Origin of the sequence: Lentzea miocenica (assembly GCF_033949945.1) — a bacterium.
Lineage (GTDB): Bacteria > Actinomycetota > Actinomycetes > Mycobacteriales > Pseudonocardiaceae > Lentzea > Lentzea miocenica.
This window is the reverse complement of the sequence record NZ_JAXAVW010000027.1, coordinates 1-113,257: the sequence shown is the minus strand read 5'-3', so window position 1 is coordinate 113,257 and position 113,257 is coordinate 1. Positions and strand designations below refer to the sequence as shown.

General features: G+C 68.9%; 112 protein-coding genes and 1 riboswitch (1 of these 113 cut by a window edge). Of the genes, 36 read left to right on the top strand and 76 right to left on the bottom strand.

Annotated elements, in window-relative coordinates:
- The 5 genes from SK803_RS30195 to SK803_RS30175 all read right to left on the bottom strand — a co-directional run.
- Positions 1–382 carry the 5' end (the start) of a helix-turn-helix transcriptional regulator gene (locus tag SK803_RS30195; protein ID WP_319969530.1) on the bottom strand. 2,588 nt of this gene lie to the left of the window's left edge, so 382 of the gene's 2,970 nt are visible here — the first part of the coding sequence; its start codon is at positions 380–382; the stop codon falls past the left edge of the window.
- Positions 383–393: 11 nt separating this feature from the next.
- Positions 394–549 (bottom strand): hypothetical protein, encoded by a 156-nt coding sequence (locus SK803_RS30190; protein ID WP_319969529.1) that lies wholly within the window; start codon positions 547–549, stop codon positions 394–396.
- Positions 550–770: 221 nt separating this feature from the next.
- Entirely contained in the window at positions 771–3,605 is a 2,835-nt protein-coding gene (locus SK803_RS30185; RefSeq protein ID WP_319969528.1) for an AfsR/SARP family transcriptional regulator, read from the bottom strand.
- Between the two features lie 311 nt (positions 3,606–3,916).
- On the bottom strand, positions 3,917–4,105 hold the full coding sequence (locus tag SK803_RS30180; RefSeq protein ID WP_319969527.1) for a DUF397 domain-containing protein: 189 nt from the start codon (positions 4,103–4,105) through the stop codon (positions 3,917–3,919).
- Positions 4,106–4,136: 31 nt separating this feature from the next.
- Complete coding sequence (locus tag SK803_RS30175) at positions 4,137–4,982, bottom strand: helix-turn-helix domain-containing protein (protein WP_319969526.1); 846 nt, start codon at positions 4,980–4,982, stop codon at positions 4,137–4,139.
- A 165-nt stretch (positions 4,983–5,147) separates the two neighbouring features.
- Between SK803_RS30175 and SK803_RS30170 the strand changes: the two genes are divergently transcribed.
- Together SK803_RS30170 and SK803_RS30165 are read left to right on the top strand one after the other, a co-directional pair.
- Positions 5,148–5,465: a hypothetical protein gene (locus SK803_RS30170; RefSeq protein WP_045312321.1), complete on the top strand. Its 318-nt coding sequence runs from the start codon at positions 5,148–5,150 to the stop codon at positions 5,463–5,465.
- Between the two features lie 387 nt (positions 5,466–5,852).
- Complete coding sequence (locus SK803_RS30165) at positions 5,853–8,066, top strand: SulP family inorganic anion transporter (protein ID WP_319969525.1); 2,214 nt, start codon at positions 5,853–5,855, stop codon at positions 8,064–8,066.
- Between the two features lie 72 nt (positions 8,067–8,138).
- On the opposite strand, the gene dacB is transcribed toward SK803_RS30165, so the two are convergent.
- The gene (gene dacB / locus SK803_RS30160) at positions 8,139–9,674 is read right to left on the bottom strand and encodes a D-alanyl-D-alanine carboxypeptidase/D-alanyl-D-alanine endopeptidase (protein ID WP_319969524.1); all 1,536 of its coding nucleotides are present in this window, start codon (positions 9,672–9,674) and stop codon (positions 8,139–8,141) included.
- Entirely contained in the window at positions 9,671–11,101 is a 1,431-nt protein-coding gene (gene gndA / locus SK803_RS30155; protein WP_319969523.1) for an NADP-dependent phosphogluconate dehydrogenase, read from the bottom strand. Before gndA ends, dacB begins: the two co-directional genes overlap by 4 nt.
- Positions 11,102–11,222: 121 nt before the next feature.
- Here gndA and SK803_RS30150 point away from each other — a divergent pair, with 121 nt between their 5' ends.
- Positions 11,223–11,525, top strand: a complete 303-nt coding sequence (locus tag SK803_RS30150) for a DUF2218 domain-containing protein (protein ID WP_319969522.1) — start codon at positions 11,223–11,225, stop codon at positions 11,523–11,525.
- On the opposite strand, the gene SK803_RS30145 is transcribed toward SK803_RS30150, so the two are convergent.
- Positions 11,508–12,101 carry a LysE family translocator gene (locus SK803_RS30145; protein ID WP_319969521.1) on the bottom strand — a complete coding sequence of 198 codons (594 nt, stop codon included), beginning with the start codon at positions 12,099–12,101 and terminating at the stop codon, positions 11,508–11,510. The two genes, SK803_RS30150 and SK803_RS30145, sit on opposite strands and share 18 nt — an antisense overlap.
- Positions 12,102–12,161: 60 nt before the next feature.
- Here SK803_RS30145 and SK803_RS30140 point away from each other — a divergent pair, with 60 nt between their 5' ends.
- The gene (locus SK803_RS30140; RefSeq protein WP_319969520.1) at positions 12,162–12,668 is read left to right on the top strand and encodes an Lrp/AsnC family transcriptional regulator; all 507 of its coding nucleotides are present in this window, start codon (positions 12,162–12,164) and stop codon (positions 12,666–12,668) included.
- Positions 12,669–12,671: 3 nt separating this feature from the next.
- Here SK803_RS30140 and SK803_RS30135 read toward each other — a convergent pair whose 3' ends face one another.
- The 4 genes from SK803_RS30135 to pyk form a co-directional block, all read right to left on the bottom strand.
- Entirely contained in the window at positions 12,672–13,598 is a 927-nt protein-coding gene (locus SK803_RS30135; RefSeq protein WP_319969519.1) for a nucleotidyl transferase AbiEii/AbiGii toxin family protein, read from the bottom strand.
- Positions 13,595–14,308, bottom strand: coding sequence for a type IV toxin-antitoxin system AbiEi family antitoxin domain-containing protein (locus tag SK803_RS30130; protein WP_319969518.1), 714 nt, complete (start codon positions 14,306–14,308; stop codon positions 13,595–13,597). Before SK803_RS30130 ends, SK803_RS30135 begins: the two co-directional genes overlap by 4 nt.
- Positions 14,309–14,380: 72 nt before the next feature.
- A complete protein-coding gene (tesB, locus tag SK803_RS30125) occupies positions 14,381–15,298 on the bottom strand; it encodes an acyl-CoA thioesterase II (protein ID WP_319969517.1) in 918 nt (305 codons plus the stop codon).
- 117 nt (positions 15,299–15,415) lie between these two features.
- A complete protein-coding gene (pyk, locus tag SK803_RS30120; protein ID WP_319969516.1) occupies positions 15,416–16,840 on the bottom strand; it encodes a pyruvate kinase in 1,425 nt (474 codons plus the stop codon).
- Between the two features lie 64 nt (positions 16,841–16,904).
- Here pyk and SK803_RS30115 point away from each other — a divergent pair, with 64 nt between their 5' ends.
- The gene (locus SK803_RS30115; protein ID WP_319969515.1) at positions 16,905–17,249 is read left to right on the top strand and encodes a VanZ family protein; all 345 of its coding nucleotides are present in this window, start codon (positions 16,905–16,907) and stop codon (positions 17,247–17,249) included.
- Here the strand turns inward: SK803_RS30115 and SK803_RS30110 are convergent.
- Positions 17,197–17,844, bottom strand: a complete 648-nt coding sequence (locus tag SK803_RS30110) for a DUF2461 domain-containing protein (protein ID WP_319969514.1) — start codon at positions 17,842–17,844, stop codon at positions 17,197–17,199. The two genes, SK803_RS30115 and SK803_RS30110, sit on opposite strands and share 53 nt — an antisense overlap.
- A gap of 76 nt (positions 17,845–17,920) precedes the next feature.
- Here SK803_RS30110 and SK803_RS30105 point away from each other — a divergent pair, with 76 nt between their 5' ends.
- Together SK803_RS30105 and SK803_RS30100 are read left to right on the top strand one after the other, a co-directional pair.
- Entirely contained in the window at positions 17,921–19,840 is a 1,920-nt protein-coding gene (locus SK803_RS30105; protein ID WP_319969513.1) for a helicase-associated domain-containing protein, read from the top strand.
- A 52-nt stretch (positions 19,841–19,892) separates the two neighbouring features.
- Positions 19,893–22,766: an NACHT domain-containing protein gene (locus SK803_RS30100; protein WP_319969512.1), complete on the top strand. Its 2,874-nt coding sequence runs from the start codon at positions 19,893–19,895 to the stop codon at positions 22,764–22,766.
- Here SK803_RS30100 and SK803_RS30095 read toward each other — a convergent pair.
- Together SK803_RS30095 and SK803_RS30090 are read right to left on the bottom strand one after the other, a co-directional pair.
- Complete coding sequence (locus SK803_RS30095) at positions 22,756–23,568, bottom strand: DNA/RNA non-specific endonuclease (RefSeq protein ID WP_319969511.1); 813 nt, start codon at positions 23,566–23,568, stop codon at positions 22,756–22,758. The two genes, SK803_RS30100 and SK803_RS30095, sit on opposite strands and share 11 nt — an antisense overlap.
- 81 nt (positions 23,569–23,649) lie before the next feature.
- Positions 23,650–24,102, bottom strand: coding sequence for a COG4315 family predicted lipoprotein (locus tag SK803_RS30090; protein ID WP_319969510.1), 453 nt, complete (start codon positions 24,100–24,102; stop codon positions 23,650–23,652).
- Positions 24,103–24,266: 164 nt separating this feature from the next.
- On the opposite strand from SK803_RS30090, the gene SK803_RS30085 reads away from it, so the two are divergent.
- A complete protein-coding gene (locus SK803_RS30085) occupies positions 24,267–25,514 on the top strand; it encodes a CHRD domain-containing protein (RefSeq protein ID WP_319969509.1) in 1,248 nt (415 codons plus the stop codon).
- A gap of 326 nt (positions 25,515–25,840) precedes the next feature.
- Here the strand turns inward: SK803_RS30085 and SK803_RS30080 are convergent, their stop codons facing one another.
- From SK803_RS30080 to SK803_RS30070, 3 genes are read right to left on the bottom strand one after another with little or no spacing between them, the layout of a single operon-like run.
- Positions 25,841–27,169, bottom strand: coding sequence for a SulP family inorganic anion transporter (locus tag SK803_RS30080; RefSeq protein WP_319969508.1), 1,329 nt, complete (start codon positions 27,167–27,169; stop codon positions 25,841–25,843).
- A gap of 12 nt (positions 27,170–27,181) precedes the next feature.
- Positions 27,182–27,757 carry a carbonic anhydrase gene (locus SK803_RS30075; RefSeq protein ID WP_319969507.1) on the bottom strand — a complete coding sequence of 192 codons (576 nt, stop codon included), beginning with the start codon at positions 27,755–27,757 and terminating at the stop codon, positions 27,182–27,184.
- A gap of 58 nt (positions 27,758–27,815) precedes the next feature.
- Positions 27,816–28,130, bottom strand: a complete 315-nt coding sequence (locus SK803_RS30070) for a hypothetical protein (RefSeq protein WP_319969506.1) — start codon at positions 28,128–28,130, stop codon at positions 27,816–27,818.
- Positions 28,131–28,380: 250 nt separating this feature from the next.
- Between SK803_RS30070 and SK803_RS30065 the strand changes: the two genes are divergently transcribed.
- Positions 28,381–31,977: an nSTAND1 domain-containing NTPase gene (locus tag SK803_RS30065; protein ID WP_319969505.1), complete on the top strand. Its 3,597-nt coding sequence runs from the start codon at positions 28,381–28,383 to the stop codon at positions 31,975–31,977.
- A 10-nt stretch (positions 31,978–31,987) separates the two neighbouring features.
- Positions 31,988–32,893 (top strand): phosphate/phosphite/phosphonate ABC transporter substrate-binding protein, encoded by a 906-nt coding sequence (locus SK803_RS30060; protein ID WP_319969504.1) that lies wholly within the window; start codon positions 31,988–31,990, stop codon positions 32,891–32,893.
- On the opposite strand, the gene SK803_RS30055 is transcribed toward SK803_RS30060, so the two are convergent.
- The 5 genes from SK803_RS30055 to dctA form a co-directional block, all read right to left on the bottom strand.
- Positions 32,883–33,305 carry a hypothetical protein gene (locus SK803_RS30055; RefSeq protein ID WP_319969503.1) on the bottom strand — a complete coding sequence of 141 codons (423 nt, stop codon included), beginning with the start codon at positions 33,303–33,305 and terminating at the stop codon, positions 32,883–32,885. The two genes, SK803_RS30060 and SK803_RS30055, sit on opposite strands and share 11 nt — an antisense overlap.
- Complete coding sequence (locus SK803_RS30050) at positions 33,302–33,718, bottom strand: hypothetical protein (protein WP_319969502.1); 417 nt, start codon at positions 33,716–33,718, stop codon at positions 33,302–33,304. Before SK803_RS30050 ends, SK803_RS30055 begins: the two co-directional genes overlap by 4 nt.
- 89 nt (positions 33,719–33,807) lie before the next feature.
- Entirely contained in the window at positions 33,808–35,313 is a 1,506-nt protein-coding gene (locus SK803_RS30045) for a glutamate synthase subunit beta (protein ID WP_319969501.1), read from the bottom strand.
- Positions 35,306–39,829 (bottom strand): glutamate synthase large subunit, encoded by a 4,524-nt coding sequence (gene gltB / locus SK803_RS30040; RefSeq protein WP_319969500.1) that lies wholly within the window; start codon positions 39,827–39,829, stop codon positions 35,306–35,308. The genes SK803_RS30045 and gltB overlap by 8 nt, the downstream gene beginning before the upstream one ends.
- Positions 39,830–40,383: 554 nt before the next feature.
- Positions 40,384–41,733: a C4-dicarboxylate transporter DctA gene (dctA, locus tag SK803_RS30035; protein WP_319969499.1), complete on the bottom strand. Its 1,350-nt coding sequence runs from the start codon at positions 41,731–41,733 to the stop codon at positions 40,384–40,386.
- Between the two features lie 111 nt (positions 41,734–41,844).
- Here dctA and SK803_RS30030 point away from each other — a divergent pair, with 111 nt between their 5' ends.
- Complete coding sequence (locus SK803_RS30030) at positions 41,845–42,744, top strand: TAXI family TRAP transporter solute-binding subunit (protein WP_319969498.1); 900 nt, start codon at positions 41,845–41,847, stop codon at positions 42,742–42,744.
- Here the strand turns inward: SK803_RS30030 and SK803_RS30025 are convergent.
- From SK803_RS30025 to lgt, 3 genes are read right to left on the bottom strand one after another with little or no spacing between them, the layout of a single operon-like run.
- A complete protein-coding gene (locus SK803_RS30025; protein WP_319969497.1) occupies positions 42,713–44,086 on the bottom strand; it encodes a sensor histidine kinase in 1,374 nt (457 codons plus the stop codon). The two genes, SK803_RS30030 and SK803_RS30025, sit on opposite strands and share 32 nt — an antisense overlap.
- 48 nt (positions 44,087–44,134) lie before the next feature.
- A complete protein-coding gene (locus SK803_RS30020) occupies positions 44,135–44,797 on the bottom strand; it encodes a response regulator transcription factor (RefSeq protein ID WP_319969496.1) in 663 nt (220 codons plus the stop codon).
- Between the two features lie 3 nt (positions 44,798–44,800).
- A complete protein-coding gene (lgt, locus tag SK803_RS30015; RefSeq protein ID WP_406601600.1) occupies positions 44,801–45,823 on the bottom strand; it encodes a prolipoprotein diacylglyceryl transferase in 1,023 nt (340 codons plus the stop codon).
- A 275-nt stretch (positions 45,824–46,098) separates the two neighbouring features.
- Here lgt and SK803_RS30010 point away from each other — a divergent pair, with 275 nt between their 5' ends.
- Positions 46,099–47,247 carry an FAD-dependent monooxygenase gene (locus tag SK803_RS30010; protein ID WP_319969495.1) on the top strand — a complete coding sequence of 383 codons (1,149 nt, stop codon included), beginning with the start codon at positions 46,099–46,101 and terminating at the stop codon, positions 47,245–47,247.
- Here the strand turns inward: SK803_RS30010 and SK803_RS30005 are convergent.
- From SK803_RS30005 to SK803_RS29980, 6 genes are all read right to left on the bottom strand, one after another.
- The gene (locus SK803_RS30005; protein WP_319969494.1) at positions 47,244–47,804 is read right to left on the bottom strand and encodes a Uma2 family endonuclease; all 561 of its coding nucleotides are present in this window, start codon (positions 47,802–47,804) and stop codon (positions 47,244–47,246) included. The two genes, SK803_RS30010 and SK803_RS30005, sit on opposite strands and share 4 nt — an antisense overlap.
- Before the next feature lie 204 nt (positions 47,805–48,008).
- Complete coding sequence (gene trpA, locus SK803_RS30000) at positions 48,009–48,797, bottom strand: tryptophan synthase subunit alpha (RefSeq protein ID WP_406601599.1); 789 nt, start codon at positions 48,795–48,797, stop codon at positions 48,009–48,011.
- Positions 48,797–50,017, bottom strand: coding sequence for a tryptophan synthase subunit beta (trpB, locus tag SK803_RS29995; protein ID WP_319969493.1), 1,221 nt, complete (start codon positions 50,015–50,017; stop codon positions 48,797–48,799). The genes trpA and trpB overlap by 1 nt, the downstream gene beginning before the upstream one ends.
- Before the next feature lie 21 nt (positions 50,018–50,038).
- Positions 50,039–50,848 (bottom strand): indole-3-glycerol phosphate synthase TrpC, encoded by an 810-nt coding sequence (gene trpC, locus SK803_RS29990; protein ID WP_319969492.1) that lies wholly within the window; start codon positions 50,846–50,848, stop codon positions 50,039–50,041.
- 132 nt (positions 50,849–50,980) lie between these two features.
- A complete protein-coding gene (locus SK803_RS29985; RefSeq protein WP_319969491.1) occupies positions 50,981–51,382 on the bottom strand; it encodes a Trp biosynthesis-associated membrane protein in 402 nt (133 codons plus the stop codon).
- The gene (locus SK803_RS29980) at positions 51,372–52,910 is read right to left on the bottom strand and encodes an anthranilate synthase component I (protein ID WP_319969490.1); all 1,539 of its coding nucleotides are present in this window, start codon (positions 52,908–52,910) and stop codon (positions 51,372–51,374) included. The genes SK803_RS29985 and SK803_RS29980 overlap by 11 nt, the downstream gene beginning before the upstream one ends.
- Positions 52,911–52,948: 38 nt before the next feature.
- On the opposite strand from SK803_RS29980, the gene SK803_RS29975 reads away from it, so the two are divergent.
- Positions 52,949–53,560, top strand: coding sequence for a TetR/AcrR family transcriptional regulator (locus tag SK803_RS29975; protein WP_319969489.1), 612 nt, complete (start codon positions 52,949–52,951; stop codon positions 53,558–53,560).
- Between the two features lie 3 nt (positions 53,561–53,563).
- Here the strand turns inward: SK803_RS29975 and hisI are convergent, their stop codons facing one another.
- The 3 genes from hisI to hisF are packed head-to-tail and all read right to left on the bottom strand — an operon-like array spanning position 53,564 to position 55,040.
- A complete protein-coding gene (gene hisI / locus SK803_RS29970) occupies positions 53,564–53,914 on the bottom strand; it encodes a phosphoribosyl-AMP cyclohydrolase (protein ID WP_319969488.1) in 351 nt (116 codons plus the stop codon).
- A complete protein-coding gene (locus tag SK803_RS29965; protein ID WP_319969487.1) occupies positions 53,911–54,285 on the bottom strand; it encodes a hypothetical protein in 375 nt (124 codons plus the stop codon). The genes hisI and SK803_RS29965 overlap by 4 nt, the downstream gene beginning before the upstream one ends.
- Positions 54,282–55,040, bottom strand: coding sequence for an imidazole glycerol phosphate synthase subunit HisF (hisF, locus tag SK803_RS29960; RefSeq protein WP_319969486.1), 759 nt, complete (start codon positions 55,038–55,040; stop codon positions 54,282–54,284). Before hisF ends, SK803_RS29965 begins: the two co-directional genes overlap by 4 nt.
- A gap of 45 nt (positions 55,041–55,085) precedes the next feature.
- Between hisF and SK803_RS29955 the strand changes: the two genes are divergently transcribed.
- Complete coding sequence (locus SK803_RS29955; RefSeq protein WP_319969485.1) at positions 55,086–55,466, top strand: PPOX class F420-dependent oxidoreductase; 381 nt, start codon at positions 55,086–55,088, stop codon at positions 55,464–55,466.
- Between the two features lie 65 nt (positions 55,467–55,531).
- Positions 55,532–56,233, top strand: a complete 702-nt coding sequence (locus SK803_RS29950) for a Clp protease N-terminal domain-containing protein (protein ID WP_319969484.1) — start codon at positions 55,532–55,534, stop codon at positions 56,231–56,233.
- On the opposite strand, the gene priA is transcribed toward SK803_RS29950, so the two are convergent.
- The 6 genes from priA to SK803_RS29920 all read right to left on the bottom strand — a co-directional run bounded on the left by priA (position 56,199) and on the right by SK803_RS29920 (position 61,474).
- Positions 56,199–56,930 (bottom strand): bifunctional 1-(5-phosphoribosyl)-5-((5-phosphoribosylamino)methylideneamino)imidazole-4-carboxamide isomerase/phosphoribosylanthranilate isomerase PriA, encoded by a 732-nt coding sequence (priA, locus tag SK803_RS29945; protein WP_319969483.1) that lies wholly within the window; start codon positions 56,928–56,930, stop codon positions 56,199–56,201. The genes SK803_RS29950 and priA overlap by 35 nt on opposite strands.
- Positions 56,927–58,171, bottom strand: a complete 1,245-nt coding sequence (locus SK803_RS29940) for a hypothetical protein (protein ID WP_319969482.1) — start codon at positions 58,169–58,171, stop codon at positions 56,927–56,929. Before SK803_RS29940 ends, priA begins: the two co-directional genes overlap by 4 nt.
- Complete coding sequence (gene hisH, locus SK803_RS29935; RefSeq protein ID WP_319969481.1) at positions 58,168–58,803, bottom strand: imidazole glycerol phosphate synthase subunit HisH; 636 nt, start codon at positions 58,801–58,803, stop codon at positions 58,168–58,170. The genes SK803_RS29940 and hisH overlap by 4 nt, the downstream gene beginning before the upstream one ends.
- 10 nt (positions 58,804–58,813) lie before the next feature.
- Entirely contained in the window at positions 58,814–59,626 is an 813-nt protein-coding gene (locus SK803_RS29930) for a hypothetical protein (protein ID WP_319969479.1), read from the bottom strand.
- A gap of 292 nt (positions 59,627–59,918) precedes the next feature.
- Positions 59,919–60,812 (bottom strand): transketolase family protein, encoded by an 894-nt coding sequence (locus SK803_RS29925; RefSeq protein WP_319969478.1) that lies wholly within the window; start codon positions 60,810–60,812, stop codon positions 59,919–59,921.
- Positions 60,812–61,474: a thiamine pyrophosphate-dependent enzyme gene (locus tag SK803_RS29920; RefSeq protein WP_319969477.1), complete on the bottom strand. Its 663-nt coding sequence runs from the start codon at positions 61,472–61,474 to the stop codon at positions 60,812–60,814. The genes SK803_RS29925 and SK803_RS29920 overlap by 1 nt, the downstream gene beginning before the upstream one ends.
- A 73-nt stretch (positions 61,475–61,547) precedes the next feature.
- Here SK803_RS29920 and soxR point away from each other — a divergent pair, with 73 nt between their 5' ends.
- A complete protein-coding gene (soxR, locus tag SK803_RS29915; RefSeq protein ID WP_406601604.1) occupies positions 61,548–61,994 on the top strand; it encodes a redox-sensitive transcriptional activator SoxR in 447 nt (148 codons plus the stop codon).
- Here soxR and SK803_RS29910 read toward each other — a convergent pair.
- Positions 61,938–62,813 carry an alpha/beta fold hydrolase gene (locus tag SK803_RS29910; RefSeq protein WP_319969475.1) on the bottom strand — a complete coding sequence of 292 codons (876 nt, stop codon included), beginning with the start codon at positions 62,811–62,813 and terminating at the stop codon, positions 61,938–61,940. The genes soxR and SK803_RS29910 overlap by 57 nt on opposite strands.
- Before the next feature lie 54 nt (positions 62,814–62,867).
- Between SK803_RS29910 and SK803_RS29905 the strand changes: the two genes are divergently transcribed.
- Together SK803_RS29905 and SK803_RS29900 are read left to right on the top strand one after the other, a co-directional pair.
- A complete protein-coding gene (locus SK803_RS29905; RefSeq protein WP_319969474.1) occupies positions 62,868–63,392 on the top strand; it encodes an RNA 2'-phosphotransferase in 525 nt (174 codons plus the stop codon).
- Positions 63,389–63,994 carry a class I SAM-dependent methyltransferase gene (locus SK803_RS29900; protein WP_319969473.1) on the top strand — a complete coding sequence of 202 codons (606 nt, stop codon included), beginning with the start codon at positions 63,389–63,391 and terminating at the stop codon, positions 63,992–63,994. Before SK803_RS29905 ends, SK803_RS29900 begins: the two co-directional genes overlap by 4 nt.
- Here the strand turns inward: SK803_RS29900 and SK803_RS29895 are convergent.
- The 4 genes from SK803_RS29895 to hisD are packed head-to-tail and all read right to left on the bottom strand — an operon-like array spanning position 63,991 to position 67,161.
- Entirely contained in the window at positions 63,991–64,146 is a 156-nt protein-coding gene (locus SK803_RS29895; RefSeq protein WP_319969472.1) for a hypothetical protein, read from the bottom strand. The genes SK803_RS29900 and SK803_RS29895 overlap by 4 nt on opposite strands.
- Entirely contained in the window at positions 64,146–64,745 is a 600-nt protein-coding gene (gene hisB, locus SK803_RS29890; RefSeq protein ID WP_030471230.1) for an imidazoleglycerol-phosphate dehydratase HisB, read from the bottom strand. The genes SK803_RS29895 and hisB overlap by 1 nt, the downstream gene beginning before the upstream one ends.
- Positions 64,742–65,848 (bottom strand): histidinol-phosphate transaminase, encoded by a 1,107-nt coding sequence (locus SK803_RS29885; RefSeq protein WP_319969471.1) that lies wholly within the window; start codon positions 65,846–65,848, stop codon positions 64,742–64,744. Before SK803_RS29885 ends, hisB begins: the two co-directional genes overlap by 4 nt.
- Positions 65,845–67,161, bottom strand: coding sequence for a histidinol dehydrogenase (gene hisD / locus SK803_RS29880; protein ID WP_319969470.1), 1,317 nt, complete (start codon positions 67,159–67,161; stop codon positions 65,845–65,847). Before hisD ends, SK803_RS29885 begins: the two co-directional genes overlap by 4 nt.
- 133 nt (positions 67,162–67,294) lie before the next feature.
- On the opposite strand from hisD, the gene SK803_RS29875 reads away from it, so the two are divergent.
- Entirely contained in the window at positions 67,295–68,590 is a 1,296-nt protein-coding gene (locus SK803_RS29875) for a M14 family metallopeptidase (RefSeq protein ID WP_406601598.1), read from the top strand.
- Here the strand turns inward: SK803_RS29875 and SK803_RS29870 are convergent.
- Positions 68,574–69,698, bottom strand: a complete 1,125-nt coding sequence (locus tag SK803_RS29870; protein WP_319969469.1) for an aminotransferase class V-fold PLP-dependent enzyme — start codon at positions 69,696–69,698, stop codon at positions 68,574–68,576. The genes SK803_RS29875 and SK803_RS29870 overlap by 17 nt on opposite strands.
- Before the next feature lie 27 nt (positions 69,699–69,725).
- Between SK803_RS29870 and SK803_RS29865 the strand changes: the two genes are divergently transcribed.
- Both SK803_RS29865 and SK803_RS29860 read left to right on the top strand, forming a co-directional pair.
- The gene (locus SK803_RS29865; RefSeq protein WP_319969468.1) at positions 69,726–70,214 is read left to right on the top strand and encodes a hypothetical protein; all 489 of its coding nucleotides are present in this window, start codon (positions 69,726–69,728) and stop codon (positions 70,212–70,214) included.
- Between the two features lie 10 nt (positions 70,215–70,224).
- Positions 70,225–70,716: a hypothetical protein gene (locus tag SK803_RS29860; RefSeq protein WP_319969467.1), complete on the top strand. Its 492-nt coding sequence runs from the start codon at positions 70,225–70,227 to the stop codon at positions 70,714–70,716.
- Positions 70,717–70,719: 3 nt separating this feature from the next.
- On the opposite strand, the gene SK803_RS29855 is transcribed toward SK803_RS29860, so the two are convergent.
- Positions 70,720–72,237, bottom strand: coding sequence for an ABC transporter substrate-binding protein (locus tag SK803_RS29855; protein WP_319969466.1), 1,518 nt, complete (start codon positions 72,235–72,237; stop codon positions 70,720–70,722).
- A gap of 24 nt (positions 72,238–72,261) precedes the next feature.
- Here SK803_RS29855 and SK803_RS29850 point away from each other — a divergent pair, with 24 nt between their 5' ends.
- The 3 genes from SK803_RS29850 to SK803_RS29840 are packed head-to-tail and all read left to right on the top strand — an operon-like array spanning position 72,262 to position 73,914.
- Complete coding sequence (locus SK803_RS29850) at positions 72,262–73,035, top strand: carbon-nitrogen hydrolase family protein (RefSeq protein ID WP_319969465.1); 774 nt, start codon at positions 72,262–72,264, stop codon at positions 73,033–73,035.
- A 5-nt stretch (positions 73,036–73,040) separates the two neighbouring features.
- Entirely contained in the window at positions 73,041–73,448 is a 408-nt protein-coding gene (locus SK803_RS29845; protein ID WP_319969464.1) for a cupin domain-containing protein, read from the top strand.
- A 40-nt stretch (positions 73,449–73,488) separates the two neighbouring features.
- Entirely contained in the window at positions 73,489–73,914 is a 426-nt protein-coding gene (locus SK803_RS29840) for an antibiotic biosynthesis monooxygenase (protein WP_319969463.1), read from the top strand.
- Between the two features lie 39 nt (positions 73,915–73,953).
- Here the strand turns inward: SK803_RS29840 and nadC are convergent, their stop codons facing one another.
- The 3 genes from nadC to nadA are packed head-to-tail and all read right to left on the bottom strand — an operon-like array spanning position 73,954 to position 77,419.
- A complete protein-coding gene (nadC, locus tag SK803_RS29835; RefSeq protein ID WP_319969462.1) occupies positions 73,954–74,790 on the bottom strand; it encodes a carboxylating nicotinate-nucleotide diphosphorylase in 837 nt (278 codons plus the stop codon).
- Positions 74,787–76,400, bottom strand: a complete 1,614-nt coding sequence (locus tag SK803_RS29830) for an L-aspartate oxidase (protein ID WP_319969461.1) — start codon at positions 76,398–76,400, stop codon at positions 74,787–74,789. The genes nadC and SK803_RS29830 overlap by 4 nt, the downstream gene beginning before the upstream one ends.
- A complete protein-coding gene (gene nadA, locus SK803_RS29825; RefSeq protein ID WP_319969460.1) occupies positions 76,400–77,419 on the bottom strand; it encodes a quinolinate synthase NadA in 1,020 nt (339 codons plus the stop codon). The genes SK803_RS29830 and nadA overlap by 1 nt, the downstream gene beginning before the upstream one ends.
- Positions 77,420–77,492: 73 nt before the next feature.
- Here nadA and SK803_RS29820 point away from each other — a divergent pair, with 73 nt between their 5' ends.
- Positions 77,493–78,188: an NUDIX hydrolase gene (locus tag SK803_RS29820; protein ID WP_406601603.1), complete on the top strand. Its 696-nt coding sequence runs from the start codon at positions 77,493–77,495 to the stop codon at positions 78,186–78,188.
- A 10-nt stretch (positions 78,189–78,198) separates the two neighbouring features.
- On the top strand, positions 78,199–78,879 hold the full coding sequence (locus SK803_RS29815) for an LON peptidase substrate-binding domain-containing protein (RefSeq protein WP_319969459.1): 681 nt from the start codon (positions 78,199–78,201) through the stop codon (positions 78,877–78,879).
- On the opposite strand, the gene SK803_RS29810 is transcribed toward SK803_RS29815, so the two are convergent.
- Positions 78,876–79,091 (bottom strand): alpha/beta fold hydrolase, encoded by a 216-nt coding sequence (locus SK803_RS29810; RefSeq protein WP_319969458.1) that lies wholly within the window; start codon positions 79,089–79,091, stop codon positions 78,876–78,878. The genes SK803_RS29815 and SK803_RS29810 overlap by 4 nt on opposite strands.
- A 262-nt stretch (positions 79,092–79,353) precedes the next feature.
- Here SK803_RS29810 and SK803_RS29805 point away from each other — a divergent pair, with 262 nt between their 5' ends.
- The 3 genes from SK803_RS29805 (at position 79,354) to SK803_RS29795 (ending at position 81,843) form a co-directional block, all read left to right on the top strand.
- Positions 79,354–79,668 carry a hypothetical protein gene (locus SK803_RS29805; protein ID WP_319969457.1) on the top strand — a complete coding sequence of 105 codons (315 nt, stop codon included), beginning with the start codon at positions 79,354–79,356 and terminating at the stop codon, positions 79,666–79,668.
- A 211-nt stretch (positions 79,669–79,879) separates the two neighbouring features.
- Positions 79,880–81,124 (top strand): MFS transporter, encoded by a 1,245-nt coding sequence (locus tag SK803_RS29800; RefSeq protein ID WP_319969456.1) that lies wholly within the window; start codon positions 79,880–79,882, stop codon positions 81,122–81,124.
- Positions 81,121–81,843: a putative hydro-lyase gene (locus SK803_RS29795; RefSeq protein ID WP_319969455.1), complete on the top strand. Its 723-nt coding sequence runs from the start codon at positions 81,121–81,123 to the stop codon at positions 81,841–81,843. The genes SK803_RS29800 and SK803_RS29795 overlap by 4 nt, the downstream gene beginning before the upstream one ends.
- 24 nt (positions 81,844–81,867) lie before the next feature.
- On the opposite strand, the gene SK803_RS29790 is transcribed toward SK803_RS29795, so the two are convergent.
- The 4 genes from SK803_RS29790 to bioD form a co-directional block, all read right to left on the bottom strand.
- Positions 81,868–82,458, bottom strand: coding sequence for a DUF2567 domain-containing protein (locus SK803_RS29790; protein WP_319969454.1), 591 nt, complete (start codon positions 82,456–82,458; stop codon positions 81,868–81,870).
- Between the two features lie 13 nt (positions 82,459–82,471).
- Positions 82,472–82,666: a biotin synthase auxiliary protein BsaP gene (bsaP, locus tag SK803_RS29785; protein ID WP_406601602.1), complete on the bottom strand. Its 195-nt coding sequence runs from the start codon at positions 82,664–82,666 to the stop codon at positions 82,472–82,474.
- Between the two features lie 2 nt (positions 82,667–82,668).
- Positions 82,669–83,685 carry a biotin synthase BioB gene (bioB, locus tag SK803_RS29780; RefSeq protein WP_319969452.1) on the bottom strand — a complete coding sequence of 339 codons (1,017 nt, stop codon included), beginning with the start codon at positions 83,683–83,685 and terminating at the stop codon, positions 82,669–82,671.
- 70 nt (positions 83,686–83,755) lie between these two features.
- The gene (gene bioD / locus SK803_RS29775; RefSeq protein WP_319969451.1) at positions 83,756–84,475 is read right to left on the bottom strand and encodes a dethiobiotin synthase; all 720 of its coding nucleotides are present in this window, start codon (positions 84,473–84,475) and stop codon (positions 83,756–83,758) included.
- Positions 84,476–84,511: 36 nt separating this feature from the next.
- Between bioD and SK803_RS29770 the strand changes: the two genes are divergently transcribed.
- Positions 84,512–84,754 (top strand): glutaredoxin family protein, encoded by a 243-nt coding sequence (locus SK803_RS29770; protein WP_319969450.1) that lies wholly within the window; start codon positions 84,512–84,514, stop codon positions 84,752–84,754.
- Here SK803_RS29770 and SK803_RS29765 read toward each other — a convergent pair.
- The 3 genes from SK803_RS29765 to dnaE form a co-directional block, all read right to left on the bottom strand.
- Complete coding sequence (locus SK803_RS29765; protein ID WP_319969556.1) at positions 84,727–85,929, bottom strand: adenosylmethionine--8-amino-7-oxononanoate transaminase; 1,203 nt, start codon at positions 85,927–85,929, stop codon at positions 84,727–84,729. The genes SK803_RS29770 and SK803_RS29765 overlap by 28 nt on opposite strands.
- A gap of 64 nt (positions 85,930–85,993) precedes the next feature.
- Positions 85,994–87,199: a cytochrome P450 family protein gene (locus SK803_RS29760; RefSeq protein ID WP_319969449.1), complete on the bottom strand. Its 1,206-nt coding sequence runs from the start codon at positions 87,197–87,199 to the stop codon at positions 85,994–85,996.
- Between the two features lie 87 nt (positions 87,200–87,286).
- Positions 87,287–90,832 (bottom strand): DNA polymerase III subunit alpha, encoded by a 3,546-nt coding sequence (gene dnaE / locus SK803_RS29755; protein WP_319969448.1) that lies wholly within the window; start codon positions 90,830–90,832, stop codon positions 87,287–87,289.
- A 170-nt stretch (positions 90,833–91,002) separates the two neighbouring features.
- Here dnaE and SK803_RS29750 point away from each other — a divergent pair, with 170 nt between their 5' ends.
- The gene (locus SK803_RS29750) at positions 91,003–91,839 is read left to right on the top strand and encodes an AsnC family protein (RefSeq protein ID WP_319969447.1); all 837 of its coding nucleotides are present in this window, start codon (positions 91,003–91,005) and stop codon (positions 91,837–91,839) included.
- Here SK803_RS29750 and SK803_RS29745 read toward each other — a convergent pair.
- Positions 91,836–92,600 (bottom strand): inositol monophosphatase family protein, encoded by a 765-nt coding sequence (locus SK803_RS29745; protein ID WP_319969446.1) that lies wholly within the window; start codon positions 92,598–92,600, stop codon positions 91,836–91,838. The two genes, SK803_RS29750 and SK803_RS29745, sit on opposite strands and share 4 nt — an antisense overlap.
- Before the next feature lie 51 nt (positions 92,601–92,651).
- Here SK803_RS29745 and SK803_RS29740 point away from each other — a divergent pair, with 51 nt between their 5' ends.
- On the top strand, positions 92,652–93,551 hold the full coding sequence (locus SK803_RS29740) for a LysR family transcriptional regulator (RefSeq protein ID WP_319969445.1): 900 nt from the start codon (positions 92,652–92,654) through the stop codon (positions 93,549–93,551).
- Here the strand turns inward: SK803_RS29740 and SK803_RS29735 are convergent.
- The 5 genes from SK803_RS29735 to SK803_RS29715 all read right to left on the bottom strand — a co-directional run bounded on the left by SK803_RS29735 (position 93,540) and on the right by SK803_RS29715 (position 99,069).
- The gene (locus SK803_RS29735; RefSeq protein WP_319969444.1) at positions 93,540–94,145 is read right to left on the bottom strand and encodes an NAD(P)-dependent oxidoreductase; all 606 of its coding nucleotides are present in this window, start codon (positions 94,143–94,145) and stop codon (positions 93,540–93,542) included. The two genes, SK803_RS29740 and SK803_RS29735, sit on opposite strands and share 12 nt — an antisense overlap.
- 73 nt (positions 94,146–94,218) lie before the next feature.
- Positions 94,219–95,103, bottom strand: coding sequence for an RluA family pseudouridine synthase (locus tag SK803_RS29730; RefSeq protein ID WP_319969555.1), 885 nt, complete (start codon positions 95,101–95,103; stop codon positions 94,219–94,221).
- A 147-nt stretch (positions 95,104–95,250) separates the two neighbouring features.
- Entirely contained in the window at positions 95,251–96,003 is a 753-nt protein-coding gene (lspA, locus tag SK803_RS29725) for a signal peptidase II (protein ID WP_319969443.1), read from the bottom strand.
- Between the two features lie 23 nt (positions 96,004–96,026).
- Positions 96,027–97,361, bottom strand: coding sequence for an aminotransferase class V-fold PLP-dependent enzyme (locus SK803_RS29720; RefSeq protein WP_319969441.1), 1,335 nt, complete (start codon positions 97,359–97,361; stop codon positions 96,027–96,029).
- Between the two features lie 33 nt (positions 97,362–97,394).
- A riboswitch (SAM riboswitch) is annotated at positions 97,395–97,509 on the bottom strand.
- A gap of 72 nt (positions 97,510–97,581) precedes the next feature.
- On the bottom strand, positions 97,582–99,069 hold the full coding sequence (locus SK803_RS29715; RefSeq protein ID WP_406601597.1) for a potassium/proton antiporter: 1,488 nt from the start codon (positions 99,067–99,069) through the stop codon (positions 97,582–97,584).
- 130 nt (positions 99,070–99,199) lie between these two features.
- On the opposite strand from SK803_RS29715, the gene SK803_RS29710 reads away from it, so the two are divergent.
- Positions 99,200–100,135: a M28 family metallopeptidase gene (locus SK803_RS29710; protein ID WP_319969439.1), complete on the top strand. Its 936-nt coding sequence runs from the start codon at positions 99,200–99,202 to the stop codon at positions 100,133–100,135.
- On the opposite strand, the gene SK803_RS29705 is transcribed toward SK803_RS29710, so the two are convergent.
- Positions 100,136–100,672 carry a TetR/AcrR family transcriptional regulator gene (locus tag SK803_RS29705; RefSeq protein ID WP_319969438.1) on the bottom strand — a complete coding sequence of 179 codons (537 nt, stop codon included), beginning with the start codon at positions 100,670–100,672 and terminating at the stop codon, positions 100,136–100,138. It lies immediately after the preceding gene.
- 59 nt (positions 100,673–100,731) lie between these two features.
- Here SK803_RS29705 and SK803_RS29700 point away from each other — a divergent pair, with 59 nt between their 5' ends.
- On the top strand, positions 100,732–101,199 hold the full coding sequence (locus SK803_RS29700) for an SRPBCC family protein (protein ID WP_319969437.1): 468 nt from the start codon (positions 100,732–100,734) through the stop codon (positions 101,197–101,199).
- Here SK803_RS29700 and SK803_RS29695 read toward each other — a convergent pair.
- The 4 genes from SK803_RS29695 to ileS form a co-directional block, all read right to left on the bottom strand.
- Complete coding sequence (locus SK803_RS29695) at positions 101,172–102,152, bottom strand: hypothetical protein (RefSeq protein WP_319969436.1); 981 nt, start codon at positions 102,150–102,152, stop codon at positions 101,172–101,174. The two genes, SK803_RS29700 and SK803_RS29695, sit on opposite strands and share 28 nt — an antisense overlap.
- A 91-nt stretch (positions 102,153–102,243) precedes the next feature.
- On the bottom strand, positions 102,244–103,182 hold the full coding sequence (locus SK803_RS29690) for a hypothetical protein (protein ID WP_319969435.1): 939 nt from the start codon (positions 103,180–103,182) through the stop codon (positions 102,244–102,246).
- Positions 103,179–104,108, bottom strand: coding sequence for a hypothetical protein (locus SK803_RS29685; protein ID WP_319969434.1), 930 nt, complete (start codon positions 104,106–104,108; stop codon positions 103,179–103,181). The genes SK803_RS29690 and SK803_RS29685 overlap by 4 nt, the downstream gene beginning before the upstream one ends.
- A 117-nt stretch (positions 104,109–104,225) precedes the next feature.
- Positions 104,226–107,330, bottom strand: coding sequence for an isoleucine--tRNA ligase (gene ileS, locus SK803_RS29680; protein ID WP_319969433.1), 3,105 nt, complete (start codon positions 107,328–107,330; stop codon positions 104,226–104,228).
- 255 nt (positions 107,331–107,585) lie between these two features.
- Between ileS and SK803_RS29675 the strand changes: the two genes are divergently transcribed.
- Positions 107,586–107,930, top strand: a complete 345-nt coding sequence (locus tag SK803_RS29675) for a DoxX family protein (protein WP_319969432.1) — start codon at positions 107,586–107,588, stop codon at positions 107,928–107,930.
- Positions 107,927–109,078 (top strand): AfsR/SARP family transcriptional regulator, encoded by a 1,152-nt coding sequence (locus tag SK803_RS29670; RefSeq protein ID WP_319969431.1) that lies wholly within the window; start codon positions 107,927–107,929, stop codon positions 109,076–109,078. Before SK803_RS29675 ends, SK803_RS29670 begins: the two co-directional genes overlap by 4 nt.
- Positions 109,079–109,281: 203 nt before the next feature.
- Here the strand turns inward: SK803_RS29670 and SK803_RS29665 are convergent, their stop codons facing one another.
- The 6 genes from SK803_RS29665 to pgeF all read right to left on the bottom strand — a co-directional run bounded on the left by SK803_RS29665 (position 109,282) and on the right by pgeF (position 113,060).
- Positions 109,282–109,767, bottom strand: a complete 486-nt coding sequence (locus tag SK803_RS29665; protein WP_319969430.1) for a hypothetical protein — start codon at positions 109,765–109,767, stop codon at positions 109,282–109,284.
- 15 nt (positions 109,768–109,782) lie between these two features.
- On the bottom strand, positions 109,783–110,598 hold the full coding sequence (gene wag31, locus SK803_RS29660; RefSeq protein ID WP_319969429.1) for a DivIVA-like cell division protein Wag31: 816 nt from the start codon (positions 110,596–110,598) through the stop codon (positions 109,783–109,785).
- Between the two features lie 47 nt (positions 110,599–110,645).
- Entirely contained in the window at positions 110,646–110,921 is a 276-nt protein-coding gene (locus tag SK803_RS29655) for a YggT family protein (protein WP_086669288.1), read from the bottom strand.
- Between the two features lie 18 nt (positions 110,922–110,939).
- Complete coding sequence (sepF, locus tag SK803_RS29650) at positions 110,940–111,593, bottom strand: cell division protein SepF (protein WP_319969428.1); 654 nt, start codon at positions 111,591–111,593, stop codon at positions 110,940–110,942.
- A gap of 67 nt (positions 111,594–111,660) precedes the next feature.
- Positions 111,661–112,359, bottom strand: coding sequence for a YggS family pyridoxal phosphate-dependent enzyme (locus SK803_RS29645; RefSeq protein WP_319969427.1), 699 nt, complete (start codon positions 112,357–112,359; stop codon positions 111,661–111,663).
- Positions 112,356–113,060 (bottom strand): peptidoglycan editing factor PgeF, encoded by a 705-nt coding sequence (gene pgeF / locus SK803_RS29640; protein WP_319969426.1) that lies wholly within the window; start codon positions 113,058–113,060, stop codon positions 112,356–112,358. Before pgeF ends, SK803_RS29645 begins: the two co-directional genes overlap by 4 nt.
- Positions 113,061–113,257 lie beyond the last annotated feature (197 nt).

Sequence of the window (113,257 nt, the reverse complement as noted above, 5' to 3'; positions counted from 1 at the left end):
TGCGCCCCGGGATCAGGCTCGGTGCGATCATGCCCTCGGTGCCGGGCTCGCGTTCGGCGGGCAACGCCAGCTGCGGCAGCAACATCGCGAGCGCGGGCCGGTTCGCCGTGTCCTTGACGCTGCCGAGCGCCTCGGCGAACGGCAGGTACGGCAACCCGGTCTCGCCCGCGTCCAGGCACCGTCCCACGAGGACGACGGTGTCTTCCGCGCTGGCCGCCAGCTCGTCCATCAACCGCGTCTTGCCGACCCCGGCGTCGCCGGCGAGCAACACCGCCCCCGCGGTGCCCTCACCGGCCTGCGCCAGCATGGCGCGCAACCGGTCCAACTCGCGGTCGCGCGCGACCAACGGGATTCCGGAACCGAGGCGCGCCACAAGGGGCATGCTTGCACACGTCATGCCCTGGTGCCGCCGGGTTTCCCAGAGGTGCGGTGGATCACTCGCCGCAGCCAGGACGGCGCGCTGCCGTTCGACCGCTGCCAGTTGCACACGGCGTTGCCACGTCGGTAGTCGATTTCCGCCTTGATCGCCTCAGGGGTCCATTCGGTCATGGTGGAGAGGTTGCTGCTGAGGGACGGGGCAAGGCATCGGGTGATCGCGCAGTTCTGGGCCGCGAACCCCTTACCCCTGGCTTGCTGGCGTCTGCAAGTACCACCAACTGCGAGTTGGCGGTACTTGCAGACGCCATCAGCCGACCGTCACCGGGTCCCCCACACCGCCCGCGAAGCCTCAGCCGACCGTCACCGCGTCCCCGGCACGGGCCGCGAACCCCTTACCCGACTGTCACCGCGCGCGCCCGAGCCAGCCGGGCCCGGATCCCGTCGGCCTCAGGTGCGCCCAGCTCGGTGAACAGCGCCAGCGCCCGCTGCCAGTGCGCCGCCGCCCCCGCCGCGCCCAGCCGCTCGAACACCGCCGCCAGCCGGTCGTGCGCCAGCGCCTGGTGGTACGGCGACACGGCGTCGCACGCCACGGCCAGCGCGATGCGGGCCGCCGACAGCGCACCGTCCGTGTCACCTGTCTCCAGCAACGCCGTGGAGATGTCGACGTGGCAGGCCGCCTCGCCGCACTGCTCGCCGACCTCGTGGTACATCCGCAGTGCGACGCGCAGCCACGGCATGGCGTCGTCGAAGCGTTGGGTGGTCAGGTAGAGCAGGCCCAGGTGGTGGTGGGCGTTGGCCTCGGCCCACTTCGAGCCGGCGATGCGAGAGATCTCCATCGCCTCGCGGTAGTGGGCCTCGGCTTCCTCGGCCCGGCCGAGGTCCTGCAAGGTGCCGGCGATCGTGGTCAGGGCGCGGGCCTGCTGGTGCACGTCCTCCTTGCGGCGGGCCACTTCCAGGGCGCCGCGCTGGGCGTTCAGGGCCTCGTCGAAGCGTTCGAACTGCAGCAGGGCCACGCCCAGGTTGAACTGCATGACGAAGCGGGCGTCGTCGTTGTTCAGGGCGATGGCGGCCTGCAGCGCGGCTTCGGTGAGGCGCAGGGAGGTCTCGCGCTCGGTGCGCAGCCAGAGGTACCGCGACAACGTGTACGGCAGCTGCCAGGCGTGCACGTGCCAGCCGAAGAGCGAGGCGTGCTCGGTGGCGGCGATCAGGTTCGCGCGCTCGGCGTCGAACCACGCCATCGCGTCCGCCGCGCCGGACAGCGTCGGCACGTGGGCCGGACGGTGTTCTGGTGCCACCAGGACGCTGCCGCGGTTGATCGGGAGCATGCCGTCGGCCAGGTCGGCGCAGTGCAGGTAGTAGTCGAGCATGCGGCCCGTCGCGGCACGGCGTTCCGGCTCGGACAGTTCGCCCGCCAGCGTTTTCGTGTAGACGCGGACGATGTCGTGGGCCACGTGCCGGCCGGGTTCGCTGACGGACAGCAGGTTCGCGGCGGTCAGCGCGTCGAGGGCACGCGCCGCCTCCACCAGGGTGACGTCGCCCATCGCGGCCACCACGTGCGCGGTCAGGTCCGCGCCGGGGTGCAGGCCGACGATCGCCAGCAACCGAGCAGGCAACGCGGGCAACGCACGGCGTGAGGCGTCCAGGGCCGCCCGTACGGTGCCCTCACCGTCTTCCAGGCCGAGCGCGGCCAGCCGTCCGTGCTCGTCCTGCAGTTCCTCGACCAGTTCGGCCACGCGCAAACGAGGGGACACGGCGAGGCGAGCGGCGGCGATGCGCAACGCCAGCGGCAGGCCGTCGCACAGCTCGGCCAGCTCGCGCAGGGCGTGGGCCTCGATGTCCGACCGACCGGCGATGCGGCCCAGCACGTCGACGGCGGCATCGGCGTCGAGCATGTCCAGCTCGATCAGCTTCGCCTCGACCTGCGCGACCAGGCCCACCAACCGGCGCCGGGACGTCACCACCACGCACGAGGGCGCGCCCGGCAGCAGCGGCAGCAGATCGGCGGAGCTGCGGACGTTGTCGAGCATCACCAGCATGCGGCGGTCGGCCAGCAGCGTCCGCAGCAACGCCGAGCGTTCGTCCACCGAGACCGGCGTGTCACTGGCCGGAACACCCAATGCGCGCAGGAACCGGTTGAGCACCTCGCCGATCTCCAGCGGCTCCCGGTTCGGGTCGTAGCCGTGCACGTCGACGTAGAGCTGGCCGTCCGGGAACTCCTCGCGGACCCGGTGCGACCAGTGCAGGGCCAGCGCGGTCTTGCCGACCCCGGCCGGACCGGTCACCAGCAGCACGGGACCGTCGTGATCACGCAGCAGCACGTCCATCAACGCCAGCTCGGGATCCCTGCCGATCAACGCGACGGGCGCCCGCGGCAGCTGCGCGGGGATCGTCACCGGGGCGGGTTCGGGAGCGGACGCCTGCACGGGCACGCGGACCGGCGCGCGTTCGGGCTCGGGGCTGTCCCCGGCCAGCACCGCCTGGTGCACGCGGCGCAGTTCGGGCCCCGGCTCGACGCCGAGCTCCTCGATCAGCACGCGGCGGGCTTCCCGGTACGCGGCCAGCGCCTCGGCCTGACGACCTGCCTGGACCAACGCCCGCATGAGCAGCCCGTGGCCGCGTTCGCGCAACGGGTGCTCGGCGACCATCGAGGTCAGCTGCGAGACGAGCTCGGGGCCCTGCCCGATCGCGAGCCCCAGTTCGGCCCGTTCCTCCAGCACCGCCAGCCGGCGTTCGACGAGACGGCCGCGCTCGACGTCGCAGAAGAGCCCGGAGACACCGCCCAGCGGTTCGGCGCGGAACAACGCCAGCGCGTCGTCCAGCTCGACCGCCGCTCCGGCGAGATCACCGGCGGCGCGCATGCGGTTCGCGAGCAGCACCTGACGTTCGAACACGTCGAGGTCCAAAGCACCGGGCTCGACGCGCAACAGGTATCCGTCGCCGACCGACGTCAGCAGCTCGGCCGGCGCGCGCCGCGCACGGGTCGGTTCGAGGGTGCGTCTCAATCCGGCGACGTAGGTCTGGACCAGATTCACCGCACTCGAGGGCACGTTGTCGCCCCACACGGCCTCGATGATCTGCCCGCGGCTGACCGGTGTGTTGCGCGCCAGCAGGAGCACCGCGAGCACGGCGCGCTGCTTCGCCGCACCGAGATCAACCTCGTGACCTGCGCGAACGACCCGGAGAAGGCCGAGAACCTCGAACCGCAGGGGTTCCTCGCCGTGCGTCACCGACCTGTCCTTCGCCTGGTGGCCACCTGGAGCTTGAAGATCACTTCAGTCGGGCTCCAGTCGTGCTGTAGAAGGCATTCTTACGCTTAGCGTGTCCAACCAACCACAGACGGCGAGATCAACGGAAACCGGAGATCGAGCAGTCGGAACAGGTTGGACCGGACAGCGGAACACCCGCTGCTCCTCATGATCGACGTGGGTCGGCCGGCGTGCAAGGGGCATCCAGCCCGCGGCGGCGGAACGCCGGCCGGCTCACGTCCCCTAACGCGAGAAGGCCCGGCCGGGAATCCCCAGCCGGGCCTTCTGCGTGTCTACCGATCAGCTGACAACGAGCCGGTCTTCGCGGCGGCGAGGAAGGTCTCCCAGCCGGAGCCGCCGAACTTCAACCGCGCCCCGTCCGCGTTCTTGCTGTCACGGACTGCCGCACCGGCTGAGACGAGCGCGATCTCCACGCACTCGGGCCCACCGGCCGACGATCGGCTGCTCTTGCGCCAACGCAAGCTTTCCACTGTCTGTTCACTCCCGGTCGCGTCACGCGAGAGTGCGAGCGATCTCAGTGATCAGGGTTGCCGATTCCCGCGGGGTCAGGGCGGAACTCACCAGACGCTCGAACATCTCGGCGTAGGAATGGACGTCCGACTGTTGTTCCAGGTAGACGCCGCTTCTGGTGCTTTCGATGTACACAACATCAGGGTCGAGCTGCTCAGGAAAGCTCAGGATGACGAACGGGCCGTCCATCGCAGCATGACCACCGGCGCTGAACGGCACGACCTGCATCGTGACGTTGCGGAGCGCTCCGACCTCGAGCAGACGCGCCATCTGCGTGCGCATCACCTCGATGCCGCCGACGAGCCTGCGCAGGGCGGCCTCGTCGATCACGACGTGCAGGCGCAACGGGTCGTCTTCGCTCAGCAGGGCCTGCCTGGCCTTGCGCAACCGGACTCGCCGGTCGATCTCGGAGGTGCGCGAGTCCGGCAGCACCTTGGAGATCAACGCCCTCGTGTACGCCTCGCACTGCAGCAAGCCGGGGATCATCAGCCCCTGGTAGGTCCTGATCGAGTCGGCATCGGCCTCGTACCCCACGTAACGACCGGGCACGATGTCGCCGAACTCGTCCCACCAAGCCTTGCGACGGGCTTCCCTGGCCAGCTGGACCAGTTCGTCGAGGGTGGAGGCGTCCGCACCGTAGGCGGTGAGCATGTCCCGCACGTCACGCGGGCTCACCCCCACCCGCCCGGTCTCGATGCGGCTGATCTTGGAGGCCGAGCACTCCAGGCGCTCGCCCACCTCCTCGATCGTCAGCTCGGCCACTTCACGCAGGCGCCGGAGCTCGCTGACGAGCCGCCGCTTGCGCAGGGTCGGGCTGCTACCCCGCATGACACCTCCTGGGTGGCATCCACACTCATGGTCGGTCTCAGTTTGAGAGCAAAGGAGCGCGTCGCAAAGAGACGTCATCCATTCGTGTACTGCAACTTGCAGATCGCACGGAGGGCACGCCAGTCTGCATGGGCTGCTTACGTAGGGACTGGAGCTCTGAGCCTGATGGCCGTCACGGTGTTCAGCCAACTGGACAAGTCGCTGCACTCCCACCTGGCCACACTCACCGAGCTCGCCCAGCGCGGCGACGACCAGACCGCCCTCGTGCTCGCCAGGGTTGAGCTGCCGAGGGTGGTCGCGGTGGTCAAGGCGTTGCTGGACGAGCACCAGCCCGACGAGCACGGCCGGTGCGCCACCTGCAAGCGCGGCTGGTTCTCCCGGCGGATGCCCGCACCGTGCCGTGCCTACCTCTCCGCGCAGCTGATCCTGACCGTGGTGGGCCAGGAGACTTCACACGGCAAGCACCTGCGCTCGGTAGGCTGAATTTCGAAACTCGATAGTTCTTCGGAACTGTCGCGATGTGGGCCGGCTCCGCACCCCCCGACCGGAGCCGGCCCATCTTCGTCACTACCTCGCGTGACATGCCAGGTCAAGATCAACACGGTTGGCTGAAAGATCTGCCACAGCACCGATTCCGCCCCCATCATTGGTGGCGACGCGGCCTGATCTCGACCCACTTGCCTGTGCCGACACGGAGGTGTTCCCGTGCCGACCCCGCATGACCGCGCCGACGCGCTCGATGCCGTCCGGCCGCGCCGGATGCTGCCCTTAGAGCGCCGCTAGAGCGCTCGTCCCCAGCTCACTCCCCTCCCCTCGCCCTGTGCTGCCCGCACAGGGCTATGCCGCATTCCAGGAAGGAACTTCTCTGTCGTGAGCCATCTCCAGAAGTCCGACGCAGGCGATCACACCCCGCACGGTCCACCGCTGATCCTCCGGCACGACCTGCCCGCGAGCTTCGTGCTGTTCCTCATCTCGATCCCGTTGTCGCTGGGCATCGCGCACGCCACGGGCGCGCCGCTGATGGCGGGGATCATCTCCGCGGTCGTCGGCGGTGTGGTCGTCGGCGCGATCAGCGGGGCGCCGTTGCAGATCAGCGGTCCGGGGACCGGGCTCGTGGTGATCGTGGCCGGGCTGGTGGCGCAGTTCGGGTGGGCCGCCACCGCGGCGATCACCCTGGCGGCCGGCGTGCTGCAGCTGGCGTTGGGACTCACCGGGATCAGCCGCCTGGTGATGTCGCTGTCCCCGGCCGTGGTGCACGGAATGCTGGCGGGCATCGGCATTTCCATCGCCGTCGGACAGCTCGTGGTGGTGCTGGGCGGCACGGCGGCGTCGACCGTGCCCGCGAACCTCGCACAGCTGCCGGGAGAACTCGTCGCGCCCGCGTTCGGGCCGGTGGTGACCGGTGCGGTGGCGATCGCGGTCCTGCTGCTGTGGCCACGGGTTCCGCGCGCCTCGCTGGTGCCCGCACCCCTGGTCGCCGTGGCCGCCGCGACGGCGCTGGCGTTCGTGCTGCGCCTCGACGTGCAGCGGGTCGACCTGCCGGACAGCCACGCGCTGGTGTTCCCCGAGATGCCGCAGGGCAGCGCCGGTGCGGTGATCGCGGCCGTGGTGACCGTGGCGCTGGTGGCGAGCATGGAGTCGTTGCTGTCGGCGGTGGCGACCGATCGGCTGCACGACGGGCCGCGCGCCCGGCTGGACAAGGAGCTCATCGCGCAGGGCACCGGCAACGTGCTCGCGGGCGCGCTCGGCGGGTTCCCGATCAGCGGTGGCCTGGCACGGAGTTCCACGAACGTCGCGGCGGGCGCGAAGACCCGCTATGCCGCCATCTTCCAGGGCGTGTGGATCGCGGTGGCGGTGCTGGCGTTCACCCCCACCCTGGAGCTGATCCCGTTGTCGGCGCTGGCCGGCGTGCTGCTGGTCGTCGGGCTCCGGCTCGTGTCCATCAGCCGGATGCGCAACCTGTTGCAGCACCGGGAGTTCCTCGTCTACGCGGCGACGGCGACCGGTGTCGTCCTGTTCGGACTGCTCGAAGGCGTGGTCGCGGGCCTGGCGATCGCGTTGCTGCGCGCGTTGTACCGGCTGACGCACTGTTCGGTGCGTGTCGAGGGCAACCGGGTGTGCGTGCGCGGATCGTTGGTGTTCCTCGGCATCGGGCGGCTCGTGCGCGAGCTGCGCAGGCTGCCGCCGGGCCAGACCGTGGTGCTGGAACTGCACGTCGACTACCTGGACCACGCGTCGTACGAGGCGATCAACGACTGGCGCGAGGGCTACGAACGGCTCGGCGGCCGGGTGCGCGTCGACGAGGTGCACGACACCTGGTACGACCGGGCGAACCAGGGCAAACCGGGACGGCGCAAGACGTTGCCCGGCCCGTTGCCCCGCTGGTTCGCGCCGTGGTCGCACTGGCAGGGCACGCCGGAAGCGGTGTCGCTGCCCGCCCAGCGCTCGTCCGCCGAGAGCGATCCCATGATCCTGGGCATGCACGAGTTCGAACGACGTTCGGCGCCGTTGGTGCGGCCGTTCCTGCACGAGCTGGCGGTGCGCGGGCAGCGGCCGCAGCAGCTGTTCATCACCTGCGCCGACTCGCGCGTGGTGCCGAACCTGATCACCACGTCCGGGCCGGGCGACCTGTTCTGCGTGCGCAACATCGGCAACCTGGTGCCGATGTCGTCGGCGGACGACAGGTCGGTGGGCGCGGCGATCGAGTTCGCCGTCGAGGTGCTCAACGTGCGCAGGATCGTCGTGTGTGGACACTCCGACTGCGGCGCGATGAAGGCACTCGTGCAGGGATCCGCGACGCGCGGCTCGCACCTGCACTCCTGGCTGCGCAACGCGGAGCCGTCACTGATCCGCTTCCACGCGCCCATGTCTGAGGGGTGCGCCGAGCTGCCGGTGGCCGACCGGCTGTCCGTCGCGAACGTCGCACAGCAGCTCGACAACCTGCTCGGTTACCCGAGCGTGCGGGAGGCGATCACCGCGGGCACGTTGACGTTGAAGGGCATGTACTTCGACATCTCGAACGCCCGCGTGTACCTGGTGGATCCGGATCGCAACGGGCTCGAACCGGTGCCGTCACCCGCCTAGAAAGCACTGGCCTGGAAAACGCTGGAGCCGCCCCGGTTTCCCGAGGCGGCTCCAGCGCTCGATCTCAGAACGTCAGCAGGTGCCGATCCAGGAGCACTCCACGTCGAAGCGTTCCTGCGCGGGAACCTTGGTGCGTTCCTGCGCAGGAGCCTTGCGCTGCTGCGGCACCGACTGGGTCTGCGGTGCCGCCGCCTGGGTACCGCCATCGGAGGCCAGGCGCACGGCGATCCTGTCCTCGATGGACTTCGGGCTGTTGAACAGCAGAACGTTGTTCTGCACCAACGAGAACACCAGCTCCCGGCCCGCCTGCGTGGTCACGTAGCCGGACAGGGCCGAAACGCCGCTGAGCGATCCGGTCTTGGCCCTCAGGTTGCCCGCGGCCGGGGTGTTCTTCATGCGGTTGACCAGCGTGCCGTCGACACCGGCGACCGGCAGCGCGTCCCGCCACGTGGCGAACCACGGCTTCGTCTTCGCCTTGATCAGGATCGACGCCAGGAAGTCCGGCGAGAACTGGTCGAGGCGGGACATGCCGGAGCCGTCGAAGACCTCGACCCCGTTCGGGTCGACGCCGAGCCCCGACCACTTGGTGCTCAGCTGGTTGACGCCGTTGGTGAACGACTTGCCGGCCGACTTCACCAGCACCTCGGCCAGCATGTTGTTGCTGTCCTTGAGCAACGGCTTGATCAGCTGGCTCAGCGGCATCGACTGGTCGGACGCGAGCACCGCGGCACCGGCGGGAGCCGCCGCCTTGCGGACGTCGCCGACGACCTCGATCCCGTTCTCCCGCAACGCGTTGCGGAACACGGACGTGACCAGCCCCGCCGGGTCCTTCACCGACGCCAGGGCCGTCGTCTCGACGTTCGTCGAGCCGCTGACCCTGATGATGTTCGAGCCGTGGTCGCGTTCGACGCTGACGCCACCGTTTCCGGTGGTCGCCGTGCTGACCACGAGCACGCGGTCGTTCTCCGGCTCGACCGTGGCGACGACCGGGGCACCCGCCGCGGCGCCCGGCTTGACGCGCACGATCACCGTGCCGGCGCTGAACTTCGCGTCCGGCGACAGCGTCAGCGCGGAGGTCTCCGCGCTGTAGGAGAACGGCTCGTCGTCCCACGCCCAGCCAGAACCGTACGGCTGTGCGTCGAACGCCGTGTCGTCGATGACCAGCGAACCGCTGACCTTCGTGACACCGCTGTTCTTCAGCGCCGTCGCCAGCGCCGCGTACCGCGTCCTGCTCATCGTCGGGTCGCCGGTGCCGCGCAGGACGAGGTCGCCCTGCAACGTCGCACCGTTGCGCGTGCCCGCGGACAACAGCTCGGTCTTCCACTTGAAGTCCGGGCCGAGCAGGTCGAGCGCCGCCGTCGTCGTGAGCACCTTCATGTTCGAGGCGACCTGCTGACGACGCGAGCTCGTTCTGGTGTAGACGACGTCGCCGGTGTTGGCGTCCCGCACGACCAGGCCGACGTCGGCGCCGGTGAGCGCCGGGTCAGCCAGGATCGTGTCGAGATCGCGGGTCAGGGCCTCGTTGTCGACGGCCACCGCGCCGCCGCTGGACGTCAGGGTCAACCCTGCCGCCGCAGCGACGACCACCCCCAGAATTCGAAATTTCACGCTTCCACCTCTGATCGATCACCCGACCACAACGTGTGGAAGCTACCGGGCCGGTCGATGCGCCTGTACGTGTGTGCGCCAAAAAAGTCCCGCTGTCCCTGGACAAGCGCGGCAGGAAGACGCTCGGAGCGAAGTCCGTCGTAGTAGGCCAAAGCGGACACGAAACCGGGCGTCGGCACGCCGGATTCCACCGCGCGCACCACAACCCTGCGCCATGCGGCCTCAGCGTTCTGCACCGCGTCGCGGAAGTAGTTGTCCACCAACAGAGACGCGATGTCGGCGTTCGCGTCGTACGCCTCGCGGATGCGGTTGAGGAACTGCGCGCGGATGATGCAGCCACCGCGCCAGATCGTCGCCATCGCGCCGAGGTCGATGTTCCAGTCGAAGTTCTTCGACGCCTCACGCATCATGTCGAAGCCCTGCGCGTACGCGACGACCTTCGACGCGTAGAGCGCCTGACGCACGTCGTCGACCAGTTCGGCGTCCGGCTTCGCGACGACCTCGCTGGCACCGAACGCGGCGCGCACGGCCTTGCGCTGGTCGGTGTGGCCGCTCAGGCTGCGCGCGAACACGGCCTCGGCGATGCCGGTGACCGGGACGCCCAGCTCCAGCGCCTCCTGCACGGTCCAGCGGCCGGTGCCCTTCTGCTCGGCGGCGTCCTCGATGACCTGCACCAGCGGCGTGCCGTCGGCGTCGACGTGCTTGAGCACCTCGGCGGTGATCTCGACCAGGTACGACTCCAGGTCGCCCGAGTTCCACTGCGTGAAGACCTCGGAGATCTCGGCCGGCGTCTGCCCGCCGATGCGGCTCAGCAGGTCGTACGCCTCGGCGATCAGCTGCATGTCGGCGTACTCGATGCCGTTGTGGACCATCTTCACGAAGTGCCCGGCGCCGTCCGGCCCGACGTGCACGCAGCACGGCTGACCGTCCACCTTGGCCGCGATCTCCTCGAAGACCGGGCCGACGTGCTTGTAGGACTCCGCGGGACCGCCCGGCATGATGCTCGGGCCGTTGAGCGCGCCCTCCTCGCCGCCGGAGATGCCGGCGCCGACGAACAGCAGCCCCTTCTCCTTCAGCGCGGCCTCACGGCGGCGCGTGTCGTTGAAGTGGGCGTTGCCGCCGTCGATGACCATGTCGCCGGGCTCCAGCAGCCCGCTCAGCTCGTCGATGACGGCGTCGGTCGGGCCACCCGCCTTGACCATGATGATGATCTGGCGCGGCGTCTGCAGGCTGTCGACCAGATCCTGCAGCGTCTCGGCGCCGACGAAGTCACCCTCGTGGCCGTGCTCGTCGAGCAGGGCCTTCATCTTCGCGGGCGTCCGGTTGTGCACGGCGACTTTGAAGCCGTGGCGCGCGAGGTTGCGCGCGAGGTTGCTGCCCATGGTGGCGAGACCGGTGACCGCGATACGTGCTTTGCCTTCCGTCATACGCGACAGCCTGCCGTGTTCTTCTTGTTTACGCGAGACGTCACAGGGTGTTCTCAGACTCCGTTTTGCCAGGTGAACCGCGTCACGTGCCGGTACGTATTGCTAGGCGTAAGTTGGCTTCATGACGGAATTCACGAGCGTGGGACGCTCGGCGACCGACCGTGCCTCCAGGTACGGCTCGCAGCTGGTCAAGCACTTCACGCACAAGGACCTCGAAGGGTCCTGGGAGGACGATCGCGGTTTCGTCCGCTTCTCCGCCGGCCTGGCCGAGTTCACCGCGGCGGACGACGCGCTGATCATGCGCGTGGTGTCGTCGTCGGAAGAGGACGTGGCCCGGCTGCGCGACGTCGTGGAACGGCACCTGGTCCGGTTCGGGACGCGCGACGAGCTGACCGTGGCCTGGGACTCAAACGGCGAGAACTGACGCCGCCATCCCGATGAGAGCGGTCCCACAAACCCGCTCGAACGTCGCGCGGATCTTGGGCCTGCTCAGCAGCGTGCCGAGCTGACGCGCGGACGGCACGACGATCACCCAGAACGCCGCGAACACGCCCACCGTGACCGAGCTCAGCAGCGCCGCCTGCGGGAGTGGCGCGGCGTTCGGGTCCATCGCCTGCGGGATGAGGCTCAGGAACGTGAGCATCACCTTGGGGTTCAACAGGTCGCACAGCACACCGCGCAGGAACACGTTTCCTCCGGCGTGCTGTTGCTCGGCCGGCTTGCGCGCGGTCCTGAACGTCATGAAGCCGAGGTAGGCCAGGTAGAGCGCGCCGATCACCTTTACCACGAGCAACGCCGTCGGCACCGCGGCCACCAGGGCGCTCAGCCCGATGGTCGCGAGCGTCGCGTGCACCAGCAGTCCGGTGATCACACCGAGCGCCGCCTCGGTGCCTTTCCTGAGGCTGCGCACCGCGTTCGTCATGATCAGCACGAAGTCCGGCCCCGGCACGATCATGATGATCAGAAGGGCGACCAGGAACGACGTCCACGCGATGTGCATGAGGCAGATCGTCGTTCACTCGTTCGCCCGAGTTCCACCTGGTCAGTACGATGTTCGCTTATGCGCGAACAAGCCGAACTGGATTCGGTCGACTGGCACATCCTGGAGGAGTTGCAGAACGACGCCACTGTGCCGAACCGGACGTTGGCGGAGATCGTCGGCCTGGCGCCGTCGTCATGTCTGCAACGGGTCCGCAGGCTTCGCGAACTCGGCGTGATCACCGGATGCCACGCCGTCGTCGACCCGGCTACCACCGGGCTGCCGCTGGAGGCTGTGGTGGCCGTGAACGTGCGGCCGCACACCCGGCCGGTGGTTGCGGCTTTTCGGGCGTTCGTGATGGCTCAGCCGGAGACGCGGTCGGTGTTCCACGTGTCCGGGCAGGCGGACTTCCTGATCCACATCGCGGTCGCGGACTCCACGCACCTGCAGGCGTTCCTGATGGACAAGATCGCGTCGCGGACCGAGGTGCGGAACCTGACCAGTTCGGTGGTGCTGGAGCGGGTGGAGACACGGGCGCTGACGCCGCCGGCGAACCTGCGACCGACTCACCGGCGCCGGAAGGCTTGAGCCTCACTCCCAGCGCAGACGTTCGACCGTCCACGCTCCGATTGGGGACTGCTCCTGAAGCAGGGGTGTGATGAAGGCGGCGGCCAGCGGCGTGACACCTTCGAGGGTCCGATGTTCGGCGGAGAGTTCCTTGGTCTTGGCCGCCTCAGCTCGATAACCGGCCGTCCACGAGGGGTCCGGCACGGCGAACTCGCCGGGCAGAACCAGATGCGTGCCGGCCGCTGTGCGACGGCGCACCTCAGCGTGCAGCGCCTGGTGAGTGGTAGCGCCGTCCGGTGCGGAGTTGCACGCGATCAGCACCAGGTCCACGAGGTCTTTGAACCTCGTCGAGGGCACCAGTTGTTCGCGGTGCCGTTCGTACATCGCCGCGATCTTGTCGGCAACGTGGTCCTCGAGCGGCCACATGCGGATCTCGGGCCATGGGTTGGAGTCGATGACGAACGGCGACTCGAGTTGCTCGACAGCGAGACGGCCAACCGGGCGAAGTTCAGCAGTCACCACGTCGACGCTCACCGTGGACAGCTGCCGGAGACCGAACATGACCTTGAACCGCACCTTGCGGGACGGCCGGTTGGCCGCCGTTTCACGAGAAGTGTCGTGATGGTCGAACCGAAGATGATCGTCCAGTTCGATCGATGTCGCGGCGATCAGCGCTTCGACGGCGCCGTCCACCGTGGCGTCCTCGCTCACCCGCAGGAGGTCGACGTCGGTCGAGTATCTGGCCCTCGGCCATCGGACCAGCAGCGCCTGACCTCCCTTGAGCACCCAGCCGTCCCGGTCGGAGTGGAACACGCGAGCCAGCAGGCGGCGGTGGTAGTAGCGCTCGATGAGCTCGCCGGTGGGAACTCCGGTGAGCTTGGAGCTGTTGACCGCACGGCTCTTGAGCGAACTCGTGAACGCCTGCGGGCTGGAGGGTGGCTTCGAGGTCATGACGCTTCAGTTGGTTTGCGGTGAACGCGGATCGGAGATGGCCGGGTGACCAGGTCCTGGATCGACAGTCCTATCTGGACGAGCAGCAGCTCGAGCAGCGCCACGCCGGTCGGAGGCTTGGCGCCGTAGGACCGCGCGTGAGGCTGGATCCGCTCCGCCAGCTCGTCGAGCCGGACCTGCCCTGATTCGACCGCCTGACGGATGATCGTCGCGACGTGCCCGGCATCGATGTGCTGCCCGAGCAGGTCGTAGATCGTGCGCGACGGTGTGGTGACCGGTAGTCCGTTGAGGATCATCACGTCGGCGTCGGTGAGAACTCCTCGACGCAGTCTCACGTCCGGATCACGAGTAGTGCGCCGGCGCGGGACAGTGATTTCCACCTGGGCGTTCACCAGGTCGCCGAAGTTGTGCAGGCGCGCGGCGGACTGATGGGAGATGACACCACCGTCAGGATCGAGCTTGGGTCGTGCCCAGCCGACGACCTCAGGGCGTAGTGCCAGCCAGGCTGCTTGTTCGGCGCGTGCGTCTGATTCCTCGGCGGAGGTCGACGCGTACACACCGCGACGAACGCCCTCCAGGAGACCAGCCGACTTCAGCCGGTACAGGGTGACGTCGTCGACACCGCCGCGCAGAGCCTGCCGCGTCGTGACCATGCCCCACTGCCCAGCGGTGTACGTGCTGAGCAGTTCGAGAGCACGGACCGTGTCCATGCAGCAAATCCTACATCCAAATACAGCGTTTCCTACATCCTGGGTGTAGGAAACGCTGCACGTCGGCGACTCTCAGGCCTGTTCATCCTCGACCGAGGGCTTGATCACCCGGATCAGCCCCTCCTGCACCACCGTCGCCACCAGCTGCCCGTCCCGCGTGAAGAACCGCCCAGTCGCCAACCCGCGATTCCCGGACGCCGAAGGCGAAGCGGTGTCGTACAGCAACCACTCATCGGCCCGGAACGGCCGGTGGAACCACATCGCGTGGTCCAAGGAGGCACCGAGAACCTTGTCCAGTCCCCAATAAACGCCGTGCTTGGCCAGGACCCCGTCCAGCAGCGTCATGTCCGAGGCATAGGTCATGACGCAGAGCTGCAGCATCGGATCGTCCGACAGCTTGCCGTCCGCCTTCATCCACACCCGCGACGCGGCCTCGCCGGGACCGTCCTCACGCGACTCCCACGGCGGCTCCGTCACGTACCGGACGTCGATCGGCCGCGGGAACTTCATGTTCACCAGCGAGTAGCCCGCGACGGACTCGCTCCACGTCGGCAGCGACTCCGGGTCCGGCACCTCCGGCATCGGCGACGAGTGCTCGACGCCCTGCTCCTCCAACTGGAAGGACGCGGACAACGCGAAGATCGCCTTGCCGTGCTGCACGGCGACGACGCGGCGGGTGGTGAACGAGCGGCCGTCGCGGATGCGGTCCACCTCGTACACGATCGGCACGCGCGGGTCGCCGGGACGGATGAAGTACGAGTGCAGCGAGTGCACGCGGCGTTCGACCGGAACCGTGCGCCCGGCGGCCACCAGGGCCTGGCCGGCCACCTGGCCGCCGAAGACGCGCACCGGCGACTCCGCGGGTGACACGCCTCGGAAGATGTTCTCCTCGATGCGTTCCAGGTCGAGCAACGCGACCAGGTCGTCCACTGCGGATTGTCCACTCAAGCCGGACGGGCTCGTAGCGGCGGCACGGGCGGCCTCAGTCACGGCAGAACTCTCCTAGCACCGTCGGGTCTCAGCAAGGCATCGGCCCTGCTCCCTCACACGTCCAGTATGAGGGAGCAGGGCCGGCATCACGACAGACCTGGCTGAGAGCCCGAGCACTTACGCGTGGTCGTCCTCGCCCAGCCGGTGCACCCGGATGAGGTTGGTCGAACCGATGGTGCCGGGAGGCGATCCGGCGACGACGACCATGAGGTCACCGGCCTGGTAGCGGCCGATCTCGATCATGGCCACGTCGACCTGGCGGACCATCTCGTCGGTGGACTCCACCCGCGGCACCAGGAACGTCTCGGTGCCCCACGTCAGCGACAGCTGCGAGCGGACCGCGGGCTCCGGCGTGAAGGCCAGCAGCGGCAGGTGCGTGTGCAGGCGGGCGAGACGGCGGACCGTGTCACCGGACTGCGTGAACGCGACCAGGGCCTTGGCGTTGAGGCGCTCGCCGATGTCGCGGGCCGCGTAGGAGATCACGCCGCGCTTGGTGCGCGGGACGTGGGTCAGCGGCGGCACGACGACCGACTCGGTCTCGACGGCCTCGATGATGCGGCCCATGGTCTGCACGGACTCGATGGCGTAGCGGCCGACCGAGGTCTCGCCGGACAGCATCAATGCGTCCGCGCCGTCCAGCACCGCGTTCGCGACGTCGGACGTCTCGGCGCGGGTCGGGCGGGAGTTGGTGATCATCGAGTCCAGCATCTGGGTCGCGACGATGACCGGCTTGGCGTTCTCGCGGGCGATCTGGATCGCGCGCTTCTGCACCAGCGGCACGTGCTCCAGCGGCAGCTCGACACCCAGGTCACCACGGGCGACCATGACGCCGTCGAAGGCCAGCACGATGGCCTCGAGGTTGTCCACGGCCTCCGGCTTCTCGATCTTCGCGATCACCGGGAGGCGCTTGCTGCCCGCGCGGTCCATGACCTGGTGGACCAGGTCGATGTCCGCGGGCGAACGCACGAACGACAGTGCGATGAAGTCCACGCCCAGCGAGAGCGCGAACTCGAGGTCCTCGACGTCCTTCTCGGACATGGCGGGCACGGAGACGTCCATGCCGGGCAGCGAAAGGCCCTTGTTGTTGCTGACGGGCCCGCCCTCGGTGACCTCGCACACGACGTCGGATCCTTCGACCTCGACGACCACGAGGCCGACCTTGCCGTCGTCCACGAGCAGGCGGTCGCCGACCTTGGCGTCCTTCGCGAGCTCCTTGTACGTCGTCGACACGCGGTCATGCGTGCCCTCGACGTCCTCGACGGTCACGCGGACGATGTCGCCGGTGTTCCAGTCGACCGGACCCGCGGCGAAACGGCCGAGGCGGATCTTGGGGCCCTGGAGGTCGGCGAGGATGCCCACGGCGCGGCCGGACTCGTCGGCTGCCGCGCGGACCATGTCGTAAACCTGCTTGTGGTCGGCATGGCTGCCGTGGCTGAAGTTCATCCTGGCCACGTCCATACCGGCCGCTACCAGGTCACGGACCTTGTCCGGCGTGCCAGTGGCGGGACCGAGGGTACAGACGATCTTTGCGCGTCGACTCACGTCTAGAGAGAGTAGACCTCGTTCCTGGACCGATCCCGAACTACTCCTCGGTAATGTTTTGACCATGGGTCGAGTACTCCCGTTCGTGATCGCGGCGTTGCTCAGCGTCGTCGTGTTGTTCACCCCCGAGTCAGGTGTGCCGACCGCGCCGCCCGGTACGGACAAGGTCATCCACACGCTGTTGTTCGCGCTGCTGGCGTTCACCGGGCTGTACGCGAAGATTTCTCGCATTTTGCCGCTGCTGGTGGTCTACGCGGGCGTCTCGGAGGTTCTCCAGCAGGTCATCACGCCTCTGCACCGCAGTGGTGACGTGCTCGACGCGCTGGTGGACGTGCTCGGCATCGGCCTCGGCTGGGCTATCGCCGCGGCGATTCGCTCACGCCGACGTGGTCCTCGCACCACGAGTTGAAGTCCTTGAGCTGCCGCCACGCCTTGCGCACCCGGTCCAGGCACTCCACCTCGTGCAGCACGTCGTCCGGCCCCCAGACCTTGCGCACGTAGATCGACCGGTGCTTGAGCAGGTCGAGGTGCGGGTGGTCGTCGTCGAACCCGCGCGGCTTCGACTTCATCACGTCGCCCGCCAGCTGCCAGCCCTGCTTGACCAGCTTGTCCACGATCTTGCGCAACAGGACACCGTGCGCGCCGACCGAGGCCCGGTAGCGGGCGAGCTGGTCGGAGGCCATGTGGAACGAGCCGCCGCCGGTCATCAGTCCCTCGGGGCTGAGCTGCACGTAGTACGCGCCTCCGCCACGGCCCTTCTCGATGACAGCGCCGCAGTGGTCCTTGTACGGCGTCTTGTCCTTGGCGAACCGCACGTCCCGGTACGGCCGGAACACCTTGCCCTCGCCGAACTCCTTCTCCAGCGCGGTGAGCAGGGCCTCCATCGGCGCCCGCACGTCGCGCAGGTACGTCTCCTTGTTGTCGTCCCAGTACGCCTTCGAGTTGTCGAGGACCAACCCGTCGTAGAAGTCGATGGCGTACTCGCCGAAACCGCTGAATGTCACCGAGTCAGCCTAGGCCGATCGCCCATGCGCGTGAAAATTCGTTTGAGGACACACAATCAGGGCCATAATGCGACGAATGGCCCGCCGTATCAACGCGCTCGCGACCTGGCTTCACCAACTCGAGCCGGACGAGGTGGCCGCGATACTCCTGCACCGCCGCGACGTGGCGGACCGTCATCTGCGGACGCTGAAGGACCTCGCGACGCAGCTCACCGACTCCGACTCCGTGCACGCCGTCGAGGACACACTGGACCAGGGCGCGCTCGACGTGCTCGGCGCGATCGTGGCGCAGAACAACACGGGGACGATCGACACGATCTGCACCGAGCTGCGGTGTTCGGCGGCCGACTTCGAACGGGCTTTCGGGCAGCTCAAGGAACGTGCGCTGGCGTGGCCGGCCGGACCGAAGCTCATCGCGGTGAACTCGGTGCGGACGAACGGCGCCGTGCGCGGGCAGTTGACGTTGCGGCCGAAGACGCCGTTGAGGCGCAAGGCCTCCGCGACCTCGCCGATCGTGGCCGCGATGTCCACTGTGGACGGTGTAGCGCGGCTGCTGGCGCACTGTGAACAGGACAGTTTCGACGCCCGCTACACCGGTGGCGTGGCGACGGTGGAGATCCGCAGGGTCGCACGGGCCCTCAGGGTCGCCGACGGCGTGCTGCGGCTGTGGCTGGAGCTCGCGGCCGAGGCACAGCTGGTCGGGGTCGAACGTGCCCGGCTGCTGCCGACCAGGCAGGCCGACGACTGGCTCGACTCGCAGCCGGGCATCAGGCTCGCGGCGCTGGTCAAGGCGTGGCGGCGGATGGACTGGCGGCCAGAGCCGGATCAGGCACGGGCGGCGTTGCGCGACTACACCGGCTCGGCGGGCCTCGCGCTCCGGCAGTCGGCGCTGGCGCGGTTCTCCGCCCAGGAAGCCTTCGTGAACGTGGACGAGGTGATCACGGACCTGGTGTGGTCGCGCCCGGCGGTGCACGACGCGCGGGCGACGGCGGCGGTGATCAGCGAGATGGAGTCGCTGGGGCTGGTGGCCGGCGGTGCGCTCACGCCGTTGGGCGTGGCGGTGCGGAACGACGGGGACGTCGAGGCGGCCGCCTCCGAGCTGATGCCTCAGGCCACCGAGAAGGCCGCGTTCCAGACGGACATGACCGCGGTGGTGAACGGGCTGCCGTCACCCTCGCTGAGCGCGACGCTGAACCTGGTGGCGGACCTGGAGGACAACGACGCGGCACGGGTGTGGCGACTGTCCGCCGGGTCGATCCGGCGCGCGCTGGACACGGGACTGTCCGCCGACGAGGTGCTCTGGCGGCTCGGTGTCGTGTCGGAGGCGCCGTTACCGCAGGTCATCGAGTACCAGGTGCAGGACGTGGCGCGGCGGCACGGGCAGCTGACGGTCAGTGACGTGACGAGTTGCGTGCGGGCGGAGGATCCGGCGCTGCTGCAGGAGATCGCCAAGTCGAAGCGGCTGGCGTCGCTCAAGCTGCGGTTCCTGGCGCCGACCGTGCTGGCGTCGGCCCAGCCGATGGCGGAGACGCTGGCGGCGTTGCGCCGGGCCGGGTACGCGCCGACCGGACTGGACGCCAGCGAGCAGTCCATTGTGGAGCGTGTGGAACGGCTGCGGGCGCCGGCACGGGGCGAACGCCGTCAGGACAGGTGGTGGCGGGCCGAGCTGGACGACCTGGAGCTGACCCAGCTCGCGATCCGGCTGGTCGAGCAGGAAAGGCCGAGCGCCGGCCGGGGCACGCCGCGGGCCAGCGCGGCGCGGATGCTGCGCGACCAGAACGTCTTCCTGCGCGACGAGGAGGTGATGATCCTGGCGTCGGCACTGGTCAGCGGTGATCGCGTCGAGATCGGGTACGCGAGCGGCCCGCGCAAGATCGACACCTACGTGATCCTTCCGACCAAGCACCTCGAAGGCGTGCTGACCGCGGACTGCGAGGACGGCTCGACCAGGGAGTTCGACATCGGGCACGTCCGGAAGGTCTCCCTGCCGGTATGAACAGCTGGTGAAGTCCGGCCGGCCGCGGTGATCACGAGCTGATACTGGACGGGTGGCCGATCCGTTTTCCGCCGGACTGCTGATGGTGCTGGAGACCGTGCTGGAGCGCGTGCTGCTCGGTCTCTTCGACGTGATGCACAAGGGCGCCAGGAACAAGAAGCGCCAGCGTGAGCTGACCAGGCCGGGACCGCTGGTCGAGCGAGTGAGCGCCGAGCTTGCCCGCGGCGAGCTGAGCGCGGTCGAGCAGCACGAGTGGCAGGCCGCCGTGGACGCGGTGCGCGAGTCCATCGAGGCGTCGCTGCCGTTGCGCGAGGACGAGGCGCTGCGGGTGATGCTGACGCCGGAGTCGCTGCGGACTTACGTGCTGTCCAGGTCGGAGAAGATCCGTCGGGCGGCGGGCCTGTCCGACCACGCGTCGGCGGTCTACGACGCGGTGCTGATGCGGGTCTGCGGTGCCGTCGTGGAGCTGGTGTGGTCGCAACCGGAGTACGCGCGGCGGCTCGCGGTGGAGATGTTCCGGATCAGTCGCTCGACCGCGGACGCCGTGGCGCGCCTCGCCGACCAGCAGCAACTGGCCCTGACCTCGTCACATCGTGACTTCGAGGACCGTTATGCCGACCAGGTCGCGCACTCGCTGGGCGGGCTGGAGCTGTTCGGGGTGTCGCGCGGGCGGGCGCCACGGCGGCAGTCGTTCGACAGCTCGTACGTGTCGCTGGCGGTCGCACGGGTCGGGGACACCGACGAGCTGACCGGCGCGGGACTGCCGGTGGCGGCGGCGCTTGCGGACGCGACTCGGGTGCTGATCAGGGGTGGTGCGGGCGCGGGCAAGACGACGTTCCTGCGCTGGCTCGCGATGAACGCGCTGGGCGAGACGCGGACCTCGGGCAACGAGTGGCTCGGGCTGGTGCCGTTCTTCGTGCCGCTGCGGCAGTACACGGCGCTGCCGAAGCCGGAGGAGTTCATCTCGTCGACCGCCTCGATGATCGAGGAGGAGAAGCCCGCGGGATGGGTCACCGCGCGGCTCAAGGAAGGGCGCGCGCTCGTCCTCGTGGACGGCGTGGACGAGCTGGTGTGGGAACGGCGTGCCGAGGCACGATTGTGGCTCGAACAGCTCGTGAACGCCTATCCGGAGGCGCGGTACGCGATCACCACCCGCCCGGCGGCGGTGCCCGAGGACTGGCTGGAGGACGTCGGCTTCACCGCGTTCGACCTGTTGCCGTTGAGCGACAAGGGTGTGCGCGACTTCGTGGAGGCCTGGCACACCGCGGCCCGCGACGAGCCGGGGCTGACCCGGGACGCGCGGGTGTGGCTGACCGAGTGCGAAGCTCGGCTGGTGGCGACGCTCGCGAAGCGGCCGGACCTGCGGCGGCTGGCGTCGAGCCCGTTGCTCGCCGGGTTGCTGTGCGCGTTGCACCAGGACCGGAACATGCACCTTCCGCGCGATCGGCGGTCGCTGTACGAGGCGGCGCTGGACCTGTTGCTGGTGCGGTGGGACGAGGACCGCGGGCTGGCGCTGCCGTCGTTCTCCAAGGAGGAGCAGCTCGTTCTGCTGCAACGGTTCGCGTACTCGTTGGTGCGCAACCGGGAGCTGATGGTGCCGCGAGAGGAAGCCGTGCACCGGCTCGGGAACGCGATGCGCGGGTTGCGGTCGCACGACATCGACGCGGACGACGCGATGCAGCGGTTGCTCGAACGGGCCGGGTTGCTGCGCGAAGTCAGCCAGGACCGCGTGCAGTTCGTGCACCGGACGTTCCGCGACTACCTGGCGGCCAAGGAGGTCGTCGACGCCGGCGACCTGAACCTGTTGGTGGACAGGGCACATCTCGACGAGTGGCACGACGTCGTGGTGATGGCCGTCGCACACGCCCGGCCGCGCGAACGAGCCCGCGTGCTGATGGACCTGTTGGCGGGCAACGACGACACGCGCAAGGACGAGCGCGGCCGGGACAAACTGCGGCTGCTCGCGCTGGCGTGCCTCGAACAGGCCGACGTGATCGAACCGGAGACGGCACGGGCGCAGGTCACCCAGGCCGCGGCCTCGCTGATCCCGCCGAAGAGCTTCGCGCACGCCGACGCGCTGGCCGAGGCCGGTTCGTTCGTGGTCGACCTGCTGCCAGGGCCCGAGGCCGCGGGAAACACGGCCGAGGCCGCGTACATCGTGCGGACGCTGGCCAACATCGGCGGCGAGGGCGCGTGGGAGCGGATCGCGGAGTTCGTCGCGGTGGATCACGTGATGGTCATCGACGAGCTGCTGCGGGCGTGGCGGAACACGCCGGACGCGGAGAAGTACGCCAGGGCCGTGCTGTCCAAAGTGGACTTCGGTGACCGGCGGGTCGACGTGCGGGGCTGGCACCGGATCCAGTTCATCATGCACCTGGAGAGGCTGCGGCACGTGCGGTGCATCGGCAACATCAACCCGCTCGACCCGCTGGGCGCCATGCCGTCGCTGCACCGGCTGGAGCTGTGGCAGAACGAGGTCATGCGTGACCTCTCGCCGCTCGCGGAGTCCCGGTCGCTGAAGGAGCTGCACCTGAGCCGGTGCCGTCCGCTCGGGCGGATCGACCTGACCCCGGTGAAGGACCTCGACGAACTGCACCTGCACTTCAGCCGCGTCGATCTCGCGTCACTGGCCGGCGGCCTGGTGCGGCGGCTGCAGATCCGCGACTCGGCACTCGACGACGGGCTGGGCGCGTTGCCGCGGCTGCCCGCGTTGCGCGAGCTGGCGATCGACCACCGCCCGCCCTACTCACTGGCGGGGCTGGAACGGTGGCCGACCGTTCTGGTGCTGGAGGTGTTCGGCGTGCCGGCCGCGGACGACCTGCGCGTGCTGCCGAGGCTCGAACACGTCGTCGTGCACCAGCCGGAATCCCTGGCCCGGCTGGAGGAGCTCCGTCAGGAACTACCAGGGGTCCGCATCACCACCTGATGTCGGAGAGGCTGTCCAGCGGCTTGCGTTCGGACTCGTCGAGCAGCTGCACCGACGCGGTGTCGGCCGCGTGCAGCTCGGCCGGGAAGGTGAAGCTCACGCGCTTCTCCAGCTCGGCCACCGACACCTGGAACACGCGGAACTCGTCCAGGTCCAGCGCCTCGGCCAGGACGAGGTTCTGCGTGAGCAGGAACGCGCTGCAACGCAGCTCGCCGTCCACCACGAACGCGATCGCCTTGTAGAACTCACGCGGGATCGGGACGCTGCGGAACACCCTGTCGTCGGCGTTGAAGACGGGGCCGCCGTAGACGCTGACCTTCAGGTTGTCGACGTCGACGTCCGAGAGCACGGCGTCCTCGAGCCGGCCCCAGAGCCCTTCCTTCGTGCTCTGGTTGAAGTCGTCCATCTGCGGCGTGATGTTCGTGAAGAAGAACGAGTCCTTGTTCGCCTTCTGCGCCTCCGCCTTCGGGCCCCAGCACAGGTCGGCGCGCCGGGCGAGGTGGCCGCGGTCGAGCCTGTTGTCCCGGTAGAGCTCGTCGCCGGTCTGGAACTCGGCCGGGATCCTGGGGTCCTTGATGAAAGGGATGTTGCTGCGGCTCAGGGCTTTCATCTCGCCGCCGTCGATGTTCCACGCGACCCAGATCGCGAACTTGCGCGACTTGCTCTGCGCGAGCGAGAAGTGCGTGTAGTCGATCGTGGTCGAGCCGGCGAGCTCGACCGCGTCGTCGGCCCCTGACTCGGTCAGCACCGGGATCCCGGCGGCGGTGCCGAGGAACTTCGCGTCAAAACCTGCGCTGGTCATGTGTCGCCCCCTACTGGCTCATCTTCTGGGTCGACACATCTCATCGGACCGTTAGCCGGATACACCCGAACGGCCCAGTGTTCATCCGCTCTTCTTGACCAGTTTGCCGTCCGGGGCGATCGCGAACCACTCGTCGTCGACGCCCTGGCCGTTCAGGTCACCGGGCACCTGGTCTCCCACGTAGTAGTAGAGCGGCCACTTTCCGTAAACGGCCTGTGAGCTCTCCTCGACCTGCGAGACCAGGCTCGTGTCGGCACCTTCCTTGGCATCCACTTTGGACTGTGCGGTGAGCGCGGGCCACACGGCGATGCAGTCGGCGTCGCACGCGCTGGACTTGTTCTCATCCTTGGTGAACGCGTAGAGCGTCCGTCCCGTTTGGTCGACCAGGACCGGCCCGAGTTCGGTCTGCGCGATCTTCACCTCGGCCTTGACCGGCACCTCCTGCTGCGAGTTCTGTTGCGGCGCCTCGTTTCCGCAGGCAGCGAGGCCCGCAAGCAGAACCGGAAGCAGCAGAATCCCCATACGTGCACGCATCTTCGTCTCCAATGTGGTCGTCCCTGTTCCGGCGTCTACACGTACCGAGACGTCGTTCGGTTCACCAACGAACTTGTTGAACCGAATCCGATCCACATCCGTGTTGGTGGCGTCGGGTCCGCCAGACCCCCCGACTCCCACTGAGGAGCCTTGGAGTACATCCCATGTCTGCCAACAAAACTGTCGCTGCCGCATGCCTTCTGGGCGCCGCGGCCGCACTGGGTGTCGTGACGCCGGCGTCCGCTGCCCAGGACGCCGTGACCGTGAAGATCACCAACCAGGCCGGTTACGAGGCCACGTTCTGCGCCGCCGACGTGCTGGAAGGTCGTTGCCTGGACGGCGCGAAGAAGGGCGAGTCGCGCACGTTCACCGTGAAGCCCGGCAAGGGACCGATCGAGGTCCGCGTGGTCGTCAAGAACGGCGGCTCGGCGTTCCAGAACTTCACCCCTGACGGCGCCACGCTGAACATCGACGCAGGCGGTTCCGCCGACAAGCCGACCGCCACGAAGGCCGCGGGTCACGGCGGTGAGCACGGCGGCCACAACCCCGCGCCCACCACCCCGGCGCCAACGCAACCCGACCAGGGCAAGCCCGCTCCCGCGCCGGTCAAGGGCAAGCCGATGTTCTTCTCGGCCGACCTGGACGGCAAGCAGGAGGTCCCGACCCCCGGCGGTCCCGCCGTGGGCGACGCGGACGGTTCGGCCAAAGCACTGGTCGAGGTCCGCGGCGACCGCGTGACGTTCGCGGTCGAGTGGAAGAAGACCGCCCAGCTCACCCTCGGCCACATCCACCAGGGCGCGGCCGGCCAGAACGGCCCGGTGAAGGTCAACCTCTTCACCACCCCGATGCCGGAGACGCTGTCCGCGGCCGCCGGCCAGACCGTGATCGACCCGAAGCTCGCCGACGACATCCGCAAGAACCCGGCCGGTTTCTACGTCAACCTGCACAGCACCGACCGGCCGGGCGGCGCCGTCCGCGCCCAGCTCAAGCCGCTCGGCAAGCAGGTCAACCCGCTCGACATCATCAAGGGCGGCAAGCTCCGCGCGTTCTCCAACGGCGCGCAGGAAGTGCCCGTCGCGGGCGGCCCGGAGGTCGGCGACCCGGACGGCCAGGCCGTGACGTTCGTGCGGCCCAACGGCACCGGCGTCGACTTCTCGCTGGCGTGGGTGAACATCGACGCCCCGACGCTGGGCCACGTCCACCAGGGCGCCAAGGGCGTCAACGGCCCGGTGAAGATCACGTTCTTCGGCACGGCCGTCCCGAACGGTGTGTTCGCGGTGTCCGGCACCGTCGGCGGGGTCGACCAGGCCGCGCTCGACGCCCTGAAGAAGGCTCCGAAGGACTTCTACTCGAACGTCCACACGGCGGCGTTCCCCGGTGGAGCCGTTCGCGGGCAGTTCACGAGCCACTAAGTGCTGTGTCCGTCGGCCTTTGCCCCGTATTTCGACGGTCAGACGGGTGCATCGTGGTGCCGGCCCCGCGTCCTCATATTGGACATGTGGGGGCGCGGGGCCGGTGCCGCGAGGCGCCCTGCTGAGCGCCGGAAGACGCGGTGAAGGCCGGCGGTCACAGCACTACAGCCAACTGAATGGAGGTGCCGCGGCCGCGACCCCCACGGCCGCGGCACCGTTCTAGTCGGCCCGTACCGCGTGTGGTCCTGTCATCGCCGCTTCGCGATGATGGACTTCACGACTCACGTCACCCCCCGCGGGGGTTGTCTTCAGCCTCGCGTGCGCGGCTACCTGCCGACCAGCTCGACGGTCCTGCCCGCCCGGCGCGACTCGTCCACCCACTGGTCGATGGCCTGCCCGCAGGCCTGATCGAGGTGCCGGACCCCGCTCAGATCCATCCGGACGTGCTCCCGGTCGACCCGGTCCAGCGCGTCCAGCAACCGGGGCAGCCGCAGGAAGGTCGCGTTGCCGCGCAGCGCGACCCCGTCCGGCGTCATCACCACCGACAGCCGCGACACGTCCCAGGCCGTCTTGACCACCGCGGTCAGCAACCCGACCAGCGTGCCGGTCAGCAGATCCGTGGCCACGATGAGCCCGGCGGTCAGGACGAGGACGAACCCTTCGGCCTTGTCCGTGCGCCACAACGCGACCAAGTCGCGCAGTCCGAGCAGCTTCCACCCGGCGTGCACCAGCACCGCGGCCAGCACGGCCACCGGGATCAACGTCAGCAAGCCCGGCAGCAGCACCACGAACAGCAGCAGCCAAACACCGTGCAGCACCCGGGAAACCCGAGTCCGCGCCCCAGCCGACACGTTGGCCGCGCTGCGCACGATCACCGCGGTCATGGGCAACGCGCCGAGCAGGCCGCAGATCGTGTTGCCCACGCCCTGCGCGACCAGTTCACGGTTGTAGCGCGTGCGCGGCCCGTCGTGCATGCGGTCGACGGCGGCGGCGCTGAACATGCTCTCCGCCGAGGCGACCAGCGCGAACACCACCGCGGTGCCGATGACTCCGGTGTCCAGCAACGAGAAGTTCGGCAGATGGACGTCCGCGGACAGCGTGCCGACGGAGATCCGGTCCACCGGTGAGGCAAAAACCGAGGCCAGCGCGGTGCAGACGACCACGCCCACGAGCACGCCCGGCACGACGCGCAGCGGAGTTCGTTGCCACAGCAGCATGATCACGACGGTCAGCAACCCGAGAGCCAACGCCACCGGGGAGACCACCAGATGCTTCAGCTGCCCGAACACCAGCACCAGCCCGATGCCGGCCAGCATGCCCTGCACCACGGACGGCGAGATCGCGCGGAACCACCGTCCGCCCCTGGCTAAGCCCAGCAGGATCTGCAACAGTCCGGCGCCCAGGACGATCACGCCCAGGGCCTGGATCCCGTGCTTGCCCACGGCGTCCGCCACCAGCACCGTCAACCCGGCGGCCGGTCCGCTCACCTGCATCGTGCTGCCCGGCAGGAGGCCGACGACGATGCCGCCGACCACGCCGGTCACGATGCCCAGCTCGGCCGGCACCCCGGACGCCACCGCCACGCCAACGCACAGCGGCAGCGCCACGAGGAACACGACGACCGATGCGCCGAGATCGGCCCAATACTTCTTCATCACGAAAAACCCTTACAGCGGAAGGAAGGCGTGCTCGGCGCAGGCGGAGACCTCACCGGTCTCGATGTCGTAGAACCAGCCGTGCACGCGCAACGAACCTTCCGCCACGCGCTGAGCGACGAACGGGTACTCCAGCAAGATCCGCAGCTGCGTCCGGACGTGGTCCTGCCCCTCCGCGCGCATCCCGGGGTCGTCCGACTTCCTCGGCCTCTGCCGTGGCCGCAACCAGCCGCGCATCGCGGGCAGGTGGTCGATCGCGGCGCCGTTCAACCCCGCGACCGCGCCGCAGTGCGAGTGGCCGCAGACGACGATCTCGCTGACCCCGAGCTGCAGTACCGCGAACTCGATCGTGGCCATCTCGCTGGACGGCGCGGTCAGCGAGTACGGCGGGATGACGTTGCCGGCGGTGCGCAGTTCGAAGAGCGAACCCGGTTCGGCACCGGTGATCTCGGCCGTCACGATGCGCGAATCGGCGCACGTGATGAACATCGTCGTGGGCTGCTGACCGGCCGCAAGACGTTGGCCTGCCGCACGGGAACGCGACTTGGCGTGTGCGCGGGCATGCTGAACAAAGCGATGGAAGTCCATGGGAATCCCTCACTGCTAAGGAAAAAGTGTTCGGTTCAGATCGGGAGGTGGGGACCGATCAGTTCCGGAACACCTGCAGCGCAGGGGGTGTGCGCCAAACCACTATCGGTTCGGCGGCGGACACGAGCACAACTCCGCCCAACAGACGGGGAACGAGCGCCATCACCGCGGACGGCCTGGTCAGCTTGGACACCCGCTCGACGGCGGCGACCTTGAGGCGCAGCCGGCTCGTCTCGCGCTCCTCGCGGGGCGCTTCCTCCTTGGGCGCGGAGGTCTTCGACTTCGGTGGCGGTGCGCCGATCGACACCGGCGTGACGGCCGGGGCGAGCACTGCGCACAGGGCGATGACGACAGCCAGCAGAACGCTGCGCATGCTCACCTCCCCCAACCGAGTTGATCTACGACTATCAGTTTCGCCCGAACTGGACAACCTTCGCGATATACGAGACGTAGTTCGCCCGTATCCAGCGCCAGGTTCACCCGAAAGAGATTCCGGTTTCACGGAAACGTATGTATGCAGCGAGTGACCTTCGTGCGTTGGAGATGTGCCAACAAGTGGACAACCGGTACCCGTCCCCTGCGTGCTCTGCACAATCGGTGACCGACTGTCGAAGGAGGCCGTCGTGGCGAGGGTTTTCATCAGCCACGCGACGCCGGATGTGGCGATCGCGACACAGGTCCGTGACTGGCTCGACCACGACCACGAAACTTTTCTGGAAGTTCATCCCGAGGACGGAATCCAGGTCGGCGAGGCCTGGCGGGAACGCCTGCACGACGAGCTGCGCAAGGCGGACGCCGTGGTCTGCGTCGTCAGCTCGGCGTCGATCGCGTCGAGCTGGTGCACGGCCGAGGTGGCCATCGCGGACGCCCTGGGCTGCCTGCTGCTGCCCGTGCAGACGGAAGGCGTCATCCACCCGTTGATCGGGCACCTGAACCACATCCCGCATTCCACCGCGCGGGAGCATCTGGAGAAGGCGTTGCGGCAGTTCGACGCCGGTGGCCGCAAGCTCGCGAAGGACCAGGAACCGTTCCCCGGCCTGGACGCGTTCACCACGTCCCTGAGCGCCGTGTTCTTCGGCCGCGACCAGGAAACCCGCGCGCTGGCCCGCAAGGTGCGCCGCGGCCCCGGCCTGCTGACCGTCGTCGGACCGTCCGGCTGCGGCAAGTCGTCGCTGGTCAGGGCCGGTCTTCTGGCCCAGCTGGCGGACGACCCGCGCTGGCTCGTGATGCCGCCGTGGCTGCCGGGCAACGACCCGCTCGACGCGCTCTCCCGCGCGGTGCGCAAGACCGCCGAACGCGCCGGGCACGACTGGTCGCTGCAGGAGGCGCGGGACCGGCTCGTCCTCGACGGGCTGCACGGCGTCGCACAGGAGCTGGTCGACGAGGACCGCAGGCTGCTGATCACCATCGACCAGGCCGAGGAACTCTTCACCAGGGCCGGCGAGAAGGACCGCCAGGTGCTGGCGAACCTGCTCCGCGAAGGGCTCGGCGACAGCGTGCGGGTGATCGCCACGCTGCGGTCGGAGTTCCTCGACGACCTGCGGGCGTTGCCCGAGCTGGGCGGCGTGCACATCGGCAGCTACGTGCTGGCACCGCTCGCGCGCGAGGTGCTGAACGTCGTGATCACCGGACCTGCGAAGGTGGCGGGGCTCAAGGTCCACCCGGAGCTCGTCGCGCAGCTCGTCGAGGACACCGCGAGCGGCGAAGCTTTGCCGTTGCTCGCGTTCACCTTGCAGCACCTCGCGATGAACGTGCCACGCGGCGGCACGTTGTCCAGCGAACGGTACGAGAATCTCGGTGGCGTGCACGGCGCACTCGCCCGGCACGCCGACGACGTGCTCGACAGCGCCGTCTCCGAAACCGGTCTGTGCAGGGAGGAACTGCTCTCCCGGCTCGCGGCGCTGGCCACGCTCGACCTCACCGGCAGGCCGACCCGCAAACGCGTCAACCTGGCCCAGGTCGACGAGACCGCGCAGAAGGCGCTGGAGGTGTTCGTCCGGCACCGCCTGCTCACCGCGAGCGGCGACAAGCAGGGCCGGTGGATCGGGGTGGCGCACGAGGCGTTGTTCACCGAGTGGCGGCCGCTGCGGAGCGCGATCGACGAGCGGCAGATCGGCCTGCGCGCGGCCCAGTCGGTCGAGCTGGACGCCTCGCAGTGGATCGAGGGTGCGAGCGCGGATCACCTGCTGCTCAACGAGGACACGTTCGCCGCGATCGAACCGCTGGTGTCCGACGACGACCTCACCCCGGACGCCCGCAGGTATCTCGCCACGAGCCGCGTGCGGATCCGTGCGCTGCAAGGACAACGCCGTCGCGACCGCAGGCGGACGGTCAGCTGGCTGGCGGTGTTCCTCGCGGCCGCTGTCGGCGCGGCGGGACTCGCGGCGATCCAGTGGCGCACGGCCAGCGTCGAACGCGACACGGCGACAGCGCGCGCACTCGTCGCGCAGGCCCAGGTCGCGCGCAACTCCTCACCACAGCTCGCGTTGCGCCTCGGGATGGCCGCGCATGAGTTGGCACCGAGCTCGGACACCAACACCGAGCTGGTCAACACGTTGCTCACCACGCGGTACGGCGGTTCGTTCGGCGAGACCGTGTCCGCCGTCGCGTTCGGTCCCACCGGGCACACGGCCGTCGTCGGCAGCACGGACGGCACGGCGAGCCTGTGGGACCTCACCGACAAACCACGACGGCTGACCCGCTGGACCGGCAGCGGTGCGGCGATCACGTCCGTGGCGCTGTCCGCCGACATCGCGGCCATCGGCAGCTCGGACGGCTCGGTGCTGGTGCAGGGCACCGGAAAGTCGTCGCGGCAGCACCGCCTGCCGCCAGGGCCGCCGGTGACCTCGGTGGCGTTCGACCGCACCGGAACGCTGCTCGCGATCGGCCGCTCGGACGGCACCACGGCGCTGTGGTCGGTCGTTCTCTGGCCGACGCCGCTCGGTGAGCCGTTCAAACGCCAGGGCGTCGGGGTGTCGTCCGTGGCGTTCTCCGGGTCGAAGATCGCGACCGGCAGCCACGACGGAACCGTGGTGGTGTGGGACATCACCGACCCTTCGCACCCGGTCGCGGGCGAGCCGCTGACCGACCACGTCCGCAAGGCGGTGACGGCGGTGGCGTTCAACGGCGACGGCACGCTGCTGGCCACCGGTGGTTCGGACGGCGTGACGACGTTGTTCCGGCTCGCCGACCGGACCCACACCCGGATACCCGGCCACAGCGGAGTCGTCTCGTCGGTCGCCTTCTCCCCCGCTTCCTCGGTGCTGGCCGCCGGAAGTCACGACGCGACCACGGTGCTGTGGGACATCAGCTCGCCGTCGCAGCCACGGCAGCTCGGCGATCCGTTGGTGGGACAACGAAGTGCGGTGTCGTCGCTCGCGTTCTCCCCGGACGGGCTGCGGCTCGTGACCGGCAGCCCGCACAGCCCGGCGATCGTGTGGGAGATGGCCGACCGGCCGCGGCGGATCGGCCTGCCGCTGACCGGGCACGGCATGCTGGTGAAGTCCGTGGCGTTCGAGGACGGCAACACGCTCGTCACCACCGGCTCGGACAACCGGCAGATCCGCTGGGACGTCGGCTATCCGCAGCAGCCGCGCAGGATCAGCGAGGGAACCGCGGCCTCACGGCTGTACTCGCTGGCCCTGCACGGCACCATGGACGCCACCGCCGGCTCCGGCAACACGGTCGTGCTGTGGGACATCTCGACCCGCAAGCCGATCGGCAAACCGTTGACCGGCCACAACAACAGCATCAGCGCGGCCGCGTTCTCGTTCGACGGCAAGGTCCTCGCCGCGGGCAGCACCGACGGCACCACGATCCTCTGGAACATCGCCGACCCCGGTCACCCGCTGCCGATCGGCCAGCCGCTGGGCCAGAACAAACAGGTCACCGCGCTGGCGTTCAGCCCGGACGGCACCAAACTGGCGGCCGGCACGTCGACCGGCAGCACGCTCGTCTGGGACGTCACCGACCCGAACCAGCCCCGCCAGGTAGGCCGCCAGCTGGACGGCCACCGCATGACCGTGAACTCCGCCGCCTTCGCCCCCAACGGCACCGTGCTGGCCACCGCGGGCTCGGACGGCACCACCGTCCTGTGGGACATGGCGTTGCTCGACAACGCGGTGGCCCGCGCCTGCGCCGTCGCCGGTGGTGGCCTCAGCCCCCTCGAATGGCGGCAGTACCTCCCGGCCCTGGCCTACCGCGACACCTGCGCCCGTTAGGAGACCAGCGATGAAACGCCTGATTCCGTTGCTACTGCTGCTCGCCGCGTGCTCACCGCCGCCTCTCGAGGCCGCCTCCGCACCGGAAACCCTGGTGTTCAGCGGCATTCCCACCGCCAGCTCGATCACGACCCAGCAGACGTTCCTGCCGATCGTGAACATGCTGCGCCGCGAGACCGGCGTGGAAATCCGCGTGCAGGAACCAACCACCTACGAAGCACTCATCAACGGCATGCGCGACGGCTCGATCGACATCGGCGCGTTCGGCCCGCAGTCCTACGTGGTGGCCCGCGAACGAGGCGCCCGCATCACCCCGATCTCCGCGCAGGTGAAGGAAAAGGGCGCCGCGCCGTCGTACCGCGGCTTCGGCTTCACCCACGCCGAGTCAGGCATCGCCGCACTCCAGGACCTGCGCGGCCGCAAGGTCTGCTACGCCGACCGCATGTCCACGTCCGGCTACCTCTACCCGAACGCGGCGCTGCGGGAGATCGGCCTGGATCCCTTGCACGACACCGTGCCGGTGTTCACCACCGGCCACGAGGCCACCGTGCTCGCCGTCGCCAACAAGCAGTGCGACGCGGGCTTCGCGTTCGACGAGATGGTCGACCGGCACCTCGTCGAACGCGGCCAGATCCAGCCCGGTCAGCTGACGAAGATCTGGACGTCGGGCCCGATCCCCGGCGCGCCGCTCGCGGTGGCGGACGACCTGCCGGAACCGCTGCGGCAGCGGATCGTCTCGGCTCTGCAGACGAAGGCGACGGCGGATTACCTGCGGGCCAACGGGTTCTGCCAGGGTGAGTGCCCGGTCGGGGACGCCACGGCGTGGGGATACGCGAAGGTGGACGACTCGTTGTACGAGCCGGTGCGGGCGGCGTGCCGGCGCGTCGGCTGGGAGTCGTGCATGCCTAGCGCTTGATGCCGAACTTCTCCTCGACCATCCGCCAGAACGCGGGCACGGCCTCCCCGACCGGGTGCTGCTGGATCTCCTGGCGCCCGTCTTTGCGCCTCTTACGTCCGAGAAACGTCAACGCGAAGCAACCCTCGTCGACCGGTGCCTGCGACGACGGCGAGATCACCTTGATCGTCTCGTAGAACCCGTTCGTCACGTCCATCGACACCACGACGAGGTCGTGCATCGACGTCGTCACGCCCAGGCGATCCGCCACGCCGCTCTCAAGAACGCTCGCGACGACGTCCCGCATGTACTGGTGCGACGCGAATCCTTCGTTCCCCCGGCGCAGCTCGTCGAACCACTCGGCCACGTCCTCCCAGGTCCGGCCTCGGAACTCGCCCTGGATCAACGCGAACGCGGACACGAACCCCTTCATCGCCGAATGCCGTACTTCTCCCCGACCACGTCCCAGAACGCTTCGACCGCGTCCTCGACCAGGTACTGCCGGTACTCGCGACGGCGGCCGTTGAAGAAGGCAAGCCCCATGTGGCCGCGCAGGAGTGGGTAGTTCGCGGGCGAGACGACCAGGATCGTCTGGTACTCGCCGGCCTCGTCACCCGCCGGATGGATCAGGAGGTCGTGCATGGACGTGCTCACGAGCAATCGGTCCGACACTCCGCTCGAGAGGACGCTGTCGACGATCTCCACCATGTGCCGGTATTCGGCAACCCAGCCGGCCGACCCCGTGACGTACCTATCCCGCCACGTGCTGCCGACCCAGCCCCATCCTTTGTCGTGGAACACACCGCTGCCACCCACGTACGGCCAACCCACGTCGTCGTCGCGCATGCGGAACACGCTAGAGAAAGGCGAACGCCCCGCGCGACTCCGTTGTCGCGCGGGGCGTCATGCTGCTCTCCGCTGATCTGACCCCGTTGTCACACCACAGCGAGCGGAAGCTGGTTCGGAATAACCGGCGACGGCAGGTTCGAGGAACCCGTGAGGAAGCTGTCCACGGCGTTGGCCACGGACCGGCCCTCCGCGATCGCCCACACCACAAGCGAAGCACCGCGGTGTGCGTCGCCGCAGACGAACACGCCGGGCGCGCTCGTCTGCCAGTCGGAGCCGCACGAGATCGTGCCGCGCTGCGAGAGGGAAATGCCCAGATCGTCGAGAAGCCGCATGTGCTGGACACCCTCGAAGCCGATCGCCAGCAGCACCATGTCCGCGGGCAGCATTTCGACCTCGTCGGACAGCGGCACCACGGAACGGCGGCCGGACGAGTCCTTCTCGACGCGCACCTGCTGCAGTTCGATGAAGCGCACGTGGCCGTCGTCGTCGCCCACGAAGCGGCGGACCGCCACCGTGAAGCGGCGTTCACCGGCCTCTTCGTGTGCCGGGTAGGTGCGCAGGATGTGCGGCCACACCGGCCACGGCGAGCGGTCGTCGTCGCGCACCGACGGCGGCATCGGGTACTGGTCCAGCTGCGTCACGGACAGCGCGCCCTGGCGGGTCGCGGTGCCGTAGCAGTCGGCGCCCGTGTCGCCACCGCCGATGACGATGACGTGCTTGCCCTCGGCAGAGATCGCGGACGGGCCGTCGCCCTCGACGGCGCGGTTCGCGGGGACCAGGTGGTCCATCGCGAGGTGCACGCCCTTGAGTTCACGTCCCGGGGTGGTCTTGTCGTCGCGGCCGCGCAGGGCACCTACGGCCAGCACGACCGCGTCGAACTCGGCGCGCAGCTGTTCGACCGTGATGTCGACGCCGACCTCGCAGCCGGTCACGAACTTGGTGCCCTCACGGCGCAGCTGGGACAGGCGCCGGTCGAGGACCTTCTTCTCCATCTTGAACTCGGGGATGCCGTACCGCAGCAGCCCGCCAAGACGGTCATCCCGTTCGTACACCACGACTTCGTGGCCCGCCCGGGTCAGCTGCTGGGCGGCGGCCAGTCCGGCGGGACCGGAACCGACGACCGCGACGCGCTTGCCGGAGGACACGGTCGCCTGGGCCGGCTGCACGTAGCCGTTCTCCCACGACATGTCCGCGATGGTCTCCTCGACCCGCTTGATCGCGACGGCACCACCGGCGTCGTGCGAGATCGACAGCACGCAGGCTGCCTCACACGGCGCCGGGCACAGACGACCCGTGAACTCCGGGAAGTTGTTGGTGGCGTGCAGGCGGTCCGAGGCGAGCTCCCAGTCGCCGCGGCGCACCAGGTCGTTCCACTCGGGGATCAGGTTCCCGAGCGGGCAGCCCGCGGTGCCGCTGTGGCAGAAGGGAATGCCGCAGTCCATGCACCGCGTGGCCTGCGTGCGGACGGCCTTGTTGCGCTCGGCCGGCTCCTCGTGGAGGTAGACCTCGTTCCAGTCCTGCAACCGTTCCGGCTTCGGACGCTTCGGCGCGTCGGAGCGGGAGTACTTCATGAAACCCTGTGGATCAGCCACGAGACGCCTCCATGACAGCCGCGTCAACATCCCGGCCCTCGGCGCGGGCGAGGCGCATGGCCTCGAGAACGCGCTGGTAGTCGCCGGGCATGACCTTCGTGAACGCACCGGCTCGCCGAGTCCAGTCACCGAGCAGCGAGGCAGCGACGGCAGAGCCGGTGTGCTCGTGGTGCTTGGTGACGGCGTCCTTGAGCCAACGCAGGTCCTCGGCGCTGAGGCGCTGCAGATTGACCATCTCCTGGTTCACCGACAACGGGTCCAGGTCGAGCACGTACGCGATGCCGCCGGACATGCCGGCCGCGACGTTGCGACCGGTCGGCCCGAGCACCACGGCCCGGCCACCGGTCATGTATTCGAACGCGTGGTCGCCCACGCCCTCCGCCACCAGCAGGGCGCCGGAGTTGCGGACGCAGAACCGCTCACCGACGCGGCCGCGCAGGAAGATCTCGCCGGACGTGGCGCCGTAGCCGATCACGTTGCCCGCGATGACCTGGTCCTCCGCCCGGAACGGCGCGTCATCGAACGGCCGGACGATGATCCGCCCGCCGGACAGGCCCTTGCCGACGTAGTCGTTCGCGTCGCCGACCATCTCCAGCGTGATGCCGCGCGGCAGGAACGCGCCGAGCGACTGGCCGGCCGACCCGGTGAGCTTCACCCGGATCGTGTCGTCCTCCAGGCCCTCGCCGCCGTAGCGGCGGGTGACCTCGGCGCCGAGCAGCGTGCCGACCGTGCGGTTGACGTTGCGGACCGGCAGCTCCAGGTTGACCTGGTGCGCGTCCTCCAGCGCCGCCTCCGCGAGCTGGATCAGCGTGCGGTCCAGGGCCTTGTCCAGGCCGTGGTCCTGGTCGCGGATCTTGCGCTTCGCGGTCGGGTACGGGGTTTCCGGCACCTCGAACACCGGGTCCAGGTTCAGGCCCTCGGTCTTCCAGTGCTCGATCGCGTCGTCCTTGTCGAGCAGCTCCGCGTGCCCGACGGCCTCGTCGATCGTGCGGAAACCGAGCTCCGCCAGCAGTTCCCTGGCCTCCTGCGCGATGAACTCGAAGAAGTTCACGACGTGGTCGGCCTGGCCGGTGTAGCGGGCGCGCAGGTCGGGGTTCTGCGTGGCGACGCCGACCGGGCACGTGTCGAGGTGGCAGACGCGCATCATCACGCAGCCCGCGACGATCAACGGTGCCGTGGCGAAGCCGAACTCCTCCGCGCCGAGCAGAGCGGCCACGACGACGTCACGGCCAGTGCGCAACGCGCCGTCGACCTGGACGGTGATGCGGTCGCGCAAACCGTTGAGCAGCAACGTCTGCTGGGTCTCGGCGAGACCGATCTCCCACGGCGTTCCGGCGTGCTTCAGCGAGTTCATCGGCGAGGCGCCGGTGCCGCCGTCGTAGCCGGAGATCAGCACGACGTCCGCGTGCGCCTTGGCGACACCCGCCGCGACCGTGCCGACGCCGATCGACGAGACGAGCTTCACGTGAACCCGTGCTTGCTCGTTCGCGTTTTTGAGATCGTGGATGAGTTGCGCCAGATCCTCGATCGAGTAGATGTCGTGGTGCGGCGGCGGCGAGATCAGGCCCACGCCCGGCGTCGAGTGCCGGGTGCGCGCGATCCACGGGTAGACCTTGAAGCCGGGCAGCTGACCGCCCTCGCCGGGCTTCGCGCCCTGCGCCATCTTGATCTGGATGTCCGTGGAGTTCACGAGGTACTCGCTGGTGACGCCGAACCGTCCACTCGCGACCTGCTTGACCGCGGAACGCCGCTCCGGGTCGTACAGACGCTCGCGGTCCTCGCCGCCCTCGCCGCTGTTCGACCGGCCGCCGAGGCGGTTCATCGCGATGGCGAGGGTCTCGTGCGCCTCGGCCGAGATCGAGCCGTACGACATGGCGCCGGTGTTGAAGCGCTTGACGATCGAGCTGACCGGCTCGACCTCGTCGATCGGGATCGGCGTGCGGCCCTCGGTGCGGAACTTGAAGAGCCCGCGCAACGTGCCGCCCTGCCGCGAGATGCGCTCGACCTCCGCCGTGTACTGGCGGAAGACGTCCTCCTTGCGCGTCTTCGTGGCGTGCTGCAGCAGGAACACCGTCTCCGGCGTGAACAGGTGCAGTTCGCCCTCGCGGCGGTACGAGTACTCGCCGCCGACCTCGAGCCTGCGGTGCGCGCGGTCGGTCGGGTTGTCCGGGAACGCACGGCGGTGGCGCAGCGCCACTTCCTCGGCCAGCACGTCCAGGCCGACGCCGCCGAGCTTGGACTGGGTGCCGCTGAAGTACTCGTCCAGCAGGTCGTTCGACAGGCCGACCGCCTCGAAGATCTGCGCCGCGGTGTAGGCGCCGACGGTCGAGATGCCCATCTTCGACATGATCTTCAGGACGCCCTTGACGAGCGCCTTGACGTAGTTGCGGATCGCCTTGTGGGCCCGCACGCCGGTGATGGCGCCCTGGCCGATCAGGTCCTCGATCGTCTCGAACGCGAGGTACGGGTTCACCGCGGCGGCGCCGTAGCTCAGCAGCGCGGCGACGTGGTGGACCTCGCGGCAGTCACCGGACTCGACGACGAGGGCGACACGCAGACGTTCCTTGGTGCGCACCAGGTGGTGGTGCACCGAGGAGACGAGCAGCAGCGACGGGATCGGCGCCATCCGGTGGTCGGAATCGCGGTCGCTCAGCACCAGCGTGCGAGCACCGTTCGCGATGGCCTCCGACGCCTCGCGACGCACGCGCTCGATCGCCGCCGCGAGCGCCTCGCCACCGCCGTCCACTTCGTACAGTCCGGACAGGACGGTGCAGGCGAAGCCCGGCAGGTCGCCGTCGTCGTTGATGTGGATGAGCTTGGCGAGCTCGTCGTTGTCGATGACCGGGTAGTCCAGCGTCACGTGGCGGCACGAGACGGGGCCGGGGTCGAGCAGGTTCTGCTCGGGACCCATCACGCGCTTGACGGACGTGACGATCTCTTCGCGGATCGCGTCCAGCGGCGGGTTCGTGACCTGCGCGAAGTTCTGCACGAAGTAGTCGTAGAGCAACCGGGAACGCTGACTGAGCGCCGCGACCGGGGTGTCCGTGCCCATCGAGGCCAGCGGCTCCATGCCCATGATCGACATGGGCGTGAGCAGGATCCGCAGCTCCTCCTCGGTGTAGCCGAAGGTGAGCTGGCGGCGCACGACGGACTCGTGGCTCTGCACCACGTGCTCGCGGTCCTGCAGGTCGGCCAGGTCGAGCAGGCCGGCGTGCAGCCACTCGTCGTAGGGCGACTCCGAGGCGAGCCCCGACTTGAACTCGTCGTCGTCGACGATGCGGCCCTGGGTGGTGTCCACCAGGAACATGCGGCCCGGCTGCAGGCGGCCCTTCGCGACCACCTGGTCGGACGGCACGTCGAGCACACCGGTCTCGGACGCCAGCACGACGCGGCCGTCGGCGGTCTGCCACCAGCGGGCGGGGCGCAGGCCGTTGCGGTCGAGCACCGCGCCGACGAGCTCGCCGTCGGTGAACGTGACGCAGGCGGGTCCGTCCCACGGCTCCATCAGGCTCGCGTGGAACTGGTAGAACGCCCGGCGCTTGGGATCCATCGTGGCGTGGTTCTCCCACGCCTCCGGGATCATCATCAGCACGGCGTGCGGCAGGCTGCGGCCACCGAGGTGCAGCAGCTCCAGCACTTCGTCGAACGACGCCGAGTCCGACCCCTCTGGGTCGCAGATCGGGAACAGCCGCGCGAGGTCACCGGGGATGAGATCGCTGTCCAGCAACGCCTCACGGGCGCGCATGCGGTTGCGGTTGCCGCGCACGGTGTTGATCTCACCGTTGTGCGCGACGAACCGGAACGGGTGCGCCAGCGGCCACGAGGGGAAGGTGTTCGTGGAGAAACGGCTGTGCACCAACGCGATCGCCGTGTACAGGCGCTCGTCGTGCAGGTCGGGGAAGAACGCCGGCAGCTGCTCGGTCGTCAGCATTCCCTTGTAGACGATCGTGCGCGCGGACAGCGACGGGAAGTAGACGCTGCCCTCGTGCTCGACCCGCTTGCGCAGGCAGAAAGCCAGGCGGTCCAGTGCGACACCGGCCTCGTCGCGGGTGCCCTTCACGAACAGCTGCGCGAAGTGCGGCGCCACGGAAAGCGCCGTCGGGCCGACGTTCGCCTTCTCCGGGTCGACCGGAACATCACGCCAGCCGAGAACAACGAGGTTCTCCTCTTCGGCAATGCGTTCGATCTGCTGCATTGCCTCAGCACGTTCTTCGGCCTCAAACGGAAGGAATGCGATTCCGGCCGCGTAATGACCACGTTCCGGAAGATCGAACTCGGCCACAGCACGCAGGAACTCGTCCGGCAGCTGAAGCAGGATGCCAGCACCGTCGCCCGAGGTGGGCTCGGCGCCGGCGGCGCCGCGATGCTCCAGGTTGGCAAGCGCGGTAAGTGCATCGACAACGATGCCGTGGGAACGCCTGCCCTGGATGTCGGCCACCATGGCGACGCCGCACGCGTCGCGCTCATCCTTGGGGTCGTAGAGACCCTGGGGGCCGGGGATGGCGGAGAAGATCACTGCGCAGACCTCCTTCGTCGTCCTCGCTAAAGAACAAAGTCCTCGTGCTCAGACCTCGAACCAACAGGTGGGAGCACGGGACGACGATGGCCCGCGTGTTGACGCGACTTTAACAGCCGCGAAACCCAGGGACACCCGCCAATGGGTGATCTAGGTCATGGAAGCGTAACGATTTCCCAGCGCTGAGCGACATTGCAGCGGACGTCAGGCTTCGTTACGGCTGAGTTAGCGTAACCGAACGTTCAACATCAGCCAGGCTGATGAGAGTTGCGTGACATTCACGTGTTGACAGCGCATCCGCTGGGTATCCCGCCGTTTTGGCTGTTCACACGGCTGCCGTCCCAGTTAGCGGACGCTCACTCGCCACCGACCGCAACCGCCTGACCACTGTCCACTCCGGTTGTTCACGGTCAAAAGACCATCAGGGCAGCGAAAAGACCGAGGTCCCCTTCTCGCCGCGCCGCATGCGGGGAGAAGGGGACCTCGGCATTCATGGAGCTCGAGGGTCTCGTGGCCGGAGGCGGGAAGAGACGCCTCCGGCCACGGACGTTCCTCTAGTGGGCGGCCGCGGCCTTGTCCGACTCGGCGTGCTGCTTCTCCAGCAGGTCGTCGACGTCGACCAGGTCCGGGTTGTCCAGCACCTCGTTCAGGCGCTCCTTGTCGAGCCCCTTCTGCCAGGCGGCGACGACCAGCGAGCCGACACCGTTGCCGATCACGTTGGTGATGGCGCGGGCCTCCGACATGAAGCGGTCGATGCCGACGATCAGCGCGATGCCGACCGCGGGGATGGCCGAGTGGGCCTCGAAGGCCTGCAGCGAGGCCGCCAGGGTGACCAGGCCGGCGCCGGTGACGCCCGCCGCGCCCTTCGACGCGATCAGCATGAACAGCAGCAGGCCGATCTGCACACCGATCGAGACGTCGTGACCGGTGGCCTGGGCGATGAAGATCGCGCCCATGGTCAGGTAGATGCAGGTGCCGTCGAGGTTGAACGAGTACCCGGTCGGGATGGTGAGACCCACGACCGACTTCTGCGCTCCCGCCGCCTCCAGCTTGACCATCATGCGCGGCAGCACCGACTCGCTCGACGACGTGCCGAGCACGATCAGGATCTCGTCCTTGATGTAGCGCAGGAACTTCAGGAGGCTGAAGCCCGCGATCCGCGCCACGATGCCGAGCACGACGACGATGAACAGCAGACAGGTGGCGTAGAAGGAACCCATCAGCCACAGCAGCTTGCCGAGGATGCCGCCACCGAACTTGCCGACCGTGTAGGCGATACCGCCGAAGGCACCGATCGGCGCCGCGTACATGACGATCTTGATGATGCCGAACATGACCTTGGACAGGGTCTCCATCGCGGAGACGACCTTGGCACCGCGCTCGCCCATGCCCGCCACGGCGACGGCCACGAGGATCGCGACGACGAGGACCTGGATCAGCTGTCCGTCCGTGAACGCGCTCACGAACGACTTCGGCACCAGACTCAGGATGAAGCCGGTGACACCGGTCTCCGCGGTCGACGCCGACTTCAGCGTGGCTTCGGCGGCGGACTCGTTCAGCGCGATCGCACCGCCCTGGTGACCCGGCGCCACGATGTTCACGACGAGGAGACCGATGGCGAGTGCCACCGTCGTCATCGCGGTGAAGTAGAGAATCGTCCTGAGCGCGAGCCCGCCCGCCTTGGCGAGGTTGCCGAGGCCCGCGATGCCGACGATGATCGTCGCGAAGATGGTCGGCGCGATGACGACCTTGACGAGGTTGACGAACAGGTCCGCGAGCCACTTCATCTCGGACGCCTGCTTGGGGAACAGGAAGCCGACGGCCGCGCCGAGCACGATGGACACCAGCACCCAGAAGTAAAGGTGCTTGTAGATCGGTTTGCGGCCTGTTGTGGTGGTCGCCACGGTTCCTCCTTGAACTTCGCGTTGGGTAGGAGAGTGAGCCGCGCCACCGAGCGCAACAAGCCGACGCACGGAAACTTCAGACAGCCCTGACGTAACAGCTAGGCTTCGCTCGTGTCGCTCAGCCGTCGCACACTTCTGCTAGGGGCCGGCCTGGCTCTGGCAGGGTGCACCCAGCGCAGGGTCGAGGCACCCGCCGAACTGGTGCTCGCGACCGGGCCAGAGGGGGCCGTTTTCCGCGAGGTCGGAGGCGCTCTGGCCGCCGCGCTGGCCGAACAGCTGCCGGACACGAAGGTGATCGCGATCCCGACCGCGGCCTCGGTGGAGAACCTGCAGCTGCTGCGCTCCGGTGACGCGCAGCTCGCGCTGTCCTCTTTGGACCCCATCGACGACCCGCAGAGCGTCCGCGCGGTCGGGCGGCTCTACGACAGCTTCATGCAGATCGCGGTGCCGGCGGGATCGCCGATCCAGACGTTCCGCGACCTCGCGGGCAAGCGCATCTCCTTGGGCCCGACGGGTTCCGGCACGGAGTTCACCGCGATGCGGATGTTGAAGGCGTTCAACGTGTCCGCAATGGACGAACGCATGGCCCACTCGGAGGCGTCGCGGCGGGTCGCGAACGGCTCGCTCGACGCGATGCTCGCGCTGACCGGCATCCCGACGCCCGCGATCACCGACCTGAAGGGCGGGGTGCGGATGATCGACATCGCGGAGGAGGCCGTCAAGCTCGCCGACATGTACAAGGGCCCGTACATCCCGGCGACGATTCCCAGCACCACCTACGAGGGCGTGGCGGCGAACCGCACGTTCGCGGTGCCGAACCTGCTGCTGGCGCGCGACACGCTGAGCGCCGACGTGGTGGAGGTCGTGACGCGCACGGTGTTCACCGAAACGGCGCGGATCGTGGAGGGGCACCCGGAGGCGTCGCGGATCAACGTCCGCACCGGCATCGCCACCGGGCTCGTGCCGCTGCACGACGGCGCTATGCGCTGGTTCCGTTCAGTGAAGCGCTGAGGGAGATCCGGGCGTCCAGGCCGGGGCCGGCGTCGTGCAGGGTGAGCGTGCCGCCCGCCGACTCGATCAGCTCGGCGCAGATCGCGAGACCCATCCCGGTGCCCGCTATGTTCTGGTGCTTGGTGGCACGCCAGAACCGCTGCGGCGCCTTCTCCCGCTCCTCGTCGCTCAGGCCGTCGCCGTTGTCGATGACGTGCAGCTCGCCGGGCCTGCCGGTGAGCCGGACCTCGGTGGCGTTGGCGAGCCTCATGGCGTTGCTGACCAGCTCGTCCAGCACGCTGCCGAGCCCGCCGGGCGGCTCCTGCATGGTGAGGCCGGCCGGTACCTCGATCTTCAGCGCGATGCCGGACTTCGTCGCGAGTGCCTGCCAGGCCGGCCGGTGGGTCGCGAGCAGCTGGTCGATCTCGACGGGTTCGGTCTTGCGGGCGCTGTCGAGGCGGGTAGCGGCGAGCAGCGTGTCGAGCACGCGGCCCATCTCCTCGGCCTCCTCGACGGCGATCTCGTGCGCCTCCCGGCCGTGCTCCCCCTGCACGTGCGGCTCGAGGTTGTCGACGGCGAGCCGCAGGCTGGCCAACGGGTTGCGCAGCTGGTGCGACGCGTCGGCGACGAACGCCCGTTGCCTGTTCAGAGCCCTGCCGACGACGTCGACCATGGTGTTGAAGCTCTTCGCCAGCCGGCGGAGTTCGGGCGGCCCGCCGACCTCGTCCGCACGCACGTCGAGGTTGCCCGCCGCTACGGCCGCGGTGGCCTCGTCGAGCCTGCTGACCGGCCTGAGCACCCACCGCGACATCGGCCACGCGGCGGCGACCACGGCGAGCATCGGCGCGAGGCCGGCCAGCGCCATGAGTCCCCACTGACGCAGCACCTCGGTCCGCAGGCCACCCGTCTGCGAGATGGTCACGACCGCGGCCACGACCTCGCTGTCCCGCCCGACCGGTTCGACGACGACCATCGGCCCGGTGCGCCACGGCCAGCCCGTGTAGTCGGGTTCTGGCCTTATCCCGCCGTTCAACGCCGTGTTGAGGGCCTTCGTGACCTCGGGGTCGTTGGTGGGGTTGAACCCCAGCCGGGAGGCCAGCAGGATCCGCTTGTCCGCGCTGACCAGAGCGACCGGCACGTCGTAGAGGGCGTCGTAGCGCTGGATCTCCTGGCTCAGCGCCTCCAGCCGGTCCGACTGCAGCGCGCTCTCGCCGAGCGAGGCGAACCTGCTCGCGTCACCGAGGCGGTCGAGATAGGTGGTCTGCGTCTCGCGCTGCACCACCGCGGACGCCAGTGGGATGCCGAGCGCCGCGACCAGGGCGACGAGCAGCGGAACGGTGATGACGAGCAGTCGGCGGAGCATCGGTTCAGATTGTTCCGCACGTGCCGGTGGATGTCTCTCGGAGACTCGTCACGTGGCGAGCCGGTACCCCACGCCGCGCACCGTCTCGATCTTGACGTGCCCGCCGAGCTTCCCGCGCAGCGCCGCGATGTGGGTGTCCAGCGTCCGCGACGGCGCCTCCCAGTGCGCCTGCCACACCTGGTCCACGATGAAGTCGCGGCTGACCACCTCGCCCTTGCGGGTCGCGAGGAGGGCCAGCAGGTCGAACTCCTTGCGGGTCAGCGACAGCGGCTCCCCGTCGAGCGTGACCTCGCGCGTCGACGTGGAGAGCTGCAACGCGCCGACCTGGACCAGGACTTCGCTCTCCGGCCCTGCGCGGTGCATGCGCGTCCTGCGCAGCACCGCCTCGATCCGGGCGAGGAGCTCCGACGTCCCGAACGGCTTGACCACGTAGTCGTCGGCGCCCGCCCGCAGGCCGAGCACGCGCTCACGTTCCTCACCGCGCGCCGTCACCGTGATGACGGCGGTGCCCGGACGGTGCCGCAACTCGCGCAGCACGTCGAGGCCGTCGCCATCGGGCAGGCCGAGGTCGAGCAGCACCACGTCGGCGGGAGCGGCACGCAGCGCGTCGGCGGCCGTGGCCACCCGATGCACCTCGTAGCCGGCGTGCCGCAGCGCGGTCAGCAGGCCTCGTGCCACCCGGTCGTCATCCTCGACGACGAGCACGCGCACAGATCACTCCGGTTTGACGGACTCCGGGGAGCTCTTCTTGTCCTTCGCGTCGTCTGCTTCGTCGACGACGACGTCGGCCTCAGGCTCAGGTTCGGCGTCGACGACGGGTTCGCCGTCGGCGGGCTGCTCCACGGGCTGGTCCGTGCCCCGCAACGCCGCGACGTCCTCGCGTTCACCGCGCGACTTCGCGATGATGAAGTAGGCGACCGCACCCAGGAACACCAGCGCCGACACGAACACGTTCACACGCGTGCCGAGGATCAGCGTCGCCTCGTCGGTGCGCATCAGCTCGATCCAGAACCGCCCGGCCGTGTAGCCGGCGACGTACAGCGCGAACGTCCGCCCGTGACCCAGCCGGAACTTGCGGTCGGCCCACACGATCAGCAGCGCGACACCGAGGTTCCACAACAGCTCGTAGAGGAACGTCGGGTGCACGACCTGGATCGGCGTGTGATCGATCGCCACCCCCGCCAGCGCGTCCTCACGCCCCTCAGGCGTGACGCGACGGTAGATCTCCAGACCCCACGGCAACGTCGTGTCGCCGCCGTAGAGCTCCTGGTTGAAGTAGTTGCCGAGCCGCCCGATGGCCTGCGCCACCACGATGCCGGGCGCCAGCGCGTCCGCCATCGCGGGCAGCGGAATGCCCTTGCGCCGGCACCCGATCCAGGCGCCGACCGCACCGAGCGCGATCGCACCCCAGATGCCGAGGCCGCCGTTCCAGATCTCCAGCGCCGCGAGCGGGTTCTTGCCCGGCCCGAAGTACTTCTGGTTGTCCGTGATGACGTGGTAGAGCCGCCCGCCGACGAGGCCGAACGGCACCGCCCACACGGCGATGTCCGTCACCTCGCCCTTGATGCCGCCACGTTCGACCCAGCGGCGCTCACCCCACCAAATGGCGACGATGATGCCGGCGATGATGCACAACGCGTAGGCCCTGATGGGGAGCGGACCGAGGTACCAAACACCACGGTCTGGGCTCGGGATCGTGGCCAGGACGGCGTTCAACCCGTTCAACACGTCGCCCACCGTACCGGTGGCCCTGTGTGCGTCTCGTTCGGACGCTCGATCGTTACCCGCCCGAACCCTGCCGGTGCCGTGGGCTGGGGTTTGAGCGGGGTTGAAGATCGGCCGGCAATGGAACCCGACGTGACCAACAGGCCTGCGGCCCAACCGCGCGGGAAACCCCCAGACCTTCTCTGCTGGGCGCGTCGATCCGGGCCCCGCCGTCTTCTTAGGGGGTTCGTGATCGCTGAGCCGAGATACTCGGACGCGGTCTGAGGCGGACTCGCGAAAGGTCGGACATGACGGTCCTGGTGGTCGGCGGCGGTATCGGTGGCCTGGCTGCGGCGCTCGGGCTCGCGCGGGCCGGGCATCGCGTGACGGTTCTCGAGGCTGCCGCGGTGTTCGAGGAGATCGGGGCCGGCATTCAGGTGGGGCCCAACGGGTTTCGCATGCTCGATCTGCTGGGTGTGGGGGCCGTGGTGCGGTCGCGGGCCGTGCACGTGGACGAGTTGCGGTTGCGGTGCGGGGTTTCCGGGCGGTTGATCGCCGGGTTGCCGGTCGACGCCGGGTTTCAGGAGCGGTTCGGCACGTATGCGGTGGTGCATCGCAACGACGTGCTGACGCCGTTGCTCGACGCCTGCCAGAACCACGAGTTGGTCGACCTGAGGGTCAACAGCGGTGTGGAGGCGTACACGCAGGACGCCGACGGGGTCACGGTGGTGACGCGGGCCGGCGATCTGGTGCACGGCGAGGCGCTCGTGGGTGCGGACGGGTTGCGGTCGGCGGTGCGGCGGCAGCTCGTCGGTGACGGGGAACCGCCGGTGTCCGGGCACACGACGTTTCGCGCGGTCATTCCCGCTCAGGACGTGCCGCGCTCGTTGAAGGAGAACGTCGTCACGCTCTGGGCCGGGCCGCGCTACCACGTGGTTTGGTACGTGATCGCCGGTGGGCGGTACGTCAACCTGGTGGCCACGGCGGACAACGGTGCCACGGAGCCCATGACTGGCAAGCCCGTGGAGCACGCGGAGGTCATGCAGCACTTCGTGCCGTTGTGCGATGACGCGACGCGGGTCATGGAGCTGGCGCATGAGTGGCGCGCGTGGGTGTTGTGCGACCGTGCACCGATCACGACGTGGCAGGACTCGCGGGTCGTGTTGCTCGGGGACGCCGCCCATCCCGTGCTGCAGTACGCCGCGCAGGGCGCCTGTCAGGCGTTGGAGGACGCCGTGTGCCTCTCCTCCGTGTTCGAACCCCGTGACGTGGTCGGCTCTTTTGCGCGGTACGTGTCGCTCCGCTTGGAGCGCACCGCGCGCGTCCACCACGCTTCACGGGTGATGGGCCGGGAGGTCTACCACCCAGCCGGTGACGCCGCCGCGGCCCGTGACGCGATGTTCGCGTCGTGGACCGTCGCTGACCTGTACGAACGGCTGGAGTGGCTCTACGGCTAGAACTTGATGCTGACCGGGAACGGCCGTTCGGTCTCCAGCACGCCGTTCACGCTCTGCGCGATCTCGACGTATTCAGTGCCCTGGAGTTCGAGCAACGTGGCCTCGACGACGCGCGGCTCCGGGTCGACCATCAGGTAGTACCGAATACCCGCCTGGGCGTACAGGCTGCGCTTCAGACCCTCGTCGTTGAGCCGCGTGCTCGGCGAGAACACCTCGCCGACGAGCACCACGTCGGACACCGGGAACATGACGCCCGCTTCTCGAGGCCTCACAACCGTGAAGTCCGGGATCACCAGGCGCCCGCTCGAAAGCAGGACGTTCAACTCGATCGTGGTCTGAAGGTAGTCCGGGCAGGAAGCGCGCAGGGCGGCCGCGGCATCGAACACCAGGTTCTGGTGCCGATAGGACCCCATCGGGCTCACGAGAAGCATCCCGTCGACGAGCTCGACACGCTGGCTGTTGTCCTCCGGCAGCGACAGGACGTCGTCGAGCGACCAGGGGCCCGCGTGCTTCGGCAACAGGTAGGCGGCTGGTGCCGTCTCTGCTGGAGCTGCCACAGGGCATCACCTCCGAAAACCGCCCGGCGACCACCAGTGTGGCACGCCGGGCGAATAGCTGGCTTGTGCATGAGTCCACGATCGCAGGCCAGACCGACGATTCCAGGTCGTTTTGACTCCAACCGACCCAGATTCACTCGATCAAGTGTTCGAGTCCGCGTCACGCTTGCGTGGAAGCACTCCAAGCCGCACAGGAGGAGAAACTCAGACCGTCGCAGCGGCCGATCGCACGCCCTTGGCCAGGTCGGCGGCCAGCGCACGCACCGCACCATCGCCCTCAGCCACCGCCGAGACGAAAGCAGAACCGACGATCACGCCGTCCGCGAACCCGGCGATCTCCGCAGCCTGCGCACCGGACCGCACGCCCAGCCCGACACCGACCGGAATGGAGGTGTGTTCACGCACCCGCGCAACGAGTTCAGGAGCAGCTGACGACACCACGTCACGGGCACCGGTGACGCCCATGACCGCGGTGGCGTAGAGGAAGCCGGAGGAGGCACGCGCGGTCATCGCGATGCGCTCCTCGGTCGACGACGGCGCCACCAGGAAGATCCGGTCCAGCCCGTGCGCCGCGGAGGCCGCCATCCAGTCGTCGGCCTCGTCCGGCACGAGGTCGGGCGTGATCATCCCGAGGCCACCCGCGGCGGCGAGGTCGCGTGCGAACGCGTCCACGCCGTACTTCAGGACGGGGTTCCAGTACGACATCACGACCGCACGCCCGCCGGCGTCAGCCACGGCGGACACCACGTCGAACAGGTCGCGCACGCGGAAACCGGCGCTCAGGGCCTGCTCGGCGGCGGCCTGGATGGTCGGACCGTCGATCACCGGGTCGGAGAACGGCAGACCGACCTCGACCAGGTCACAACCAGCGTCGATCATCGAACGGAGGTAGTCCTTGGAGCCCTCGACCGTCGGGAAGCCCGCCGGGAGGTAGCCGACGAGCGCGGCCCGCGACTCGGCCTTCGCCGCCGAAAACACGTCAGACAACGACATCAGGCCTGTCCCCCGTCACCGAGGCCGAAGTACGCAACGGCCGTGTCCATGTCCTTGTCCCCACGCCCGGACAGGTTCACGACCAGCAGGCCGTCCGGTCCGAGCGACGGCCCGAGCTTCAGCGCGCCCGCGAGGGCGTGCGAGGACTCGATCGCCGGGATGATGCCCTCGGTCCGCGACAACAGGGCGAACGCCTCCATCGCCTCGGCGTCGGTCACCGGGAAGTACTCGGCCCGGCCGATGTCCTTGAGGTGCGAGTGCTCAGGTCCCACGCCGGGGTAGTCGAGACCAGCGGAGATCGAGTGCGCCTCGGTGATCTGGCCGTCCTCGTCCTGCATCACGTACGACATCGCGCCGTGCAGGGAGCCGGGCGTGCCGGCGGTGAGCGTCGCGCCGTGGCTGCCGCTGTCCAGACCGGAACCGCCGGGCTCGACACCGACCAGGCGGACGTCGAGGTCGTCGATGAAGCCGTGGAAGATGCCGATCGCGTTCGACCCGCCACCGACGCAGGCGACGACGGCGTCGGGCAGGCGGCCGGCCTTCTCGAGGATCTGCTCGCGCGCCTCGATGCCGATGACCCGGTGGAAGTCGCGCACCAGCAGCGGGAACGGGTGCGGGCCCGCGGCGGTGCCGAGCAGGTAGTGCGTCTCGTCGACGTTGGCGACCCAGTCGCGCAGCGCCTCGTTGATCGCGTCCTTCAGCGTCCGCGAGCCGGACTTCACCGGGATGACCTCGGCGCCCAGCAAACGCATGCGGGCGACGTTCAACGACTGGCGCTCGGTGTCGACCTCGCCCATGTAGACGACGCAGTCGAGGCCGAGCAGCGCGCACGCCGTCGCGGTCGCGACGCCGTGCTGGCCCGCACCCGTCTCGGCGATCACGCGCTTCTTGCCCATGCGCTTGGTCAGCAGCGCCTGACCCAGCACGTTGTTGATCTTGTGCGAACCCGTGTGGTTCAGGTCCTCGCGCTTGAGGAACACGCGCGTGCCGGCGTGCTCCGCGAACTTCGGCGCCTCCGTCAGCAGCGACGGACGGCCCGCGAAGTCCCTCAGCAGGCGCTGGAACTCGTTCACGAACTCCGGGTCCAGGCGCGCCTTGTCGTACTCGGCGGCCAGCTCGTCCACCGCCGCGATCAGGGCCTCCGGAACGAACCGGCCTCCCCACGGGCCGAAATGGCCCCGTGCGTCGGGATCATGCGGCGTGGGCGTGAACTGGCCCATCGGATAGCTCCTCTAGCGCTGTTATCGGCTGGGCCGCGGGCACGCGGGGTGCGAACCGGCGGTCACGAGCTTGTTGACGGCGGCCTTGGGGTCGCCGCTGGTCACCAGGCTTTCGCCGACGAGCACCGCGTCGGCGCCGGCACCGGCGTACGACATCAGGTCGCCGGGCCCGGTCACGCCCGACTCGGCGATCTTGATCGTCTCGAAGGGTAGTCCGGGAGCGATCCTGCCGAAAACGTCTTTGTCCACCTCCAGCGTGTGGAGGTTGCGCGCGTTGACCCCGATGACCGACGAACCCGCTTCGAGCGCACGGTCGGCCTCCTCGGCCGTGTGCACCTCGACGAGCGCCGTCATGCCGAGCGACTCGACCCGGTCGAGCAGCGACACCAGCGCGTTCTGCTCCAGCGCCGCCACGATCAGCAGCACCAGGTCCGCGCCGTGCATCCGCGCCTCGTGCACCTGGTACGGCGAGACGATGAAGTCCTTGCGCAGCAGGGGGATCTTCACCGCCCGGCGCACGGCGTCGAAGTCCGCGAGCGACCCGCCGAAGCGGCGTTGCTCGGTCAGCACACTGATCACCGACGCGCCGCCCGCCTCGTACGCGGACGCGAGCTCGGCAGGCTCCGGGATCTCCGCCAGCGCGCCCTTGGAGGGGCTGCGGCGCTTGACCTCGGCGATGACACCCACGTTCGGCCCGCGCAGCACTGACATCACGTCGAGCGGCGGAGTTGCCTTGGTCGCGCGCTCCTTGACGACGTCGAAGGACAACTGAGCCTCGCGAGCGGCGAGATCCTCACGCACACCTTCGAGGATCGACTCGAGAACCGTCACAGTGTTGCTCCCCTTCCCGCTACGGGGATGCTAACCCCGGCGGAGTAATGCCCCAGCCACCGGGGGTTCGGTGTCCACGCAGCTAGCCGTGGCTGTACACGTGTCACATGCGTGAATGAGGACGAATGATCTTCACTCGTTCGAGACCGGCCCGCCGGCCAACGTATCGTCGGTCGGATCATCTCCACGCTCCAGCGCGCGCCACATGTCCGTCTCGGGGTCGCGCGGACGGGCCTTCTGCCCGCCCACCCCGATCTTCGGCATGCGGGCCCCGAACACCGCTTGAAGCACGCCGGAGGCCACCACGAGAACGCCTCCGGCGATCGCCAGCCAGTGCCCGGAGAACGCGCCGGCGATGCCAACGACGACGAGCAACGCGCCGAGGATCCGGCGCGCCGTCCCACTCAGCGCGACGACCGCCGCGACGGACGCGAGGCTCAGCAGCGCGATCGGCACCGAGCCCGCGCCCCAGAAGGCACCCGCCGCGCCCACGAGCAGGAGCGCGGCGATCCACAGTGGACGGCTAGCTTTCAACAGCCGGCGCCATCGTCTGCGCGGTGGCGATCGCGGCCAGCACCGCGCCCGCCTTGTTCAGGCACTCGTTGTCCTCGGCCAGCGGGTCCGAGTCCGCGACGATGCCGCCGCCCGCCTGCACGTACGCCGTCCCCTCGCGCACGAGGGCGGTCCGGATGGCGATGGCGGTGTCCGCGTCCCCGGCGAAGTCGAAATAGCCCACAACGCCGCCGTAGAGGCCACGACGGGTGGGTTCCAGCTCCTCGATGAGCTCCATCGCGCGCGGCTTGGGCGCGCCGGACAGCGTGCCGGCCGGGAAGCAGGCCGCGACCGCGTCGTAGGCCGTCTTGCCCTCGGCGAGCTCACCGGTCACGGTCGACACGATGTGCATGACGTGGCTGTACCGCTCGACCTTGAAGAAGTCGACGACGTGCACGGAACCCGGCTTGCAGACGCGGCCGAGGTCGTTGCGGCCGAGGTCGACGAGCATGAGGTGCTCGGCGCGTTCCTTGTGGTCGGCGAGGAGGTCCTTCTCCAGCAGGGCGTCCTCCTCGGGGTCCTCCGCGCGCCAGCGGGTGCCCGCGATGGGGTGGGTGGTCGCCTTGCCGTCCCGCACGGTCACGAGCGACTCGGGGCTGGAGCCCACGATGTCGAACCCCTCGAGGCGCAACAGGTACATGTACGGGCTGGGGTTCGTCGCGCGCAGCACCCGGTAGATGTCGAGCGCGTCGGCGTCCGTGTCGATCTCGAACCGCTGCGACACCACGACCTGGAACGCCTCGCCCGCCCGGATGGCCTCCTTGGCCTTCTCGACGGCCGCGAAGTGCTCCGCCTGCGAGCGCCGGCGCCGGAACTCGGGCTTCGGCCGCGCGAACACGGCGGCGGTCGGCGGCGCGGGCGTGTGCAGCTGCGTCGTCATCTCGTCGAGGCGCCGCACCGCGTCGTCGTACGCGGCGTCGACGCGCTCGGGCGAGTCGTCCCAGTTGATCGCGTTCGCGATGAGCGTGACGGTGCCCTCGTGGTGGTCCAGCGCCGCGAGGTCGGTCGCGAGCAGCATGACCAGCTCGGGGATCTTCAGGTCGTCCTCGGCGATGACCGGCAGCCGCTCCAGCCGCCGCACCGCGTCGTAGCCGATGTAGCCGACCATGCCGCCGGTCAGCGGGGGCATGCCGGGCAACGGGTCCGTGCGCAGCACCTCGACGGTCTCGCGCAGGGCCTCCAGCGGGTCGCCGCCGTCCGGGAGGCCGACGGGCCGCGTGCCCGTCCAGTACGCCTCACCGCCGGTCGCCGTCAGCGCCGCCGAGGACTGCACGCCGATGAACGACCATCGCGACCACGAGCGCCCGTTCTCCGCCGATTCGAAGAGGAACGTGCCGGGACGATCCGCCCCGAGCTTGCGGTACAGCCCGACCGGGGTCTCGGCGTCCGCCAGCAGCCTGCGCACCACCGGGATGACCCGGCGGTTCACCGCCAGCTCGCGGAACTCCTCACGCGTAGGACTCACGGACCCCAGACCAACGGAAGCCACAGCCCCGATGACGCTCACCATGCCGGTAATTGTTGCATAAATTCAACATCTGTTGAACTATGACCCGTGTGGAGCAAGTGAACCAGAAACGCCGAGGCCGCCGCGCCGCGGGAGAGGACACCAGGGCCGCCCTCGTCGCCGCCGCCCGCGAGGTGTTCGTGGAAAAGGGCTACGACGGCGCCACGGTCCGCGCGATCGCCGCCAGGGCCGGCGTCGACGCGGCCATGGTCAACCACTGGTTCGGCGGCAAGGAAGGCCTGTTCGCCCAGTCCGTGCTGCAGCTCCCGTTCGACCCGGCCGAGATCCTCAAACGCCTGATGGACGGCCCGGTCGAGCAGGCGGGCGAACGCATCATCCGCACCTTCATCACCGTCTGGGACGCGACCGGCGGCGGCACCTTCGCCGCCCTGATCCGCAGCGTCACCAGTCAGGAGGCGGTGGCGAACGCGCTGAGGTCGTTCCTCATCAACGCGATCTTCAGCAAGGTGCTCACGGAGATCGGCGCGGAGCAACGCGAGCTGCGGGCCACGCTGTGCGCGACCCAGATGGTCGGACTCGGCATCGTCCGGTACGTCGTCCACTTCGAACCGCTGGCGTCGATCGACGTCGACACGCTGGTCAGGACGGTGGCGCCGAACCTGCAGCGCTACCTGACGGGCGACCTGGACTGACCGTCACTCCCCGGCGAGCAGCACGGTCGCGTCGAAGCACGTGCGGTCGCCCGTGTGGCAGGCGGCGCCGACCTGGTCGACGATCAGCAGCAACGTGTCGCCGTCGCAGTCGAGCCGCACCTCGTGCACGTACTGGGTGTGCCCGGAGGTCTCGCCCTTCACCCACAGCTGCTGGCGGCTGCGCGAGTAGTAGGTCGCGCGGCGGGTGGTGAGGGTGCGGTGCAGCGCCTCGTCGTCCATCCACGCCACCATCAGCACTTCACGGGTGTCGCGCTGCTGGGCGACCGCGCAGACCAGGCCGTCCGGGGTGCGCTTGAGCCGCGCGGAGACGGCGGGATCGAGCGGGGTGCTCAACGGGGTCCTCCCAGGTGTTCACGAGCGGGTCCGGTGTTGAGCAGGACCACGCCGTAGATGTGCACTGCGGACAGCACGCCGGACGCGACGCGGGCCCACGCCGGTCCGTCGGCCAGCACGATCACGAGATGCAGCAGGGCGACGAGGATGAACACCACCATCGCCGGGTAGTGCATGAACCGCAGCCGCAACAACAGCGACGCCGCGACGAGCAGTTCGAAGAGCGCGACGAACGACGGCAGCTTCAGCACGTCCGCGTCGCCGGTCGAGCGCCACAGGATCAGGCCGACGACGAAGAACACCAGCGCGCCGCCGAACGCGACCGCCGAGGCCACCCGCACCTCGACCGGCTTCAGTGCACCCGGATTCATCGCACTACGACGCCGGCCTGGCGGAGGCCGTCCTTGACCTCGCCGATGCGGAGCTGTCCGAAGTGGAAGACGCTGGCGGCCAGCACGGCGTCGGCGCCCGCGGCGACCGCCGGCGGGAAGTGGTCGATCGCGCCCGCGCCACCGCTGGCGATCAGCGGAACGTCGACCTCGCGCCGGACCAGCTCGATCAGTTCGAGGTCGAACCCGGCCTTGGTGCCGTCGGCGTCCATGGAGTTCAGCAGGATCTCGCCGACACCCAGCTCCTGGCCGCGGGCGGCCCACTCGACGGCGTCGATGCCGGTGCCGTTGCGCCCGCCGTGCGTGGTGACCTCGAACCCGGTGCCGCCGGGCACGCGCCGCGCGTCGACCGACAGCACGATGCACTGCGCCCCGTACCGCTCCGAGCACTCCTTGAGCAGCTCCGGCCGCGCGATCGCCGCGGTGTTGAGGCTGACCTTGTCCGCACCCGCGCGGAGCAGCTTGTTCACGTCCTCGGGACTGCGCACGCCGCCGCCGACCGTGAGGGGGATGAACACCTGCTCGGCGGTGCGGCGCACCACGTCGAACGTCGTCTCGCGGTCGCCGCTGCTGGCCGTCACGTCGAGGAACGTCAGCTCGTCGGCGCCCTCGGCGTCGTACACCCTGGCCAGCTCGACCGGGTCGCCCGCGTCGACGAGGTTGGTGAAGTTGACGCCCTTCACCACCCGGCCCCGGTCGACGTCGAGACAGGGGATGACACGGACCGCGACTGACATGCGCGAAAGCCTACAAGGGCGGCCTGAGGACTACGCTGCGGCGCCATGATCACCGAGTTGGGCCAAGGCCAGTACCTGCTGCTGACGACCTTCCGCAAGGACGGCACCCCGGTGCCCACGCCGGTCTGGGTCGCTCCGGGGCCGTCCGACGGCGTGATCTACGCCTGGAGCGCCAAGGAGACCGGCAAGGTCAAGCGGATCAGGCGCAGTGGAGACGTCGAAATCGGGCCGTGCGACCTCCGCGGCAACCCCCAGGGTGAGTCGATCAAGGCGCGCGCCCGGCTGCTGGACGACGACGCCAGCGACGACGTCCGCACGCGCATCGTGAAGAAGTACGGCTTCATGGGATGGCTGACGATGACCGGCAGCAAGCTGCGGCGGGGCCGCACGGGCACGGTCGGCATCGAGATCACGCTGCCGAGCTGAGCTCTCGACGCGAGAGCGTCAACCCGAGGTTGACGGTACGTTCGGCGTCAACCTAGAGTTGACGCGTGATCCAGTTGACCGACCTCATCGTCACGGTCGCCCAGGAAGCCGACGACGCCCTCGTGCGCCTCGCGAAAGCCGTCGAGATGAGCAGTCAGCTGAACGAGCTCGGCGACCACCTGATCGGCCACTTCGTCGACGAGGCACGCCGCGGCGGCGCGAGCTGGGCCGAGATCGGCGAGAGCCTCGGCGTCACCAAGCAGGCCGCGCAGAAGCGGTTCGTCCCCAAGGAGTCACCGGACCTCGGCAAGCCCTCGATGGACCGCTACACCCAGCGCTCCCGCCGGGTCATCGCGCTGGCGAGGCACCACGCGCGGTTCAGCGAGCGGATCGGCACCGAGCACCTGTTGCTGGGCCTGCTGGACGACTCGGGCGGGCTCGCGGCCAAGACCATCGCGAAGCTCGAGTCCGGCGACGGCAGCACCCGCATCGCCGTGCTGAACCGGCTGGAGAAGGTGCCCGTGCAGCGGCCGGAGAAGCAGCCGTACACGACGCACTGCAAGAAGGCGCTCGAACTGGCCGTCCGCGAGGCGCTCCGGATGGGCCACATGTTCATCGGCACCGAGCACATCCTGCTCGGCGTGCTGCTCGCCGAAGAAGGGACCGCGGCCGACGTGCTGCACACCACCGGTGTCACGCACGCGGCCGCGGCCGCTCACATCGAGGTCGTCGTCAACGGACCGCAGCAAGCGCTTCCGGGAGCGTGAAGGCACCGGCGTACAGGGCCTTGCCGATGATCGTGCCTTCCACCCCGTCGCGCGCCAGCTTCGACAGCGCCACCAGATCATCCACAGTGGACACGCCACCGGACGCGACGACCGGGGCGTCGGTGCGGGCGCAGACCTCGGCGAGCAGGTCCAGGTTCGGGCCCGTCAGCGTGCCGTCCTTGGACACGTCCGTCACGACGTAGCGGGCGCAGCCGTCGCGGTCGAGCCGGTCGAGGACCTCCCAGAGGTCGCCGCCGTCCGACGTCCAGCCGCGGCCCTTGACCCGGTGACCCTGCTCGGTGATGCGGACGTCCAGGCCCACGGCGATCTTCTCGCCGTACGCGGCGATGGCCTTCGCGCACCACTCCGGGTCTTCGAGCGCGGCCGTGCCGAGGTTGACGCGCGCGCAGCCGGTGGCCAGCGCGGCCTCCAGCGACGCGTCGTCGCGGATGCCGCCGGACAGCTCCACCTTCACGTCCAGCTCGCCGATGACGGCGGCCAGCAGCTCGCGGTTGGAGCCGCGCCCGAACGCCGCGTCGAGGTCGACGAGATGGATCCACTCCGCTCCGTCGCGCTGCCACTGCAAAGCCGCGTCCAGCGGTTCGCCGTAGTTCGTCTCGGTACCGGCTTCGCCCTGCACGAGCCGGACGGCACGACCGTCGGCCACGTCAACAGCGGGGAGGAGTGTGAACGTCACCCGGCCAGCCTAGCGTCCCCCAGCACGAGGGCGGCCACGCGCTCCTGGGCGTCCGCGGTGCGCACGAACTGCGCGGGAACAGGCGTGACCAGGAAACCGACGTACCGCGGGTACTGCTGCACCAACGCGAGGTACATGTACTGAGTGCCCGCGAGGTCAGCGTCCGTCAGGTCAGCGCACGGCGCCTGAGGGGAACCCTCCGGCATGAGGAAGAGCTCCTTGTCGGGAACGCGTTCCGCCAGCTTGGCCATCCTGGTTTCGAGCTGCTCGTAGCCGGCGCAGGGCTCCTGAAAACCGACCCAGTCGGCCTCAGGCGGCGCCTGGAACGTGTCGTCGATCGCGGCGCCCGCCACGACGAGCAGCACCTTCTTGCCGGGGAAGAACTTCTTGACCAGGCTCGCGCCGGCGGCGGTCCGGACCACGAAACCGTCGACGCCACCGAACTGCTGCCCTGCGGTCGCCTCCGGGCGGTCGCCGACGTCGATCAGGTTGAGGTTGCTGTGACCGCGCACGTCGGACTGGCGGGCACCGAGGTAGCCGTAGTGGCGCAGGGTCGAACCCGGCCGCTTGCGCAGGTCGTCGGAGTTGAGCGCCTCGATTCGCAGGTCGTCGACGAGGCTCGCGGTCGCAGGGCTGCCGGAGCCGAGGTAGACCCACAACCTGCCGGTCGGGACCGCGGTGCCGAGCGTGATGTTCCGGTGCTCGCCGTTGACGGTGAGGTCGAGCGCGGCGCCGGAGAGCTTCAGCGTCACCTCGTACGAACCGCGTGGCTGGACGGACGAGGTGACCACCGGCCGGCCCGGCTGCGACACCTCGATTCCCCCGTTGGCGCGCAACAGGAAACCGAGATCCACGTCCTCATTGGACGGGTGGCCGGTGCTGTTCGCCGAACGGCCGAGCACGATCGACGACCACCCGTCCGCCGCCGGCGTGAGCTTCGCCGAGATCGCCGAACCGGTGGAGGGCGCGTCGAGGCGCACCGCCGTCGTACCGCCGCGCATCGACAGCGCGCCGGGCCGCCGCGGGTCGTTGACGTGCACGGACCCGCCCGCCACCTGGCTGTACGTGACAGCTCCGGTGCCCTGGCGGTGCTTGAGGTTGTCGTTGAGTCCCAGCGTCTGCGGCGTGTGCACAGCGCCGTCGAAGTTGTCGTGGAACGGTGCCGGTGCGGCGTGCGCGCCCCTGGGCACGGCAACGCAGGCAGCCGCGAGCGCGGCTACCGTCAGCAGTCGTGTGATCACGACAAGCTAGTCAACCAGTTCCGCAGCAGCTGCGCGCCGGCATCACCGGACTTCTCCGGGTGGAACTGGGTCGCCCACAGCGGCCCGTTCTCGACGGCCGCGACGAACTCGTCGCCCGCGTGGTCCGCCCACGTCACCAGCGGCGGCTTGATGTGCTCGGCCGGCTCCAGCTCCCACCGGCGCACGCCGTACGAGTGCACGAAGTAGAACCGGGTGTCCTTGTCCAAGCCCGCGAACAGCTTCGAGTCCTCGGGCGCGCGCACGGTGTTCCAGCCCATGTGCGGCACGATCGGTGCCTCGAGCCGTTCGACGGTGCCGGGCCACTCGCCGCAGCCCTCGGTCAGCACGCCGTGCTCGATGCCGCGCTCGAACAGGATCTGCATGCCCACGCAGATGCCCAGCACCGGACGGCCACCGGCGAGGCGCTCACCGATGATCCGGGCGCCGCGCACCGAGTTCAGGCCCTCCATGCACGCCGCGTACGCACCGACGCCGGGCACGACCAGACCGTCCGCGTCGCGCGCGGCCCTGGCGTCCGACGTCACCTCGACATGGGCGCCGACCCGCTGAAGCGCGCGCTCGGCGGAGCGCAGGTTGCCGGAGCCATAGTCAAGTACGACGACACGTGCCACGCCGACCAGGCTAGTCGGTCGGGGCGGCACCCTGCGTCACCGGGATGACCGGCAGCACGGCGTTGATCGGCTTCCTGCGCACGAGCCGGCGCCGCAGCATGACTATCACTCCGGCCATCAGCGCCACCAGCACACCGGCGATGAGGTAGTACACGACCATCGGGATGTGCAGCAGAACCGTCACCAACGCCGTCAGCACGATCAACGGGAAGACCGCCGCGAGCGGCCACAGCTGCGCACGCGGTGGTTCCAGCGTCTGGAGCACGAAGTCCGCCCGGCCCTGCTCGGTGAGCTCGGCGACCCGCGCGACCTCCTCCAGTCCCGCGGCGCGGAAGAACTCGGGGATCGCGCCGGCGCCGTTCTCGAAGTCGCGGATGCGTTCGAGCGCACCCTTGCGGCTGGCCGGCGGGTACATCGCGGTGAGCTTGTCGATGGCGTCGAGCTGCCACTTCTCCTTCTCGCGCATGTTGATCAGGCCCGCGGTCGACCGGTCGAAGAGCTTCCCAGCCCCGCGGGACTGCTTCGCCGCAGCCGACAACCTCAGCACCGCCTCGCGCGAGCCCCACATGCTGGCGCGGCCGAGGGCGGTGGTGAAGAGGTAGAGCAGGGCCGCGTCGTCGTTCCACGCGGCCAGCGCGGCGCCGCCCGCCAGCTTGCGCACCCGGTTCGTCATGTAGGCGGCCTCGTTGAGCCTGGTGGCCGGCGGAGGCAGCAGCACCGTGCCGGACTGCACCGGGACGAGCGCCGCGGGACCGATGTTGCCGCTGTGCATGGCCTTCTGCAGCTCGGCGGCGTTCAACGGGGTCCAGATCAGCATTCTCACGTGCAACATCATTCCTCTTCGGTCGCACGGGCCTGGACCGACATGCCAAGAAGGTCTTGTTCCGGGGCCGGGCCGGTGCGCCGACCGCCCCCGAGCGGTCGTCTCCGTCCACACCAGACCAGGACTCGGACGTGTGCGGATCCGGGCCGGGCACGGACGTGCCGTGCGGAACGGGCGCCAGCGACCTCGGGCGGGCGCGCGTCCGCTCAGCACCGTCCGTGCCGGCTCCGGATCAGACGGCGCGAGAAGGCGCGCCGGTCCAGTCATCCCCCATGACTGCGAACATGTCTCTTCACCCCCTGAAGAAACTTCGCACAGCACTCCCCAGCCCCACCACGTCGAGATCGTGCGCGGCGTCGTGATCCTCGGCCGTGCCGTAGTTGCGGAGTTCTGCGTGTCGTTTGACGCCTATACAACGCACGCGGTGCGGAATCAGTTGCAGTGAATCGGAAACTAGATGAGATGAAGTTCCTTCGAGATACGGCTCCACCACCATGACGTCGGCGTGGTCCGTCTCCTGCACCGCCTTGCGCAGTCCGTCCGAGTCGAACGGTCGAACGGTGGCCGTGTACAGCACGGTGACGTCGGCGTTCTCCGAGTCGACCGCCTTGAGCACGCGGTCGAGCATCGGCCCGACGGCGAGCACCACACCGCGTTTTCCGTGACGCAGCGCGGTGAAGCCTTCACCCACCGGATACGCCTGCGTGTTCTCGTGCAGCGAAAGCCTGACGTAGACCCGGTTGTCGTCCTTCAACGCCTGCCGCAGCAGAGGCGTGACCTCATCCGCGTGTCCAGGCACGTGAACGGTCCAGCCGGGCAGCGTGTCGAACAACGCGACGTCGCCCGGTGACTGGTGCGTGCGCCCCCACGCCGGGTCGTCATAGGAAGCGCCGATGCTCACGAACACCGCGCCCACGTCCTGATGACCGATGTCGAGCTTGATCTGCTCGTACGGCCGTTCGACGAGGAACGGCGCGTAGCTGTGCACGACCGGCCGCAACCCCGCCAACGCCAGACCGCCCGCCACGCCGACCATGGTCTGCTCGCGGATTCCGACGTCCACGACGCGTTCGTTCTCCTGCGGGAACTCGTTGCTGGAGATCACCGCGGTCACCACGGCGATCCGCGGGTCGTGTGAGATCTCGTCGTTGACCGTCTTGACGAAGGCCTGGCGCATCGTGGTCATCAGTAGCTCCTCTCGATCTTGGCGACCACCGCGTACGGGCGGTCGTGCGGCGCGGTCAGCGCGGCGAAGACAGCCTCGTGGTCACGGCCGTCGATCTCGGTGGCCTGCCAGCCCTCGACGGCGAAGCGGCGCGCGATGCCACCGGGCCAGCCGTACATCGCGGACCGGTTGTCGATCACGATCGCGGTGAGGTTCGCGACGTTCAGCCGCGCCGCCACCGCGATCGCCTCGTGGTTGCTGCCCTCGTCCAGCTCACCGTCGCCGACCAGCACGAACGTCCGCCCGCGGCTCTTGTGCACCCGCTGCCCGATCGCGGTCCCCACCGCGATCGGCAGGCCGTGGCCGAGCGAGCCGCTGCTGATCTCGACGCCGGGAACGAGCACCCGGTCGGGGTGCTGGCCGAGCGGGCTGTCCCACGAGGTCCACTCGTCCAAAATGGACTCGTCGATGAACCCCTTCTCCGCCAGCACCGCGTAGTAGGCCATCGGCCCGTGCCCCTTGGACAGCAGGAACCGGTCGCGATCGGGGTCGTCGACGGTGGCCGGGGTGACGTTGAGGATCTGGTCGTAGAGAACCCAGAGCACGTCGATCGTGGAAGCCGCCGCCCACTCGTGCTTCTCGTCCCCGGCCATCCTCGCGAAGAGCTCTGGTATCCGTTGCATGGCACCAACTGTTCAACCTCGACCATGCTGGAGGTCAAGCGGTTATCATGATCTGGTGAGCAAGTTGCCGGAAATGCTGACCATCGGCCAGGTCGCCGAACGCAGCGGCGTCCCCCACACCGCGCTGCGCTTCTACGAGGACCGCGGCCTGATCGCCTCCGTCCGCACCGCGGGAAACCAGCGGCGCTACCACCGCACGGTGCTGCGCCGGCTGGCCTTCATCCGCACCGCCCAACGCGTGGGCCTCACCCTGGAGGACGTCCGCGACGCCCTGGCCCAGCTGCCGGACAACCGCACACCCACGAAATCCGACTGGGAACGCCTCTCCCGCTCGTGGAAGACCGAACTCGACGCCCGCATCGACGCGCTGTACCGGCTGCGCGACCGTCTGACCGGGTGCATCGGGTGCGGGTGCCTGTCGCTGCGCAGCTGCGCGCTGCAGAACATCGACGACGAGCAGGCGTCACACGGGCCGGGCGCTCCCCGGCTCAAGCCCGTCCTCGAAGGCGGCACGATCTAGGAACTCCCGCACCGCGCCCAGGTACCCGTCGGGCTCGTCGACGTGCAGCATGTGGCCCGCGTTCTCGAACACGACGGCGCTTGCCCGCGGGATCAGTTCGAGTGTGGACTCGACCAGGCCGACCGGGAACGTCATGTCCTGCCGGCCGTGCAGCAGGAGCACAGGAACGTCGAGGTCGGCGATCCGTTGCGCGGCATCGGGAAGCCGCGGTGAGACCAGGCCGCCTGCCTGGAGCTGACGCACCCACTCCGCGCCGAACCTCACCTGTCCCAGCCGCTTCAGGTAGGCCGGCATCCGCGCGGCACGCCGGACGTTGGCCTCCACGGCCGCGAACGCGTCGGCCCGCACGCACTGCTCCGGCGTCAGGTCCTCGCGCTGCCACGGATCCTCCTGGCCCGCCAGGACCTCGTCCCGCTCCGCCCATCCCTCGAAGGCCTCCGGCGGCACCGGCAACACGCTGCTGCCCGACACGATCAGGCTGCGCACGCGCGACGGATGAGTGATCGCGAACCGCTGCGCGACCATGCCGCCGTAGGAGTGACCGAGGACGTCCGCACGTTCGACCTCGAACGCGTCCAGCACCCGCACCAGGTCTTCCACCACGCCGTCCGGGTGGTACTCCGGCACTCGCCCCGACCGGCCACATCCGCGCAGGTCCGGCAGCAGCAGCCGGCAGTCCAACCGGTCGAGCGGGTCGCGGAGATAGCTGTGGTCCCAGTCGGGGCCGCCGTGGATCGCGAGCAGCGTCCCGTCCCCAGCGCCTTCCTGCCAGGCCACGAAGATCTCGGTCTCGCCAGGAACCCGCCGCTCACGCCACATCCGGCCCATGAAACCGCAAAACCGGTGGACGCGCTGTGGTTTCCTGGGTGCGAAATGGAAGAACAACGAATGATCCGCCTCTCGAAGCGGATGTCCAAGGCGCTCCGGCACCAGCCCGAGCGCGTCGGCCTCACCCTCGACCCTTCGGGCTGGGTGCCGGTGGCCGACCTCCTGAACGCGCTCGGCATCTCCGCGGCCGACATGCGCGAAGTCGTGGAACAGAACGACAAGAAGCGCTTCACGATCGACGGCGACCGCATCCGCGCGAACCAGGGCCACAGCGTCGAGGTGGATCTGGGCCTGCCGACCGCGATCCCGCCGGACCAGCTGTTCCACGGCACCGTCGCGCAGTACCTCGACGACATCATGCGCGACGGCCTGCGCCCCATGTCACGCCACGACGTGCATCTCTCGCCCGACCGCGAGACCGCACGCCGCGTCGGGGCCCGGCGCGGACGGCCGTTGATCCTCACCGTGGACGCCAGGGCGATGCACGCGGACGGGCACGAGTTCCGGCTCAGCGCCAACGGCGTGTGGCTCGCACAGCACGTCCCGGCCCGATATCTGGCCACGACGTGAAGCGCACGGTCGAGGCGGGTTACGACGCCATGGCGGAGCGCTACCTGGCCTGGTCCGCTCAGATCGCCGACGACCCGCGCGCCCACTACCTGACGGAGTTCGACCGAAGGCTCGACGACGGGGCCAAGGTCCTCGAACTCGGCTGCGGCGCCGGCGTCCCGAGCACGCGGAAGCTCGCCGAACGCCACGACGTGCTCGGCATCGACCTGTCACAGCAGCAGATCGACCTGGCCCGCGTCAACGTGCCCGGCGCGCGGTTCGAGAAGGCCGACATGACCGCGCTGGACCTCCCGGACGCCGAGTTCGACGGCATCGCGGCGTTCTACTCGATCCTGCACGTCCCCCGCGACGAACAGCCCGCGCTCGTCGCCCAGATCGCACGGTGGCTCAAGCCCGGCGGCCTGTTCCTGGCCTCGCTCGGCACCGGCACGCCGGACGTCACCGAGAACTGGCTCGGCGTGGAGATGTTCTTCGGCAGCAACACACCCGCCGAGAACCGCGAACTCCTCGCGCGGCACCTGGAGATCGTCGTCGACGACCTGGTGACCATGCACGAGCCGGACCCAGCGACGTTCCACTGGGTCCTCGCCCGCAGAAACTAGATGAGCCAGAGCACCGCGCCGCCGACCGCCACGACGGTCAGCACCAGCAGGACGACCGCCAGGAACTTGGCGGTCTTCCAGGTGGCGTAGACGCCGCCGCCCAGAAAGCCCGCGAGCGCCAGCAGGCCGATGACGACGACTTCCTTCGGCATCAGAGGACGCCCTTGGTCGACGGGATGCCGCCGACGCGCGGGTCGGGCTCCACGGCCGCGCGCAGGGCGCGGGCGATCGCCTTGTACTCGGCCTCCGCGATGTGGTGCGGGTCGCGGCCGTACTCGACGCGCACGTGCAGTGCGATCTGGGCGTGGAAGGCCAGCGACTCGAACACGTGGCGGTTCAGCACGAACGGGTAGTTGCCGCCGATCACGAACGAGTTGAACTGCTCCGGCTCGCCGCGGTGCACGGTGTACGGGCGGCCCGAGACGTCGACGGAGGCGTGCGCGAGGGTCTCGTCCATCGGGATCCAGCAGTCGCCGAAACGGCGGATGCCCTTCTTGTCCCCCAACGCTTCCCGCAGCGCCTGGCCCAGCACGATCGCGATGTCCTCGACCGAGTGGTGGGCGTCGATGTGCGTGTCACCGGTAGCGCGGACGATCAGGTCGAAGCAGCCGTGCACGCCGAACGCGGTGAGCATGTGGTCGTAGAACGGCACGCCGGTGCTGATCTCGACCTGGCCGGTGCCGTCCAGGTCGATCTCCACGTAGACCGACGACTCCTTGGTGGTGCGCTCCACCTTGCCCACACGACTCACCGGCTGACCTCCTTGCTGGCCGCGAGGAATGCGTCGTTCTCCTCGGGCGTTCCGATGGTCACCCGCAGGTGACCCGCGATTCCGACGTCCCGGATGAGCACGCCGTGGTCCAAATAGGACTTCCATGTCTCGCGTGCGTTCTCGAACCAGCCGAACAGCACGAAGTTCGCGTCCGAGGGCACGACCTGAAAACCCATGGCCGTCAGCTCGGCAACCACTCGATCACGTTCCGCGGCGAGCAGCGCCACGGAACCCAGCGTCTCCTCGGCGTGCCGCAACGAGGCCCGCGCGGCCGCCTGCGTCAGCGCCGACAGGTGGTACGGCAGGCGCACCAGCTGCAGTGCGTCGACCACGGCCGGGGCGGCGGCGAGATAGCCCAGCCGCCCGCCCGCGAAAGCGAACGCCTTCGACATCGTGCGCGAGACGATCAGCCGCGACCCGTACTCGTCGAGCAGCTTGATCGCGCTCTCCTGCGGGGAGAACTCCGCGTACGCCTCGTCGACCACGATCATGCCCGTCGAGGACGCGATCAGCAGCCGCAGGTCGTCCAGCGGGATCGACTGCCCGGTCGGGTTGTTCGGCGACGTCACGAACACCACGTCCGGGCGTGTCTCCGAAATGATCTCCGCGGCCTTCTCCACGTCCAGCGAGAAGTCCGGCCGCCGAGGAGTCGGCGACCACTCGGTCCGCGTGCCGGCGGCGATGATCGGGTGCATCGAGTACGACGGTTCGAAGCCCAGCGCCACCCGCCCAGGACCACCGAACGCCTGCAGGATCTGCTGGAGGATCTCGTTGGACCCGTTGGCGGCCCAGACGTTCTCCGACGTCAGCGGCACCGAAGTCACCAATGCCAGGTAAGCCGCCAGGTCCTCGCGCAACGCCACCGCGTCACGGTCCGGATACCGGTGCAGCTCGCCCGCGATCTCCGCGACGGCGGCCACGACGTCCGCGGCCAGCGCATCCGTCGGCGCGTACGGGTTCTCGTTGGTGTTCAGGCGATATGGGACGTCGAGCTGCGGCGCGCCATAGGGTGTGCGGCCGCGCAGGTCCTCACGCAGGGGCAGGTCGGAAAGTTCCACCCGTGCGCCGACGACAGGCTTCATCGGGGGAACCTCGCTGTGACGGCCTGCCCGTGCGCGGGCAGGTCCTCCGCGTTGGCCAGCGCGACGACCTTGTCCGCGACCTCGCGCAGGGCTTCCTCGGAGTAGTCGATCACGTGGATACCGCGCAGGAACGTCTGCACGGACAGCCCCGACGAGTGCCGCGCGCAGCCACCGGTGGGCAGCACGTGGTTCGAGCCGGCGCAGTAGTCGCCCAGGGAGACCGGCGAGTGCGCACCGACGAAGATCGCACCGGCGGACCGGATCCGTGCGGCCACCGCACGCGCGTCGGCGGTCTGGATCTCCAGGTGCTCGGCCGCGTAGGCGTCGACGACCCGGACCCCTTCGTCCACAGAGGACACCAGCACGATGCCCGACTGCTTGCCTGCCAGCGCCGTGCGGATCCGCTCGATGTGCTTGGTCGCGGAGATCTGGCGCTCCAGCTCGGCGTCCACCGCGTCCGCCAGCTCCACGGAGGTCGTCACCAGCACCGAGGCGGCGAGCGGGTCGTGCTCCGCCTGGGAGATCAGGTCGGCGGCCACGTGCACCGGGTCGGCCGTCGAGTCGGCCAGGATCGCGATCTCGGTCGGCCCCGCCTCGGAGTCGATGCCGATCAGCCCGCGCAGCAACCGCTTGGCCGCAGTCACGTAGATGTTGCCCGGACCGGTGATGATGTCGACCGGCGCCAGTGCGGCACCGTCCGTGTCCACCCCGCCGTGCGCCATCAGGGCCAGGGCCTGGGCGCCACCGGCGGCCCACACCTCCTCGACCCCGAGCAGTGCGGCGGCGGCGAGGATCGTCGGGTGCGGCAGGCCGCCGAACTCGGCCTGCGGCGGCGAGCACACCACCAGCGACTCGACGCCGGCGATCTGCGCGGGCACGACGTTCATCACGACCGTCGACGGGTACACGGCGAGGCCGCCAGGCGCGTAGAGACCGACGCGACCGACCGGCACCCACTTCTCGGTCACGGTGCCGCCGGGCACGACCTGCGTCGTCGTATCAGTGCGGCGTTGGTCGGCGTGCACGCGCCGGGTGCGCGCGATCACCTCTTCCAACGCCTCGCGCACGGCCGGGTCCAACGAGGACAAAGCAGACGAGATCTCCGAAGCGGGCACACGGACAGAAGCAGGACGAACGCCGTCGAACTTCTCCGTGTACTCCAGAACGGCATCGACACCGCGCTCGGCGACCGCGTCCACGATCGGGCGCACATGATGCAGCACAGCGTCCACGTCCATCTCGGCGCGCGGCACGATGGCGCGCAACTGAGCGGGAGTCGTGGTGCGACCTCGCAGGTCGATGCGGCTGAGCATGTCTTACAGGGTAGTTCCTGCGGAAATCTGTCAACGGTCAGCCCGCTAACGGCGCTATCTCAGCCCGTGACACCACGGCCACGCTCGGTCGAGCACCACTCCGTCGCAAACCCCTGCTGATGATGGAGGAACGATGTTCAGCAAGAGCCGCGGCAAGATCGCCGCAGTGCTCGCCATCTGTCTGCCCGTGCTGGTCGCGGGCATGGCGGCACCCAGCAACGCCGACTCCGGCCGCTATCTGCTGGAAGTCACCGCGAACACGTCCGCCGAACGCACCCAGATCGCGCAGCTCGGCGTCGACGTGCTCGGCGCGACCAAGCTCACCACGATCTCGGTCGTCGCCGACAAGTCCCAGTACCAGGCCCTGCAGGCGACCGGTCTGCCGATCAAGTACGTCGGCGACTTCGAGCAGCAGCTCAAGAGCCTCGGCAAGGTCGAGTTCAAGGACCCGCAGCCTGGCCAGATCGGCACGCAGGACTTCCCGTCCGGGTACACCGGCTACCACAACTTCGCGGAGATGACCGCGGAGCTGCAGCAGACGGTCCGCGACCACCCGACCCTGGCGAGCCTGCGCAGCATCGGCAAGAGCTTCCAGAACCGGGACATCTGGGCGCTCAAGGTCAGCGACAACGTCGCGACCGACGAGAGCGAACCCGAGGTGATCTTCACCTGCAACCAGCACGCCCGTGAGCACCTGACGGTCGAGCAGTGCCTGCAGATCATCAAGCGCTACACCGACAACTACGCCACCCCGGCGATCAAGAACCTGGTGGACAGCCGCGAGGTCTGGTTCATCCCGATGGTCAACCCGGACGGCGTGGAGTACGACATCGCCACCGGTTCGTTCCGCGGCTGGCGCAAGAACCGCCAGGGCAACGGCACCGACCTGAACCGCAACTGGGGCTACAAGTGGGGCTGCTGCGGCGGTTCCAGCGGCAGCACCACGTCGGACACCTACCGCGGCACGGCGGCGTTCTCCGCTCCGGAGACCAACGTCATCAAGAACTTCGTGAACTCCCGTGTCGTCGGTGGCGTCCAGCAGATCAAGACGAACATCGACTTCCACTCGTTCTCGGAGCTCGTGCTGTGGCCGTTCGGCTACACCACCGCGAACACCGCACCGGGCCTGGACGCGACCGAGGAACGCGCGTTCCGCACGCTCGGCCAGCAGATGGCCGCCACCAACGGCTACACGCCGGAGCAGGCGAGCGACCTGTACATCACCGACGGCAGCATCGACGACTGGATGTGGGGCCAGCACAAGATCTGGTCGTACACCTTCGAGATGTACCCGAGCAGCGGCGGCCTCAACGGCTTCTACCCGCGCGACACGGTCATCGCGGCGCAGACGTCGCGCAACGACCGCGCCGTCGACCTGTTCGTCAGCTACTCGGACTGCGTCAAGCGAGTCATCAACGTGAGCTGCTGACGATCCGCTCCAACGCCTGATCGATCTCCTCAGGAGTGACGAAGTAGTGCGGGGATGCCCGCACTACTTCGTCCAGGCCCCGCCTCGTCATGTCGATCAGCGTCGACCCGGCCTGCGACACCGTGACCGCGACCTTCTCGGCCCACAGCCGGTCCTTGAGCTCCATCGCAGGCACCCGGCCGGACGTGAACGTGACGATGCCCGACTGACGTTCGCCGAGGTCCCGCACCGTGATGCCGGGAGTGGCCCTCAGCCCCTCCCGCAAACGCTTGGCACGGTCCGCGACCTCGGCCTCGATCACGTCCAGGCCCTTGTCCAGCGCGTAGCGAGCCGCCGCGATCAGGCCGAGCCGGTCGGCGACGCCGCACTCCCACAGCTCGAACACCCGAGCGTCGTCGCGCAGCCGGTACTCCATCGGCCCGGTCCACACGCCGCTGTGCAGGTCCACCAGCCGTGGGCGCAGCCGGTCCCTCACTTCGTCACGCACCACCAGCGCACCGGTACCGCGCGGTCCGCGCAGCCACTTACGACCTGTACACGCCAACATGTCGTAGTCGATGCCACGCAGATCGAGCTGTCCGGTCGACTGGCAGGCGTCGAGCAACACCAGCGCACCGACCTCACGAGCCGCCGCCGTGATGTCGTTCACCGGGTTGATCAGGCCGCCGTTCGTCGGCACGTGCACGAGCGAGATCAGCTTGACTCTGTTGTCAAGGTTCAGAGCGTCGACGTCGACCTGTCCGTGGACGTCGGAAGGGATGACCTCGACGCTCGCCCCGGTCTCCGCCGCACGACGCAGAACCGGGATCGCATTGCCACCGTATTCGACCTCTGTGACAAGAATTCGGTCCCCGGCCGAGAGCGGCACCGCGTCGAAGGCGGCCAACCATGATCGAGTCGCACTGTCCGTGAAAGCGACCTCGGTCGGGCGACACCCGAACAGGTCAGCGAGGACGCCGTAGCCCGCCTCCAGGTCATCGCGGCGTTCAGCGGCGGCGCGATAGCCACCGATCTCGGTCTCCCGCCTGAGATGGCCGATCACCTCGTCCACGACACCAGGAGCCGGGATCGACGAACCGGCGCTGTCCAAGAAGATCAGATCGCTCACCAGCCCAACTGTGCCACCATCGAGTACATGGGGGATCGCTCGTTCGGGTACAGCGCTCAAGTCCGTCCGTTCTTGTGGGTTTTCCTCGTCCTCACACCTGCGGAGATCGTGCTGGTCGAATTGCTCGTGCCGTGGTTTTGGCTGCGCGCGGTGTTGTTGGCGTTCGGCGCACTTAGTGCCGCACTGCTCGCATGGCAACTGTGGATGCTCTACAAGTTCAAACACGAGATCGACGACGAGTACCTGTGGCTGAGGTACGCCCGTGAGTTCGAGTACCGGATTCCGTTGGCGGCCATCGAAACCGCGACGCACGGCATGACCAGCCGGTCGACGAACAGGACGCGGTCCGTTGTGGACGACACGCTCGTGCTGGAGATATCCAACTCCACCAACGTTCTCGTCAACCTCAACGAGCCGCAGGAGATCGACCTGGGCAGGCGCGGCGCGCACGAGGTGACGAAGATCGAGTTCTGGACCGACAGCCCCGACGAGATGGTGCGCGCACTGCGGAAATAGGCTCGTCCGCATGGTGGAGATCCCCTACGGCAAGCGCATGCGGCCGCGGTACTGGCGATTCCTGATCATCACGGTGATCGGTGTCGCGCTGGTGGCGTTCGCCCTGGACATCCCGTGGCTGCTCATCACGCTGATAGTGCTCGGTGTGCTGAACACGGTCGTGTGCGTCGGCGCGATCTACATCCTGCACAAGCAGCCGCACACGGTGTCCGACGACGAGCTGCGGTTGCGGCAGCTGGGGTTCTTCGACTGGCGCATCCCGACCACCGACCTCGGTGCCGCCCAGGTCGCCGAGCGCGGTCACAAGGGGCAGCGCAGCGTCGAGGTGATCGGCGACGCGCTCGTGATCCAGTCGCTGACCAAGACGAACGTGTCCGTGCCGTTCCGCGAGCCGCAGCTGGTCGATCTGGGCAAGACCGGGGTGCAGCGGGTGGCGCGGGTCGACTTCTGGGCGGACGACCCCGCGCAGGCCGTCCGCGACATCAACGCCAGGACGGCCTGACGACTACTTGGGCTCCCACTTGTCGAGGTTCCACCACGGCCCCCAGGCGAGCGCGCCGTAGGAGTTCGGGTCGACCACGGCCTGATAGCCGTTCCACGAGTCGCGCAGCACGTACGCGTGTTCGGGGAAGACCAGCGGGACCATCGACGGCGCCGCGATGAACGCCTGCTGGAAGAGCTTGTACGCCACGGCCCGTTGCGCCGGGTCGATGAGCTTGCGGCCGTTCTCCAGCGCCGCGTCGGCCGCCGGGCTGCCCTGGCCGCGCAGGTCGTAGAGCATCAGGTCGGGATCGAACGGCGAGCCCTCGCCGTAGAGCAGCGCGTCCTGGGCCATCCGCGGGCGGATCGCCTCCCACGAGAGGCCGGCGAGCTGCACGTCGACGCCCACGGCCTTGGCGTCGGCCGCGAACGCCGTGGCCAGGTCGGCCCGCAGGTCGTCACCGAGCGGGTACATCAGCGTGAACCGGGCAGGCACGCCCTCGCGGACCCTGATGCCGTCCGCACCGGGCACCCAGCCACCGGCGTCGAGCCGGCGGGCAGCCTCGTTCTTGTCGAAGCGGTACTTCGCGGTCGGGTCGAACTCCTCGGCCAGCGCGTCCGGCACCGGCGTGTACGCGATGGTGCCCTTGCCCTCCAGCAGGGTGTCGATCATGCCCTGGCGGTTCGCGGCGAAGTTCAGCCCGAGGCGGATGGCGGCGTTGCCGGTGACCGGGTTCGCCGCGGGCAGCCGCACGGCCCGGTAGTCGGCGCTGCGGTGGTACTGCACGAGCAGGCCGGACCTGCCGGCGAACTGGGTCGCGATCTTGGGCGGCAGCACCGTGCCGTCGAACTCGCCGGCCTGCATGCGGCTGGCGCGCTGGTTGTCGTCGGTGACGAAGACGACGGTCAGCTTCTTGACCTTGGGCGCGCCGTCGAAGTAGCTGTCGTTGGCGTCCAGCAGCAGCCGGTCGCCCTTCTTCCACTCGGTGACCTTGTACGGGCCGGTGCCGACGGGCTGGCCGTTCGCGTTCGCCTGCTCGCTGGGCAGAACGCCGAGGACGAGCAGGTGCGGGAACGCGGCCTGCGTCTGCGTGAGGGTGAAACGGACCGTGGACGGGTCTACCTGCTCGACGCCCTTGAGCGTGCTGAACCTGTCCTTGATCGAGTTCTGCAACGCCGCCGTGTAGGTGGCGACCACGTCCTCCGCGCCGAACGTGCTGCCGTCGGTGAACTTCACGTCGCCGCGCAGCTTCACCGTCCAGCTCAGTCCGTCCGCGGCCGGTTCCGGCAGGTCGGCGGCGAGCTGCGGCTTGAGCGACCCGTCCTGGCGGTGCTCGACGAGCCCGTCGTAGATCTTCGACACGCCCTGCGCGCCGTAGCCGAGCAGCGGGTTCAGCGTCGTCGGCTCGTCGCGGTCGGCCAGCACGATCGACGTGCCGTTCGTGCCACCGTCCGGGCGGGGTGTGGCGGTCTCGGTGCAGCCCGCGACGGCCAGCAACACGACCAGTGCCGCGACCGGCAGCAGGAGCAGTGGGGAACGCACGAGTCGGACCCTACAGTGATCCCCATGCGCATCGCCGTGAGTCAGATCAGCTCCACGACCGACCCCCGGTCCAACCTGGAGCTCGTCCGCGACGCGGTGCGCAGGGCCGACGGCGCGCGGGTCGTCCTGCTGCCTGAAGCGACGATGTGCCGCTTCGGCGTGCCGCTCGGACCGGTCGCGGAACCTCTGGACGGGCCGTGGGCCTCTGCCGTGCACGAGATCGCCGCCTCCCACGACGTCGTGGTCGTCGCCGGCATGTTCACGCCTTCCGGTGACCGCGTGACGAACACCCTGCTGGTCACCGGGCCGGACGTCCACGTCGGCTACGACAAGATCCACCTGTTCGACGCGTTCGGGTTCCAGGAGTCGCGCACCGTCGCGCCCGGATCGGACGTGGTGACCTTCGAGGTCGACGGCGTCACGCTGGGCGTGGCCACCTGCTACGACATCCGCTTCCCCGAGCTGTTCCGCGCGTTGGCGGACAAGGGCGCGTCAGCGGTGCTCGTCGGGGCGTCGTGGGGTGCCGGGCCTGGCAAGAAGGAGCAGTGGGAGCTGCTGGTGCGGGCGCGGGCGTTGGACTGCACGTCGTTCGTCGTGGCGTGCGGCCAGGCGTATCCCGGTGACCTGGGCTCCACCGCGCCGACCGGGATCGGGTACTCGACCGTCGCGGATCCGCTCGGGAACGTGGTTCTGCAGCTTTCCGACCAGCCGGAGGTCTCTGTCGTCGACCTCGATCTCACGGCGGTGGAACAAGCCCGCCAGGTCCTGCCCGTGCTGGCGAACCGACGGCTACGTTGACGTCCATGCGCATCGTTTCGGCTGTGGTGGCCGCTTTGCTGTTGTTCTCCGGCGTGGCATCAGCGACGCCCTCGCGCGGGGTGACCGGCACGATCCTCGCCCAGTGGTCGGCGGGCGGGCGCGACTACACGCTGCGGGAGATCGTGATCGACCCCGGCGGCTCGACCGGGTGGCACAACCACGACGGCACGCTCTACGCGTTCGTGAAGAAGGGCGTGCTGACGCGGACTCTCGGCGACTGCACCACGACTTTCGTGCACCACCGCGGGGACGCGCTGGTCGAGGAGCCGAACCACGTGCACATCGGGCGCAACCTCGGCACTTCGCCGATGGTGCTGGAGGTGTTGTACGTGAACCCTCCCGGCGCGCCGTTGTCCCGCGACGAACCGAATCCGGGCTGTTCCTTCGAATGAGCTTGACCTCCAGCTAGGTCGAGCTCACAGGATCAGGGGCATGACTCTTCCTGAGCTGCCCTCGTTCGTCCGCGACCGCAAGGAACTCGACGGCTTCAAGCTGTACCGCTCCGGCGGCCCGAACAGTGACAAGAAGGTCGGCTGCGTCGTGCTGGTCACGGTCGACACCGACGACGAAGCCACCGCACGAGGGTGGGTCGACTCGGTGTTCGTCGCGCTGGCGAGCGAGCCGAACCCACACCCCGGCGGGGTCTCCGCCGCCTTCCACATCCGGGAGGACGGCAAACAGGTCGTCAACTACGCGGAGTGGGTCAGCGCCGAGGACCACGAGGACGCGGTGACCCGCACGCCGTTGCGCGGTGTCGGCTCCGACACGACGGACTGGGAGCGGGTGCGGAGCTTCCCCGGCGTCCGCCACGGAGGCTTCACCCGCTACCAGCCGCCGGCGCAGGCCGAGGCCGAGTGACGGGCTGGGGCCCGCTCTGGGGGTGCGGGCCCCAAGCCGCTACTTCAGGTCCAGGCCGAGATCGAGTGACGGCGACGAGTGCGTGAGGCCGCCGACCGCCAGGTAGTCCACACCCGTCTCCGCGTAAGCGCGGGCCACGTCCAGGGTGAGTCCGCCGGACGCCTCCAGCTTCACGTTCGCGGGCTTCCTGGCCACGGCCTGAGCGCACTGCTCGGGCGTGAAGTTGTCCAGCAGCACCAGTTCCGCACCCTCGTCGATCGCCTCGTCGAACTGCTCCAGGCTGTCGACCTCGACCTCCATCAGCAGGTCCGGTGCGTGCGCACGGGCCGCCCGGATCGCGGCACCGACGGAACCCGCCGCGGCGACGTGGTTGTCCTTGATCAGGATCGCGTCGCCGAGGCCCATCCGGTGGTTCACGCCGCCACCGCACCTGACCGCGTACTTCTGCAGCAAACGCAGGCCCGGCAACGTCTTGCGCGAGTCGCGGACGAACGCACCGGTGCCCTCGATCGCGTCGACCCAGCGTGCCGTCCGGGTGGCGATGCCGGACAGGTGGCAGATCAGGTTCAACGCCGTGCGCTCGACCGTGAGCAGGCCGCGGGTCGGGCCGACCAGCACCAGCGCCGGCTCACCGGGCACCGCCTTGTCGCCGTCCTGGGCCTCCGAGAGCACCTCGATCTCGGGCAGATAGCGCTGGAAGGCAGTGCGCGCAACGGAAACACCGCACAGCACGCCGGACGCACGAGGGGTGATCTCGGCGGTCGCGGTCGACTTCTCCGGCACGGTCGCCAAAGTCGTGGCGTCCAGGCCGTAGCGGAGGTCCTCCTCGAGCGCGAGCTGGATCACCCGGTTCGCGTCGTCCCAATCGATGGTCACGCCACACCTTCCGCGAGAACGGGATCGGCCAGCACGGGCTGACCGGTCGGGGTGAGCCGGACGAGCTGACTGCGTTGCCACGCCTGGGAACGCTCGGTGAAGTCAGTGCGGACGTGGCAGCCGCGCGACTCGGTGCGTTCCTGAGCAGCGGCGATCAGGGCGCGGGCGGCCATGGTCAGCGCCGCGTCCTCGACCAGTTCGCGCGACTCCAGCTGCTTGTCCACGGTGGACACGTCCAGCACAGAGCCGACGACGGCGAGACCCTCGGCGTCACGGCCGATCGCGGCGTAGCGGGACATCACGCGCTGGAGCAGGTCGCGGTCGGCGACAGGTGCCGTGGGCAGCACCGGATCGACCGCGCGAGCCGGGGTGACCAGGCCGAGCGCCAGATCGGACGCCACGGCCTCGGCGGCACGGGTGCCGCAGACCAGGCCTTCGAGCAAGCTGTTGGAGGCCAGGCGGTTCGCGCCGTGCAGGCCCGTGCGAGCGACCTCACCGACGGCGTACAGGCCGGTGACGCCCGTGCGGCCGTCGACAGAGGAAACCACGCCACCACAGGCGAAGTGTGCCGCCGGGGCCACGGGAATCGGGTCCACGGCCGGGTCGACGCCGACCGAGACGCACGCCGCGTAGACGGTCGGGAACCGGGTGGCCATGTCGTGCAACGCGGTCGCGTCCAGGAAGACGTGGTCGTCCACACCGCCGGGCTCCAGCGCCATGTGCCGGGTGATCGCGGCGGCCACGACGTCGCGCGGGGCGAGGTCCTCGAGCGGGTGCACGCCCTTCATCACGCGGGCGCCGGTCACGTCGACCAGCACGGCACCCTCGCCGCGCACGGCTTCCGTGACGAGCGGGCAGCGGCCTCGCGCACCCCGGCCCGTGTACAGCACGGTCGGGTGGAACTGGATGAACTCGACGTCCGCGGCCAGCGCACCGGCGCGCAACGCCAGCGCCAGCCCGTCCCCCGTCGCGACGGACGGGTTCGACGTCGCCTGGTACATCTGACCGATGCCGCCGGTCGCGAGCAGCACGGCCGGAGCGGTCAGCACGCCGGGCACGCCGTTGCTGTCGAGCACCAGCAACCCGGCGACGGCACCGAGCGGTGTCTTCACCGCGTCGACCGCGACGTGGTTCTCCAGCAGGGGAACCCGTCCGTCCACAGTGGCCTTGAGCAGCGCGCGCTCGACCTCGGCGCCGGTCGCGTCACCGCCGGCGTGCACGACGCGGAACGCGCTGTGGCCGCCTTCGCGGGTCCGTTCCAGCAGGCCGTCCGGCCGGGCGTCGAACGTCGCGCCGCGCTCGCGCAGCTTCGCCACGGCCTGGGGGCCGTCGGTGATGATCGCCGTGACCGCCACGTCGTCACAGAGGCCCGCGCCCGCCGTCAGCGTGTCCTCGATGTGCCGGTGGACCGAGTCGCCGGGGTCGTGCTGGTCCTCCATGACAACGGCGACGCCGCCCTGAGCCCAGCGCGTGTTGCCGTCATCGCCCGCCGCCTTCGTGACGACCAGGACACGAAGTCCCAGCTCACGGGCCCGGAGCGCGGCGGTCAGGCCCGCCACGCCCGTACCGACCACGATCAGGTCGGCCCGCGCCTCCCAGCGCGCGGCCATCACTCACCGCCGCCGGGCTGACCGATCTCGATCATGCGCTGCACGGCGCCCTGGGCGCGCTTGGCGGTCTCCAGGTCCACGTGCACCTCGTCCAGGCCGTCGCGCACGCACCGCAGCAGCGCGGCCGGCGTGATCATCTTCATGTAGGTGCAGGACGCGCGGTCGTTCACGGCGCGGAAGTCGATCTCCGGAGCGGCCTTGCGCAGCTGGTGCAGCATGCCGACCTCGGTCGCGACGAGCACCTTGGTCGCCTTCGTCGAGCGGGCGGCGGTGATCATGTCGCCGGTCGAGAGGATCTTGACCTTCTCCGCCGGGACGATGCCCTCGCCGCTCAGGTACAGCGCGCTCGTCGCGCAGCCGCACTCCGGGTGGATGAACAGGTCGGCGTCCGGGTTCGCGGCGGCGCGTTCGGCCAGCTCAGGGCCGTTGATGCCGGCGTGGACGTGGCACTCGCCCGCCCAGATGTGCAGGTTCTCGCGGCCGGTCTCGCGCTTGACGTGCGCGCCCAGGAACTGGTCCGGGCAGAACAGCACCTCGCGGTCGGCCGGGATCGAGCGCACCACGTCGACGGCGTTCGACGACGTGCAGCAGATGTCCGTCTCGGCCTTCACCTCGGCCGTGGTGTTCACGTAGGACACGACGACCGCGCCGGGGTGCTCGGCCTTCCACTCGCGCAGCTGCGCGCCGGTGATCGAGTCGGCGAGCGAGCAGCCAGCGCGCTCGTCCGGGATGAGCACGGTCTTCCGCGGCGCGAGGATCTTCGCGGTCTCGGCCATGAAGTGCACGCCGCAGAAGATGATGGTCTCCGCGTCGGACTGCGCGGCGATCCTGCTCAGGGCGAGGGAGTCGCCGGTGTGGTGGGCGATGTCCTGGATCTCGGGGAGCTGGTAGTTGTGCGCCAGGATGACGGCGTTCCGCTCCTTCGCGAGGCGCAGCACCTCGTCCCGCCACTCGGCGTTCGGCTCGACTCCGCCGAACACACCTGACGCGGTTCGCTCCACAGTTGCGGTAGCGACCATCGCTGCCTCCTCGGTTCCAGGTTTTCGCCTGTTGGTCGAAAACGTGGCCGATAGTATCAGCCGAGTGGCGAGCGTGGGACACGAAGTTCTGGCAGCTGTGCTGCGGGTGAGAGGTGCGTCACTCCAGGTCATGCTGTGGGAACGCGCCAGGGAACCACATGCTCACCGCTGGTCGCTGCCGGGTGGCGGCCTGCGGGTGGACGAGGACGTGGAGACCTCCATCCGCCGTCAGCTCGCGGAAAAAGTCGATGTGCGACAACTGTCACACGTCGAGCAGCTGGCCGTCTTCAGCGCGCCCGACCGCGTGCCGGGCCCCCGCGTCGTGGCGACGGCGTTCCTCGGACTGGTCCCCTCGGACGTCGACCCGGAACGGCCGGCGGACACCGAGTGGCACTGCGTGGACACGCTCCCTCCGATGGCTTTCGACCACTCCTCGATCGTGCAGCGAGCGCGGCACCGGCTCGGCTCGAAGCTGTCGTACACGAACCTCGGCTTCGCCCTGGCGCCGCCGGAGTTCACCATCTCCCTGCTGCGCGACCACTACTCCGCGGCACTGGGCTACCGGGTGGCCGCGACGAACCTCCAGCGCGTGCTGTCCCGGCGGTTGTTGCTGGAACCGACGGGTGGCACCGCACCCACCGGCCCGTCCGGCGGCCGCCCCGCCGCGTTGTTCCGCTTCAGCGCCAAGGGAATCAAGGTGACCGATCCGTTCGCCGTGCTGAGGCCGCCAGGATCCGGCCGTCCGGCGGGCGGGAGTGGCAGCCCGTAACGTTGGGCGCGTGGCAGAGACGCTTCCGCTTTTCCCTTTGGGCACCGTGCTGCTGCCCGGGGCGTCTTTGCCGTTGCACATCTTCGAGCCCCGCTACCGCCAGCTCGTCGTCGACCTGATGACCGGCTCGCTGTTCGGCCGCACGTTCGGCGTCGTGTGCATCAAGGAGGGCTGGGAGGTGGGCGTCGACAACGTCGGCTCCCTGAAGGACATCGGCTGCTCCGCCGACCTCCTCGACGCCCGCCCGCTGCCGGAGGGCCGCTTCGACATCGTGACGCGCGGAGTGCGCCGCTTCCGCCTGCTAGACGTCGACACCACGACGGCGCCCTACCTGTTGGGGCACATCGAGTACATCGAGGACGCCCCGGTGCCGGAGGCCGCCCTCGAAGTCGTGCCGATCCTGGAACGCGGCGCACGCGCGGCCCACGAGCGTTACTGCGGCGCGGCCTGGCACCGCGAGGACTGGTCCTCCCCCGCCGACGACGTCTCGCTGGGCGCGCTGTCGTACCTGCTGGCGGCCGACTGCCTGCTGCCGGTCGAGGATCGGCAACGCCTGTTGGAGGAACGCTCGCCGGCGCGGCGGTTGCGCCTGGTCCGGCGGATGCTGCACCGGGAGACCGGGATTCTGAGCGCCCTGAAGGCCGTGCCGGTGCCGTTGACAGAGTTCGGGCACGTGCCGAACCCGAACTAGCCCGCCGGGAAGAACGCCTTGAGGGCGGGCACGACCAGGTGGGGACTCGCGCTCGGGCTGAAGTGGTGCGACTCCTCGACGAGGATTTTTTCGGCGCGCGGCAGGAGGTCTGCCAGCCGGTACAGGCCGTCGGTGAGATAGCGCGGAGACCTGGTGCCGCCGATCAGCAGCTTGTTCGCCGCGCAGAGCCGAGAAGCGCTGGAGATTCGCACTGCCCTCTTCGGCGATCTGGAAGTCGTGGCGGACGGTCGACAAGCGCTCGACCAACTCGTCCTGGTCATCCTCCGCTTTGCGCAGCACCGTCAGGAAGAGCCTTCGCGGCAACAGTCGCAGCCAGCTCGGCCCTACCTCGAGTCCCTTGAGGAGCGTGGTCATCGCCTCGTGGTGCTGCCCGGCCGCCAGCTCCTCGTTGAACCGTGCGATGACCTTGCCCTTGCGCTTCGACAGGTCGATGGGCGGCTCGTAGGCGGCCACGTGGGTGATGGCGGGTACCCGCAGGGCTGCCTGCAGCGCGATCACCGCACCAGAGCTGATGCCGAACAGCCGTTGGGCGCCGGTGGCTCCTGCCACGGCACTGATGTCCTCGACCTCGGCGCTGAGACCGTCCCCGGCTCGGAGCGGGCCGCCCTCGCCGCGGCCCCGGCGGTCGACGACGTGGACGGTGAAGTCGGCCGCCAGCGCGTCGGAGAGGCCCTGGACGTCGGCGGCGGACTCCATCGGGCCGGGGACGACGAGAAGACCCGGGCCGCTGCCGGTGGTGCGGTAGTCGATGGCGGTGCCATCGGCTGAGGTGATCAATCGTGGTTCCTCCTCTGCTCCTCACCACCCGAACGCCCGTACAGCGCGGGTTGTTGAGTCGCACGATCCAGCGCCACCCAGCCCAAGCCTGCACGCCGATCGTCGGATCGTTGAATTGTGGCCTTGTGGGATTGTTGAACAATCCTTACCCTGAGGGCCACATCACAGTCGACCACTCCTCCACCACGCTGCGAGGTGTCCCATGAGCACGACCACGACCGAGGACACAGGTCGTTTCGCCTGGTTCCGCAGTCTCGGCCAGAAGGGCAGGCGCGCGTTCATCGGCGCGTTCGGCGGCTACGGGCTGGACTCGTACGACTACTGGGTACTGCCCCTGAGCCTGGTCGCGATCAGCGGCTACTTCGGCCTCACCAAGGCCGAAGCCGGTCTGCTGGGCACGAGCACGCTGCTGATGAGCGCCATCGGCGGCGCGGTGGCGGGCATCATGGCCGACCGGTTCGGGCGGTCGAAAACGCTGATCATCACGGTCGCGGCATACGCGTTCTTCACCGTGCTGTGCGGCTTCGCGACCAACTACGAGACCCTGCTGGTCTTCCGCGCCCTGCAGGGTCTGGGCTTCGGCGGTGAGTGGGCGGCCGGGGCGATCCTCGTGGCCGAGTACTGCAAGCCGAAGTACCGCGGCCGCACGGTCGCGTTCATCCAGAGCGCGTGGGCCGTGGGCTGGGGCCTGGCGGTCATCATCAACACCCTCGTCGCCTCGCTCGCCGACCCGGCGTGGTCGTGGCGCATCATGTTCTGGACCGGCGCGCTCCCGGCGATCCTCATCTTCTACGTGCGCCGCAACGTCGACGACGCACCGGAAACCAAGGCACAGCCCAAGGAACGCGGCACGTTCCCCAAGATCTTCAAGGGCCCGATCCTCAAGACCACGCTGTTCGCGGCGCTCCTGGCCACCGGCGTCCAGGGTGGCTACTACACGCTCGCGACGTGGCTGCCGGCGTTCCTGCAGACCGGACGCGGCCTCACCATCATCGGCACCGGCGGGTACCTCGCGTTCCTCATCACCGGCGCGTGGATCGGGTACGTGTGCGGCGGCTATCTCACGGACTACCTGGGGCGCAAGAAGACCTTCACGGTGTTCGCGATCGCCAGCGCGCTGCTGATCGTCGCGTACACGCAGATTCCCAACGGCGCCAACACGTTGGTCATGTTCCTCGGCTTCCCGCTCGGGTTCTGCATGTCCGCGATCTTCAGCGGGTTCGGCAGCTACCTCAGCGAGCTCTACCCGACGCAGCTGCGGGGTACCGGGCAGGGCTTCACGTACAACTTCGGGCGCGCGTTCGGCGCGGTGTTCCCGGGACTGGTCGGGTTCATGGCCGACCGGCTCGGCATCGGCGGTGCCATGCTGTTCGGGGCGGCGGCGTACGGGATCGCGGTCATCGCGTTGATCTGGCTGCCGGAGACGGTCAACAAGGAGCTCGAATGACGACGGCGGGCAAGGCACCGGGACAGGCACAGGCCAACCTCATCGCCATCCCCAAGGACTGGGCGTACGACTTCCTGCTCTTCACGCACCGCAACCCCAAGCCGTGCCCGGTGCTCGACGTGCTGGACGCCGGTGAGACGGTCAGCGCGCTCAAGCAGGACGCGGACGTGCGCACCCACGCGCCGCGGTACCGGATCTGGGAGAACGGCGAACTCGTCGCGGAACCGGAGAACGCCACCGAGTACTGGCGCGACGACCTGGTGACGTTCCTGATCGGCTGCAGCTTCACGTTCGAGACGGCACTCGAAAGCGCCGGGGTACCGCTGCGGCACGTCGACCAGAAGAAGAACGTCTCCATGTTCGTCACGGACATCCAGTGCCGACCGGCAGGCAGGCTGCACGGGCCGATGGTCGTGTCGATGCGGTGGATTCCGGAGTCCCTTGTGGACATCGCGCACAAGGTCACCGCGCTGATGCCCTCGGTGCACGGGGCTCCGGTCGGCGCGGGAGATCCGCGAATGCTCGGCATCGAGAACATCCACGAACCCGACTTCGGCGACGCCATCACGCCGGAACCCGGTGACGTGCCGGTGTTCTGGGCGTGCGGGGTGACTCCGCAGGCGGTGCTGATGAAGTCCAAGCCACCGTTCGCGATCACGCACGCGCCGGGGCAGATGTTCGTGACCGACATGCCGGACTTCGCCTACCGAGTGGGGTAGGTCGCTCGAGGGCGGTGCCTCGCCTCAGCCGAGGCGCCGCCCCAGGTCGTCCAAACCGTTCCACGCCGTGCAGCAGCCGTAGGCCAGGGCGGCCGCGAGCGGCCACGCCAGAATTCCCCACCACGTCTCCAGCGAAGGCGCGACGAGCAGGGTGTCGTTCGGCTTGATCGACGACGGCATCGGGTACGCGCCCGCAGCCAGCGATCCGCCCAGCCACTGCGCGAACCACGCCGCCGCGAACGAACCCGCCGTCATGCCGAGCATCACGACGGGCCCACGCCGTTGCCGCAGCAGCCACACCGAGATGCCGGTGATGGTGCCCGCGCCCAGACCGATCAGCACGAACACCATCAGCGCGTCGAGCCGGTGGTAGCTCTCCACCCCGATCGGGTAGAACTTGTTGTCCTGCGGCGAGACGATCTTGAGCTGCGCCGGGGCGAGCCACGACCACACGTACGCGGCGGGCAGCCCGGCCGCGAACGTCGTCAGCAGGACCACCAGGCCCGGCAGCAGATCCCGCTTGACCACGACCTTCGGCCGGGGCCGGATGTAGTGGTAGACGTACGGCGGCTCCGGTACGGGTTCGATGCGCACCGGCGCTGCTTTCTCGTCCATTCGCGAGAGGTTACTACCGAGCCGACGCGGTCTCTCCGTGGCGGCTGCAGCGCGCCGTCCAGCCGTCCGGGGTCACCTGGACGACCATCCGGCGGGCGCACTCCGCGCAGTACCGCGGCGGGTCGATCATCGACAGCCGCTGACGGCAGAACGCGTGGTCGCCGCCGGATTCCTCTTTGCCGCAGAAAGAGCAGTACACGGTCGTAATCATCACAGGGTCTGGCTCAGCGCCTTGATGGGCATCGACAGTTCCTCGAGCATGTCGAGGTCCTGCTGCGCCGGGCGGCCGAGGTTCGTCAGGTAGTTGCCGACGATGATCGCGTTGATGCCGCCGAGCATGCCCTGCTTCGCGCCCAGGTCGCCGAACGTCAGCTCACGACCGCCGGCGAACCGCAGGATCGTGCGCGGCAGGGCCAGCCGGAACGCGCCGACCGTGCGCAGCGCCTCGGCGCCCTCGACGACCGGGTAGTTCTCGTACGGCGTGCCGGGGTTCGGGATGAGGAAGTTGAGCGGCACCTCGTCCGGCTCCAGCTCGGCCAGCTGCACGGCGAACTCCGCGCGCTGCGCCAGCGTCTCCCCCATGCCGATGATGCCGCCGCAGCAGACCTCCATGCCGGCCGCGCGGATCATCCTCAGCGTGTCCCAGCGCTCCTCCCAGGAGTGCGTGGTGACGACGTTCGGGAAGTGCGAGCGAGCCGTCTCGAGGTTGTGGTTGTAGCGGTGCACGCCCATCGCCACGAGCTCGTCGACCTGCTCCTGCGTGAGCATGCCGAGCGAGCAGGCGATCTGGATGTCGTTGCCGTCCTCACGGATGGCCTTGACGCCGTCGCGCACCTGCGAGAGCAGCCGCTTGTCCGGGCCGCGCACGGCCGCGACGATGCAGAACTCGGTCGCGCCGGTGTCGCGGGTCTGCCGCGCCGCGCGGACCAGGCCCGGGATGTCCAGCCACGCCGAACGCACGGGCGAGGGGAACTGGCCCGACTGCGAGCAGAAGTGGCAGTCCTCCGGGCAGCCGCCGGTCTTGAGCGAGACGATGCCCTCGACCTCGACCTCTGGCCCGCACCAGCGCTCACGCACCTCGTGTGCCAGGGCCAGGAGCTCGGGGATCCGGTCCTCAGGCAGTTCGAGCACCTTGAGCACCTGGGCTTCGGACAGTCCGACTCCTCGTTCGAGCACCTGCTCACGAGCCTCGTCGAGCACGTCGATCTGTTCCGGAGCTGCGGTCACGGTCTCTCCTCCTCCTGTGGCCTGGCGAGCACTATGCCTCACTGAATCCTTCATCGTGGAGCGACGTAGGTCACTGGACCGCGAACTGAGCCGCGAACGTCTCCGGGTCGAACTCGCCGCCGAACCACGGTGAAAACGATCTCTTGGCAACGGCCAGGAAATCCACAGAACCGAGCTTTGTCACACCCTGCGGCAGCGCGCCGAGCAACGGACCAGCCGCCGCCTCCGGCAGATCGGCCAGGTTCGTCAGGGAGGCGAGGTCGGGGTGCAACGGCCAGCTGCCGACCACCACGCCGAGCGACTCGATGCCCCTCCGTTGCAGCGCCTCGGCCGTCAGAGCGGTCGTGTTCAACGTGCCCAGCCCGGCCTGCGCCACGATCAGCACGGGCGCGTTCACCGCCCAGGCGATGTCGGCCAAGGTGGAGCCGCCCTCGTCGAACCTGACCAGCAGCCCGCCCGCGCCCTCGACCAGCACCAGATCGTGGGCCGCGTCGAGCTCCGTCACGGCGGCAGCGACGTCCGCGGGGTGCACGGTGGCCATCCCCGCCCGTCTCGCCGCGGTGTCCGGGGCCAGCGGGTCGGGGTATCTGGCCAGCTCACGGGTGGTCACGTCGCCCGCCAGCCGCGCCACCTCCGCCACGTCGCCGGGCTCGCCGGGCAGCAGGCCGGTCTGGGCGGGTTTGAGCACCGCGACCCGTCTGCCTTCTGCCCTGGCCAACGCCGCGATGCCCGCGGTCACGGCGGTCTTGCCGACCTCGGTCCCGGTTCCGGTGATCACCAGCACGCTCACAGGCACCTACCCTAGGACGTCACCTAACGTGAGGGCATGACTGAGCAACCGATCGTGATGTACGGCGCCGAATGGTGTGGTGACTGCCGCCGGGCCAAGTCGTGGCTGACCCGCAACAACGTGCCGTTCACCTACGTCGACGTCGAGCACGACGACGAGGCGCGGGACAGGGCGATCGAGATCTCCGGCCGCAAGCAGATCCCCGTCGTGGTGCTGCCGAGCGGCGAGTTCCTGGTCGAGCCGACCGACACTCAGCTCGCCGCCGCGATCACGCCCTGACAGATCGTCGCGACGTCGTCGTCCGTGCTGATGAACGGCGGCATCGTGTAGATCAGGTCGCGGAACGGTCGCAGCCACACACCCGCGTCCACAGCCGCCTTGGTGGCCCGTGCCATGTCCACGGGCTCATGCAGCTGCACGACGCCGATAGCGCCCAGCACGCGCACGTCCCGAACACCGGGCAGCGCGCGTGCGGGCGCAAGGCCTTCCCTCAAGCCGTTCTCGATCCGGGCGACCTCACGCTTCCAGTCCTGGGACAGCAGCAGATCGATCGACGCCAGCGACACCGCCGACGCGAGCGGGTTGCCCATGAACGTCGGCCCGTGCGCGAGCACCGGCACCTCGCCCTTGCTGATCCCGTCCGCCACCCGTGACGTGCACAAGGTGGCGGCCATCGTCAGGTAACCACCGGTCAGCGACTTGCCGAGGCACATGACGTCCGGGCTGACGTTCGCGTGGTCAGCGGCGAACAGCTCGCCGGTGCGCCCGAAACCCGTCGCGATCTCGTCGAATACAAGTAGTACGTCGTGTGTATACGCCAACTCACGCAGCACGTGCAGGTAGCGCGGATCGTGAAATCGCATACCGCCGGCACCCTGCACGACCGGCTCGACGATGATCGCGGCGAGCTCGTCGGCATGCCGTTCGACGAGGTCAGCGAGATGCTGAACGTATGCAGTATCCAACTCGGCCGGTGGACTGTCTGCAAAAACCTGAACCGGCAGAATTCCACTCCACAGCGAATGCATACCGCCGTCCGGATCGCACACGGACATCGGGTTGAACGTGTCCCCGTGATAGCCGCCGCGCCACGTCATCAGCCGGCGCTTCTCCGGCCGGTTCTGCGAACGCCAATACTGCATACACATTTTGATCGCGACCTCGACCGACACCGAGCCGGAGTCGCACAGGAACACGTGCTGCAACTCCGAGGGCGTGATCTCGACGAGCTTGGTCGCCAGGCGGATGGCGGGCTCGTGCGTGAGCCCGCCGAACATCACGTGACTCATCCGGCCGACCTGCTCGGTGACGGCCGCGTCCAGCACCGGGTGCCTGTAGCCGTGGATCGCCGCCCACCAGGACGACATGCCGTCCACGAGCTCCCGGCCGTCCGCCAGCGTCAGCCGGACACCCGAGGCCTCCGAGACGAGCAACGGCTCCTGGGTGCCCGGCATCGGGCCGTACGGGTGCCAGACGTGTGCCTGGTCGAGCTTCAGCAGGTCGTCCACCCGCCGAAGATTAGGCGAGCCGGACGGGCAAGGTGTGCAGACCGCGGATCAACGTGCTGTCCCGCCACACCAACGTCTCCGGCTCCGCGGCGAGCGTCAGGTTCGGGAACCGCGCGAGCAGCTGCGTCAGCGCCACGTCGAACTCCAAGCGGGCCAGCGGCGCGCCGAGGCAGAAGTGGATGCCGTGCCCGAACGCGACGTGCCCCTGCGCGGACCGGGTGACGTCGAGCTGGTCGGCGTTCTCGTACCGCTGCGGGTCCCGGTTCGCCGCGACCAGCGACACCATCAGGATCTCGCCGGCGGGCACGGTCACACCGCCCAGGTCGATGTCCTCCTTGGTGTAGCGGAAGGTCGCCACGTTGACGGGCCCCTCCAGCCGCAGGAACTCCTCGGTGCTCGCGGGGATCAGCTCGGGCCGGTCCCTGAGGATCTGCAGCTGGTCCGGGTTGTTCAGCAGCGCCAGCACCGCGTTGCCGATGAGGTTCACCGTCGTCTCGTGGCCCGCCACGAGCAGCAGGAACGCCATCGAGACCAGTTCTTCGGTGTTCAGGCGGTCACCGGAGTCGTCGGCGTGCACGAGAGCGGAGAAGAACGTGTCGTTCGGCTCGGCCTCGGCGATCGCCGTGACGTGCTGGTACAGGAACCCCGCCATCGAGGTCGCGGCGGCCTGGACCTGTTCGGGCGTGCCGAAGGACAGCAGCTGGTTCGACCACTCGCGGAAGTCGTCGCGGTTGTCGATCGGGATGCCGAGCAGCTCGCAGATCACCGTGATCGGCAGCGGGAAGGCGAACGCCTCCAGCAGGTCGACCTCGTCGCCGTCGTTCAGCTTGGCGATCAGCTCCGCCGCGATCTCCTGCACGCGCGGGCGCATCAGCTCGATTCGGCGGGCGGTGAACGCCTTGGTGACCAGCTTGCGCAGCCGGGTGTGGTCCGGCGGGTCCATGTTGAGCATGTGGACGGCGAGCGTGGGCTCGATCTCGCGACGTTCGAACTCCGCGGGGGCGTGCACCGCCATCAGGTGGCCACCCTCGAGGATGTTCTTGCTGACTCCGGGATGGGTGAGGGCGATCTTCGCCTCGTCGTACCGAGTCACGAGCCAGACCTTGAGTCCACGCGGCATGTGGACTTCCTGCACGGGCCCCTCGGCACGCAGCATGTCGTGCACGTCGTGCGGGTTCTGGACGTAGTCGTCGGGCAACTGGGTGAGTGTCGTCACCTCACCCAGTTAACCCCGTTAACTCATCGCTCGCCACTATTTCTCGAGCGATCCTCGTTCTTGCTCCGTCCACGTGGTGCTTGACCTCTAACCCAGGCAGCTCGGCCCGAGCAGGGCCTTCAGGTCACCCATCAACGACGGTGTGGGCGCGACCCGCAGCGCGTCGTCCAGCTTCAGCACGGTGTTGCGCGAGGCGTTGATGATCAGGCTCAGGTGCACCTCGGTCGAGCCGGGGTGCGCCTTCAGGACGTCCTTGAGCTGCGTGACGATCTCCGGCCGGCACTTGGTGGCCGGCATCTTGAGCTTCATCGCCCGCGAGCCGATCTCGCTCAGGTCCGGCACCACCAGGTCGTTCGCGATCAGCGAGATGCGGTCGTCGCGCTTGGCCACGCGGGCCTTGACCAGCACGATCGCGTCCTCGACCACGGACATGCCGTGCACCATGAAGCTCTTCGGGAAGAACAGCACCTCGATGCCACCGACGAGGTCTTCCAGCTGGGCCGACGCCCACGACTCGCCGTTCTTGTTCACGCGCCGCGTCACCGAGGCGAGGATGCCGCCGATGGTGACCTGGTGGCCGTCCTGGACGTCGCCTTCCAGGATCCGCGCGATCGAGGCGTCGGAGTAGGACTCCAGCACGTGCTCGACGCCGTTCAACGGGTGCCCGGAGACGTAGAGACCGAGCATCTCCCGTTCCAGCGCGAGCTGGTGCTTGGACTCCCACTGCTCCGGCGGGATCTTGACGTCGAACACGCCCGCGATGTCCTCGTCGTCCGCGTCACCGCCGCCGAAGAGGTCGAACTGGCCCTTGGCCTCTTCCTTCTTCGTGATCATCACGGCGTCGACCGCGTCCACGTGGACCATGTGCAGGCCCTTGCGCGGATGGCCGAGCGAGTCGAAGGCGCCCGCCTTGATCAGCGATTCGACGACCTTCTTGTTGCAGGCCGTGGCGTCGATCTTGCGCAGGAAGTCGGAGAAGTCGACGAACTTCCCCTTCTCCTTGCGCGCCTTGATGATCGAGTCGACGACGTTCGCGCCGACGTTGCGGATCGCGCCGAGACCGAAGCGGACGTCCTTGCCGACCGGGGCGAACTCGCGCTCGGACTCGTTGACGTCCGGCGGGAGCACGGTGATGCCCATCCGGCGGCACTCGGCGAGGTAGATCGCCGACTTGTCCTTGTTGTCGGAGTTCGTGGTGAGCAGCGCGGCCATGTACTCGGCCGGGTAGTTCGCCTTGAGGTACGCGGTCCAGTACGCGATGACGCCGTAGGTGGCGGAGTGCGCCTTGTTGAACGCGTAGTCGGCGAACGGGACCAGGATGTCCCAGAGGGTCTTGATCGCCTCTTTGGAATACCCGTTGTCGAGCATGCCCTTCTCGAAGCCCTCGAACTCCTTGTCGAGGATCTCCTTCTTCTTCTTGCCCATCGCGCGGCGGAGCAGGTCCGCTTGGGCCAGCGTGTAGCCCGCGACCTTTCGCGCGATCGCCATGACCTGCTCCTGATAGACGATCAGGCCGTAGGTCGTGTCGAGGATGTCCGCGAGCGAGTCCCGCAGCTCCTCGTGGATCGGGGTGATCTCCTGCTGCTTGTTCTTGCGCAGCGCGTAGTTGATGTGCGAGTTCGCACCCATCGGGCCCGGCCGGTACAGGGCGATGACGGCCGAGACGTCCTCGAAGTTGTCCGGCTTCATCAGCCGCAGCAGGTCGCGCAGCGCCGAACCGTCGAGCTGGAACACGCCCAGCGTGTCGCCGCGGCCGAGCAGCTCGTAGGTCTTCTTGTCGTTCAACGGCACCTGCGCGCCGTCGGTGATCTCGATCTTGCCCTTGCCGTTGAGCTCGATGTTGCGCAGCGCGTCGTCGATGGTCGTGAGGTTCGAGAGCCCCAGGAAGTCCATCTTCAGCAGGCCGAGCGTCTCGCAGGTCGGGTAGTCGAACTGCGTGATGATCGAACCGTCCTGCGGGCGCATCCAGACCGGGATGTGGTCCATCAGCGGTTCCGCGGACATGATGACCGCACAGGCGTGCACGCCGGCGTTGCGGATCAGGCCCTCGAGCCCGCGGCCGGTGTCGATGATCTCCTTGACCTGCGGGTCCGTGTCGTAGAGCCCGCGGACCTCGGTGGCCTCGTTGTACCGCTTGTGCGACGAGTCGAAGATGCCGGACAGCGGGATGTCCTTGCCCATGACGGCGGGCGGCATGGCCTTGGAGATGCGGTCGGCGACGGCGTAACCGGGCTGGCCGTACAGCACGCGGGCCGAGTCCTTGATCGCGGCCTTCGCCTTGATCGTGCCGAACGTGATGACCTGGGCGACGTTCGCCGTGCCCCACTTCTCCGTGACGTACCGGATGACGTCACCGCGCCGGCGCTCGTCGAAGTCGATGTCGATGTCGGGGGGCGAGACGCGGTCGGGGTTCAGGAACCGCTCGAAGATCAGGCCGTGCGGCAGCGGGTCGAGGTCGGTGATGCCCAGCGCGTACGCGATCAGCGCGCCGGGGGCCGAACCACGGCCGGGACCGACGCGGATGCCGTTCGCCTTGGCCCAGTTGATGAAGTCCGCGACGACGAGGAAGTACGACGGGAACCCCATCTGCAGGATGACGCCGATCTCGAACTCCACCTGCTTGGTGTGCTCGTCGTCGACCCCGTCCGGGAACCGGCGGTGCATGCCGCGCCAGACCTCGTCGCGGAAGAACTGGTCCTCGGTCAGCCCCTCTGGCACCGGGAAGACCGGCATGAGGTTCTTGAAGTCGAACATGCCGGCCGGGTCGACCTTCTCCGCGATCAGCAGGGTGTTGCGGCACCCCTCCTGCCACGCGTCACTCGAGTCGATCGCCCGCATCTCGTCCGGCGACTTGAGGTAGTAGCCAGTGCCGTCGAACTTGAACCGCGTCGGGTCCTGCAGCGTCTTGCCGGTCTGGATGCACAGCAGCGCTTCGTGCGTGTCCTTGTCGTGCGGGTACGTGTAGTGCGAGTCGTTCGTGACGACGAACGGAATCTGCAGCTTCTGCTGGATCTCCAGCAACCCGCCCCGGACCCGGCTCTCGATCTCGATGCCGTGGTCCATGATCTCCATGTAGAAGTTCTCGCGGCCGTAGATCTCCTGCCACTTGGCAGCGGCCTCGAGCGCTTCCTTGTCCTGGCCGAGCCGCAGTCGCGTCTGCACCTCGCCGGACGGGCACCCGGTCGTCGCCATCAGCCCGGCGGAGTGCTCGGCGATGAGCTCCGAGTCCATCCGCGGCCACTTGCCCAGCTGCCCCTCGGTGGAGGCCAGGCTGGAGAGCTTCATCAGGTTGTGCAGGCCCTCGGCGTTGCGCGCCCAGATCGTCTGGTGGGTGTACGCACCTGACGCGGACACGTCGTCGGACTTCTGGCCGGGGTCGCCCCACAACACGCGCTTCTTGTTGAACCGGGACTCCGGCGCCATGTACGCCTCGATGCCGATGATCGGCTTGATCCCGGCACCCTGCGCCTGCCTGAAGAAGTCGTAGGCGCCGTACATGTTGCCGTGATCGGTGATGGCGGCAGCGGGCATACCCATGCGCTCGCACTCGGCGAACATGTCCTTGAGCTTCGCCGCACCGTCGAGCATCGAGTACTCGGTGTGCACGTGCAGATGCACAAACGAGTCCGACACTGTGCCTCCAGGAGATCGAACGGACGCGTGTGGAAGGACGCGAATCCGGATCCGCCAACCCTATCTCGCCGCGAAGGGAACCTCCCACAGGCTCGGAGGGTCTGTCGCCGTGATCTCCGACCAACCGGGCGGTGACGCGAAGATCGCGAGCGGAAGGTAGCGTTCGACACGTGGTGGCCCCTGATCCCGTAGACGCTCGCTTGCTCGCCGTCCTAGCAGAGTCGGGCCGCGCCGCCGTGCACGAGATCGCCCAGCGCCTGGGCATGGACCCGCGCGAAGCCGCCATGCGCCTGATCACTCTCTCGGGCAGCGGCCTGCCCCTGCTGGTCGGCGTCGAAGGCGACCCGAACGGCCTGCGCAGGGCCCTCGCGAACGCCGCCGCGTACGGCAACTACATGGGCCCGCCGCCGTCCGGTCCGTACTCCGTGCACCAGAGCGGCCCGCACCAGGTCGCCCCGCAGCAGCAGATGCCGTACCAGCAGAACCCGGCCAGCCAGCCGTTCCCCGCCCAGCCTCAGGTCACCTGGGGTCCGCCCCAGTCGGCGGGCTGGGTGCGCGCGGACCAGCCGCAGCCCAAGCCCGTCTCGCGCACCGGCAAGGTCGGCACCGCCCTCGAGGCCGACAGCATGGAGGGCGCGCGCCTCTCGATCCAGCTGGTCGAGGTGGTCGACCCGGCCGACTTCCTGTTCACCGCGGCCGGTTACAAGCTCGCCGAGGGCGAACGCGCTGTCGTCGTGCACACCGAGGTGACGAACACCTCGCAGGTCGCCTACACCTCGCTGCCGGACATGTATCTGGTCCTGGTCACCAAGACCGGCGAGACCGTGACCAAGGCGCCGGTGTCGTTGTCCTCGCGCCCGGCGCACAAGCTCGGCGTGTCGCCGGGCGAGACCGCCGGTGGCCACACCGTGTTCGTGCTGCCGGACGCGACCGAGGTGATCCAGGTCCGCTGGAGCGTCCGTCCCGAGGTCGACCTCAACACCCTGGTCTGGACCGTCGAGGACTAAGCAAGCACCTTCAACGCCGCGGCGTGCACACCTGGCGCGGCGGCGAGGTACTCACGAGTGGTCAGCTCCCACGGGTTGCCGTCGAGATCGGTGACGACACCGCCCGCTTCCTGCACCAACAGCACACCGGACGCGTGCGCGCGCACGTTGTCGTACTGCCAGTGCAGGTCCATCCGTCCCGCGGCGACCTGCGCGAGCTGATGAGCCACCGGCACCGAGATCCGCACGTAGAGGGCCTCCTTCGCCATCGCGCTGTACGAGGCGCCCACCCGGTCCGCCATCTCCGGCCCCTGCCCCGGCTGGGCCTGCCCGGTACCGACCAGCGCTCCGTCCAGCGCGGTCTTGCCCGAGACCTGCAGCCGGACGCCGTTGAGGAACGCGCCGCCGCCCTCCTCCGCCGTGAACATCTCGTCGAACAGCGGGAAGTACACGACCGCCAGCACCGGCCGGCCGTCGCGGACCAGGCTCACGCCGATGTTCCAGTCGGTCATGCCGTGAACCGCGTTCATGTTGCCGCCCACCGGATCCACGAGCCACCACTCGCCCGACTCCAGCGGACCGGAGCCGTGCTCGTCGTTGAGCCACCGGGCACCGGGGCGGATCTGCGCCAGCTCCGGCTCCAGCAGGTCGACGACGGCCGCGTCGTTGGCGCGGACGGCCGCGATGAGTTCGGCGAGACCGGACGTACGTGCCTCCGTCGAGTACCGCGTCAGCATTCGGGCTCCGGCGCGGCGGACGGCAGCGGTGGTGGCGGCGAGCATGGCTTCTCCAATTGAGTCGGACGCATTTGTGGGTCAGTACGATTTACTGTCATGCAAGCGGATCTGAACCTGCTGGTCGTGCTGGACGCCCTGCTCGAAGAGGGCAGCGTGATGGGCGCGGCCGAGCGGCTGCACCTGTCGTCACCCGCGGTGAGCCGCACGCTCGGACGGATCAGGAAGGTGACCGGCGACGACATCCTGGTGCGGACCGGTCACTCGATGACCCCGACGCCGTACGCGCTCGGGATCGCGGAAGAGGTGCACCGGCTGGTCCGGCAGGCCAACGCGGTCCTCACGCCGAGTCGTGAGCTGGAGCTCACCAACCTGGAGCGCACCTTCACGCTCCAGTGCCACGACGCCCTCGCCTCGTCCGTGGTGCCCGCGCTGATCGCCCGGATCGCGGAGCAGGCACCCGGCGTGCGACTGCGGGTGCTCGCCGAGCACTCGACCGACACCGACGACCTGCGGCACGGCCGGGTCGACCTCGAACTCGGCGGAGACAGCCCTGACCTGCCCGAGTTCCGCTCCGAGACGCTCGGCACCGATCCGTTGGCCGTGGTCCTGCGCTCCGGCCATCCGGGCGCCGGCGACCTGGACCTGCCCACCTACGCGGCACATCCGCACGTCCTGGTCTCCCGGCGCGGCCGTCTCACCGCCCCGATCGACGACCTGCTGGCAACGCGAGGACTGCACCGCAGGGTGATCGCGACCGTGGCAACGGTCCACTCGGCCCTGCAGATCGCGGCCGCGAGCGACGCGCTGGTGACCACCACGGCGATCCTCTGCCGGCCGCTGGTCGAGGCGTTCGGGCTGATCACCCGGCCGCTGCCGGCCGAGTCCCCGGAGGCACCGGTCAACTGCAACTGGCACCAGCGCTACGACTCCGACCTCGCCCACGCGTGGCTCCGCGACCAGGTGCGGGCGACCGTCGCCGAGGTCCTAGGCATTTAGCGGCAACGCGACGACGCCGGGAAAGCGCGGCTCCTCGGCCTCGTCGAGCATGGCCGCGGCGACCGTCTCGCGGCTGACCTTGGCGGTGAGATCGAACGGCGGCGCGGCGTCCAGACCGACCGTGCGCCGATCGGGGCTCTCCGGCTCGTCGCTCAGCACACCGGCGTGGAAGACGGTGCCACCGGCGGCGAGGACGGCGTCGTCGGCCGCGATCTTGTCCGGGATCCGGTCGCCCATGAACTTCCACAGCACACCGGCGCCCTCGCCCGCCGCGTCGGCGGACGCACCCGTGCCGTAGGCGCCGAGCCAGATGATCCGCCGCGGTCCGGCCGCGACCACCGCCTTGGCGCCGTCGAGGAGCACCCCGGCCACGTCCGTGCCGAGACCGGAAAGGACGACGGAGTCCGCGCCGACGACCGCGGCGATGCTCGCGGGGTCGCTGACGTCGCCGGCGACCTTGCGCAGGTTCGGGTGGTCGAGGCCGATGCGCCCGGGATCGCGGGCGATCGCCGTGACGGTGTGGCCGCGCTCCAGCGCCTGGCGGGCGAGTGCGAGGCCGGTCCGGCCGGAGGCTGCGAGGACGATGAGGTTCATGCCGAGAACGCTAGGCACGCCACCGATTAACATCAAATGAAAGCTCGTCAACCGATGATTTACCCAGACGCAATCAGCCCTCTTCGCGCAGCTTCTCCAGCGCCGAGGACAGGTCCTCCGGGTACTCCGAGGTGAACGTGACCCACTGCCCGTCCGCCGGGTGGTGGAACCCGAGCTGCCGGGCGTGCAGCCACTGCCGCGAGACACCGAGCCGCTTGGACAACGTCGGGTCGGCGCCGTACGTCAGGTCGCCCACACACGGGTGGTGCAGCGCGGAGAAGTGCACGCGGATCTGGTGCGTGCGCCCGGTCTCCAGGTGGACCTCGACCAGCGAGGCGGCCCGGAACGCCTCCATCACCTCGTAGTGCGTGATCGAGGGCTTGCCGGAGTTCATCACGGCGAACTTGTAGTCGTGCTTGGGATGCCGGTCGATCGGCGCGTCGATGGTGCCCTTGATCGGGTCGGGGTGACCCTGCACGATCGCGTGGTAGACCTTGTCGACGGTCCGCTCCTTGAAGGCGTGCTTCAACGCGGAGTAGGCGGACTCGGACTTCGCAACGACCATCACGCCGGTGGTGCCGACGTCGAGCCGGTGCACGACACCCTGCCGCTCGGCCGCACCCGAGGTGGCGACCCGGTGACCGGAAGCGACCAGGCCACCCACGACCGTGGGGCCGGTCCAGCCCGGAGACGGGTGCACCGCGACGCCGACGGGCTTGTCGATGACGATGATGTCGTCGTCCTCGTGCAGGATGATCATGCCCTCGACCGGGATCGCCTGGACGGTGATCGGCTGCGGCGGCGCCGGCAGCGTGATCTCCAGCATCGCCCCGGCCACCAGCCGGTCGGACTTGCCCACGACGCGGCCGTCGATCAGCACGTCGCCGGCATCGGCGATGGCCACGATGACGGTGCGCGACAGACCCAGGAGCTTCGCGAGGCCGGCGTCGACACGCATGCCTTCCAGACCGTCGGGAATCGGCAGCGTTCGGTATCCGCTCACGCGGGGCCTCGACCTTCTTCTGGCTGGGGTACGCCTCACGGCGCCGGGGCCGGAGTTCACCTCCGACCGCGCCAGGCAGAACCCTGAATTTACCAGGAGCCGCTACTTCGGCTCAGGCAGCCCGTCCGGCTCCACCGGGACCGGAGCAGCGTCCTTGTGAACGGTCCCGTCGTAGTCGTGCTGCCTGAGCGCCAGCACGATGATCGTCGCGCCACCGCAGACGATCGCCATGTCGGCGACGTTGAACACCGGCCACACGCGGCCGAACGGGTCGAACAGCGACAGGAAGTCCACCACGTGGCCGCGCATCGGCCCCGGCTCGCGGAAGAGGCGGTCGGCGAGGTTGCCGACGGCACCTCCCAGCACCAGGCCGAGGCCGACGGCCCAGCCCTGGGAGCGGAGGTTGCGCGAGATCCAGAAGATGAACCCGGCGACGCCCAGCGCGATCAGCGCGAGGATCCACGTCATGCCCTCGGCCAGCCCGAAAGCGGCACCGGGGTTGCGGACGAACGTCAGGTACAGCACGCCGCCGAACAGCTTGATCGGCTCGGAGTCCTCCAGGAACGCCACCGACACGACCTTGGTGAGCACGTCCAGGGCCAGCACCCCGGCCGCCAGGATCGCGAGGGTCTTCGTCCTCGGTTCCGGCAGCGAACCGGCGATCGAGAACTCGTCCTCGTCGTCCGCCACCTCGGCGAGGGACTCCGCGGGCTTGTCCTCGACGACCGGCTTGACCGGTTCCTCGGCCCCGGCGGCGGGTTCCCCGACCGCCTCAGGCTCGCTGACCTGCTCTTCCGCAGGCTTCTCAGCTGCCTTGCCGGAGACCTTCTCCGCGGCCTTGGACTCGTCACTCACCACGTCATTGTCCACGAACGGGACTACGCGAGGAACGGCGGCAGGGTTCGGTTGTCGTCCTCGGGAACCCAGCGGCCGTCACGCTGTGTGTAGGTCCACTTCGGACCCTCGGTGACCAGGGCGCGCAGCGCCGCCACCAGACGATCCACGTGCTCGGCCGTCGTGCCGAGGCCGATCGACGCCCGCACAGCGCGTTCCTCGTGCGACCCGGCCTGCCTGACCAGGCGGCCCACGATCACGTGCGCGCAGAACGCGCCGTCGCGCACGCCGACGCCGTACTCCGCGGACAGCGCCGCCGCGAGGAAGCCCGCGTCGAAGCCGGAGATCGTGAAGCTGACGACGCCCACCTTGTCGGCGTCGCTCAGGATGGCCAGCTCGCGGAAGCCGGGGATCGTGCGCAGGCCGTCCTGCAGACGCGTCAGCAGCTCCTGCTCGTGCGCGATCGTCTGCTCCCAGTGCCGCGACAGGATCTCGCAGGCCGCGGCCAGCGCGTGCACGCCGACGACGTTCGGGCTGCCGGCCTCGTGCCGCTCGGGCACCGCGGACCAGGCCACGCCGAGCCGGTCGCCGTGGTCGGTCACCTTGGACGTCGCGCCGCCGCCGACCAGGTACGGCTGGGCCTGCTGCAACCAGTCGGCGCGGCCCACCAGCACGCCGGCACCGAACGGCGCGTAGATCTTGTGGCCGGAGAACGCGATGTAGTCGACGCCCAGCTCACGGACGTTGATCGGGCGGTGCGGGGCGAGCTGCGCGGCGTCGAGCGCGATCCGCGCACCGTGCCGGCGGGCGACCTTCGCGAGCTCCGCGACCGGCCACAGCTCCCCCGTGACGTTGGACGCCCCGGTGACGATCACGAGCCGAGGGCCGACCGGGGCGGCGGCCAACGCCCGGTCCAGCGCGACAACCGCGGCGCCGGACGAGGACGGAGCGGGGACGCGCTGAACGTTCGGGCCGCGCCACGGCAGCAGAGCCGCGTGGTGCTCACTGTCGAACAGGACGACGGCGGTGTTCTTGGGAACGCTGCGCGCCAACAGGTTCAGCGAATCGGTGGTGTTGCGGGTGAAGACGACGGCGTCGGAGGAGTGCGCCCCGACGAACTTGCGGATGCGGTCGCGGGCCTGCTCGTAGACGCGGGTCGAGACCTGGGAGGCGAACCCGGCGCCGCGGTGCACGCTGGCGTACCAGGGCAGCAGCTCGTCGACGGCGTCGCGCACCTCCTGCAGACAGGGCGCGCTGGCCGCGTGGTCGAGGTTGGCGTAGCTGACGCGCTCTCCGGTGACGAGCGGAACGCGCAGGTCAGCGCCGACGACAGCCGGAACAGCCGTGGTAACCGTGTTCGGGGTGATCGCGAGCGTCATCGAGCTGCCTCCGAGGCCAGGGGCCTTCGTGGAGGCCCGCGCTTGACCGGCGCCCTACGCGCCGGACCAGGTCCTCACCAAGGGCACCCCACCGCGGTAGGAGGGTTGCCGGCCAGCAAGCTTGGGCTTGACGCTGGCTCTCATGACCTGCCGACGACGTTAGCGGAGGGTGACCGCCTCGTCGACACCCGATCACATGCTGAGAAGCCTCGGAGACCGACTAATCGCCGGTCTCACCCTTCCACCGGGCGTAACGACCAGCGCGGTCCACGGCCCGTATGCGCCGCTCAGCGGCGTCGCGCGCTTCCTCGGTGGTGACGATGAGCAACTGGTCGTCGGTGTTCAGCCGGGTCGTCGGTTGTGGCGTGAAACTCTTCCCACCACGGACCACCAGGCTCACCGTGGCGCCGACCGGCAGCCGCAACTCGGTCATGTAGACGCCGTGCAGCTTCGACCCGCGCAGGATGTGCACCTGCAGCAACTCGGCGCCCAGCTCGTCCAACGGCGACGAGTCGACCTGCACCTCCTGCGCCTCCCCCGTGCGCACCAGCCCGAGGCGCCGCGCGAGGAACGGCAGCGTCGTGCCCTGCACCACGGTCAGCACGATGACCAGCACGAACACCGCGTCGACCAGCTCGCGCGCGCCCTCGACACCCTGGATCAACGGGATCAGCGCGAACACGATCGGCACCGCGCCGCGCAGTCCCGACCAGGAGAGGAACGCCTGTTCCCGCCACGGGACCTTGAACGGCAGCGAAGCGAGCAGCACGGACAGCGGCCTGGCCACGAACGTCACCACCACGCCCGCGATCAGCGCGGGCACCAGCACGTCGAGCAGCCGCGACGGCGAGGCGTAGAGGCCCAGTAAAACGAAGAGCCCGATCTGGGCGAGCCAGCCGAGACCCTCTGCGAACGAGAGGGTGTCGGCGCGGTGCGGCAGGCGGGCGTTGCCCAGAACGAGTGCGGCCACGTAGGTGGCGAGGAATCCGGACGCGTGCGCGAGATCGCCGGCGGTGTAGGCCATCACGCACACCGCCACGGTGGCGAGCGGGTACAGACCGGTGGAGGGCAACGCCGCCCGTCTCAGCCCGGCCCCGCCCAGGAAACCCAGCGCGACACCGATGAGCGCGCCCGCACCCAGTTCGTAGAGCACCAGCAGCGGCGCGGTCCACGAGATCGCGTCCGAGGACGCCAGCAGCACGACGGCGATGTAGACCGGCGCGTCGTTGAGACCGGACTCCAGTTCCAGCGCACCGGTGAGCCGCGGCCCGACACCCAACGAGCGCAGGACGCTGAAGACGGCGGCCGCGTCCGTGGACGACAGCACCGCGCCCCACAGCAACGCCATCCGCCAGTCGAGGCCGAGCAGGAAGTGCAACGCCGTCGCCGTCACGGCGACGCTCACCGCGACGGCCACTGTGGACAGTGCGATTCCCAGCCGCAGCGAGGACTTCACCGCCGACCACCGGGTGGTGAGCCCGCCCTCGGTCAGGATCAGCACGAGTGCCGCGATGCCGAGGGACTGGGTGAGATCGGCGTCGTCGAAGTTGATCCCGAGCACGGACTCGCCGAGGAGCACGCCGATGCCGAGGTAGAGCAACAACGAGGGCAGGCCGAGACGGATCGACACCCGCACCGCGATCACGGAGATCAGCAGTACGGCCGCGCCGATGCCCAGTACGACCGTGACGTCACCCACCTGGACCATTCTGGTTGATCACCACCGAATTGGACGAATCAGACGCGTTAACAACACCAGCCGTTCGCACCTACCGGGCTCATGCACGACAGAGCATGTTGATCAGTGGCTCAATCCCAACCCTGCACGGAGTTGAACCATGAGGATCCTGATCGCGCTGGCGGCCGCCTTGATGGTGACCGGAACCACAGCAGCGCAAGCGGCCGCTCCGGCGGCCATGGCGGCACCGAACATCGACGTCGCCAACGTGCGAGCACACCTCACCCAGTTCCAGTCGATCGCGAGCGCCAACGGCGGCAACCGCGCTCACGGACGTCCGGGGTACCTGGCCTCGGTGAACTGGGTGAAGAGCAAGCTCGACGCGGCCGGCTTCACCACGCGCGTGCAGTCGTTCACCTACGGCGGCGCCACCGGCTACAACCTGATCGCGGACTACCCCGGCGGCGACGCGAACAACGTCATCATGCTGGGTGGCCACCTCGACAGCGTCACCGCGGGCCCCGGCATCAACGACAACGGCACGGGCTCCGCGTCGCTGCTGGAGGTCGCCCTCCAGATGAAGGCGACCAACTTCCAGCCGACCAAGCACGTGCGGTTCGGCTGGTGGGGCGCGGAGGAACTCGGCCTGCGCGGCTCGACGGCCTACGTGAACTCGCTGTCCACCACCGACAAGTCGAGGATCAAGGCGTACCTGAACTTCGACATGACCGGTTCGCCGAACCCCGGCTACTTCGTCTACGACGGCGCCGACGGCCAGCCCTCCGGCTCGGTGGCACTGCAGCAGCGGCTGCAGGCGGGCTTCACCGCGATCGGCGTCCAGACCGAGCTGACCAGGGTCGGCGGCCGTTCCGACCACGCGGCGTTCGCGCGGGCGAACATCCCGACCGGCGGCACCTTCACCGGCGCCGAGCAGACCAAGACCGCGGCACAGGCCCGAAAGTGGGGCGGCACGGCCGGCCAGGCCTTCGACCGCTGCTACCACCGCTCCTGCGACACCACGTCGAACATCAACGCCACGGCGCTCGACCGCAACGCGGACGTGATCGCCTCCACGTTGTGGGCGGTCGCGGCCTGATCATCTGGCTGTGAGCACCTGCACGGCCTCGTCGAGCACCGGCTCGACGAGGCCGGGCACGGTCGCCCACATCTGCACCTGCCCCAGGTAGAGGCTGAACGCGATCAACGCGCGCTTCTTCGCGTGCCCGTGTTCGAACCCGAGCTGCTCGAACAGCTCGGTCAGGTAGTCGATCCGCTTCTTCGTGACGCGCTGGAGCACCGGCGCGATCACCTCGTTCTCGGCGCCCGCCTGCAACGCCATCTCCACCGAACCCTTGCGGGTGCGGTCGAGCACCGTCGCGAACAACGTCCTGAGCTTGTCCCGCGGGGACTTCTCCGCCTCGACGAGCTCGATGACCTTCTCGGTGTGCTCCCGCTCCCACCGCTCCACGGTCGCCTTGAGCAACGCCTCCCGGTTCGGGAAGTGGTGGTAAACGCTGCCTTTCGTGGCACCGGCACTCGCCGCCAGCGGTTCGATCGCGACCGCGCCCAGCCCGCCGTCCGCGAGAGCTCTCAGCGCTATCTCAGTCCAGTCGTCCCGATTTCTCCGCACCACGCGTCCGTACGCTACCGTATGTTCTGCGAACATACGCCATCGTATGGAAGGGGAACATCATGATCAAGAACGTCCACACCCGAGACCTCGGCGTGCCGGCGGGCCCGTTCGTCGGCCGTGTCCAGGAGCTGTGGCCGCCCGCGTGGGGCAAGCAGGAGTTCGACCGCCCGTTAGGTGTCGGAGCCGACGGCGGCCACGGCCCGATCCGCTACCGCTGCACCGAGTTCGTCCCCGGCGAGTCGATCACCTTCGCCTTCACCGAAGCCAAGGGCACGCACACGCTGTCCGCCTCTGGCACCGTCCTGCGGCACGAGCTGATCGGAGACTTCGACCTCAAGAGCCGGCTGCGCTGGGCGTTCGTCGTCCGCTGGCTGCACGACGCGTGCCTGGAGGACCTGTTCGACGCGTGCGAACGCGCGGCAGGCCGCGAACCCGCCGCACCAGCCCGGTGGTCGCTCTGGGTCAGGCTGGTGCGGCGCGCGTTCATGGCGATGAACCGTCAGCCGCAGCGGGAGACCGCCGGGTGACCCGTGTGGGCCGAGTCGGGCACGGAGCCGTAGACGTCACCGTTGTCCGCCAGCAAGGTCCCCCAGATGCCGGTGGGGGTGTCGATCTCACCCGGCACCCTCGACACGCCGTTGCGGACGTCCTGCCCCTGCCGCGCACCGAGCACGTGCCCCGACGCGTTCGCGTCCAGCGCCGAGTAGTACTCGGGGAACGAACGGACGATCTTGCCGTCCAGCCCCCATTCGACGACCACACCGATGTGCGATCCGCTGGGCTGCGACTGGCCGAAGATCCGGCCGTTCCTGATCACCTCAGCGTAGGTGGAGTAGTGCCCAGGCAACGGCTCCAGCTCCGTCATCACGCCGGCGGAGTTCCAGACGCGGCTGATGGTGCGGTTCTCCGCCCCGGTCTCCCGCGCGGCCACGTTCCCGTCGTCGTCGATGCCCGCGACGAAGCGGACGAGACCGTTGCGGGTGTCCGGGAGCTCCCTCGGCGTCGTCGATCCCACCGGCCACACCACCACGGGTCCGTACAGCGACGTCTCACTCGACAGACCCACGACGTCGCCGCGGTTGTTGATGCTCTCGCCCCACGTCTCGGTGCTGCCGGCCGCGGGCTGCATGCGCTCGGTGACGCCGTTGGTGATCCGGACCGTCCCGCCGGGACCTCCGTTGCCCATCAGGACACCGGAGTTGTTGACGTCGGCGACGCCCGTCTCCTGCGACGATCGGAAGGACCCTCGCAACTGCCCCTTGTACCAGGTGAACGTTCCGCTCTTGAGCCACGGGTGGAAGCCGTACGACACCACCCAGTCACCGTTGTCCGACCCGCCGATCACGCCGGCGGAGGTCACACCGGGTCCGACCGGCAGGTCCGTCGTGACCCAGTTGCACGCGGCGGCGTGCGCGGTGGGCGAACCCATCACACACGCCGCCAGGAACGCCGTGCTCACCGCCAGTGCTCTGCATCTCATCGCTGCCCCCTTCTCAGGCGACGACGAGACTAGGAACCGGCGCTCACATTCCGATCACGCCTTCGCGACAGCGACCTTCACCTGAACCTGGTCAGGCGCAACTCGCGCGAACCGGGTTGTAAGTGCCCTCGTTGTACGAGCCGCCGTACAACGACCCGTCGTCCGCGAACTCCTCGTACACCGCGGTGGCCGGCGGCTGCTCGACATCGCCATTGACGCGCCAAACGTTTGCCAGGTCGTCCGCGGTGCGACCTAACGCGTCACCGGACGACGTGATGTCCGTGGCATCGGCCGAGCCGGTCAGGGCGCGGACGACGTTGCCCCGCAGGTCCCACTCCACACCGACCTGGTCGGTCCAGCCGTCGCTGGCCGAGAACCCGATGATCCGGCCGTTGCGGATGCCGTTGACCCTGGTGTCGCTGTGCCCCCGCAGCGGCCGCAGGAGGGTGCGGACGCCGTTCTCGGCCCAGACGTAGGACAGCGTGGGCTCCTCGGCGAGGCCGTAGCGCCAGGCGGCCACCCGCCCCTGCTCGTCGATGCCCGCGACGGTCCAGCTGGCGTTGTCGTCCGTGCCGGAGACCGCCTGGGGCACCGAGGAGTCCGCCGGCCAGGTCACCATCTGGCTGCCGGAACGACCGACGGCCACACCGGCCGCGTTGATGGCGGCGGCCCACGCGGAGTTGGCGCCCGGCAACGGATCCAGCTCCACATCTCCCCGATGTGCCCGGCCTTCCGACGAGTTGGTCAGGACCGTGCCGGAGGCGTTCACGTCGTTCGGGAACTGGCCGGGCGCCAGCGGCACCGACTCCACGGAACCGTTGTGCCACAACAGAGCAACGTCCTGCCACGGCTGAGCCACACCCAGCCCCAGCACGTAGCTGCCGTCGGCGGCGGCACCGGTGATGGCCGAGAAGTTCGTGCTCGCGGGCAACGGCAGGTCTGCGGACGTCCACGTACATGCCGCTGCCGAAGCCGGAGCAGGCGCCAGCAGGGTCGAGGCGGCCAAAGCCGCGATCAGCAAGGTCTTCATCTCACACCGCCGGCGCAGTCGAGGAGGAGAGGAGTGGCCGGGCTGCCGCTGAGTGAGCCGTAGAGGTCGCCCTCGTCGGTCACCGAGACGAACGACGCGCTGCCGGGCACCGGAACCGAGCGGTCCGGGTCCTCCCACAGCTCGGTACCGCCCCAGTTCGCCCTGCCCAGCACGTGACCGTGCGAGTTCACGGCCAACGCCTCCGCCGCGAAGCTGAACGCACCGCTCACGTTGCCGGACACGTCCCAGCGCACGACCTTCGAGTCGGCGGCACCGACCGCGTAGTTGCCGCGCACCGCACGCACCTGCACATCGCCGAGCGACACGACGCCGGACGACCGGATCCAGTGCGCACCGGAAGCGGACGTCGCGAGCACCGAACCGTCATCGGCGATGCCCACCGGCTTCCATGACGCATCGGTTCCCGGAACCTGTTGCGGCACACCGGAACCAGCCGGCCACACCACGGGCTTGCCGGCAGAGAGGCCCAGCACGTCACCGCGTTCGTTCACGTCGAGCGCCTCGACCCGGTGCTCACCGGGTAAGCCCTGCAACGACTCGTACACCCCGGCCTGCCAGCGCGAAGCCGCCGGGAACGTGTACGCCGACAGGACCACCACACCGGACGAGTTCACGTCACGCGCCCACACGGTGTTGCGGGAGAACGACAACTGGTCGACCAGCTGCCCGCCCTTCCACACCAGCACCGTGGTGCCGTCGATGTGGCTGAACGACCCGTTGCCGACGGCGAACGAGCCCGCCCCGGACACCACCCCGGCGGACTGAACGGCAGGTGGCACCGGCAGCTCGACGAAGTCCCAGGATCCGCACACACCCGGATCAGCCGAGGCGGTGGCGGGCGCCACCACTCCAGCCGACAGGAGCAGTGCGCCCGTGAAGACGCGCCATCCCCCAGTCAGGACCATCGCAATCCCCCTTGCTAGTTGGCCTGGGATCGACCGTAGCGACGGGGTCTGACATTTTTCTTGAACGCACACGCCGCGGGGCCGCCGTCCGAAGACAGCGGCCCCGTGGCACTGCGATCACGCCTTTACGACAGCGACCTTCACCTTGACGCCGTCACCGACGGTGCCCTCGGCAGCACCCTCGCCGAACACCACCGACGACGTCAGCGTCTCCGACTGCACGAACTCCAGGTGCGGCTCGACGGCGGACCGCACCGCCTCCGGAAGCTCCAGCGTCAACGTGATCCGGTCGGACACGTCCAGCGCGGCGTCCTTGCGCGCCTGCTGCACCACGCGCACCAGGTCACGCGCGACACCCTCGGCCTCCAGCTCCGGCGTCACCACCGTGTCGAGCACGACGACACCGGCACCACCCGGCAACGCGGCCGTGGCGGCGGGATCCGTTGCCACCAAACGCTGTTCGTACTCACCCTCGAACAGCTCGACACCGGCGGCGACCACGCGACCGTCCACTTCGGACCAGTCGCCGGCCTTGACGGCCTTGATGACCTTCTGCACGTTCGGCCCGAGCCGCGGGCCGGCCGCACGCGCGTTGACGACCAGCTGGAACTGCCCGTAGGCGTCGACGTCCGTGGACAGCGACACCTCCTTGACGTTGACCTCGTCGCGCACGATCTCGGCGAAGTCCTCCAGCGAACCCGCCACCGGCGACGCGACCGTCAAGCGCGCCAACGGAAGCCGCACGCGCAGCTTGTTCGCCTTGCGCAGCGACAACGCCGTCGAGCAGACGTCACGCACCTCGTCCATCGCCGTCACCAGCGCGTCGTCCGCGGGCAGGTCCGACACCGACGGGAAGTCCGTCAGATGCACCGAACGCCCACCGGTCAGCCCGCGCCACACGACCTCGGCCGTGTAAGGCAGCAACGGCGCCGTCACGCGCGTGACGACCTCCAGCACGGTGTGCAGGGTGTCGATCGCGTCCTGGTCACCGTCCCAGAACCGCTGCCGCGACCGCCGCACGTACCAGTTCGTCAGCACCTCCAGGTACTCGCGCACCATCTGGCACGCACCGGAGATGTCGTAGACGTCCATCGCCGCCTGGACGTCGCGCACCAGGTCGTGCGTCTTCGCCAGCGCGTACCGGTCCAGCACGTTCTTCGAGTCGACGCGCCAGGTGCCCTCACGCCCGGAAGCGTTGGAGTACAAGGCGAGGAAGTACCAGGAGTTCCACAACGGCAGCACCGCCTGGCGCACAGCGTCCCTGATGCCGCGCTCGGTCACCACCAGGTCGCCACCGCGCAGGATCGGCGACGCCATGAGGAACCACCTCATCGCGTCCGAGCCGTCGCGGTCGAAGACCTCGTTGACGTCCGGGTAGTTCTTCAGCGACTTGGACATCTTCTGGCCGTCGTCACCGAGCACGATCCCGTGCGCCACGCAGTCGCGGAACGCGGGCCGGTCGAACAGCGCCGTCGCGAGCACGTGCAGCGTGTAGAACCAGCCGCGCGTCTGCCCGTTGTACTCGACGATGAAGTCTCCGGGGTAGTGGTTCTCGAACCACTCCGCGTTCTCGAACGGGTAGTGCACCTGCGCGAACGACATCGAGCCCGACTCGAACCAGCAGTCGAGCACGTCCGGGATGCGCCGCATGGTCGACTGACCACTCGGGTCGTCCGGGTTCGGCCGGGTCAGCTCGTCGATGAACGGCCGGTGCAGGTTGTCCGGGCGCACGCCGAAGTCGCGCTCCAGCTCGTCCAGCGACCCGTACACGTCCGTGCGCGGGAACTCGGGGTTGTCCGAAGTCCACACGGGCAGCGGCGAACCCCAGTACCGGTTGCGCGAGATGTTCCAGTCGCGCGCGTTCTCCAGCCACTTGCCGAACTGGCCGTCCTTGATGTGGCCGGGCACCCAGTTGATCTGCTGGTTGAGCTCGACCATCCGGTCCTTGAACTGCGTGACCGCGACGAACCACGCCGACAGCGCGCGCTGGATCAGCGGGTTCGCACACCGCCAGCAGTGCGGGTACGGGTGGTCGTACGTCTCGTGACGCAGCAGCAGGCCCGCTTCCTTGAGGTCGCGGATGATCAGCTTGTTCGCCTCGAAGACGTGCACGCCCGCGTACGGCGTCACCTCGGCGGTGAACTTGCCGTCCGGCCCGACCGGAACGACGACCTCGATGCCCGCCGCGTCCGTCACGAGCTTGTCGTCCTCACCGAACGCCGGTGCGATGTGGACGATGCCCGTGCCGTCGTCGGTGGTCACGTAGTCCGCGGTCAGCACCTGGTGCGCGTTCTCGCGGCCGACGAAGAAGTCGAACGGCGGCAGGTACTTCTTGCCGACCAGGTCCGATCCCTTGTAGCGGGCGACGACCTCGGGCTCCTCGCCCAGCTCACGCGCGTACGCCGCGACACGAGCCTCGGCGAGCAGGTACTTGTCGCCGTCGGAGCCCACAACCGTCACGTAGTCGACGTCGGGGTGCACGGCGGCGGCCAGGTTGCTCGGCAGCGTCCACGGCGTGGTCGTCCAGACCAGGGCCTTCTCGCCGGACTCGAGGCGCAGCGCCACCGTGACGGCCGGGTCCTGCCGGTCGCGGTAGGCGTCGTCCATCTTGGTCTCGGTGTTGGACAACGGCGTCTGGCAACGCCAGCAGTACCAGAGCACCCGGAAGCCCTCGTAGATCAAGCCCTTGTCCCACAAGGCCTTGAACGCCCACATGACGCTTTCCATGTAGTCGAGGTCGAGCGTCTTGTAGTCGTTGTCGAAGTCGACCCAGCGAGCCTGCCGCGTCACGTACTCACGCCACTGGTCCGTGTACTGCAACACGGACGTGCGGCACGCCTCGTTGAACTTCTCGATGCCGAGCTCGTCGATCTCGTGCTTCTGCGTGATGCCCAGCTGCTTCTCGGCCTCGTACTCGGCCGGCATGCCGTGCGTGTCCCAGCCGAACCGGCGCTCGACGTGCTTGCCGCGCATCGTCTGGTAGCGCGGCACGACGTCCTTGACGTAGCCGGTCAGCAGGTGCCCGTAGTGCGGCAGACCGTTCGCGAAGGGCGGTCCGTCGTAGAAGACGAACTCTCCTCCGCCGTTGTCGCCGACCGGGTTGCGGTCGATGCTCGCCTGGAAGGTCTCGTCGTCCTTCCAGTACCCGAGCACGTCCTGCTCGAGGTTCGGAAAGGACGGCTGCGCCGGGACCTCGTTCTGTCCGGCCCTGGGGTAGGCCATCTCCACTGCTCCTCGCGGTCAGATGTGACACGCGAGGACGACACGCCGATGTGGCTCGGCGGGCCGCGGTACCACCCCGCTTGCTCACCTCGGGGGTGAGCCTCTCGTTCTTCGGCTGTGACGGGCCGGTCCCGTTCGGTTCTACTGAGGTTCAGATCGAACGTCGAACCCGTTCTTCCGAAGGCTCCCCGGTGATGGCCGGATCGGTGCCTGTAGGTACAGGGTACGGATGCGCGCAAACCGTATGCTCGCCGGATGACGTTGACCATCGCGTTGTCGATCGTGCTGGCCCTGCTGTTCGTGGCGACGGGCGCGGGCAAGCTGTTCGGGGCGAAGGCGTCACTGGAGGCCCGCGACCACTTCCGGATGAACCCGGCGCTGTGGCGCACCATCGGCGCGCTGGAGTGGGCGGGCGCGGCCGGCCTGGTCGTCGGCCTGGTCACGTGGGACTGGGTGGCGCACGCGGCCGCCGTCGGGCTCGGGCTGCTGATGGTCGGCGCCACGATCACCCGGTTGAGGTACGACTCGAAGCCGACCGGCGTCGTCGTGGACCTGGCGCTGCTGGCGTTGCTGATCACCCTGCTGTTCCTGGACCGGTGACGCACACCTTCCACGTCCTCGGCACGCCAGAGGTCCGGCGCGGCACCGCCGTCGTCGAAGTGGGTCACGCGCGCCAGCTGAGCGTGCTGGCTGTGCTGCTCGTGGACGTCAACCAAGTGGTCAGCGTCGACAAGCTGCTCTCACGCGTGTGGGGCGACGCACCACCACGGCAGGCCAAAGCAGCGCTCTACAGCTACATGTCCCGGCTGCGAACCGCACTCGACGGCATCCCGATCGTGCGCCGCTCCGGCGGGTACGTGCTGGAAGCCGACCCCGAGACCGTCGACCTGCACCGCTTCCGCGCCCTCGTCGCCGACGGCAACCACGGTGAAGCCGTGGCACTCGTGCGCGGCGAACCGTTCGAAGGCCTGCACGGCGCCTGGTTCGACGGACTCCGCGAAACCCTGGCCGGCGAGATCACCGCCGCCGAACTGGACCACACCGACGCCAGGCTCGCCGCAGGCGAGCACCGCACCCTCATCGCCGAACTGACCGCGCGCACAACCGAACGCCCACTCGACGAACGCCTGGCCGCCCAGCTCATGCGCGCGTTGATCGGCGCCGACCAACGGCAAGAAGCACTGGCCCACTACTCACAACTGCGACACCGGCTAGCAGACGAGCTGGGCCTGGACCCCGGCCCCGCGCTAAGAGACCTGCACGCGTCGCTCACCCAACGTCCACAGTGGAGCCCGCGCCAGCTTCCCCCACCGCCGTCGGACTTCACCGGCACGGAAGCGCAGCTGGCAGCCCTGGACGAAGGCCCGATCGTCACGATCACCGGCCCCGCTGGCACCGGCAAGACACGGCTGGCCCTGCACTGGGCACACGCCCACGCCGCCGACTACCCGGACGGCCAGCTGTTCGTGGACCTGAACGGCTCCGACCCGTCCGACGTCGTCCGCGAGTTCATCACCGCTCTGGGCACAGCCCCGGACGGCATCCCACCCGAACCACACGCGCAGACAGCGCTCTACCGCACGCTGCTGGCAAACCGGCGAATGCTGATCGTGCTCGACAACGCCGCCGACACCGCACAGGTCGTCCCATTGCTACCGGGAACGCCGAGATGCCGGGTCGTCGTGACCAGCCGGGAACGCCTACCGGGCCTCGTCACCGCCCACGGCGCCCGCCCCGTGGTGCTCTGAGCAGATCCACTCAGGGGGAACGCCTACCGGGCCTCGTCACCGCTCACGGTGCTAGCCCCGTCGTCCTTCAGCCGGCGCACGGCCTCGTCCTGGAGGGCCTGAACGGCTGCTTCGCGCTTCTTGAGCCACCGGTGCCGGCTGGTGCGAGCCTCGACGACGTCCTCGACGGTAGGCGCAGTCCTCGTAGATGTCGCCCGGCTGGATCAGGCGGAACGACTCCGGCGAACAAGCGCCGCGTCGGGCATGCAGACGCCACACGGCGTGAACTGCAGTTGCCGTGCCTCCTGCACCGGGAGACCCAGCGTGGGCCTCCCGGCGAGCCAGGAGCACGAACTCAGGTGATACCGGGGCCGTTCGTCCAGCACCCGCACCTCATCCACCAGATCGGCCACGACGAGCAGGTCTGCCGCGTCGGTGTCCTCTTCCGGTGGTTCCTCGTCAGCGGGCGGCGTGTCGGCTGTCGCCGAAACCACTACCCGTTGATCATCAGCTACAGCTTGTTGATCTACACTCTGCGCGTCGGCAGCGGGGTCCCCCGGCCGCCGCCGCCACCAGTCCCAAGCGAGGACCAGGGCGGCGAGCACGCTCGCGCCCACTGACGACCACGCCCAGATCGTGTTGGACGTGGTCAACGCGGGCACCAGCAAGCCGAGGGCAGCCAGCACCAGAAGTAGAACTACGAAGAGCACCTAATGGACAGTAGTTCAGCCCGCTTCGGCGCGTGCGCCGAAGGAGTAACCCTGGGAACGACCCTCGGACGGAGCGGCCGGGCCGCGGTCCTGGAGGTCGCGCAGGGACGACTCGAGCATCGTCTTCAGTCGCGTGCGGTACTCGCGCTCGAACGTCTGCAGCTTGTCGATCTGCTTCTCGAGCGTGTTCTTCTCCTGGGTGATGTTGCCCATCACCTCAGCGTGCTTGCGCTGCGCATCCCGGTCGAGCGCGGTGGCCTTCTCACGGGCCTGCCGCTCAAGCGTCTCGGAACGCGTACGCGCGTCGTTCAGCATGGTCTCGGCACGCGTGCGCGCCTCGTTGACCATCGTGTCGGCCTTGGCACGGGCCTCGGAGAGCAACTGCTCCGACTTCGTGCGCGCCTCGGACAGCATGCCGTCCGCCTCGGCCTTGGCCTCACCGGTGAGCCGGTCCGCCATCTCCTGGGCGAGGCCCAGGACCTTGGCGGCCTGCACGTGGTGGTCTCCGCCACCACCGGGAGACGTCTGCTCCATCACGGACGGCGGCGGGACCGGCGCCAGGCGGCGCGGCTCCTCCACCGGCATGCGGCTCGTCACGGGGCCGGACGAAGCCTTCACACGGGCATCGTCGAGGTCAGCACGCGCAGTCTCGAGCTGCTGGTCGAGCTGTTCGACCTGCTGACGGAGGTCGTTGTTCTCCTCGATCAAGCGGGCCAACTCGCCCTCAACCAGGTCGAGGAACGCGTCCACCTCGTCCTCGTTGTAGCCCCGCTTGCCAATCGGCGGCTTGCTGAATGCAACGTTGTGCACGTCAGCGGGGGTCAACGGCATCGGATCACCTCTCGCACTCCTGGGCTGCGGTCATCCCCGGTTCCCCGTCACCTGGGATCTGCAACTTGCATCAAAATGATAACGAGCAGCCACAGCACAATAATCGATAGGTCCAGCCCGACCCCACCAATCCGCACAGTCGGGATCACCCGACGCAGTGCACGGACCGGTGGATCGGTGACCGTGTACACGGTTTCCAGCGTCACGGCTACGCCGCCCGCGGGGCGCCACTCCCTCGCGAAGGTCCGCACCAGTTCGACCACGACACGCGCGGTCAGGAACAGGGAGAACGCGAAGAGGACGTAGAAGATGACGAGACGGATCGGGTCCACGGGTCAACTCTAACCGTGGTTCCCGAACCCACCCTCCGCCAGCTTCCTGCGGTCCTCCGCCGTGACGTCAACGTTCGGCGGTGAGAGAAGGAACACCCTGCTGGTGATCTTGTCCATGGACCCGCGCAGAGCGAACGCGAGACCGGCCGAGAAGTCGACGAGACGCTTGGCGTCCGCGTCGTCCATGTCGGTCAGGTTGAGGATCACCGGTGTGCCGTCGCGGTAGTGCTCCCCGATCGTGCGCGCCTCGCTGTAGGTACGGGGGTGAAGCGTGGTGATGCGCGCCAACGGGTTTCCTACCGGTTCTGCGACCGGACGCAGCCTGCTCACGGGCTCGCGCTGCGGCTCGACGGCGAGCGCACCGTGCACCGGTGCGTCAGCAGACCAGCGCCGCGTGCTCGAGGGGCTGCCCCCGCGCCGCGACTCGGGCTCGTAGTCGTCCGACTCGTCGATGTCGGTCCGGTACCCGGAGCCCGGAAGCTCCGACCGTCCCGGCGTGAACACGCGGTTGCGCCGCGGGTAGGGGTCGTAGTCGTCGGCCTCGGCCGCGTACTCGGACCGGTAGTCGCCGTAGCGACCGCGATCGTCGTCGTAACCGGGGTCGTCTGCGTACTCGGCGGGGACCATCCCGAAGTAGGCCTTCAGCTTGTGCAAAGCGCTCATCCCAAGCCCCTCCTCCGCGAGTTCCCCACCTAGGGACGGTGCGGACGGCCCCGAGGTTCCCGACAACCTACGGCGAGGTTAGTCGCCGGCTGCCGAGCAACGCGGTTCCGACACGCACACAGGTCGATCCGTGCGAGATGGCATCTTCCAGGTCCGCGCTCATTCCCGCTGACACACGAGTAGCAGTGGGATGATCATCACGTAGCCCTGATACCACTGACGCCAACGCTTCAAACGCCTGCGAAGGGTTCATCGTCAGAGGCGCGACAGTCATCGCACCTCGGAGAATAAGATCACCCGAACGAGTGATCACGCCAGCCAGTTCCGCCACATCAGCAACAGCACACCCACCGCGAGACGTGTCGCCGTCAATGCTGACCTGCAGCAACACGTCCAACGTCTTACCCCTCACACGCGCCGCCGCAGCCAACGCCTCAGCCAGCCGAACGCTGTCCACCGAGTCGACCTGATCGGCCCACTCGACAACCGACTTGGCCTTGTTCCGCTGCAGCCGCCCGACCATGTGCCAGCGCGCGTCTTCGAGATGTCTCAACTGGCCGGCCTTCGCACTGGCCTCTTGATCGCGATTCTCGGCGAAATTCCGCAATCCAAGCCCGTAAAGCAGCTCGACATCACTCGCGGGCCAGGTTTTCGTCACCGCGAGCAACATCACTTCCGACCGCTCACGCCCCGCAACCTCACACGCCTTGGCGATGCGCTCCTCGACCTCAGCGAGGTTCTCCCGAAGCTCTTCCTCCCGGCTCACGGCTCGATCCAAACGACCGAGGCCAACCGACCGGTGGGCGCCTCCCGCCGGTGACTGAAGAGATCCTTCTCCTCAAACGTGCACCGCGGGTCAACCCCGATCTTCCCCACCCCGGCACTGCCGAGCTGGTTCCACAACCCGGCCCGCAAATCCAACGCGGGCGTGCCCTTCCGCGACTTCGACGCGCTCCCAGGCAGGTGCTTCTCCACGTCCCTCTGCATGTCGACGGGCACCTCGTAGCACTCGCCGCACACGGCAGGCCCCAACAGAACCTCGATGCGCTCCAGCTCAGCACCCTGGGCCATCATCGCCTTGAGGGCCTCGACCACCACCCCGACACGCGCCCCGACACGCCCGGCGTGCACCGCCCCGATCACCCCGGCCTCTTCATCCCCGAGCAACACAGGCACACAGTCGGCCGTCAGCACCACCAGCCCGAGACCGGCCTGTTTCGTCACAACCGCGTCGGTCGCCTCAAGCGGCTCGGCCTGAGGCCCGTCAACCGTCGCAACGGTCCGCCCATGCACCTGCTCCATCCAGACCAACCGCTCAGGCTCCAACCCGATGCCTTCCGCAAGCCGAGCCCGGTTGGCCACCACCGCCTTCTCGTCATCCCCGACATGATCGCCAAGGTTGAACGACTCGTACGGGGCCTTGGACACGCCACCGGAGCGGGTGGTCACAACACGACGAATGCGCACCCCCACACCCTAGTTCGCACCAACGGCCGCCCCTGGGCATGCCCCGATCGATCCGCCAACGCCGCAGGCGAGGCCCCACACCGATGGCGAAGCCGAGGCGACCCGATGGCGAAGCCGAGGCGCTCTTGGCTTGAAACGGGAGGTTCCGGTGGGTGGTCCCGTCACGAGTCGTGCCACAGCTCTCGCCGCGCACGAGG

What these genes read in the sequence shown, in the direction of transcription:
- SK803_RS30190 (WP_319969529.1), bottom strand. Translation starts at nt 549, where the DNA reads ATGACCGAATGGACCCCTGAGGCGATCAAGGCGGAAATCGACTACCGA.
- SK803_RS30175 (WP_319969526.1), bottom strand. Translation starts at nt 4,982, where the DNA reads ATGCGGGGTAGCAGCCCGACCCTGCGCAAGCGGCGGCTCGTCAGCGAG.
- SK803_RS30170 (WP_045312321.1), top strand. Translation starts at nt 5,148, where the DNA reads ATGGCCGTCACGGTGTTCAGCCAACTGGACAAGTCGCTGCACTCCCAC.
- gndA (WP_319969523.1), bottom strand. Translation starts at nt 11,101, where the DNA reads ATGACGGAAGGCAAAGCACGTATCGCGGTCACCGGTCTCGCCACCATG.
- SK803_RS30150 (WP_319969522.1), top strand. Translation starts at nt 11,223, where the DNA reads ATGACGGAATTCACGAGCGTGGGACGCTCGGCGACCGACCGTGCCTCC.
- SK803_RS30145 (WP_319969521.1), bottom strand. Translation starts at nt 12,101, where the DNA reads ATGCACATCGCGTGGACGTCGTTCCTGGTCGCCCTTCTGATCATCATG.
- SK803_RS30140 (WP_319969520.1), top strand. Translation starts at nt 12,162, where the DNA reads ATGCGCGAACAAGCCGAACTGGATTCGGTCGACTGGCACATCCTGGAG.
- SK803_RS30135 (WP_319969519.1), bottom strand. Translation starts at nt 13,598, where the DNA reads ATGACCTCGAAGCCACCCTCCAGCCCGCAGGCGTTCACGAGTTCGCTC.
- SK803_RS30130 (WP_319969518.1), bottom strand. Translation starts at nt 14,308, where the DNA reads ATGGACACGGTCCGTGCTCTCGAACTGCTCAGCACGTACACCGCTGGG.
- SK803_RS30115 (WP_319969515.1), top strand. Translation starts at nt 16,905, where the DNA reads ATGGGTCGAGTACTCCCGTTCGTGATCGCGGCGTTGCTCAGCGTCGTC.
- SK803_RS30105 (WP_319969513.1), top strand. Translation starts at nt 17,921, where the DNA reads ATGGCCCGCCGTATCAACGCGCTCGCGACCTGGCTTCACCAACTCGAG.
- SK803_RS30095 (WP_319969511.1), bottom strand. Translation starts at nt 23,568, where the DNA reads ATGACCAGCGCAGGTTTTGACGCGAAGTTCCTCGGCACCGCCGCCGGG.
- SK803_RS30090 (WP_319969510.1), bottom strand. Translation starts at nt 24,102, where the DNA reads ATGCGTGCACGTATGGGGATTCTGCTGCTTCCGGTTCTGCTTGCGGGC.
- SK803_RS30085 (WP_319969509.1), top strand. Translation starts at nt 24,267, where the DNA reads ATGTCTGCCAACAAAACTGTCGCTGCCGCATGCCTTCTGGGCGCCGCG.
- SK803_RS30080 (WP_319969508.1), bottom strand. Translation starts at nt 27,169, where the DNA reads ATGAAGAAGTATTGGGCCGATCTCGGCGCATCGGTCGTCGTGTTCCTC.
- SK803_RS30075 (WP_319969507.1), bottom strand. Translation starts at nt 27,757, where the DNA reads ATGGACTTCCATCGCTTTGTTCAGCATGCCCGCGCACACGCCAAGTCG.
- SK803_RS30070 (WP_319969506.1), bottom strand. Translation starts at nt 28,130, where the DNA reads ATGCGCAGCGTTCTGCTGGCTGTCGTCATCGCCCTGTGCGCAGTGCTC.
- SK803_RS30060 (WP_319969504.1), top strand. Translation starts at nt 31,988, where the DNA reads ATGAAACGCCTGATTCCGTTGCTACTGCTGCTCGCCGCGTGCTCACCG.
- SK803_RS30055 (WP_319969503.1), bottom strand. Translation starts at nt 33,305, where the DNA reads ATGAAGGGGTTCGTGTCCGCGTTCGCGTTGATCCAGGGCGAGTTCCGA.
- SK803_RS30050 (WP_319969502.1), bottom strand. Translation starts at nt 33,718, where the DNA reads ATGCGCGACGACGACGTGGGTTGGCCGTACGTGGGTGGCAGCGGTGTG.
- SK803_RS30025 (WP_319969497.1), bottom strand. Translation starts at nt 44,086, where the DNA reads ATGCTCCGCCGACTGCTCGTCATCACCGTTCCGCTGCTCGTCGCCCTG.
- SK803_RS30010 (WP_319969495.1), top strand. Translation starts at nt 46,099, where the DNA reads ATGACGGTCCTGGTGGTCGGCGGCGGTATCGGTGGCCTGGCTGCGGCG.
- trpA (WP_406601599.1), bottom strand. Translation starts at nt 48,797, where the DNA reads ATGTCGTTGTCTGACGTGTTTTCGGCGGCGAAGGCCGAGTCGCGGGCC.
- trpB (WP_319969493.1), bottom strand. Translation starts at nt 50,017, where the DNA reads ATGGGCCAGTTCACGCCCACGCCGCATGATCCCGACGCACGGGGCCAT.
- SK803_RS29980 (WP_319969490.1), bottom strand. Translation starts at nt 52,910, where the DNA reads ATGGTGAGCGTCATCGGGGCTGTGGCTTCCGTTGGTCTGGGGTCCGTG.
- SK803_RS29975 (WP_319969489.1), top strand. Translation starts at nt 52,949, where the DNA reads ATGACCCGTGTGGAGCAAGTGAACCAGAAACGCCGAGGCCGCCGCGCC.
- SK803_RS29965 (WP_319969487.1), bottom strand. Translation starts at nt 54,285, where the DNA reads ATGAATCCGGGTGCACTGAAGCCGGTCGAGGTGCGGGTGGCCTCGGCG.
- hisF (WP_319969486.1), bottom strand. Translation starts at nt 55,040, where the DNA reads ATGTCAGTCGCGGTCCGTGTCATCCCCTGTCTCGACGTCGACCGGGGC.
- SK803_RS29955 (WP_319969485.1), top strand. Translation starts at nt 55,086, where the DNA reads ATGATCACCGAGTTGGGCCAAGGCCAGTACCTGCTGCTGACGACCTTC.
- SK803_RS29925 (WP_319969478.1), bottom strand. Translation starts at nt 60,812, where the DNA reads ATGACCACGATGCGCCAGGCCTTCGTCAAGACGGTCAACGACGAGATC.
- SK803_RS29920 (WP_319969477.1), bottom strand. Translation starts at nt 61,474, where the DNA reads ATGCAACGGATACCAGAGCTCTTCGCGAGGATGGCCGGGGACGAGAAG.
- soxR (WP_406601604.1), top strand. Translation starts at nt 61,548, where the DNA reads ATGCTGACCATCGGCCAGGTCGCCGAACGCAGCGGCGTCCCCCACACC.
- SK803_RS29910 (WP_319969475.1), bottom strand. Translation starts at nt 62,813, where the DNA reads ATGTGGCGTGAGCGGCGGGTTCCTGGCGAGACCGAGATCTTCGTGGCC.
- SK803_RS29905 (WP_319969474.1), top strand. Translation starts at nt 62,868, where the DNA reads ATGGAAGAACAACGAATGATCCGCCTCTCGAAGCGGATGTCCAAGGCG.
- SK803_RS29895 (WP_319969472.1), bottom strand. Translation starts at nt 64,146, where the DNA reads ATGCCGAAGGAAGTCGTCGTCATCGGCCTGCTGGCGCTCGCGGGCTTT.
- SK803_RS29885 (WP_319969471.1), bottom strand. Translation starts at nt 65,848, where the DNA reads ATGAAGCCTGTCGTCGGCGCACGGGTGGAACTTTCCGACCTGCCCCTG.
- hisD (WP_319969470.1), bottom strand. Translation starts at nt 67,161, where the DNA reads ATGCTCAGCCGCATCGACCTGCGAGGTCGCACCACGACTCCCGCTCAG.
- SK803_RS29875 (WP_406601598.1), top strand. Translation starts at nt 67,295, where the DNA reads ATGTTCAGCAAGAGCCGCGGCAAGATCGCCGCAGTGCTCGCCATCTGT.
- SK803_RS29865 (WP_319969468.1), top strand. Translation starts at nt 69,726, where the DNA reads ATGGGGGATCGCTCGTTCGGGTACAGCGCTCAAGTCCGTCCGTTCTTG.
- SK803_RS29860 (WP_319969467.1), top strand. Translation starts at nt 70,225, where the DNA reads ATGGTGGAGATCCCCTACGGCAAGCGCATGCGGCCGCGGTACTGGCGA.
- SK803_RS29850 (WP_319969465.1), top strand. Translation starts at nt 72,262, where the DNA reads ATGCGCATCGCCGTGAGTCAGATCAGCTCCACGACCGACCCCCGGTCC.
- SK803_RS29845 (WP_319969464.1), top strand. Translation starts at nt 73,041, where the DNA reads ATGCGCATCGTTTCGGCTGTGGTGGCCGCTTTGCTGTTGTTCTCCGGC.
- SK803_RS29840 (WP_319969463.1), top strand. Translation starts at nt 73,489, where the DNA reads ATGACTCTTCCTGAGCTGCCCTCGTTCGTCCGCGACCGCAAGGAACTC.
- SK803_RS29830 (WP_319969461.1), bottom strand. Translation starts at nt 76,400, where the DNA reads ATGGCCGCGCGCTGGGAGGCGCGGGCCGACCTGATCGTGGTCGGTACG.
- nadA (WP_319969460.1), bottom strand. Translation starts at nt 77,419, where the DNA reads ATGGTCGCTACCGCAACTGTGGAGCGAACCGCGTCAGGTGTGTTCGGC.
- SK803_RS29800 (WP_319969456.1), top strand. Translation starts at nt 79,880, where the DNA reads ATGAGCACGACCACGACCGAGGACACAGGTCGTTTCGCCTGGTTCCGC.
- SK803_RS29795 (WP_319969455.1), top strand. Translation starts at nt 81,121, where the DNA reads ATGACGACGGCGGGCAAGGCACCGGGACAGGCACAGGCCAACCTCATC.
- SK803_RS29790 (WP_319969454.1), bottom strand. Translation starts at nt 82,458, where the DNA reads ATGGACGAGAAAGCAGCGCCGGTGCGCATCGAACCCGTACCGGAGCCG.
- SK803_RS29770 (WP_319969450.1), top strand. Translation starts at nt 84,512, where the DNA reads ATGACTGAGCAACCGATCGTGATGTACGGCGCCGAATGGTGTGGTGAC.
- SK803_RS29765 (WP_319969556.1), bottom strand. Translation starts at nt 85,929, where the DNA reads ATGCCGGGCACCCAGGAGCCGTTGCTCGTCTCGGAGGCCTCGGGTGTC.
- SK803_RS29745 (WP_319969446.1), bottom strand. Translation starts at nt 92,600, where the DNA reads ATGCTCGCCGCCACCACCGCTGCCGTCCGCCGCGCCGGAGCCCGAATG.
- SK803_RS29740 (WP_319969445.1), top strand. Translation starts at nt 92,652, where the DNA reads ATGCAAGCGGATCTGAACCTGCTGGTCGTGCTGGACGCCCTGCTCGAA.
- SK803_RS29735 (WP_319969444.1), bottom strand. Translation starts at nt 94,145, where the DNA reads ATGAACCTCATCGTCCTCGCAGCCTCCGGCCGGACCGGCCTCGCACTC.
- SK803_RS29730 (WP_319969555.1), bottom strand. Translation starts at nt 95,103, where the DNA reads ATGCGTGTCGACGCCGGCCTCGCGAAGCTCCTGGGTCTGTCGCGCACC.
- SK803_RS29720 (WP_319969441.1), bottom strand. Translation starts at nt 97,361, where the DNA reads ATGACGCTCGCGATCACCCCGAACACGGTTACCACGGCTGTTCCGGCT.
- SK803_RS29715 (WP_406601597.1), bottom strand. Translation starts at nt 99,069, where the DNA reads ATGGTCCAGGTGGGTGACGTCACGGTCGTACTGGGCATCGGCGCGGCC.
- SK803_RS29710 (WP_319969439.1), top strand. Translation starts at nt 99,200, where the DNA reads ATGAGGATCCTGATCGCGCTGGCGGCCGCCTTGATGGTGACCGGAACC.
- SK803_RS29700 (WP_319969437.1), top strand. Translation starts at nt 100,732, where the DNA reads ATGATCAAGAACGTCCACACCCGAGACCTCGGCGTGCCGGCGGGCCCG.
- SK803_RS29695 (WP_319969436.1), bottom strand. Translation starts at nt 102,152, where the DNA reads ATGAGATGCAGAGCACTGGCGGTGAGCACGGCGTTCCTGGCGGCGTGT.
- SK803_RS29690 (WP_319969435.1), bottom strand. Translation starts at nt 103,182, where the DNA reads ATGAAGACCTTGCTGATCGCGGCTTTGGCCGCCTCGACCCTGCTGGCG.
- SK803_RS29685 (WP_319969434.1), bottom strand. Translation starts at nt 104,108, where the DNA reads ATGGTCCTGACTGGGGGATGGCGCGTCTTCACGGGCGCACTGCTCCTG.
- ileS (WP_319969433.1), bottom strand. Translation starts at nt 107,330, where the DNA reads ATGGCCTACCCCAGGGCCGGACAGAACGAGGTCCCGGCGCAGCCGTCC.
- SK803_RS29675 (WP_319969432.1), top strand. Translation starts at nt 107,586, where the DNA reads ATGACGTTGACCATCGCGTTGTCGATCGTGCTGGCCCTGCTGTTCGTG.
- wag31 (WP_319969429.1), bottom strand. Translation starts at nt 110,598, where the DNA reads ATGCCGTTGACCCCCGCTGACGTGCACAACGTTGCATTCAGCAAGCCG.
- sepF (WP_319969428.1), bottom strand. Translation starts at nt 111,593, where the DNA reads ATGAGCGCTTTGCACAAGCTGAAGGCCTACTTCGGGATGGTCCCCGCC.